Here is a 115,343-nt window from a genome sequence, read left to right on the forward strand (position 1 = left end):
CGGCGGGCCGGGGCGCGTGCGGCGGCAGCTCGGGCGGGCGGGCGGCGGACGGCCGGGACTCGGGCGGGCGGAGGGCCGGGGCGGTGAGGCGGAAGCTCATCCGGCCGAAGCTCACCTGGTCGCCGTCCCGCACCGGAATGGAGCCGACGAGCCGCTGGCCGTTGACGCAGGTGCCGTTGGTGGAGCCGAGGTCGCGCAGCACCCAGCGGCCGTTCTGCGCGGAGAGTTCGGCGTGCAGCCGGGAGACCGTCTCGTGGTTGAGGCGCAGTCCGTTCGCCGGGTCGCGGCCGATGAGCAGCGGATACGGGCCGGGCGCGGGGAGCAGCAGCTTGGGGAGCCGCTCGGTCTGCCAGGCGCGGCGCAACCGGCCGGGGAAGGCGGAGATCCCGCCGACCGCGCGGACCAGGCCCTGGGACCAGCGGCCGCCGCCGTCCAGGTCGGAGGTGAGGGCCGCCAGCTCCTCGGGGCGCCGGGCGACGAGGGCGAGCTCCATGCGCCGCATGAAGGTGTCGTGCGACAACTTGCCCTGGGCGGCACCCTCTCTGAGCAGGCCGAGAACACGGTCGCGCTGGGCGTCCGACAGCCGCGCGGGACTCGTGTGGAACTCGAAGGAGGATGTCACGTGGACGATTGTCGGGCCGAGGGGCCCGAGGTGTCCAGACGAGACCGTGTTTCCTCCCACGCTGACCTGCGCCGTTCAATTCGGTGGACGGCGGGCGCGGGCAACGGCTACGGTCGGCACGGACATCGATCAAGGTCGTGAAAGGGGGTGGGACCGTGCGTGCGAACACCACCGGTACCGCCGGTATCCGCAGTCTCTTCTCACCCCCGCGCTCCCGCCCCGTCCTCCGGGCGGTGTCGGACTCCGTCTGACCCGGGAGCGCTGCTTTCCTTCCCGGAGGATCTCTCCATGACCGATCCGGTCATTCGCGCGCTCACTCCGAGCGACGCCGATCTGTTCCACTCTCTTCAGCACACCGCGCTCGTCGGCCGTGGCGCGTTCGGCCACCGATACACCACCGTGGCGGACGGCGGCGAGTACCGCCCCGACTGGACCTGGGTCGCCCTGCGCGACGGCAAGGTGGTGGCCAGGGCCGCCTGGTGGGGCGGGCCCGAGGACACCGAGCCCGTCGTGCTCAACTGGTTCGACTTCGCGGACGGCGAGGCGGAGGCGGGCGCCGAGCTCCTGCGCCAGGCCCCGTTCGACAAGGAGTACGAGCTGATCGCGCCCGCCGGGTGGCGGGACGACCCGGCGGTGCGGGCCGCCGTCGAGGAGCGGGTCGCCGCCGCCACGGCGGCCGGCATGAAGCCGCTGGTCGAGCGCTACCGCTACCGGTGGACCCCCGGCTGTCCGCTGCCCGAGCGGACGGGACGGCTCACCTTCCGCCCCGAGCCGGACGACGCTGTCATCCTCGATGTGCTGCGCCGGGTGCACTCGGCGACGCTGGACGCCCACGCCCGCAAGGCCATCGAGGGACCGGGCGGCCTGGGGGCGGCGGCTCAGGAGGAGTTGGACTTCTTCCACTGGTGCCCCTCGCCGAGGGAGTGGTGGCAGCTCGCGTACACGCCGGACGGCGAGGTGGCGGGCATCCAGGTGCCCGCGCACAACCCGTCGGGACCCTGCGTCGGCTTCATCGGGATCGTGCCCGAGGCGCGCGGGCACGGGTACGGCTACGACCTGCTGGTGGAGTGCACCCGCTTCCTGGTCGAGCAGGGCGCCGAGTTCATCGCGGGCGCGACGGACCAGGGGAACGTGCCGATGGCCGCCGCGTTCGCCCGCGCCGGGTACCCGATCACCCAGGAGTGGATCCATCTGGTGTGAGGGCCCCGGCATCCTCCGCCAGCCAGTCCAGGCGGAGTCGCTGCTCGGCGGGGATCGTCGCGTCCTCGCCGCGCGGCCCCACGTTGAGCAGCACTCTGCCGCCGTCCGCCGCCGTGTCGCGGACCAGTGAGGTGAGGGCCTCCCGGCCGATGAAGGCGTCCGGCCCCGAGGCCCGGTTGTAGCCGAAGCTGTGGTCGACGCCCCGGGTGATCTCGTACGGGTCGGAGCCCTCGTAGCGGGCGTACTCCGGGGTGCGGAAGTCGAAGACGGGCGGTGTGCGCGGGACGAAGCCCTCGCCCTGCGCCACCGTCCGGCGGTCCCACCAGTTGTACAGCGCCTTCGCGCCCGGCAGGCGCAGGCCCCGCCAGTGCGGTGCGTACGGCAGCAGGCGGTCGTTGACGACGCCGTGCGGGACGGTGAAGCGGTAGAAGTCGACCAGCGAGCGGATCTCGTCGGCGGAGGCGGGCCAGGCGATGTCGTTCCAGAGGATGTCGGGGCGGTAGCGGCGGATCAGTTCGCGCAACTGGGCGTCGGCGTAGGCCGGGTAGGCGCCGCGCGGGACGGCGGAGAACATGTCGGCGGCGGTGCCGATGGGCCGGTCGTCGAAGGTCCAGTCGAGTCCGCCGGAGTAGTAGACGCCGAAGCGCAGGCCCTCGGCCCGTACGGCTTCGGCGAACTCGCCGACCACGTCCCGGGCGGTGTGCCAGCCGGGGCGGTGCGGGTTCTTCGTCTCGGAGGGCCAGAGGCAGAACCCGTCGTGGTGCTTGGTGACGAGGACCGCGTATCCGGCGCCCGCCTCCCGGAAGCCGCGGGCCCAGGCCGCCGGGTCCCAGGTGGCGAGCCCGTCCTCGAAGTCGTGGCCGAAGTCCGTGTAGGGGCGGGCGCCGTAGGTGGCGCGGTGGTGGGCGGAGACCGGGGAGCCGGGGAAGCGGAGGGCGTTCTCGTACCACTCCGCGTACGAGGTCCAGCCCAGCGGCGCGCGCCGGCCCGCCGCCGGGAGTTCGGCGGCGGGGACGTAGGGCGGGGCCCAGCCGGGTACGGATGCGGGTGTCCAGTGAACGAAGATCCCCAGCCGGGCCCGGGACCACCATGAAGCGACCATGGCGGGAGTATTGATCATTCGGGCGGTGCCGCGTAAGCCCCCTCGACCGCCGGGTTCCCCTTCCGCGGCTGCTCCTGCGGCTGCTCCTGTCGCTTCTGCGCGCGGATCAGGTCGCGGTACCAGGCGTACGAGGCTTTCGGCGTACGGGTCAGCGTCTCGTAGTCGATGTGGACGAGGCCGAACCGCTGCGAGGCGCCCTCCGTCCATTCGACGTTGTCGGTGAGCGACCAGGTGAAGTAGCCGCGTACGTCCACCCCGGCGTCCATCGCCGAGCGCAGGGCCCTCAGATGGCCCTCCAGATAGGCGATGCGGCGGTCGTCCGCGTGCGGCTCCTCCAGGGCGCAGCCGTTCTCGGTGATGTACAGCGGCGGGAGGCGGTCACCGTAGCGGGCGTGCAGCGAGGTGACGATCTCGGTGAGGCCTTCCGGGACCACGGGCCAGCCGAATCCGGTCTTCTCGTACCCCTCGATCTCCCGTATCCCGAAGGGCAGTTCGGCGGGCATCGTGAAGCCGGAGAAGGTGTCCAGGGCCTCGGGCCTGGGCGCTCCGACGAGGGTCGGGTTGTAGTAGTTGACGCCGTACCAGTCGAGCGGGGTGGAGATGACCTTCAGGTCGTCGGCGACCGGTCCCGGCATCAGGGCGGCGAGGCTCTCGTCCGGGTAGCGGCCGGTGAGGATCGGGTCGGCGAAGAGCCAGTTGGTGAGCGTGTCGTACAGCTCCGCGCCGAAGCGGTCCTCGTCGGTGTCCCCGGCCGTCCAGACCGGGGCGTGCGAGAGGGCGGCGCCGATGTTGTCCGCGCCCGCCGCGCGCAGGGCGCGGACCGCGAGGCCGTGGGCGAGGAGCTGATGGTGGGCGGCGGGCAGGGCGTCGAAGAGCAGGGTGCGGCCCGGGGCGTGCTCGCCCAGCGCGTAGCCGAGCATCGTGACCTCGGCGGGCTCGTTGATCGTGATCCACATGGGGACGCGGTCGGCGAGGCGTTCGGCGACGATGCCCGCGTACTCGGCGAAGCGGTGGGCGGTGTCCCGGTCGAGCCAGCCGCCGGCCTCCTCCAGCGGGAGCGGGGTGTCCCAGTGGTAGAGGGTCGGGGCGGGGGTGATGCCGTGGGCGCAGAGCTCGTCGACGAGCCGGTCGTAGAAGTCGAGCCCGTCGGCGTTGACGGCTCCGCTGCCGCCGGGCACCACACGGGGCCAGCTGACGGAGAACCGGAAGGCGTCGGCGCCGAGCCCGGCCAGCAGGGCGACGTCCTCGCGGTAGCGGGCGTGGAAGCCGGTGCCCCGGGTGGTGTCGGTGCCGTCCTTGATCCGGCCCGGCCGGGCGGCGAAGGCGTCCCAGCCGGAGGGGCCCTTGCCGTCCGCGTCCACCGCCCCCTCGGTCTGGAAGGCGGAGGCGGAGGCTCCCCAGAGGAAGCCGGGCGGGAACATCGGCAGGGTCATCGCGGCCTCCAGCAGCCGTGCGTACGAGCGGAACCGGTACGTGTCAGCAAAACCAGTACGTGTGAGCCACATCCGTATGAGAGGGAAGCTCGCCGGGCAATGATCAGGACCAGACCTTAATCGCCGGTGGCGGGCGGCAACAGAGCCTGTCGCGTGGAGCGTGAAGCCCGGCCGCGGGCCGCGCGCGCCCCGCCCAGGGACGAGGAGTGGTGGATGCAGTTCGAGGTGTGGGCCCCCGAGGCGGACTCGGTCGTGCTGGAGGCGGCGGACGTCCGGTCCCCGATGGAGCGTGACGCGGGGCGCGAGGGCTGGTGGACGGCCGAGGCGGAGGCCTCCGACGGGGACCGGTACGGGTTCCGGGTGGACGACGGGCCGCTGCTGCCGGACCCCCGGTCGCGGCGTCAGCCGGACGGGCCCGACGGCCCGAGCGCGGTCGTCGACCAGGAGGCGTACGCCTGGCGCAACGGGTGGGCGGGACGGCGGCTGAACCGGGCGGTGCTGTACGAGCTGCATGTGGGGACGTACACCGCCGAGGGCACGTTCGACGCGGCGGCGGCGCGGCTGGGCCATCTGGCGGAGCTGGGCGTCACCCATGTGTCGCTGATGCCCCTCTGCCCGTTCCCGGGGGTCAACGGCTGGGGCTACGAGGGCGTCTCGCTCTGGGCGGTGCACGAGCCGTACGGCGGCCCGGAGGGGCTGAAGCGCTTTGTCGACACGGCGCACGGGCTGGGGCTCGGGGTGGTCCTGGACGTCGTCCACAACCACCTGGGCCCGTCCGGCAACCACCTGCCCGCCTTCGGCCCGTACTTCACCGACACCCACCACACCCCGTGGGGCGCGGCGGTCAATCTGGACGCGCCGGGCTCGGACGAGGTGCGGGCGTTCCTGCTGGGCAGCGCGCTGGCCTGGCTGCGCGACTACCGGCTCGACGGGCTGCGCCTGGACGCGGTGCACGCGCTGGCCGACACCCGGGCGCTGACCTTCCTGGAGGAGCTGTCGACGGCGGTCGACGCGCTGGCGGTGGAGCTGGGGCGGCCGCTCGGGCTGATCGCGGAGTCCGACCTCTGCGACCCGCGCACCACCACCCCGCGCCCGGCGGGCGGCCTCGGGCTGCACGCCCAGTGGAACGACGACTTCCACCACGCCCTGCACACCGCGCTGACCGGCGAGTCCCAGGGCTACTACGCCGACTTCGCCCGCGCCCCGCTCGCCGCCCTGGCGAAGACGGTGACGTCGGCGTTCTTCCACGACGGGACCTTCTCCAGCTTCCGGGGCCGCACCCACGGCCGCCCGGTCGACGTGACGCGCAGCCCGGCCCACCGCTTCGTCGGGTACGCGCAGACGCACGACCAGATCGGCAACCGCGCGCTCGGCGACCGCCTCGCCGCCTCCCTCTCCCCCGGTCTCCAGGCGTGCGCCGCCGCGCTCGTGCTGACCGGCCCGTTCACGCCGATGCTGTTCATGGGCGAGGAGTGGGGGGCGCGCACCCCGTGGCAGTTCTTCACCGACCACACGGACCCGGAGCTGGCCGAGGCCGTACGCAACGGCAGGCGGCGGGAGTTCGGCGCGCACGGCTGGGCCGAGGAGGAGATCCCCGACCCGCAGGACCCGGCGACCCGCGACCGCTCGGTGCTCGACTGGGCCGAGCCGGAGCGCGAACCGCACGCACGGCTGCTCGCCTGGTACCGCGAACTGATCGCGCTGCGGCGTACGCTGCCCGATCTGCACGACCCCGACCTGGCGTCGGTGAAGACCGCGTTCGACGAGGACGCGCGGTGGTTCGCGTACCGCAGGGGCGATCTGCGGGTCGTGGTGAACCTGGCCGGCGAACCGGCGGCGATTCCGCTCGGCCTCGGCCGCCACCGCCGTTCCGGGGGACGGGTGTTGGCGGCCTGGGAGCCGGTGGAGGCGCCGGGGGCGGACGGGGTGCTGCACCTGCCGCCGGAGTCGTGCGTGGTGCTGGCGGACGACTGACGCCCTTGAGCGTCCCCGAACTCCCTTGCAGGCGGGCCTACTCCACGACGGCCAGTTCGCGGGCGGTGGTGTTGAGCCGCCGGCCGCCGTCCTCGGTGACCGCCACGATGTCCTCGATCCGGACGCCGAAGCGGCCCGGGAGGTAGATGCCGGGCTCCACGGAGAAGCACATGCCGGGCACCAGCGGCTGCTCCTCGCCCTCGATCATGTAGGGCGGCTCGTGGGTGGTGACGCCGATGCCGTGGCCGGTGCGGTGGATGAACCGGTCGCCGTAGCCGAACTCGGTGATCACCGCGCGGGCCGCCCGGTCGATCTCCTGGCAGGCGACGCCGGGCCGGACGGCGGCACAGCCCGCCTGCTGGGCCTCGCGGACGATGTCGTGGACCCGCTGTTCCTCGGCGGTGGGCTCGCCGACATGGACCGTACGGGAGGTGTCGGAGCCGTAGCCGTGCTTCAGACCGCCGAAGTCGAGGACGACCATGTCGCCGCGCTCGATGGTGCGTTCGCCCGCCTCGTGGTGCGGGTTGGCCCCGTTCGGGCCGGAGCCGACGACGGTGAAGTCCACCTGCGAGTGCCCGAACTCCCGCAGCAGCGCCGCGAGATCGGTGGCCAGGTCGACCTCCCGGCGACCGGAGAAGCGCACCTTGAGGATCTCCTCGTACGTGGCGTCGGCGGCGGCGCCGGCGGCTGCGAGCCGTTCCAGCTCGGCCGCGTCCTTCACCGCGCGGAGCATCGGGAGCGCCTCGGTGAGCGCGGCGTAGGAGGTTTCGGGCAACTCCCGCTGGAGGCCCAGCAGATGCATCGCCCAGGTGTTGTCGCTGACGGCGAAGCGGCCCCGGTCGTCCAGCAGCGGGGCGGTCACCGCGTACGGGTCTTTGCCGTCGGTCCAGTCCCGCAGGGTGAGGGCGGGCGCCCCGGTGGCGGCGGCCGCGTCGGGCGCCTCCAGGGTCGGGACCACCAGAACCGGGTCCTGGCCGGCCCGCAGCACGAGGAGCGTGAGGCGTTCGGTGCTCACGGGGCGGTAGCCGGTGAGGTGCACGAGGTCGGGTCCCGGCGCGACGATCACCCCGGCGAGCCCGGCCTCGGCGGCGGACTCGGCGGCCCGTGCCATCCGGGCCCGGTAGTCGTCGGCGGTGAAGGGCACGGGCGGGACGGACTGCTGGGCGGACGGGGTCGGGCTGGACATCGGGGCCTCCTGGCGGTGCGACACGGCACACAGCATCCTGCCCGCCCGGCGGGGTGCGCGCGACCGGCTTGCCGGAGTGTGTCGGACGCCTTGGCCGGGTGCCGGGAAAGCCCGGCGGGTCAGAGGCGCACGACCAGGTCGGCCCGGTCTCGGCCGCCCTCCACCAGTCGGGCGTTGGCCTCGTCGGAGCGGGCCACCCACTCCTCGGCGGCGGGCCGGGGCCTGCCGTGGCGCACATGGCGGTCGACGAGACGGCGCACCCGGACCTCCGGGTCGAGGGCCAGGAACCACACCTCGTCCAGCAGCCCGCGCACCGGCGCCCACGGCCCCTCGTCGAGCAGCAGGTAGTTCCCCTCGGTGACCACGAGCGGCACGTCCGGCGGTACGGGCAGGGCACCGGCGACCGGCTCCTCCAGCGACCGGTCGAAGGCGGGCGCGTAGACCGCGTGCACCGGGTCCGGGTCGCGCAGCCGCCGCAGCAGGGCCGTGTACCCGGCCGCGTCGAAGGTGTCCGGCGCGCCCTTGCGGCCGGCGCGGCCCAGGCGGTCCAGCTCGGCGGCGGCGAGGTGGAAGCCGTCCATCGGGACGAGGGCGGCGCGTCCGTCCAGGGCCGCGACCAACCGGTCCGCCAGGGTGGACTTGCCGGCCCCGGGCGGGCCCGCGATCCCGAGGACGCGCCGCTGTCCGGTGTCCGCGAGCGCGCGGGCCCGGTCCGTCAGCGCGGCGAGGCCGCCGGTGCTCGTCCCGTCCACGATGTCCATGCGGGGCATTGTGCGACGGCGGGGAGCCCCGGCGTTAGTGTTACGTATAACTCATCGCTGGAAGGACTCCCCGCCATGTCCCACATCGCCCTGGTCACCCTGGTCGTCCGCGACTACGACGAGGCGCTCGCGTACTACCGCGACGCGCTCGGCTTCGAGCCGGTGGAGGACACCGACCGGGGCGACGGCACCCGCTGGGTGGTGGTGCGCCCGCGCGGGGCGGCCGCGGGCACGGGGCTGCTGCTGGCCCGGGCGAAGGACGAGGCGCAGGCCGCGGCCGTCGGGGCGCAGACGGGCGGCCGGGTCGGCTTCTTCCTGCACACCGAGGACTTCGCGGCCGACCACGAGCGGATGCGCGCGGCCGGGGTGCGGTTCCTGGAGGAGCCCCGGCACGAGACGTACGGCTCGGTCGCGGTCTTCGAGGACCTGTACGGCAACCGCTGGGACCTGTTGCAGCCGGCCGCCTGAGCCCGTCCGCCCGCGTCCGGGCCCGTCCGGCCCCCGCTCCGGCCCGGGTCAGTGCCCGCCGCGGCCCTCCAGGTAGGCCAGCACCGCGAGGACGCGGCGGTGGACGGCGCCGTCGTCCGGTTCCAGGCCGAGCTTGGCGAAGATCGAGCCGATGTGTTTGCTCACCGCCCTTTCGGAGACGGTGAGTTCGGCGGCGATGGTGCCGTTGGCCTTGCCCTGCGCCATGTGTTCCAGGACCTCGCGCTCACGGGCGGTGAGGCTCTGGAGCGGGCCCGCCGATGACTTGCGGGTGAGGAGCTGGGAGACGACTTCCGGGTCGAGCGCGGTGCCGCCCGCCGCCACCCGGTCCAGCGCCTCCAGGAACTGCTCGACCCGGCCCACCCGGTCCTTGAGCAGATAGCCGATGCCCCGGGCGCCCTGGGCTAGCAGCTCGGCGGCGTACGTCTCCTCGACGTACTGCGAGAGGACCAGGATCGGCAGGTCCGGCAGTTCGGCGCGGGCGGCGAGCGCGGCCCGCAGGCCCTCGTCGCGGAAGGTGGGCGGCAGCCGTACGTCCAGGACGGCGACGTCCGGGCGGTGTTCGAGCAGGGCGGGCAGGATCTCCGGGCCGGCCGCCGCGTCGGCCACCACCTCGTGTCCGGAGCTGGTGAGCAGGAGGATCAGGCCCTCGCGCAGAAGGGCGTTGTCCTCGGCGATCACGATCCGCACGGCAGCTCCACTTCGATGTCCGTCGGCCCCCCGGCGGGGCTGCTGACGCGGGTGGCGCCGTCCAGTGCGGCGACCCGCCGCCGGATGCCCACCAGCCCGCTGCCGGCGCGTTCGTCCGCGCCGCCGCGACCATCGTCGCCGATGGTCACCCGCAGCAGGCCGGGGGGCCGGTCGATGCGGACCCGGGCGGCGGTGGCGCCGCTGTGCTTGCTGATGTTGGTGAGCGCCTCGGCCACCACGAAGTAGGCGGCGGCCTCGATCGCGGCGGGCAGCCGCCGGCCGTCCTCCACCGCGTCCAGGTCCGCCGTGACGGGTACGGCGACGTCGGCGGCCAACGCCCGTACCGCCCCGGCCAGTCCACGGTCGGTCAGCACCGGCGGGTGGATGCCGCGCACCACGTGCCGCAGCTCGGCGAGGGCGGCGTCCGCCCCGTCCTGCGCCTCGTCCAGGCGGGCCCGCGCGGCGGCCGGGTCGCGGTCGAGGAGCTGTTTGGCGAGCCCGATCCGCATCGACAGGGCGACGATCCTGGCCTGGGCGCCGTCGTGCAGGTCGCGCTCGATGCGCCGCAGTTCGGCCCCGTGCGCGGCGACCGCACCGGCCCGGCTCTCGGTGAGGTGGGCGATCCGTTCGGTGAGTTCGGCGTCGGGCGGCGGGGCGAGCAGGGCCAGCGTCCAGCCCGCCGAGAGGTCGGCCAGCACCGGATGCCAGCGCAGCGCCCAGCCCGGCCGCTCGGGCGGCTCGGTGCCGTACTCGTCGGCCCGCCGCCGGTCGACAAGGCCCACGACGGACAGGGCGATCCCGTCCACCAGCAGGGCGATGGGCCACAGGACCATCGCGAGATAGCCGAGCCCCATCCCGAAGAGCGTCTGGACGGGCAGCCAGAGCGCGAGCCGCCAGGCGGTCCGGTCGGTGAGCGTCCACCGGACCCGTTCGGACAACTCGCCGCCGGGCGGCGGCGGGTAGGAGGCCGGTCGGTGTCCGGGCCCGAGCCGGGCCGCCGCCCGGCGGCTCTCCGCCTCGGCGGCCCGGCGCAGCAGCGTGGCGGCCTCCGGCAGCGCGGGCAGCCCGATGATCGCGACGGCGAACAGGAGGGCCGCCACCACCAGGAACGCGCCGAGGTAGGTCAGCATCGCGATCCCGATGCCGAGGAAGAGGTAGCACGAGGCGTCCCAGGAACGCCGCACGGCGAGCGTGAGAGGGGCGGGCGGGGAGCTGCTCATGGCAGCCCACGGTACGGGTGCGGGCCCACCGCCGGAGGGGGGCGGGCCCCCGGCCGGGGGTGCAGCTGACTCCACCCCCGGTCCGGTAGTGCGCACCCTCGCCCGGCCGCGCCCCGGCTCATAGCGTTCTAGCAGGTCGAACGGTACGGGGACGGTGGAGGCGAACAGTGCGCACGACGACGGTGGAGCAGGCGGCCGCGCTCGGTCTTGAGGGGGTGAGCCGGAGCTACGGGCGGCGCGGGAGCAGTCGGCGGACGACGGCGCTCGACGCGGTGAGCTGTACGGTCCGGGCCGGGAGCTTCACCGCGGTGGTCGGCCCCTCGGGTTCGGGCAAGAGCACTTTCCTCCAGGTCGCGGCGGGCCTGGACCGGCCGACCTCGGGGACGGTGCGGATCGCCGGCACCGATCTCGGGTCGCTCTCGGAGGCGGCGCTGACCCGGCTGCGCCGGGACCGGATCGGGTTCGTCTTCCAGTCGCACGCCCTCAATCTGGTGCCGTCGCTGTCCATCGAGGAGAACGTGGTGCTGCCGCTGGTGCTGGGCGGTGCGGACCCGGGCGGACCCGATGTGCTGGCGCGGGGGCGGGAGTTGCTGACCCGGGTGGGTCTGGCGGGGCGCGGCGGCGACGGGCCCTCGACGCTGTCGGGCGGCCAGCAGCAGCGGGTCGCGGTGGCCCGGGCGCTGGTGACGGAGCCCGAGGTGATCTTCGCGGACGAGCCGACCGCCTCCCTCGACCCGGAGTCCGCCGCGCTGGTGCTGGCCCTGTTGCGGGACGCCGTACGGATCGAGGGCCGCACGGTCGTGATGGTCACCCATGACCCGGTGGCGGCGAGCTGGGCGGACACCGTGCTGACGATGGACGGCGGTCGGCTGCGATGAGGTCGCCCGCGATGAAGTCCGCCGCGATGAGATCCGCCGCGACGCGGGGGCGTACGGGCGCGGCGGCCCCGGAGCCGCCGGACGTACGGCAGAGGCGTACGGGCACACCCGCCCGGGAGGCGCTGGGCGTACGGCGGGGGTCGCGGCGGGCGTCGGCGTTCCTGGCCCGGCGGTCGTTGGCCACGCACCGGCGGGCCTGGGCGGCGGTGATCGTGGCGACGGGCGCGGCCGCCGCGCTGATCGGCGCGTTCGCGTTCGTCGTCGGCTCGCTGCTGGTGGCCGCGCCGCCGGTGCAGCGGTACGCGGGCGCCGACGCGGTGGTGGCGGCGGACCAGAAAGTGTCGTACACCGCGAAGCCCTGGGGCGGCGAGCCGCAGACGGCGACGGCGTATCTGCCCGAGCGGGCCCGCCTGGACCGTTCGGTGCTGGCCGCGGTGGCCGGGGCCGACGGGGTGGCGAAGGCCGTCGCGGACGACTCCGTTCCGGTGTCCACCGGCGACGGGCGGCCCGCGGTGGGCCGCGCCTGGCCGTCCGCCGTGCTCACCCGGTACGAACTGGCCGAGGGGCGGGCCCCGCGGGACGCGACCGAGGTCGTCCTGGACGGCGGCCTGGCGGCCGACGGACCCGCCCCGGGCGAACGGATCGCGCTGCGGGCCGACGGGAGGACCCGGACGTACACCGTCAGCGGGATCGCCCGCACCGGGCACGGCGGTGATGGTCCCCCGGCCGTGTTCTTCACCGAGCCCCGGCTGACCGCCCTGGCCGGGCACCCGGGCCGGATCGACGCGATCGGTGTCATCGCGGAGCCGGGCGTCGGGCCGAAGGCGCTGCGCGAGGCGATCGGCGCGGTGCTGCCCGAGCGTTCGGGCGTCGCCGGATCCGACCGGGGCGTACGGGTGCTGACGGGTGCGGAGCGCGGGGAGGCCGAGCACGTGGACGCGCTCGGCGGGCGCGGCGACCGGTTGGCCCTGCTCGGGTCGATCGGCGGGACCGTGCTGATGGTGGCGCTCCTCGTGATCGCCTCGACGCTGTCCCAGGCGATCCACCAGCGGTCCGGGGAGCTGGCGCTGCTGCGGGCGGTGGGGGCCTCGCCCCGGCAGCTCCGGTCCGCGATCGGCCGGGAGGCGGGCCGGGTCTCCGCGGTGGCGGCGCTGCTGGGCGGCCTCGGGGCCGTACCACTGGGGCTCGCGATGCGTTCGCTGCTGACCACCGGGACGCTTCCGCTGCCGGTGCCGTGGTGGCTGCCGCCCGCCGCCGCGCTGGCCGGCGGGCTGCTGGTCGCGCTGCTCGCACGACCGGTCGCGATGCTCGCCGCCCGCTCCATCACCCGGCTGCGGCCCGCAGCCGCGCTGGGTGCGGCGACGGCGGACGAGCCGAGCGAGCCGGGACGGTTCCGTACGGTCGCGGGGGTGGTGCTGGCCTTCGCCGGGGTCAGCTCGGCGGGTGTGGCGACGACGCAGAGCGGTCAGGCCGCGGGCGCCGCCGCCTCGGGCGCGGCGCTGTCGCTGGTGATCGCGGTCGCCCTGCTGGGGCCCCGGATCGCCCGGATCGCCCTGGGCGTGCTGGGCCGTCCGCTGCGCCGGGCGGGCGGGGTCTCGGGGTTCCTGGCCGAGCGGGCGGCCTCGGCGCACACCCGGCGGCTCGCCGCCGCGTTCACCCCGATCGTGCTGGTGGTCGCGTTCGTCTGCGTGCAGCTCGCCGCGGGGCCGACGCTGGAGCGGGCCGCCGACCGGCAGGCGTCCGCCGCCCTGCGGGCGGACCTGGTGGCGACGGGAGGCGGGGCGGGCCTGCCCGCCGGAGCGGCCCGGGCGGTGCGGGAGGCGCCGGGGGTCACGGCGGCGACCGGGGTGCTGCGTTCGGCGGTCGTCCTGGCCGACCGGGAGGCGGGCGAACCGGTGCTGACCCAGCTGCCCGTGCTGGGCGTGGAGGCGCGCGGCCTGTCCGGCACGCTCGACCCCCGGGTCACGGCGGGCGACCTGGACCGGCTCACGGGGCGGGACGCGGTCGCGGTCGGGGCGGACCGGGCGAAGAGCCTGGACGTCGGCCCCGGGGACCGGGTGGCGCTGCGGCTCGGCGACGGTACGCGGGTGGAGCCCCGGGTCGTCGCGGTGTACGGACACGAGCTGGGCCTGGGCGAGTTCCTGTTCCCGCGCGAGGCGCTGGCGGGCCATGTCTCGGCCGAGCGGGACCAGGCCGTACTGATCCGGACCGAATCCGGGACCGCGTCCGGGGCGGATCCGGTGGCCGCCGTGCGGAAGGCGCTGGCTCCGTACGGCGGTGGGGTGGCGGTGCGGGCCGCCACGGCCGACGACGTCAGGATCGCTCCGCCGGTACCGGACGAGGACAACGCGATGATCGTCATCGGCGTCGGGGTGATCGGCGGCTTCGCGCTGCTGGCCGTGGTGAGCACGCTGGCCCTGATCACGATCGGCCGCCGGGGCGAGTTCCGGCTGCTGCGCATGGTCGGCACGGGCCGTCGGCAGCTGCGGCGGATGCTGGTGCTGGAGACCGGCCTGGTGACGGTCGCCGGGCTGGTGATCGGCACAGCGGTGGCCGCGGTCCCGCTCACCGCGTTCGCCGTCTCGGTGGCGGGCACGGCCCCGTACCTCCCGCCGGCGCACTACGGGGTGATCGCGGGCGCGGTGGCGCTCGCCGCGGCGGCGGGAACGCTGGTCCCGGGCGCGGCGGGCGGACGCTTCGTCCTGAGGCGCGGGGTGCGGTGAGGGGCGAGACGTGGTGAGGGGCGAGGTCAGGGTGGCAGGCAGCCCCTGGCCTCGCCCCCTCGCCATTCGGCCCACAGCCGAGGCGCGGCCGGACACCGTCCGATGACCATGGGTCCATGGAGGCCGAGGAGTCCACGGAGAGCACGGCACCCGCCGAGCGGCACGCCGGCTGGAACGAGCTGTTCTTCGACCTCGTCGTCGTCGCCGGGGCGGGACAGCTGGCCCATCTGCTGCACGACGGCCCGCACCTGGCGGATCTCGCCCTGTACGGAGTCCTCTACCTGGCCTTCTGGACCACCTGGGCCGGATTCGCCGTCTACGGGGACATCGCGGCCTCCGCCACCCGGGTCCGTACGCTGCTGATCGCGATGTTCGGCATGGCCGTGATGGCGGCCTCCGTCCACACGGTCCTGACGAGCCACGCGATCCCCTTCGTCATCGCCTACGTCGCGCTGCGCTGGCAGGCGGGCCGGGTCTGGCAGCGGGGCAGCGTCGTCGTGGACTGGCCGCTGGCCCAGTTCGGGGCGGGCGCGGCGCCCTGGCTCGTCTCGCTCTTCGTGGAGACGCCGCTGCGCTACTGGCTGTGGGCCCTGGGCATCGCGCTGGACATCGTCACCCTGCTGGTCTCCACCCGCGACCGCACCCTGCGGCGTGCCACCGAACGGGCCGCGCGCCGCCGCGACGGCCGCCCGCCGCCGGGCCCCGCGCACTCCCCCGTCGCCACGCCGCCCCGGATCGGCGAGGCCCGTATCGACGCCGCGCACATGGGCGAACGGCTCGGGCTGTACGTGATCATCGTGCTGGGCGAGGGCGTCATCCAGATCATCGACGCCGCGTCCGAGCGGGACGACTGGGACGGGCCGCTCGCGGCCACCGGGCTCGGGGCCTTCGGGCTGCTGGCCGCGATCTGCGCGCTCAGCCTGCTCTACGGCACCAACGGAATCCCCCGGCTGCGCAAGGGCGCGCTCGCGCCGAGGCTGGCGATGCTGCTGCACGCCGTGCTGACGGGCTGCCTGGTCGCGTTGGCGACCGCGCTGGGCTCGGCGGTCACGCATGTCGACGACGTCCTGCCGAAGGACCAGCACTGGCTGCTGTGCGGGGCGATGGCCGGGTACTTCGCGGCGGGGCTGGTCGCGGCGCTGCCGCTCGCGGACCGGGCCGACCGGATCTGGCTGCTGGGCCGGGCGCTGCCCTGTGCGGCCGTGGCCGTGGCGCTCGCCCCGCTCGGGGTGCGGCTGCCGGCCTGGGCCACGATCTGGATCCTGGTGGCGCTGGTCTGCTGGCAGATCCTCTACGACCCGGGCCGGGCCGGAGCGCCCGCGTCCGGGCGGCGGTCCCACACCACGTGACCCGGGCATGACCCGAGGGAGGGACGGGCGCTCAGGCGCGGGCCAGGCCCGCTTCCCGTACGGCCACCGCCTCCATCGCGTCCAGCACCGGCCGGATCAGCGGATGGCCCTCGGCCCCCTGCCGTACGGCCGCGAAGACCCGGCGGGTGGGGGCGCTGCCCTCGACCGGGCGGACGACCACCCCGGTCAGCTCCATCCCGCGCAGCGCGGACCTCGGCACCAGGGCCACTCCGGCGTCCGCCCCGGCCAGGGCGACCACGGCGTGGAAGTCGTCCGACGCGTGTTCGAGGCGCGGGGCGAACCCGGCGTACTCACAGGCCAGGACCACCACGTCATGGCAGGGGTTGCCCGGATACTGGCCGATCCACTGGTCCTTCGCCAGGTCGGCGATCGCCACCTGGGCCTGGTCCGCGAGGCGGTGGTTCACCGGGAGCACCACGTCGAACGGCTCCGAGTACAGCGGGACGCGGGTGAGGCGGCGGTCGTCCTCGGCGGGCGCGCCGCGGTATTCGACGGCCACCGCCACGTCGACCTGCCGGTCCAGCACCATCGGGACGCTCGCGTCGCCCTCCGCGTCCTGGACCTTGACCCGGATACCGGGCGCGGTGCGGGCCAGCTCGGTGAGGGCGGGGGCGAGCACGAGGCCGATGCCGGTGGCGAACGCGGCGACCGTGACCGTACCGGCGACGCCCGCGCTGTAGTCGGCGAGCTCCGCCTCGGCCCGCTCCAGCTGGGCGAGGACCAGGTTGGTGTGGCTGAGGAGGATCTCCCCGGCGGCGGTGAGCCGGGCGCCGCGCGCGCCGCGTTCGACGAGGCGGTGGCCGGTCTCCTGCTCCAGGGCGGCGAGCTGCTGGGAGACGGCGGAGGGCGTCAGATACAACGCGGCGGCGGCCGCGGTCACCGTGCGGTGGTCGGCCACCGCACGGAGGATTCGCAGCCGCCGCGCATCGATCATGTGCCCATTGTCCCAGGTGGTGGCGGAACCACCGACCCGGTCAGAGGGCTACGCCTCCGCGTCCAGAGCGGCCCGCGCGTCGATGAACGCGTCCACGGCGCGGTTCACGTCGGCGGTGGAGTGCGCGGCGGAGAGCTGGACGCGGATACGGGCCGCGCCCTGCGGGACGACGGGGTACGAGAACCCGATCACGTACACGCCGCGCTCCAGGAGCAGTTCCGCCATCCGGCCGGCCTTGCCCGCGTCGCCGATCATGACGGGGGCGATGGCGTGGTCGCCGGGCAGGATGTCGAAGCCCTCCGCGGTCATCCGGGTGCGGAACAGCTCGGTGTTGGCGGCCAGCTGCTCGCGCAGGTCGCCGGCGGACTCCAGCAGGTCGATGACCTTGAGGGAGGCGGCGGCGATGACCGGGGCGAGGGAGTTGGAGAAGAGGTACGGGCGAGAGCGCTGGCGCAGCAGGGCGACGATCTCCGCGCGGGCCGCGACGTAACCGCCGGAGGCTCCGCCGAGCGCCTTGCCGAGGGTGCCGGTGATGATGTCGACCCGGTCCATCACGCCGTGCAGTTCGGGCGTGCCGCGGCCGCCGGGGCCGACGAAGCCGACGGCGTGCGAGTCGTCGACCATGACCATGGCGTCGTAGCGGTCGGCCAGGTCGCAGATCTCCTGGAGCGGGGCGACGTAACCGTCCATGGAGAAGACGCCGTCGGTGACGATGAGGCGGCGGCGCGCCCCGGACGCCTCCTTGAGCTGCGTCTCCAGGTCGGCCATGTCGCGGTTGGCGTAGCGGTGGCGCTTGGCCTTGGAGAGCCGGATGCCGTCGATGATGGAGGCGTGGTTGAGGGCGTCGGAGATGACCGCGTCCTCCGGGCCGAGCAGCGTCTCGAAGACTCCGCCGTTGGCGTCGAAGCAGGAGGAGTAGAGGATCGTGTCCTCCTGGCCGAGGAAGGCCGAGAGCCGCTGTTCCAGCTCCTTGTGGACCTCCTGGGTGCCGCAGATGAAGCGGACCGAGGCGAGCCCGTAGCCCCAGCGGTCCAGCGCCTCGTGGGCGGCGGCGATGACCTCGGGGTGGTCGGCGAGGCCGAGGTAGTTGTTGGCGCAGAAGTTGAGGACCTCGCCGGGGCGCCCGCCGGAGGTGACGGCCACGGTCGCGGACTGCGGGGTGCCGATCACGCGCTCGGGCTTGTGCAGCCCGGCGGCGCGGATCTCGTCGAGGGTGGTGCGCAGATCGTCGCGTACGGAGTCGAACATGCGGATTCCTTAAGGATGCGGGGAGAGGTTCGAAGGTCAGACGGTCCAGTCGAGGATGACCTTGCCGCCGAGGCCGCTCGCGGCGTCGTCGAAGGCCGCCTCGAAGTCGCGGAAGCCGTACCGGCCGGTGATCACGGGGGCGAGGTCGAGGCCGCCCTCCAGCAGGACGGACATGGCGTACCAGGTCTCGAACATCTCGCGGCCGTAGATCCCCTTGATGGTGATCATCGAGGTGACGATGCGGGACCAGTCGACGGCGAACTCCTCGGCGGGCAGGCCGAGCATCGCGATCCGGCCGCCGTGCGTCATGTTCGCGACCATGTCGCGCATCGCCTCGGGCCGGCCGGACATCTCCAGGCCGATGTCGAACCCTTCGCGCAGGCCCAGCTCGCGCTGCCCGTCCGCGATGGTGCGGTCCGCGACGTTGAGGGCGAGGCTGACGCCGACCTTGCGGGCGAGGGCGAGGCGGGCCTCGCTGACGTCGGTGATGACGACGTTGCGGGCGCCGGCGTGCTTGGCGACGGCGGCGGCCATGATGCCGATCGGGCCCGCGCCGGTGATCAGGACGTCCTCGCCGACCAGCGGGAAGGAGAGCGCGGTGTGCACGGCGTTGCCGAACGGGTCGAAGATCGCCGCGATGTCGAGGTCGACGGGGACCCGGTGCACCCACACGTTGGACGCGGGCAGGACCACGTACTCGGCGAACGCGCCGTCCCGGCCGACGCCGAGGCCGACGGTGGAGCGGCAGAGGTGGCGGCGGCCGGCCAGACAGTTGCGGCACTTGCCGCAGACGAGGTGGCCCTCGCCGCTGACCAGGTCGCCGACCGCGATGTCGGCGACGTCGGAGCCGAGGGCCGCGACCTCGCCGACGAACTCGTGGCCGAGGACCAGCGGGGTGGTGACCGCCTGCTGGGCCCAGCCGTCATAGGCGCGGATGTGCAGGTCGGTGCCGCAGATACCGGTGCGCAGGACCTTGATCAGGACGTCGGTGGGGCCGTACTCCGGCTCCGGCACGTCCATCAGCCACAGTCCGGGCTCGGCCTTCTGCTTGACGAGTGCCTTCACGGCTGCGGCTCCCTGACGTCGGTACGCGAGTGGATACCCCGGGCCTCGGGGCATGTCGGAGGAACCCTGCGGCCCGGGGTGGATCTTGGGTGTCACCCACCATGGTGGGGGTTCGGCGGGACGGGACGGAGCATCTCGAAAGGCTCCACGCGCCGTCCCCGGCCGTCACGGAGAAGGCTGCCGTACGGCGGGGTCCCGGGTCCATCGAGGATTTCTTAAGCGCCGCCGCAGGAGATCTTCACACCTGGCCGTGGCTTCACGGACCGCTGCCGTTCTCCGGCCTTGGTTTCCTCGGCTACAACTCGCCGTAGGGGCCCAGGAAGCGGGGGCGGCCCCGCTCGATCCGGTAGAGGAAGATCCCGTTCTCGTACCGCACCTGGCGGGTCGAGGCGTCGAAGGCGAGGGTCCGCGCGATCCCCCGGTGTTCGGTCCGCACGAGCCGCCCGCCGATACCGCTGCGGACCTCGCCCGAGGCGCTGGTGGTTCCGGCGGCGCGGGCGATCAGGCCGATCGCGTCGTACGCCTCGGCGGCCCAGGTGGCCGGGGGTGCGCCGAAGCGCTTGCGGTGGGCGGCGGTGAACGCCTCGGCCGACGGGAGGGCGGCCGGGTCGGCGTACGCCTCGGCGAAGACCCAGCCCTCGGCGGCCTCGCCCGCCCCGTCGAGGAAGGCGGGCCCGAGGGCGGGTCCGGCGGCGACCCGGGTGCCGGTGAAGCCCTCGGCGGCCAGTGCGGTGGCCAGGCGGGCGGCCCGGGACGCGTCGCCGCTCCCGAGCACCACGGCGTCCGCCTTGCCGGTGACGGCCTTACGGGCGACCGCACCGAACCCCGCGTTCCCTCGGGCGAGAGGGTGTTCGAGGAGGGTGACGCCGGTGAGGGCGGCCTCGCGGAACGTGGACCCGACCTCCCCGGCGAGCCCGGGATCGGCGGCGTCCTCGACGAGCAGGATGCGGGCAGCGGGGCGGGTGCGGGTCAGGTAGCTGATGAGGCCGGTCGGGAGCGTCCGGTCGAGGGGGCGGGTCACGCAGAGGTGGAGGCCGGTGCCGGACTCGACGGTGCTGGAGCCCGCCGCGACGACGACGGTGGCCAGCCGCGCCGCGCCGTACCGCTGGACGAGGTCCTCGCGCAACAACTGCCCGGTGGGGCCGAGGACGGCGATGACCGAGTCGTCCGCCGCCAGCCGCCCGGCCACCCGGAGCGCCTCCGCCGGGTCCCCCGCGTCGTCCTCGGTACGCAGGGCGAGCCGGAACGCCTTGTCCGTACGGGAGTTGTGGTCGGCGACGGCGAGCTGCGCGCCACGCTGGTGGGCCAGCCCGGTGGCCCGGCCGGGTCCGCCGAGGTCGGCGTGGAGCCCGATCCTGTACGTGGCCGGCTCCCCGGATCCCGTCGAGGAGCCGCCCGCCCCCTCGCCGCGCCCCCGCAGGGCGAACCAGGTGGCGGTGGAACCACCGGCGAGGAGAACGGCGCCGGCCGCCCCGGCGGTCAGCAGCCTCCGCCGGGTGGGACCGCGCCCCTGCTCGGTGGCGCCGTCCCCGGCCGGGGCGAACGTGCCGGGCAACGGATCGGGGTCCGGCAGCGCGAGGGCGGCGGCGGACCGCTCGGCGATCAGGGCGGAGAGCCCGGCGGGCATCTGCCAGGGGGTGGGGGCGGCGGCCGTACGAGGGGGCTCACCCGGGTCCGACGGCCTCCGCCGGGCCGGGTCAGGGGACTCACCCGGGGCCGAGGCGGGGTCCGAGACCGGGGCCAGGTCCGAGGTGGGTTCCGGGGCTGAGCCCGGGGCCGAGGCGGGTTCCGAGACCAGGTCCGAGACCCGGGCCAAGGCGGATTCCGAGACCAGGTCCGAGACCCGGGCCGAGGCGGGTTCCGAGCCCAGGGCCAAGGCGGGTTCCGAGACCGGGGCCGGGTCCGAGCCCGGGGCCGAGGCAGGTTCCGAGCCCGGGGCCGAGACCGGGGCCGAAGCGGCGCGGAGGGACTCGCGCGGGTCCGGCGGCCCCGGCCGGGCCGGGTCCGGCATCGCCCGCCCGGCCGGGTCCGGGGCCGCCTCCCCGCCCTCCGCCAGCGCCTCGCGGACCCGGCTCGCCGTCGGCCGGGCGGTCGGGTCCTTCGCGAGGCAGGCGGTGATCAGGGGCGCCAGGCCGGGCGGAACGCCCGTCAGGTCCGGCTCCTCGTGGATCGTGCGGAACAGGGCGCCCGCCCCGCCGCCCTCGCCGAACGGCCGCCGCCCGGTCGCCGCGTACACGAGCACGCAGCCGAGCGAGAACACGTCGCACGGCGGCCCCAGCAGCGCGGCCGACGCCTGTTCGGGGGCCAGGTAGCCGGGCGTCCCGATCACCGCGCCGGCGGTGGTCAGCGCGGTGGCGCCCTCGTGGCGGGCGATCCCGAAGTCGATGAGGCGGGGGCCGTCGAGGGCGAGGAGCACGTTGCCCGGTTTGACGTCGCGGTGGACCAGCCCGGCCTCGTGGACCGCGACGAGGGCCGCGGCGAGCCGGCTGCCGAGCGCCCGGACGGTGGCCGAGGGCAGCGCGCCGCCCGCTCCGACCACCTCGGCCAGCGAGGGCCCGGGGACGAACGCGGTCGCCAGCCAGGGCTCGTAGGCCTCGGTGTCCGCGCCGAGCACCGGGACCACCCACGGGCCGGTGATCCGGGCGGCCGCCTCCGCCTCGCGCCGGAAGCGGGCCCGGAAGCCGGGGTCGGCGGCATGCTCGGCCCGGATCACCTTGACGGCGGCGAGCGTCCCGCCCGCCGAGCGCGCCAGGTAGACCACGCCCATGCCGCCCGCGCCGAGCCGGACGAGGGTGCGGTACGGGCCGACGGTGCGCGGGTCCTCGGAGGTGAGGGGCCGCACGTCAGCTCTTCGGCTTCGGGGCCGGGCTGAGGTAGCGGTGACGGCCGTCCTCCACCCGGTACAGGTGGGCGTCCTGGCCGACGAGTTGCTGACGCTCCTCGTCGAACGCGTACGTGCGGGAGATCCCCTCGTACCGGGCGACGGCGAGCGCGGCGGTGAGCGTGGACCGGGTGGGCCCGCCGTCGCCGGAGGGCGTGGCACTCGCCGTCGCCCCCTCGGTACCGGCGGTCGCTCCCTTCGTGCCGGCCATCGCCGCCTTGGAGGCGGCGTCGGCGAGGGCGGCCAGTTCGCGGGCGACGAGCCCCGCCACGTCGTACGCCTCGGCCGACCAGGCGGCGGGCGCGGCGCCGAATCGCTTGCGGTGGGCGGCGGCGAACGTGGCGGCGGCCGGGGCGCTCGCGTCGATGAACGGTGCGACGAACTCCCAGCCGTCGGCCGCCGCCCCCGCCAGCTTCAGGAACTCCGGCCCCATGACGGTGTGCTGGGCCATGCGCGGTCCGGCGAAGGACAGGTCCGCCAGGATGCGGGCGACGCGGGAGGCGCCGGTCGCGTCACCGGCGTAGAAGAGCGCGTCGCTCCGGTTGGACAGGAGGTCGGTGACGACCGGGTCGAAGACGCGCGTCCCGGCGGGCACCACCCGGGGGTGGGTGGTGCCGGTCGTGAGGTCGGGCGTCATCATGTTGGCCGCGTAGCCCGCCTGGTAGGCCGCCTGCCCGCCGGACCGGTCGACCAGGATCCCCAGCCGCTCGACGTCGGGGCGGAGCAGGAGGCGGTTGACGATGGGGATGGAGAGCGAGGCGTAGGAGGGGGCGGCCTGGAAGAAGGAGCCGTTGGCCCGTTTCGGGAAGGCTATCTGGAGGGCCGACACCGTCAGGACCGGCAGCGCCGCCTCGTCGTACGCGGACAGTGCCGCCCCGGCCGCCTCGTCGCTCGTGGGGCCGATGACCGCGATGACCTCCGGGTCGCGGGCGAACTCCTCGGCGACCTGGGCGGAGCGATCGGCGGCGCCCTGGTCGTCGAGGACCTTCACGGCGAGCCGGAAGGGCCGGCTGTCGAGGGAGTTGAAGCGGTCGACGGCGAGCCGGACACCGCGTTCCTGGGCCCGTCCGGCGGCGCTCAGGGGCCCGGTGAGGTCGGCGTGCACGCCGATGATCCAGCGGCGTCCGCCGGGCGCCCCGTCCCCGCCGCCACCGTCGGAGCCGCCGCCGGTGAGACGTACGGCGGCGAAGGCGCCCGCGCCGAGGGCCACCGCGCCGCCCGCCGCGAACAGCAGGAACCGCCGTCGGCCGAGGGCGGGTTCCGGCGGGCCGGGCTCCTCGGTGACGGTGGCGTCGATGTCGGGCAGGGCCAGCGGGGCGGCGGACCGGTCCGCGATGATCCGGACGACGTCCTCGGGCAGCCAGTCGGGAGTCGCCCCGGCCGGTACGTCCTCGGCGATCAGGGTGTCCAGGTCGGCGGCGGCCGGACGTTCGGCGGGGTCCTTGGCGAGGCACCGCTCCAGCAGCGCGCGCGGCCCGGGGTCGTCGATGCCGTCGAGGTCGGGTGCGTCGTGGACGGTGCGGTAGAGGACGGCGTCGACCGCGCCGCTGCCGAAGGGCGGCCGGCCGGTGGCCGCGTACGCGAGGAGGCAGCCGAGCGAGAAGACGTCCCCGGCGGGCCCCGCGGTGTGCCCGGACGCCTGCTCGGGCGGGAGGAAGCCGGGGGTGCCGACGATCAGCCCGGTGGCGGTCAGGGCGGTGGCGTCGGCGGCCCGGGCGATCCCGAAGTCGATCAGCCGGGGGCCGCCGGCCGTCAGCAGGACGTTGCCCGGTTTGACGTCGCGGTGGACGAGCCCGGCGGCGTGCACGGCGGCCAGGGCGCGGGCGAGCAGCCGGCCGAGGACGGTGACGCTGCGCACGGGCAGCGGTCCGCGCCGGACGACGACGTCGGACAGCGTCGGCCCGGGCACGAACTCCGTGGCGAGCCAAGGGCGTTCGGCCTCGGTGTCGGCGCCGGTGACGGACACGGCCCAGGGGCTGTCGACCCGGCGGGCGGCCTCGGCCTCGCGGCGGAAGCGGGTCCGGAAGTCCTCGTCCCCGGCGTGCTCGGGCAGGATCACCTTGATCGCGGCGAGCGCTCCGGCGTCGGTACGCCCGAGGTAGACGACGCCCATGCCGCCCGCACCGAGGCGGCCGAGGAGCCGGTGGCCGCCGATCCGGGCGGGGTCGGTGGGTCGCAGGTCATCCATCGCCCGGCCTCAGCTCTGCTTCTCGACGGCGGATTCCAGCCGGACCAGCATGGTGGCCTGCGCCTGCACCACCAGGTCGTCGATCTCCCGCTCGGTGCGCCCCTTCGCCCCCTTGCCGGTCACGGCGACGGTGAACTGCAGCGTCTGCGCCTGCTGCCAGGCGTAGTGGTGCGGCCCGCCGAGCTCCGAACTCTGGTACTGACCACGCTCGTTGAGGGCGTCCTCGGAGTTGGTCTGGTTGGCCTCGCCGCCGAACAGCGCCGCGGCGACCATGGAGCCGATCAGTTCACCCTCGCGCAACTGCTGGGTGGGGCAGCGCATGGTCTCCTCGATCGACTCCGCCATCTCCCAGGCCGCGTCCTCGCGGGTGCGGTGCACGGTGACGACGGCGGCGAGGCGCACCGGCCCCTTGCCCTTCTCCGCGGGCACCTCGAACGACCGGGTGCGGGTGGCCAGGACGCTGAAGGCGGGCTTCTGCTGCTGCCAGACGCAGTCCTTGCCGAGTACGGGCCAGGAGGCCGGGTCGCTCTCGTACGGGCTCCGCTTCACCACTCCGGGGCCGAAGCTGTCGGGGTCGGCGATGACGCGGTCGATGAAGTCGCGTGCGGCGGCCTTGGTCGTGGGAAGCCGGGCGGGGTCGGGTTCGAGCGGGTCCGTCGCCTCGGGAGCCGGCCCGGCCCCGGCACCACCGCCGGAGTCCGCACCCGCACTCGCACTCGCACTCGCACTCGCACTCGCACTCGCACTCGCACTCGCAGAAGCGTCGCGCTTCTCCACTTTCCCGGGGTCGTCCGCCGTGCCGGAACAGCCGGCGAGCAGCATGGTCGTCAGGGTCAGAGCCAGGCTCAGGGGCAGCGCGAACCGGACCCCTCTTAACGGCACGTGACAGGTCACAGCGTTTCCCCGTTCCTCCTCGACGCCGTGTCGATCATAAGTTCGCCCGGCGCGGTCGGCGGGGGCTGCCGGGGGACTGTTACCGCGTCGGGACCTGGACGGCACCGCCGCGGGGCCGCCCGGCCGAGGCCGTCAGGCCGTCTCCGCGAGGAACGCGCTGATGTGTTCGACGAGGGCGTCCGGCCGGTCCTGAGGCAGGAGCGTGTGGCTGTCCCCACAGCGAGCCGTCCATGGCCACGCCGTGCAGGAGCACCACCGCGGGCCCGTCACCGCCGGTGTCCCGGTACTCGATCACGCCCGCGGAAAGCCTCACGTCGCCCATGCGGTCAACATGGTCCGGCCGACCTCGGGCCGGGGCCTGACGCAGCGTAGGGATTACCTCTCCGTCCTTGATAGCGTCGCCCCCGCGGCTGCGGACTTCTCCCCCGACCCGGCCGTACGGGGTGGGCACGGGGACCGGGCGCGGCAGGACGAAGAGGGCCGACAGATGAGCCTTGCACAGGTGCACTACACCTCCGCCGCGCCGGGGGACGAGGGGGCCGAGGGAGCGGCGGGCCGGTTCACGGCGGTCGGTCCCGGGGTGTCGGGCGCCCTGCTGGCGGAGATCGAGCCCTTGGTGCGCTACGAGCTTCCCGGAGGCGTTCCCGACCGGCCGTCCGACAGTGAACTGCGGTCGCTGCCGCAGACGTTCGGTTACGCGGTGCTGTCCGACGGCAGTCGGCTGGTGGCCCGTTCGGCTCCGGTACGGGACACGGGCGGCGGCAGCGGCTCGGGGTCGGGGTCAGGACCGGGGTCGAGGCAGGGCATCCGGTTCCATGCGCACGCGGTGCATCTGCCGCCGGGGGTTCCGCTGCCGGGCGACCGGCTGCCGGTCGAGGCGTGGCGCTCGCCGCTCTGGGTGTCGACGACGCCCGCCGGGGCGATACCGGACCCGCTGACGCCGCCGCCGGGCCCGGCGGCGGTCTCCGAGGGCCTGGACGACTTCGCCGTCTCGCGCGGCCCCTGGCTCGCGGTGGTGCTGGCGGATCTGCGCCGGGCGAGCGAGGCGGAGGCGCCCGGTGGTCGGCCGGTGGTGCTGGTGGAGCGGCAGTGCGCGGACGTGGCCCGGTGGCTGGGTCTGGCGTCGGTCACCTTGCCGAGGGAGAGCGCGGAGCGGCTGACGTTCACCACGTACACCCGGCGGCCGGGGGGTTCGGCGGCGCGGGTGGTGGGGGTGCTGCCCGAGGACGCGGCGGCGGCCCGGGCGGCGGGCCTGCGGGTGCACGAGTGCGCGGGGCGGGCCCCGGTGGACGGTATGGACGACGTGTGGGCGACGACGGCGGCCCGGATCTGGCGGGGCCGGTCGCCCGAGCTGTTCCGGGAGGCGCGCGAACTGCCCGGAGAGCCGTTCGCCGCCGGGCCGTTGGCGGTGACGGCGCTCTGCGCGGGGATCGCGCTCGGCCCGGACGGACGTGCGGCGGCGGCCGGTTGGGCGGCCGACCGCCCCTACGCCCTGGACGCGAAGCGCACGGGCCAGTTGGTCGAGGCCCTCACCTCTCCCGGCATCGACGACCGTACGGGACCCGAATTCGACGCGGCCGGACGGCTTTTCAGCGCGCTGGAGGGCCGCTGCCCGGCCTCGGTCACCGCTCCGCTCGCGGCGATGCTGGTCACCGAGGCGGTGCGGGGCGGCAACGGCTCGCTGGAACTGCCGCGCCGGGACGCGTTCGCGGGCCCGGAGGGGGCCAAGGTCGCCGAGCGGCTGGGCCCGGAGATCCTGACCGAACTGACCGACACGGCCGGATCGCGCTCGGTGGCGCGCACCGTACAACTGCTGCGGGTGGCACGGCTGCTGGGCGTGGACGGCACGGATCTGCTGCCGGGCGTGGTGGACCGCCTGGCACCGGCGCTGCTGGCGGAGGCGGCGGAAGAAGAAGGCGAAAGAAAAGGTCCTGAGAGCGCCCCGGCTTTCGCTCCGGCCCTGCTGGAACTGCTGGACGAGCAGTTCGAGGTGCGGACGGCGCTGCTCGGCGCCCTGGACCGGATCGCGCCGCGGGATCCCGGGGCGGTGGCCCGGTTCCTGGAGCGGGTCACGCTGCCGTTCACCGGCACGCAGGCGCTGCCGCATCTGCGGATGTGCGCCGAGGTGCCGGGCGCGATGGCGACGCTGGGCGGTGACCGGGCGGCGGTGTGGCACCGGGTGCTGCGGGCGGCGGGCCTCTCCCCGTTCGCCGAGCCGCTGGTGCTGCGCACGGCGGTGGGCCTGGTCTGGGAGGACCGGGCCCCGACGGTCGAGGAGGCCCGCCTGCTGCTGGACGCGGCCACCTCCGACTCGCACCGCGGGGCCGGTACGTGGGCGCGCCTGGTCGACGCGGCGCTCAGCACGTCCGCCGCCGGCACGGACGAGGCGGCCGGCCTCGCCCATGACCTGCTGCGCGGCTACCCGGGCGAGATCGGCGGCCGCGAACGGGCCGGCCTTCTCCTGCTGGACCTGGTCCGCGAGCTGCGTACGGGCGCACCGGATCCCGGCTGGGCGGAGCGGGTCCGCACCCTGTGCGCCCAGGCGGAGCCGGTCGAACCGGCGCTCCGGGAGCGGGTGTACGCGGCCCTGGTGGAGCGCCTGCTGGCCCCGGACCGCCCGGGTGCCGAGCTGTACGACTTCGTCCACGGCGGCGACGACGACCTGATCGCCGCGTACGACCGCACCGCCCGGACGGAAGCCGTACGGACCCGGCTGCGCACCCAGCCCGCCTATGCGGCGGACTGCTTCACCGTCTGGACCGCCCACCCGCACGCGGGCCGCACCTGGCCCCCGGTGGCCGCCGCCCTCCTCGACGAGGTCCTGCGCCCCGCCGTCCGCGCCATGTCGGCCGAGGACGTCGCGGAGGTCGAGGCCACGGTGGGCCGCACAGGCAGCAGCGGCCGGGCCGACGCCTTCCGCGCCTGGAACCGCGTCAGCACCCTCGGCCGCCTGGGCCGCCGGATCGCGGGGCGGGTACGGCGGGGGTGAGCGGGGGCGGGAGCGGGACACCCCGCCGCACTTCTGGCACGAAATCACACATGCATACGTTGCTCTTGTTCGCCCGGGATAGATTGGCGCCCGGGGGGCGACTCCACCTCGCCACTCTCCGACCAGCCGTTCATGGGGGAACAGTGCTGACTTTCGACGATGTGGTGAACGCACCCGTCGGCAAACTGAAGACCGCGGTCGACGACTGGACCACGATGGTGACCAGGCTGGAGAAGCTCGCCGAGGATGCCCGGACCGGCATGAAGGCGAAAGCGGGCAAGGCGCGCTGGGAAGGCGTCAACGCCGGGGTCACCAAGGCGTTCATCGGAAAGACCGCAGCGGAGTTCGACGATGCCGCGGCCCAGGCCCGGGGCATCAAGTCCCTGTTGACTGATGCACACACATCCTTCGCATATGCCAAGACGCTGATCGCCATGCGGGACGAAGAGGGCCCGGCGGCAGGTGTGGTGATCAGCGCGAAGGGCAAGGTTTCGGCACGGCACGACCTGGAGGACGACCTCACCGCACGACGGGATCCGGACTACCCGGAGGCGCTGCGCAAGCAGAGGGCGGCCGTCGCGTCCTGGCAGCAGAAGGTCGATCGAGTCGTCGAGGACTGCTCCGACGCCGACGAGTCGTTGAAACGCGCCCTCGAAGCGAACATGAAGAGCAAGCACGACTTCAGCAAGCCCGCCTACAAGACGCTCGACGCGGAGCAGGCGGGCCACGCGTCGGAGCTGCTGAAGACGGTCACGGGCGAGGGCGGCACCGCCCGAAACCTCCATGCGCTGCGCGAACTCGAAGACATCATCGACGACAACCGCGGCGACCCGGAGTTCGCCACCGCCTTCTACCGCAGGCTGGGCGCGGAGGGCACGCTGGAGGCGTACACCCGGATGTCCCTGGACGCCACGTCGCTCGGCCCGGCCGGGGCGGACCGGGTAGGCCTGGTCCGCAACATCCAGAGCGACATGGGCGCGATGCTCGGCCTGGCCACGACCCCATCGGTGCCGAACCACCTGGACCCCGCCTGGACCTCGCAACTCCTCAAGGCGGGCCGCCAGGAAATCGACGTGTCCGGGTTCGCGGGCGTCGGCGCGAAGGTGTACGGCTACCAGGCTCTCGGGGCGCTGCTGCGGGAAGGCACGTACGACCAGCAGTTCCTGACGTCGGTCGGCCGCGACATGATCGCCATGGACAAGAAGGACCCCGAGATCTGGTCCCGGAACCTGCCGTACAACCAGGACATGGCGATCAACCTCAGCGCGGACGGCGGGAAGGGCTTCAACCCGGTCACCGGCCTCATGGAGGCGATGAGCAGGCACCCTGCGGCGTCGGCGGAGTTCTTCAACGAGAACCTGCGGTCGGACACGAACAACGACGGCATCGTCACCATGCTGGACCTGGAGACCAGCGCCAAGGACGCACAGAGCGTGGTCGACTACATGCTCGACAAGAAGCCGGCGGACGACTGGTACGACACCACGGCCGAAAGTGGCACCACGCTCGGCCAGACGGCCATGGGCAACGCCTTGGAGGCAGCGGTCACCGGACGCGTCCCCGGCGACGACGACGCACCGCCGGTGCGGCACTCCGAGGACATGAGCGGTGTCATGGAGAAGGTCGTGGAGAAGATCGGCACGAACCCGGAGCTGGTATCGGCCAAGGCCGGCGACCCGCCCGGCCCGCTGAGCGCGCTGGCTCCGCAGTTCGGCGCCATGGCGGCGGAGTACATGCCGGACTTGCAGGCAACCGCCGAGAACGCGGCGGGTCAGATCAAGCCATTCGGCGAACCGGCCGAATTCGAGAAGCACTTGATGACGAGGTTCCTCGGCTCGGTCGGCCAGGATCCGGACGCTTACGGTGCGATCACCCACGCGCAGCAGGCCTACACGACGGCGCTCGTGGGCGACGCCTTCCGCCATCCCGAGCGCCATGCCGACATGGGAGAGGCGATCCGCAATGCCGTTCACCCCGGCGGGGAGATCGCGGGGATGATGGCGGAGGCGAGGGCGCACGCGGTCGTGGATCTGAAGACGCACGAGATCGACGAGTACAACAAGGGCGTCGAAGACAACGCGAAGTGGACGAATCGAATCATCAACCTCGTCGGAGCCAAATATCTTGAACTGCTTCCTTTCGGCGGGGACGCCATCACGTGGATTCAGGAGGATGTCACAGAATCAGTGGTGGACAACGCGAAGGAAGATGACCTGGACGGGGCCGCACTCGATTCGGGAGAAGGATACGCGAGCGCGGAAGAGGCTACCAAGAGGGCCGCAGCAGCCGCTGTCGCCACGGGCGGCAAAGCCGCCGGGCTGACACCCGAGGAATACAACACCTACCTGGGCTCCGCTTCCACAGCAACGGCGGATGCCTACTCCATCGGTCACAACATGTCCGAGAAGAACCGACCCTGAGGAAGCGACCGTCCGTGCGCCGCATCAGACGATTCACAGCAGCCGTTACCCTCTCGCTGGCACTCACCGCAGGCGTGTCGGGCTGCTCCGAAGAGGAGCCCAAGACAGCACCGGAGTTGCCGAAACAGTTCTGCTGGAACGCATTCGACCGCAGTGAGGTACAACGCATCCTGCCGACCGGTGACCAGCTGACTCAGGACACCGAGGACTTCTTCTTCACCGATCGCGACAGGTCCATAAGCTGCCTGATCCGCGTTGACGGAGGGAGAGGTTTCAGCGCGCATGCGCGCTTCGAAGACGTCGAGGACGCCATCGAATGGAGTTCATTCGACCGGCTGAAGCCGGACTCGGTTCGCGTCGGAAAGAAGGCGATCGTCTGGAATACCGGAGGGATCACCTATTTCCCCTGCAAGGCGACAGCCAACTCCGGTCCGTCGACCGCGAAATACCTTCAGCTCACCATCTACGTCAGCGGCACCCGAGTCGAGAACCAACGCAAGACCCTCCCCGGCCTCCTCGAACAGTTCACCGCCTTCGCCCAGAAGGAACTCAAGTGCGCATGACCTCACAGGGCACACCGCGATCAGGCAAAACCTTTATTCACACGTAGAGGCGAGAGCCCTGACAGCGGGCGCTTCCGAGCGCGACGCGACGGTGGGACACGCCGCCTTCAATGCCGCCACGAGGGCATCGGCGCTCTTTCCGGCGAGTTCGTCCTCCAGCCGGGGCACGGGGTCACCGGAGCCGGACAGGGCGGCAGCGACCTCTTTCGCCGACTGTTCCCCACCTTCCATCTCCCCTTGGCCGATGGTGTCGTCGTCGTACGGCACCGTGCTCCCCTCGCCGAGCCCCACCCAGCGCGCCGGCTCCTCGGGGTCGCCTTCGGAGCAGGTCGCTCCCCGCCAGGCGAGCGCGATGATGTAGTGGTGCCCCAACTCGATGCGCGGCCTTTCGGCGAGGGCGTATTCGGTGCGGTTGTCGAGGTCGCCCTCCTTGAACACCCACCCCGATGAGCTGCGTTGCCAGGTCGCCGGTGCGGGCTGGGCCGGATCGCTTCTCGACCAGAGAACCTTCTCGACCTTCATACGCACATCGCGACCGATCATCCCCTCTCCCCGGTCCACCTCGCTCCGACTCGGAGCCACTTCACTTTCCTCGGTCGGTGTGGCGATGACGACATGGTCCGCATAGGTCACCCAGTCCTCGGCGGTACGGCTGGGCATACGGTCCTTGCCCTCACCCCGAATCGGTCCGACCACCGTGTCCGCGCCGCCGGAACATCCCGCCAGTAATACGGCGGAGACTGCGGAGACGGCGAAGCCCGGAAAACCGAAGATACGCACACGGCTCATCATGGATTCCCCCGTATTCGCCTAAGCGCGACCGGACGCGCCCGGGGCGACGCAGAGTACCCAAGCCTCCCGCCCCGGACCAGCCCCGTCAGGCGCGGTCGTGGAGCGTGATGTGGTAGCCGTCGGGGTCGGCGAAGGTGAACGTCCGGCCGAAGGGGCCGTCGACGGGGGCCGAGACGATGGTGTGGCCGGCGGCGGCGAGCGCGTCGTGGATGGCCTGGACTTCGGTGGCGTGGAACCAGAGCGCCGCCCCGATGCCGGGCTGGGCGACGGATGCGAGATCCGTGCCGGGGACGATCTCGCGGAGTGCGAACGCGATCGGCTTCGTCTCGAAGACGACGGCGTGCGGAGGTCCGGCCTGCGAGCGGACGAGGCCGAGGTACTGCTCGTAGAACGCCTGTGAGGCGTCGAGGTCGCGCGTCTGGAGCGAGAGGAAATCGGGACCGGTGGCGGGCATGGCGGTGCTCCTTCTCTTCGCACTTCGTGTCAGTTTTCTGACACGCGCCAATGTATGTCAGACTTCTGACATGAGTCAAAAGAGCCCCGGCGTCGACCTGGACACATCACTGGGCTACCTGCTGAAAGAGGCTTCGAGCGCTCTGCGCGCAGCCATGGAGGAGGTGCTGCGGCCGCTCGGGATGACCGTGACGCACTACTCCTGCCTCGAACTGCTGGCCCAACGGCCGGGCATGTCGAACTCCGAGCTCGCGCGCGGCGCGTTCGTGACACGGCAGTCGATGAACGTGCTGCTTCAGGCGCTGGAGCGAGACGGCTATGTGACCAGGCCCGCGGAGGCGGCCGTCGGGAAGGTTCTTCCGGCGCGACTCACGCCCCGCGGCCGGCAGAGCCTGGAGAAGGCGACCGCGGCGGTCCGGTCCGTCGAGATCAGAATGCTGGCCGGCATGACCGAGACCGAGCAGGCAGACGCGTTCCGGATCCTGCGGAGCATGACTCTCTCCCTGCGCGAGGGCGTCCGCGACGACGACGGCTAGCGGAGGCGACGCCGAGGACCCTCACGACAGCGGGTGGTCGGTGGCCGATGTCCCGTTCAGGCCGACCGGGCGACCTGAGGCGGGAGCCGCCGACTAGAATCGGCTTTCATGTCGAAGCCTGACGAGTTGCTCACTGACGTCGCAGCCCTGGTGGAGTCCGGGCACAGCAACCAAATGTCTCTGACCGTGGTCGCCGGGGGTGCTGTCATCACCGGCCGCCTCGCCCCGGAGGCCGTCTGGAGGCAGCGGGTCTCCGAGGTCCTGGCGGACTCGGCCCGGCTGAGCGAGTTCTCCGCCGCCTTCACCACCACCGCGCACAAGGAAGGGCCGCCCACGCATCTGCATTTCCATGTGGCGCGGATTCTCCAAGGAGCGGTGGGAATCCCGGAGACGGGCGGGATGTACCGCGTGGCGATCGAGGACGTCAGCGCCTGGACCATGGGCGACTTCAGCTACTCCGACCACTGACCCGCCCACGCCCGCGCTTACGCCCCACAGCCCACTGCCCCTCGCTGGTCGAACCAGCGCCGCCCCTCGAAGCAGCCCCGTGCCCGCCCGTCAGGCGGCCGCGGGGCTGCCGAGCAGTGCGGAGGCCTGCTGGAACGGGCTGAGCACACGCCGAGGCGCGACAAGTGCGCGCTCGGGCACGGCGGTTGCGGCCGTCGCGGCGCGGCCGGTGCAGGTGAAGCCGAGTCGGCTCATGGCCCGGAGGACTTCGCCCGCGCTGAAGTCTCGGCGGTCCTGGCGGGTGATGACCTGCCCGACCTGCTTGACCGGGTAGGTGCGCCGGCCGATGATCACGGACTCACCGCTGACCTGCTCGGGCTTGATGCCCCTCATCGACTCCAGGACGCCGCTCTTGGTGAGGTCGAAGGGGAAGCGGGCGATGACACAGCGCATGTTGCCTCACAGGGTGAAGGGCGAAGGGCGAAGGAAAAGCGGCGAAGAAGCGGCGAAGCCGCCAGAAGGGCGAGGAACGGTCGCGAAGGCTAGGCGGCCGCGCCGAAGGACGACTGACGCCCCGTCGCACGCCGAGTGGCGGAGGCGGAGCTGCGCCGTCCGCGCGGGGCCGCACTGCGCCGACGCCGCTCGGCCACCGGCGCGGTGATCGTCACGGGGATGCCGGACGGGGCCTGGGATCCGGTGATCCGGCTGAGCGCCTCCTCGCCGGAGCGGACCTGTGTGGTCAGGGGCACGATCCCGGCCGCGGTCATCAGGCGGGTCATGTCGCGACGCTGCCCGGGCGTGACCAGGGTGACGACGCTGCCGGACTCCCCGGCGCGTGCGGTACGGCCGCCGCGGTGGAGGTAGTCCTTGTGGTCGGTCGGCGGGTCGACGTTGACGACGAGGTCGAGGTTGTCGACGTGGATGCCGCGCGCCGCGACGTTCGTGGCGACGAGGACCGTGACGTGTCCGGTCTTGAACTGGGCGAGGGTGCGGGTCCGTTGCGGCTGGGACTTCCCGCCGTGCAGGGCGGCTGCCCGTACGCCGCTGTGCAGCAGGTGGTCGGTGAGCTTGTCCACCGCGTGCTTGGTGTCCAGGAACATGATCACCCGGCCCTCGCGCGCCGCGATCTCCGTCGTCGCCCGGTGCTTGTCGCCGCCGTGGACGTGCAGCACGTGGTGCTCCATCGTCGTGACGGCCCCCGCGGACGGGTCGACGGAGTGGACGACCGGGTCGGTGAGGTAGCGGCGGACCAGGAGGTCGACGTTACGGTCGAGGGTCGCGGAGAACAGCATGCGCTGGCCCTCGGGGCGGACCTGGTCCAGGAGCGCGGTGACCTGCGGCATGAAGCCCATGTCGGCCATCTGGTCGGCCTCGTCCAGCACGGTGATGGCGACCTGGTCCAGGGCGCAGTCGCCGCGCTCGATGAGGTCCTTGAGCCGCCCCGGGGTGGCGACGACGACTTCCACGCCGCCGCGCAGCGCGTTGGCCTGCCGGCCGATGGACATGCCGCCCACCACCGTGGCCAGGCGCAGCCTCACCGAGCGGGCGTACGGGGTGAGCGCGTCGGTGACCTGCTGGGCCAGCTCACGCGTCGGTACGAGGACCAGAGCCAGCGGCTGACGGGGCTCGGCGCGCTGTCCGGCGGTACGGGCCAGCAGGGCCAGGCCGAAGGCGAGGGTCTTGCCCGAGCCGGTGCGCCCCCGGCCGAGGACGTCACGGCCCGCGAGGGTGTTCGGCAGGGTCGCGCCCTGGATCGGGAACGGAACGCTCACGCCCTGCGCGGTGAGCGCGGCCAACAGCAGGGCGGGCATGTCGAGTTCGGCGAACGCCTCGACGGCGGGCAGTGCGGGGGTGAGCGTCTTCGGCGGTGCGAACTCGCCCTGGACCACGACGGGCCGCCGACCGCGGCCGACCGGACGCTGGCTGCTCGGGCCGCCGGTACGGCTGCGGTTGCGGGAGGTGCGGGAGGTGCGGTCGTTCGTACGGGTGGAGTTCACAGGAAACCTTCCTTGATACGGCACGTACCAAGGAATTCCCGCAGCGGAGAAACAGTGCGGGGAATCACAGGAACGGGCCGAGAGAAACGTGCGAGAAATTCCGTCGCGCAGTCGAAACAGGCGCGCAGGCGGAGGAGAGCACGAGATGGGGAGAGCACGAAATAACGAGATACGGGGTGACGAGAGCGCGATACGCGCGATCGTGCTGGATACGGGTGTGGTCAGGCGGGAACGATGTTCTCGGCTGTCAGACCCTTCTGGCACGACATGATGTCGAAAGTGACCTGCTGACCTTCGAGCAGTTCACGGAAGCCGTCGGCGGCTATGTTGGAGAAGTGGGCGAACACATCGTCCCCGCCGCCGTCCTGCTCGATGAAGCCGAAGCCTTTGGCCGCGTTGAACCACTTCACAGTGCCGGATGCCATGTCGTGTCTCCCTTGGGGCAGTACACCGGCCCGTGAGGTACGGATGCCGGGTCGCCGCGGTGATGCCCCACCCGGAGAACGATGTCCGGAAAAACGGAAGCGCCTGCACCAGCCGGAAATCGGCGGCGCCGCTCGAAGTTTGGGAACAGCAAGACTGCAACTGGGAATGACAGTAGCACGCCGTAGTGATCCGGATGCCGAGAATAACCCCACTCCCCCACTCGATGCAAAAACCCTCTCCACCCGACGAACCGAAACCTCATACGACGGCCACAGATATTGCCCCACCTGGAGTGCAGCGTTGCAGGTCCGAGGAATCAGAAAAAGAAGCCCACGGTTACACTCCGGCATTTTCCGATAACCTGGGTGTGCAAAGGGCGTGAGCAACAGCCCGAGAGGGCTTCAGGAGGCAGACCATGATCCATGCAGCCGAAATCCGTGAGTGGCGCGACCGGAACGTCATCGACCCGGAGGGCCGCAAGATCGGGGTGCTCGAAGCGGTCTACGTGGACACCACCACCGACGAACCGGCCATGGCCACCGTGCGCATCGGGCTCCCCACCCGTCACCAACTGGCCTTCGTCCCCCTCCACGAGGCGGTCGTCGGCCCGGACTACGTCAGGGTCGCCTACGACAAGGCGCTGGTGAAGAAGGCGCCGTCGATCGGCATGGACGACATCCTGCCCGCCGAGGCGGAGGAAGAGGTCTTCACGTACTACGAGCTGCCCTACCGGCCGGGCGCCGGCGGAGAGCGGCAACTGGCCCGCCGCTGACCGCACACGCCCAACGCCCGCCCCGCCCCGGCCCGCCCGGCAGCCCAGCGGTACGCACCGACAGGACAGGCCCGCCGGTATCGCGGCCGGGCCCGTCAGCACAGCAGATCCAGCTCCGCCCGGACCGTCTTGCCCGGATTGCGGTCGAGCACCGCCCAGCGGTCCGCCAGAGCCTCCACGATCAGCAGCCCGCGCCCGCCGTCGGAGCCGTCCTCCGGCGCGGTGATCTCGCCGGGGCCGGGCGGCCGGCACTCGGTCCGGGTGTCGGACACCTCGATCCGCAGGAGTCCGGGCACGGCCGGATCGCCGGGCATGTACGACAGGCGCAGTTCGAAGTTGCGGCCGGGCACGCGGCCATGGGTCGCCGCGTTGGCCGCCAGCTCGCCGATGATCAGGGCCGCCGACTCCGATGCGTCACTGAGATACGGGATACCCCAGGTGTGCAGCTTGTGGAGGCCGACGCGGCGGGCGAGCCGGGCGCCACGCGGAGCCGCGACGTAGTGACGATTGAACACACGTACGGTTACGCGGGGTTGGGTCTTCGTAGGTGCTTCCATGCCCCCAGATTCCGGGCCACAGCCCCTCTCCGCCAGGTCAGCAACTCGTACGCTCAGTCAGCGTACGGGTGCGAAGGGTAGACGGTACGGGTCACGTTCCGTGAGCATGGACGGGTCGCGGACCAGGACAGGCGCACGGGGAGGTGGCCGTACATGACGCACGGCACGGAGAGCATCGACAGCACCACATACGGGACGTTCGGCAACGGCAGCGGCGGCGGTGGCCGCAGCAGCGAACCCGAACCGCAGTACATCCTCAAGATGTTCGGAGAGGTGGTCAAGACCTTCCGCAAGCGGGCGAGGCTGACACAGGAACAGTTCGCCCCGCTCGTCGGGTACTCACCCGAGACCGTGGCCTCCATCGAGCAGGGCCGCCGCCTCCCGCCTCCGGACTTCGCGGAGCGCGCGGACAGTGTGCTCGACGCGTTCGGGGTGATTCTGGCCGCGGCGAAGCATCTGACGCGGCGGAAGGGGTTGGCGAGGTGGTTCCGGCAGTGGGCGCAGCTGGAGCTGACGGCGCTGAGCCTGTACACGTACGAATGCCGGTTGATTCCGGGGCTGTTGCAGACGCCTGCGTACGCGCGGACGCTGTTCGTCGACCAGTTGCCACCACTCGCCGACGAGCAGATCGAGGCCCAGCTCGCGGCTCGGCTGGAGCGTCAAGAACTCCTGCGGAACCGACCGAACACGGCGTTCAGCTTCATCCTCGAAGAGCACTTGTTCCTGCGGGACTTGGGCGGCGAGGAGGTCACCAGGGAGCTGATCGACCACATCCTCGATCTGTCCGAGCTGCGCAATGTGGATGTCCAGATCATGCCACTCGTACGGCATCACCACGCAGGCCTGGGCGGTCCCGTGCAGCTGCTGGAGACCCCGGATCACCAGTGGTTCGGCTACTTGGAGGGGCAGGCGCACGGGCAGTTCGTCTCCGACCCCAAAGCGATCAGCGTGATCCAGATGCGGTGTGCCAGTATGCGTTCACAGGCTCTCTCGTTGGACGACTCCAAGAGCCTGATGCGGCGGATGCGAGGAGCGAGATGAGCACCACACCCCTGGCCTGGTTCAAGAGCAGCTACAGCAGCGGCGACGGCGACTCCTGCGTGGAAGTCGCGCTGCAGTGGCACAAGTCGAGCTACAGCGGCGGCTCCGGCGACGACTGCGTCGAGGTCGCCGCCTGCCCCTCCACCGTCCACGTACGCGACTCCAAGATCGAGGAGAGCCCCGAGCTCGCCCTCGCCCCGACCGCCTGGACGCATTTCCTCGCGTACGCCGTCCAGAACTGAACCGATCGCCCCCTGAGGTCACATCAGCAGCTCGGCTGCGCCCGGACCGACTCCGCGCGCAGCCGTGTCGCGTACCAGGCAAGGGCGAAGCAGATGCACACGTACATCGCGACGGCCTGGGTCGCGTAGTTCGGATAGTCGATGATCCAGGCGCTCGCCGTGGGGTCGGTGGCGTGGGCCGGGTTGTCCGCGACATGCGGCAGCAGCAGGGCGACGATGCCCCCGACCCCCTGCGCCACGATGTACAGCGCCACGAACTCGCCAAGCCGCCACAGGTAGGTACGGCGGTTCTCGCGCCTCAGGGCTCGGACCCGGGCGCGGGCGGTGCCCGAGCGCCAGTGGGTGCCGGCCGGCGCCACCTTCGCGCTCACCTCGGGTGCGAGCATGGCCGCGCCCGCGACCAGGGCGAACAGCAGGAGCAGACCGACCGGCAGGGCAGGAGAGCGGCGAAGCCGACGGCCGGGCGATGGGGCAGGAGTTGAGCCTGCGCGTGATCCTGTTCCACGAGGCCGTCGCCGCTTACCTCGGACTCAACGCCACCGAGCACAAGATCCTCTCCCTGATCGCGGCGGAGCCGGGTGTCGGTCCGGGGCAGCTCGTGGACCGCACCGGGCTGTCCAACGCGGCCATCACCAAGATCGTCCACCGGCTGGCCGCGCTCGGGCACGTGGACCGGCGCAAGGACGGTTCGGACGGGCGCAGGTATGCGCTGAGCGTGACGGCGGAGCACCGGCGCGACCTGGCCCGGCTCTTCGCACCGATGGCCGAGGCGATGAGCGGCCTGGTGGAGGACATGGACGACGCGGAGCGCGCGGCGGTGACCCGTTGGCTCTCCGGCACGGTCGAGATCCTGCGCCGGTCGACGGCCGAGCTGACGCGGGCGCGGCAAGCACGCCCGCAGGACTGATCGCACCGACGCGTTCGTCGCCGGCCCCGGAACGGCCGCATTCCCTTGCGGCGAGCGCCCTTTGATCCGACGCGGGAAGCGGGCTGCGCCATGCCCCGGTGGACAGGCCTGCGTTGGAGACCGGTAGCGTCCGTGACCATGACAAAGAAGGCAGTGGGGAATGCCGGCAGTGGGGCTGCTTGTCGATCGTCGTACTCGCGCTGCTGGCGGCCGGGATCTGGGTCGGGCTGCTGGGCAGGGACATGATCGTCGACACGCCGCCGGCGCTCTGCGGCAGCCAGGTCATCGAGGAGGGCGAGACGTGTGAGCGCTACTCCCGGTCCACGGGCGGGACGACCGACTCGTTCGGCGCCGAGGAGGCCGCGGATCGGCAGGACTCGGCCAAGGACTTCTTCGGCTGGATCGTCGTCGCCATCGGGGGCGCCATCGGCCTGGCGGGAGTGGGACTCGCGGTACTGGCGGTCAAGTACCGGAAGGACGACGCACCGGACGGCGGGGCGGCAACGGGTTCCGCGTAGCGGCCGCCGGTCTCGGCGCGAGCGTGCCTGCCCGGGTCATGCCTCCGGATCGTCCGTCACGGGCAGGCACTCGGCGAGCAGGTCGACGACGTCGCGCCAGGCTCGCCGCGCGTGTTGTGGGTGGTGGCCGACGCCGGGGACCGTGGGGTGGTCGACCGGTGGGTGGTGGAAGGCGTGCAAGGCGCCGCCGTAGACCGTGAGGCGCCAGTCGACGCCCGCGGCCTCCATCTCGGCGGTGAACGCGTTCCGTTGCGCGGGCGGCATGATCGGGTCTTCCGACCCGACCCCGGCCCACACCGGGCAGCGGATGCGGGCCGCCTCGCCCGGTCGGCCCGTGGTAGTCGCGTTGACCGTCCCGATCGCGCGGAGGCCGACGCCGTCGCGCCCGAGTTCCAGCCCGATGGCGCCCCCGGTGCCGTAACCGATGGCGGCGATCCGGTCGGGGTCCGTCCGCGGTTCGGCGAGCAACACGTCGAGCGCCGCATGGCCGATGCCCCGCATCCGGTCGGGATCGGCGAGCAGCGGCAGGCAACGGGCCAGCATCTCCTCGGGGTCGCCCAGATAGCGGCCGCCGTGGAGGTCGAAGGCCAGCGCCACATATCCCAGTTCGGCGAGAGCGTCGGCCCTGCGGCGCTCGACGTCGCTGAGTCCCATGCCCTCCGGTCCGATCAGCACCGCGGGCCGGCGGTCGACACCGGCCGGGAGCGCGAGGTGCCCGATCATCGTCAGACCGTCGGCCGGATACTCGACCGTACGCGTCGTCACCGTCGCCACCGTCGCCACCGTCGCCACCGCCGTCCTCGCCGTCCTCGCCGTCCTGGTCGCCCTCGTCGTGCGCGTCGTCCGCGTTGTCATGGACTGGACTGTAGTGATCGTCGCGCCCGGACCGGCCGGTGTTCCGCCGTCGGCAGAGCGGCACGGGTGCCCCGCCGAAAACGGCGAGGGCTCACAGGTCGCCGTCCGGGCGATGGCGAGCCGCCTCTCGCGGCGGTCGTTGCGGGCCACTTACGCGATCTTGAGATCTCTTGAGATCACGGGCGGCCCGTGACAGGCTCAAGCCGCATGATCGATGAATTCGCGAAGGACAACCTGCACGGGAGACTGCGGCAAAACCGCGCGGCGCTGCTCTGGAAACTCGACGGCCTGTCCGAGTACGACGCCCGCCGGCCGTTGACGGCGACCGGGACCAACCTCCTCGGCCTGGTCAAGCATGTGGCCGGCGTCGAGGCCAGGTACTTCAGCGAGGTCTTCGACCGCCCTTCCCCGGAGCCGCTGTGCCGCTGGCAGGACTCCGACGGCAGCGACCAGTGGGCGGCGGAGAACGAGACCCGCGATCAGATCGTCGGGTTCTACCGGCGTACGTGGGAACACTCGGACGCGACCATCGACGCGCTTCCCCTCGACGCCCCCGGCCATGTGCCGTGGTGGCCGGAGCCTTATACCGACACGAACCTGTTCGCCGTCCTGGTCCACGTCCTCGGCGAGACCATCCGGCATACCGGGCACGCCGACATCCTGCGCGAGAGCATCGACGGCCGGACCGGCCTGCGCGCCGAACACGAGAGGCCGATCGACGAGGAAGCCCGCGCGGCCCACCGCGCGAAGATCGAGCAGGCCGCCAGGTCAGCCGCGGCGATCACGGCGTAGCGATGGCCTCGCCCCCGTGGGCGAGCATCACGGCGGGGGCCGGTCCGTCGGCATCATGCGAGCAGCATCAGACCGGCCGCATCAGACCGGCGGCATCAGATCGCTCTCGCTGATGGTGTACGTCAGCGAGGGGTAGACGAAGTCCGTTTCCTTGTTCTCACGGCGTCGCAGCCGGTAGAACTCACTTTGCTGCTCGTCGTCGGCCGAGGTAAGGCGCGCACCCTGCGGAAGATACGCGTGTCCGTCGCGAAAGCGGACCAGGGTCTTCGACGTCCGGAACGTCACCCCCAGCCATGGGTTGTCCGCCGTCCGATCGGGCGCGTCCAGGACGATTTTGTGCTTGAGCCGCCGATTCGATGCGACGGAGAACACGACGACACTGTTGTGGGCGAGAGGGATCTCGAACTTCTCACCGCCGGACTCCGCACCGGAACCCCCACCGGCCTCTTTCGCTTCGAAGATCAGCTTCCTCGGCGGGCTCGCCTCCGGGTGCTGATAGCAGGAGAAGACGGCGATGAACGAGTCGTCGGCCAGATCAAGAGCCTGGTCGGAATGGAAGCCCATGGTGGTATAGGCGTTCGTGTAGCTCTCGATGAGGGCGTTGTTGAATGCGGCGGCGCCCGGAAGCTCCGCGCGTTCCTGGATCTGTTGCGCCAGCCGCTCGTGCACCGCCCTGAATCGCTGCGTCGGGCTGTCGTACCGCGTGGTGGTGCGCACGAGCGGCACACCGCCCGCCTCGTCGATCCTGGCCAGCGTGGCGCCCCGCCGGCCTTTCCCCACGTCTTCCCAACGAACCGATTCCGACAGCTCCGCGAACGGATTCGGCTCGATCGGCAACGTGTACGAGCGGATCTCGTCCGAGAGCCTAGACCCGGGGCGCATCGTAGTCTCCGGAGTTCATGCTGAAGAGGAACTTGTCGCCGTAATCGATGAAGGAAGCGGTCCTGTTCTCCTCGGCGTACAGCCTGCGCAGATCGTCCATGCCGTCCTGCGTGGGCGGCCCCAGCTTCACCAGGCCTCCGGCCTTCTTGAGGAAGGTGTCGCCGTTCTTGTGCACGGCTTCGGCGCTCGAACAGCGCACCACGTATCCGAGGCGGGTCGGAAGCAGCTCGGCGTCCAGCCCCGAGGGCCGGATCTCGTGCGTATACAGGCGGTTGGTGGACAGCGGCATGAAGAAGACGGAGCCGGGATAGAGCGTCAGCGTGAACTGCTGCGGAAGCGCGGTCTCTTCGGGCCCCTCTACTCCCACTATTCCCTCCACTCCCTCTACCCCCTCTGCCGACTTCTTGAGGCGGAAATGCAGTCTGGTCAGGCCGCTGGCACGCTTCACACCGTGATCGAAGGGGTCTTCGGCCAAGGGGCTCAGCTTGTCGAGCCCGTCGTAGAACGTGCAGAAAGCCATGATGCCGTTGGCGGGCATGTCCTTGGTCTTGTCGGCATGGGCCGAGATCTTGGCCTTGGACTGCTTGCGCTCGGGCGTGGCAAGGGTGTTGTGGTAGACCTGAGCGAGGACGTGATTCAGCGGCGCATGGTTCCGGAAGACGTCGGCGGCCTCGCGGTTCAGCGCATCGACGATGTCCGTGTCGGTCGGGCGAAAACTCTCGGTCGGCCCCGAGAAATTCGTGGAGCACCGGAGCAGGCGGAAATGCAGTCCGTCACCGTCTTCCGTGACGGGAGTCAGATAGATTCCGCTGCGATGGGCGGTTCCGGGTTTCGTGGACTCCGTCAGGGACTGGAAGGCGTGCTCCGTGCTGATCCGTCCGAAATGATCGGCGTCGCGTTCGAAGAAGCGGCGGTAGTACACGCCGACTCCGTGCACGCGGAGGGGCACCCTGCCGATGCCGACGACGGCCCACGGTGCGTCGATGCCCTCGTCGTAGCCGTGCGACAGCTCCCGTACGACGAACACCCGGTCGGCCGAGCGCAGTTGGTGGCCGCTGATCCCGGACAGGTCACCACACAGGTAGACGGTCCGCTGTGCGAGATCCGGCGCACCGGAAGCAAGTTGCTCGGGTGTGATCGTGGCCCCGAAGAAGTCCCTGACCGTCTCCTCGTCCCGCAACGCCGAAGGAGCTACCAGGACGTTGCTCGCGTCCTCAATACAGGCTTCTGACACCTCTGTTGTATACATCGGACGTGATGCTCTCATGGGGCCTCGACAGCGAGCAACGGGGTTCTGCTGTACGGCGACGATGTGCGAGGCGGCACGCGAAACGCCTGCCGACCCGGCCCCGGGTGGGGTTAACCCGAAGAACGATCCGGGGGCCGGCACCGCTGAACTCCGGCCCGAATGACGGTGAGATCTCCTCATCACTCTTTTCACCGAGGAGATCTCTTGATGCATTCAGCGGAGTCGCGGCCATCGAAGAAGAAGGCGTTACGGCGAGGCCTGCTCGCCGCCACCGCGGCGGCGCTCACCGCGCTCGTGGTCCCGGCGGCCGCCCCGGCGGCCACGGCGCTCGGCGGCTCGGCCCACAAGCCGCGCGCCGCGAACGGCCCGATGTGGACCGGGACATGGGGCACCGCCGTACAGCGGCCCGTCGAGGGCAGCGAGGACTGGGGGCCCAACTGGTCGCGGCAAGGGTTCGCCGACCAGTCCGTACGCCAGGTGGTCCGCCTCTCGACCGGCGGCTCCACGGTCCGCATCAGACTGTCCAACACGTACGGCACCACACCGCTGCGGATCACCGCGGCGACCATCGGCCGCTCCGCCGGTGACGCCCAGGTCTGGCCAGGCACCTCGCGGAAGCTGACGTTCGGCGGGTCGCGGAGCGCCACCATCGCCCCGGGGCGCGACCTCGTGAGCGACGCCGGAGCCCTGCGCACCTCCCCGCTGGAGAAGCTGGCCGTCACGCTGTACTTCGCCGACCGCACCGGCCCGGCCACCTTCCACCGGTTCACCACCGCCACCTCCTACCGCGCCCCCGGGAGCCGCCTGACCGACGACGGCGGCGACGCCTTCACCGCGTCCACGAACGCCTGGTACTTCCTGAGCGGCGTGGAGGTGTCCGGTGCGGCCACCCCCCGACGTGGCACGGTGGTCGCCTTCGGGGACTCGCTCGTGGACGGGACCGGGGCCGCGCCCGGTGCCGACGTCCGCTTCACGGACAAGCTCGCCGAACGCATCGCCGCCGACCGCCGCCCGCTGGACGTGGTCAACGCCGGCATCGGCGGAAACCGCATCCTCGACGACTCCCCCTGCTACGGCGACAAGGCCACCGACCGCTTCCGGCGCGATGTGCTCGACCGCCCCGGCGTGCGCTCGGTGATCATCCACCTGGGCGGCAACGACCTCGCCGCCCCCGCGATGGGCGACCCCTGCATGGGCTCCGCGCCCCACGTGACCGCACGCCGGATCATCAACGCCCACAAGGAGCTGATCCGCGCCGCCCGCGCCCGGGGCGTCAAGGCCGTCGGCGCGACCATCCTGCCCATGAAGGGCGCCCTCTTCCCCGCGTACAGCGAGCGGGGCGAGAGGATCCGGACCACCGTCAACCACTGGATACGCACCAGCGGCGCGTACGACTCCGTCCTCGACGTCGACCGAGCCCTCGCCCACCCCGCCGATCCGGCCCTGCCGCGCCCCGGCTACGTCTTCCCGGACGGCGTCCACCCCAACGAAGCCGGGTCGCACGCCATCGCCTCCGCCATGGACCTCGACGCCCTCTGAACGCCTCACCGACCGCAGGACGCCCGCCCGGTCCGTGCGCCGGTGCCGGGCGGGTAACGTAAAGAGGTACTGATCTGACTCATGGGCCTCCTGGCGGGCTGCGTGAACCCCGGAGGAACCACATGACGACCAACCGTGGACGCAAGGACGTCATCCGCGACCGGATGGCCGCCACCGGCGAGTCGTACAACGTCGCCGCCCGCAACCTCAAGGCCATGAAGGACATGGGCGCCACCCGCGAGGCCGTCCTCGTGCAGCGCTGGAAGCCCGCCGACAGCTTTGACGTGCCGTGTCCGTGCGGTGGGACCTGCGAGCCGGGCGAGACCTGCGACCACTGCCACGCCCGCCACCGCCATGTGAAGCGCTACCCGGGCTCCACCACCGAGGTCGAGACCTGGGCCGACCGCTACGAGTGCACCGGCTGCTCCTCCTCGTACACGCTGACCATCCACCTGGCCGGGCGGCCCTGGGGCGTCGCTGAGACCGTCGTCCAGGGCGGGTCGGCCGAGGAGGTCGTACGGGCCCGGGTCTTCCCCGGCGTGATCCACCCGCTGCTGCGGTCGGAAGCCGGCGGGAGCGACGGCGACCAGGAGTGATCATCGGGGCTGCGCCCGTAGGGTGACCATGGTGCGGCTCCACGAAGGTGTAGGCGGGACCGAAGGATGCGGAATGCGCCGTCAGGCATTGGTCGTGGGAGTCGAGGGGCCGACCACGGACCCCGCGGACGAATCGCCGCCCCCGTGGCAGCCGCTCATCTACGCGGCACAGCAGTCGCAGCGGTTGCGCGAGGTACTGGCGAAGCAGTACGCGTACCTCCTCCTGGAGCCCGTTCCGGACCCCGCCTCCACTGCCGCCGCCCTGGAAGGGGCACTGACACATGCGGTCACGGACAGGGCCGACTTCACGATCATCCATGTGCTCGCCCACGGAGAACTCGCGCGCGAATCCCGCAAGGTCTATGCCGTGGGCGGAGACGGTCGGCTCACCACCGACTCGCTGAGTCGCTGGGTCGAGATGGCGGAGCGGCCGACTGCGGCCGGTGAGGACATTCCGTCCGTACTCCTCGTCCTGGACCTGTGTCACTCCGGTGCGGTCCCGGCCGACCAACTACGGTCCCTGCTCCACCCGAACCACCGACGCGTCTGGGTGCTGGCCGCCTGCCAGACCGACGAGCCCGCCTATGACGGTCGTCTCAGCATCGCGGTCGACGAGGTGCTCCGTGGTTTCGCCTCCGGGGCCCTGAAGCTGGACGAGTCCCTGCCGTACATCCCGATCGACCGATTCTGCCGCGAGGTGGCCCGCCATGTGGAGGAGCAGAGCGCGGGCGGCATTCAGCAGACCGTCCTACGCCCCCTCGCCGCTCTCGGTGATGACCTGTCGCACCTGCGGTTCTTCCCGAACCCGCGACACGACCCGGCCGGCTCGCGCTTCCGCAGCAGCGTGGACCCTGCCGTGTTCACGGTCCTCGACGACGTGGCGGACACCCGCCATTTCGTCATCAGGGCCGCCGGCGCCGACAGCGGCGAGGAACGAGTCGACATCACCGTTCCGTCCTTCACCGGGCGCGGTGACGAACTCCGCGCGCTGACCGGGTGGTTGGAGGGGCAGGGGACATCGCTCCGGGTGGTCACAGGCGTGCCGGGCGTCGGTAAGTCGGCACTGGTCGGAGCACTCGCCTGCGCCGCGCACCCCTTGTTGCGCGAGGCCACGGAAGCGTTGTGGCGGCCATCGGGAGCAGACCTCCCCGGGGTGGCCGAGGGCCTGGCCGTCGTGCACGCACGACGGCGCAGGGTCCCCGAGATCCTGTCCTCGCTGGCCGCACAGTGGGGCGTGGAATCCCCCGGCCCAGGTCTGCCGTGGACCACCCACCGGCTGATGATCGCCCTGCACGCGAGGCCTGAGCCTCCGAGTCTCATCGTGGATGCCGTGGACGAGGCCGAACATCCGGCCGATCTCGTCGCCACCGTGCTGTCGCCCCTGGCGTCGGCCCTGCGACCGGACGGTCAGCCGTTGTGCAGGATGCTCGTCGCGACGCGTCCCGAAACGGGACTCGGGTCCCTGATCGAGACGGCCCGTGCACAAGGCGGCCTGATCGACCTGGGCGAGGTCCCGGTCCAGCGCCTGTGTAAAGACCTGGTGCACTTCGTTCGCCGTACGCTGCGCCCGGCGGACGGGCGAATACTGCCCTGGTGCTCGCTCGCGACGGCCGAGAGCCTGGGGGAAGCGCTCGCGGACACCTTGCTGAGTGGGACACGCGAGTGGGGTGAGTTCCTGGTCGCGGGGCTCTACCTGCGGCTTCTTCGGGACCGGGGAACACCGCCCACCACGAAGAAGGACGCGGAGGCACTAGGCAGGGCCGTGCCCAGATCCCTCGACGGAGTCCTCGACCTCCACCTGGAGCTGGTCGCCCGGCCGGGCCTGCACGAGGTGCTCACCGCGCTGGCCTGGGCCGAGGGCGCGGGCATGCCGGAGAGTCTGCTCAGCCATGTCGCGGCCGTGAAACCCGGCTCGGCCGGGGAGGAGCAGCCGGACATCGCGCATCTCCTGCACGCCGCGCGGTTCTACCTGCGGCGCAACGTCGACCGTGAAGGCACCCCGGTCTACCGGCTCTTCCACCAAGGGCTGGCCGACCGTCTCCGCGAGCGGTCCGTCCTGACCGCGGCCACGGTCTGGGAACGCCTGCTCGCGACGGTGGGCACGACCGGCTCGGGCCGACGTCGCTGGGCCAGCACCGAGCCGTACCTCCTTCGCCACGCCGCACGGCACAGCGCACTCGCCGGCAGGCTGGGAGAGCTACTTGAGGACGGCGAGTTCCTGGTCCACGCGGACCCTGCTCCACTGGCCGAAGAGCTGTATCACGGTGAAGGCGGCTCGCACGGCGCGGTCTATCTCACGTCGTACAGCGCCCATCACAGCGGTCCGCCCGACCAGCGGCGCGACATCCTGGCCGTCGACGCGGCCCGGCACCAGCAGTATCGGCTGGCCGCCGAACTCACCCGGGACCTCGGCCGGCGCATTCTCCGGACCGCGGGCCGGTCACTGCACACCGGCCTTTTGACGACGCTCACCGGTCACCGCGGCAGGATCTGGGACCTGACGACCCTGGAGATGCACGGCCGCCCACACGCCCTGACCGCCGGACAGGACGGAACAGCACGGCTGTGGGACCTCGACTCCGCGACGCCGACGCTCGAACTCGACCACCATGGCCTGCCGGTGGGCGGTGTGGTGGCCGGGCGGACCGATGACGGCCATCTCGCCGTGACCGGCTGCGACAGCGGTGAACTGAGGGGGTGGGACCTGGCCACGGGGCGCCTCCTGTGGACGGTCCGTGCCCACCGGGGGCCGGTCTGGTCCCTGGCGGCCGTGCGGCACGGGGGGACACCCGCGGTGGCCAGCGCCGGTGGGGACCGGGTGATCCGCTACTGGGACATCGCCACCGGTGCCCACCTGTCCAGTGTCGAGGTTTCCGCGCTCGTCAGTCCGGTGACACGGTTGTCCTGTGTCACCGTGGAGGGCAAAGGCGACTGCGTGGTCGCCCAGCACGACATCGTCGAGGTACTGTCCGTTCGGGGCGAGAAGGTGCTGTCGCCGCCGCCGTACGCCCACCCGCACGCGACGTACTACTGCTTCCTCGACCTGGGAAGAGGTCTCGAACCGGTCCAGGGCGACTCGGACGGCAACATCCTGACCGGTTGGTCCATCCTCAATGCGGATCACGCCGACGCCGTCAACGATCTGGCCGCCGTCGCCCTGGACGGCTCCGTGTACATCCTCAGCGGCGGTGCGGACGGCATCGCACGGCTGACGCACACCGACGGCAGCAGTCGCCAGACAGCGAGCCACACGACAGCGATCACCCGCGTCGCCGTCGTGCCGGGACCACACCGGACTCGCATCCTGACGGCGAGCGAGGGCGGCACGGTCCGTGTCTCGGATGCGGCCGGGCAGGAGATCCCCCAACGCCATCTCGGGCACACCCATGCGATCAACGCACTCACCCTGCTGCCCGACGGCCGTCTGGTCTCGTGCAGTGAGGACGGAACCCTCATTCTGTGGAAGGCGGAAAGCGGAGTCGGACACCGGGTCCTTCTGTACCGGGACGACATCCCGGCACCGGACAGGGCCACCGGCGTCGCGGTCCTGGAGGCCGGAGAACATCCGCGGATCCTCGCCTCCTGCGCACTCGACGGAATCGCGTTGTGGGACACCAACGCCCAGGAGGGGCATCTCCACCGTCGCGTCTTCGACGACGGCTTCCGGGCGTCCGCGGTGCTGACCGTCACGGTTCGAGGAACCACCTTCGCCGTCCACGCCTCCGGAAGCGGTGAGGTCGCGGTGTCCGGGGTCGACCACGTGAACCGTATGTTCCAGCAGTACGACACCGACTCGGCGGAACCGGACGAGCCGGAGCGCATTCTGCTCCCCGACGCGGGAAGTGGGCCGTGCCTGTCCCTGGCGGCCACCCGCACCCGCGTTCTCGCGGGTTACGACTCCGGTCACGTCCGGTCCGCACACCTGCTGGAGCCGTCGCGGCCCCGGCTCCACACCCAGCACCCCGCCGCCGTCCACACCGTCGCCGCCGTGGACATCGACGCACAGCCGTACGTCGTCAGCGGTGACGACCAGGGCGAGGTACGCGTCACCGCCCTCGACTCCACCAGAGCGTTCACCCTGGCCGGTCACACACGCGCGGTCTTCGCCTCCGCACCGGTTCTCCTCGACGGGCACCCGCACCTCCTCACCGGTGGGCTCGATCGCTCCCTACGGCTGTGGAACCTGGGAAACGGCAGCCAGATCGACGCCTTCTGGTTCCCGGACAGCGTGTTCGCCATCGCGGTCGCTCCCGACGGGGCCCTGTACCTCGGAGTGGGCCCCGACATCATCCACATGACGCTGGGTGACCACCTCCACCTGCGTCCCTATCCCGCCCCCGACGGAAGGACACCCCGTTGAATTCCATCGTGGCCGTACACGGAGTGGGCCAGTACTCCCCCGCCCACACACCGGCAGCCATCGCTTCCGCCCGGTCTGCGGTCTGGGCCCAGGATCTCGCCACCGGGCTCGGTGTCGACGTCGACCGGGTCCCCCTCACCCTTGCCTACTACGCCCACCACCTCCACCGTGGCAGGCCGGTCGCTCAGGGCACGGACGATCTGGAGCTGCTGGAGCACGAAGACCCGGGCGCACTCCGGACCATCGTCAGCTGGGTGGAGACGTTGGAAAAATCCACGGATCTGAGGATTCCGCCCGTGACGGCCCAAGGGCGTCTCGCGGTGCCGCTCCGCCGGCTCGTCTCCGTGATCGCTGAGCACCTCAGCCTCGACGGCCGCCTGACCCGTGCGTTCGTCGCCGCCTTCTTCCGCGACGTGGTGCGCTATCTCGATGCCCCCGACGCTCGCACCGCCGCCCGGGACGAGGTGGCCACCACCATCACCTCGACGGGGGCCCGAGTGGTGATAGCCCACTCCCTCGGCAGCGTCGTCGCTTACGAGGCGCTTCACGCCCACCCGGAGATCGAGATCGACCTGTTCCTGACGCTCGGCTCACCGCTCGGCCTGCCGCACGGTGTCTTCGACCGGCTGGCACCGTCCCCGGTCGACGGCACCGGTCAGCGCCCGCCCGGTGTGCGCCGGTGGGTCAACGTGAGTGACCACGGAGACATCGTCGCCATCCCCCGCCCGTTCAAGCAGCGTTTCCCGACGGTGGACCTCGATCTGACGGACAGCATCGCTCCGTTCGACTTCCACCGCGCCTCTCCTTATCTGAGGTCCGCTGCGGTGGCCGCGACGCTGGCGCCCTTTCTCGCCGCCTCCTGACGCGCGGCGGGACGGAGAACGAGAAGATGCCCGCACAGGTCTCCCCGTGCGGGCATCAGCCGGCCCGTCAGCCCGGCCGGGCTCAGCTCTCGTCCGGCGCCAGGGTCAGCGAGATCGAGTTGATGCAGTAGCGCTGGTCCGTCGGGGTCGGGTAGCCCTCGCCCTCGAAGACATGGCCCAGGTGCGAGCCGCAGCGGGCGCAGCGCACCTCGGTGCGGACCATGCCGTGGGCGCGGTCCTCGACCAGCTCGACCGCGTCCGTGTCCTTCGGGTCGTAGAAGGACGGCCAGCCGCAGTGCGACTCGAACTTGGTGTCGGAGCGGAACAGCTCCGCCCCGCAGGCCCGGCAGGAGTAGACGCCCGCCGTCTTGGTGTCGGTGTACTCACCCCTGAACGCGGGTTCGGTGCCGGCCTGGCGCAGCACCGCGTACTCGGCGGGGCTCAGCTCCGCCCGCCACTGCTCGTCCGGCTTCTCGACGTCGTACGACACGTCCCGCTCCTCAGCTCGACAGGTGGCCGGTCGATCCGGTCGCCACTCGGCTACCGGCCGCTCGACAGGTGGTCCAGGATGCGCGGGCCGAGGTCGGTGACATCGCCCGCTCCCATGGTGAGAACGAGATCGCCGGGCTTCGCCATTCCCGCGACGGCGGCGGGCACGTCCGCCTGGTCGTGGACGGCGGTGACCTCGGCGCCCGCCGCCTTCGCCGCGTCGATGATCAGGGCGCTGGTGATGCCGGGGATCGGGTCCTCGCGGGCCGGGTAGATGTCCAGGACCACGGAGGCGTCGGCCAGGGCGAGGGCCTGGCCCATCTCGGTGCCCAGCTCCTGCGTACGGGAGAACAGGTGCGGCTGGAAGACGACCAGGATGCGGGCGTCGGCGGCCGCGCCGCGCATGGCCTCCAGGTCGGCGGTCATCTCGGTGGGGTGGTGGGCGTACGAGTCGATCACCTGCACGCCCGCCGCCTCGCCCTTGAGCTGGAGGCGACGCTTGACCCCGGTGTAGCTGCCGAGCGCGGAGGCCAGGTTGTGCGCCGGGATGCCGAGGGCGACGCCTGCGGCGAGCGCGGCGACCGCGTTGTGGGCGTAGTGGCTGCCCGGCACCGAGACGGTGAAGGTGAGGAACTTGCCGTTGAGCAGGACCGTGACCTCGCTGGTCAGGCCGCGCGGGGTGACCTTGTGGACGCGTACGTCGGCGTTCTCGGCGGAGCCGTACGTGACGACCTTGAGGTCGGAGAGGTCGCGGACCCGGCGGGTCAGCTCGACCGCGCCGGGCTGGTCGGCGGAGACGACCAGGGTGCCGCCGGGGACGACCTTGCCGACGAACGTCTCGAAGGAGTCGTAGATCTCGTCCATCGAGGCGTAGTTCGCGTGGTGGTCCAGCTCCACGTTGAGGACGATCGCGACCTCGGGGTCGTACTTCTGGAAGCTGCGGTCGCTCTCGTCCGCCTCCGCGACGAAGATGTCCCCTTCGCCGTGCGTGGCATTGGTGCCGGGGCCCTCCAGGTCGCCGCCGATGGCGTACGAGGGGGCCAGGCTCAGCGAGGAGAGGGCGACGGCCAGCATCGAGGTGGTGGTCGTCTTGCCGTGGGTGCCGGCCACCGCGATGGCGCGCAGGCCGTTCATCAGCGAGGCCAGCGCGTCGGAGCGGTGGACCACCGGGATGGCCAGCTCGTTCGCCCGGAGCAGCTCCGGGTTGTCGGCGCGGATGGCGCTGGAGACGACCACACAGGACGCGTCGTCGGCCAGATGGCCCGCCGCGTGTCCGATGTGCACGGTCGCCCCCAGCGCCCGCAGCGACTCGGCGGTGGCGGACTCCTTGGCGTCGCTGCCCGCCACCTTCGCCCCGCGCTGGGCGAGGATCTTCGCGATGCCCGACATTCCGGCGCCGCCGATGCCGATGAAGTGCGGTCGTTCCATGGCGGCGGGAATGCCGGGTGCCATCTGTGCTCCTGCGGTCGTGATTCGGGTTTCGAGTGGGCGGCCGAGGGCCAACCCGGACCGCGAGCCCAGCCTATTCGCTGTGCGCGAAGAGCTTGAGCACCGGGACGCCCACCTTGTGCCGGGCCCGGGAGGCCCAGTCGCGGTGGAAGAACTCCTCCACGTAGTGCGGGGCGGTCAGGACGATGACCTCGTCCGCGCCCGCCTCCTCGACGACGGTCGTCAGTTTGTCCAGGGGGTGATCCTCGATCACCTGTCCGACCGCTTCAGAGCCTGCCTCGCGCAGCGCCCGTAGGGAGTATTCGAGGCCGATCTCGGCGGGTTCGCGGGCCTCCTTGCCCTCCAGCTCCTCGCCCTCGCGGACCGCTTCCTTCAGTTCCCCCATCGCCACGTCGTCGATCGCGCGCAGCAGGACATCGGCCTGGTCACCGCGCGGCTGCAACAGAACGACGAACGAGATCCGCTCCTCGCCGTGGAGCGTGGTGACGAAGTCCACGTCCTCGGGAGTGAGCGGCTTCTCGATCATCAAAACGCTTGTGAACACGACAGGCGCCCTTCCGCTTCTTCGTCTCGTCGACCGCCGGCTCGACCGTCGACGGTCGTTTGCTGAAACCATCCTTCCCCGCGCTTCCACGGGGTTGCAGGGGTAAGTGTGCCCAGCCGGAGCTAAGCGGAACGGTAAATTCCGCTAACTGTCAGTCCGACGGTACCGAGTGAAGAGGAACCCGGCCTCTTCCAGCAGCGATGCCAGGAAAAAACGTTCCGGCACAGCGACCCCGGGGCCCCCGGCAATCCGCTGGGCGTCACCCGCTGTGAGCATCGGGGAGATCGTCAGGCACAGCTCGTCCAGCGCACCGGCGGCCACGAACTGGCCGAGCAGCCGGGGTCCGCCCTCGGTGAGCTGCCGGGTCAGCCCCCGGTCGGCCAGCTCGCGCACGACACGGGCCGGGTCCACCCGGGTGCCGTCGCCCGCGATCACCACCTCGGCGCCCGCCTTCCGGGCGGCCGCGATCCGGTCGGCGGGGGCCCCGGCGCCGGTCACCACGAGGGTGGGGACGAGCGGCTCGGTGAAGAGCGGCAGCGAGAAGTCCAGGTCCAGGGAGCCGGTCACCACCGCGACGGCGGGCGCGGGCCCCTGCCCGGCCGCCGCGCGCCGAGCCGCGAACGCCTCCCGGGCGCGGGCCGGACGGTATCCCTCCAGGCGTACGGTCTCGGCCCCGGCGATCACCACGTCGGCCAGCCCCCGCAGGGTGCCGAAGATCCGCATGTCGGCGGCGCAGGAGATGCCCTGCGAGCGGCCGTCGTGCTGGGCGGCCCCGTCGAGGGTGGAGACCATGTTGGCGCGCAGCCAGGGGGTCCCGGGCCGGCCGGCGGGGAGCTCGGCGGGGTAGGCGTACGCCTCCGCCAGCTCGTCCAGGCTCCACTCGCGGTCGGGGGCGGCGGCGGCCGTCGTTGTCAGGTCCGTCACAGGGAACAGGCTTCGCATGGGTTGCAGTCTGGCACGGGCCTTAGGGTGGAGAGTTGTGTCGTCATCCACCGCGTTTCCGGGGCAGAGCCCCCTTTCCGAAACGGCCCCGCTGTCCCTGTGCGCCCGTGAGCCGCGCGTCCCCGCAGACCGTCTGGTCGCCGAGATGGTGCCGCCGCCGCGCTTCGATTCGGTGCGCTTCGACACGTACGTGCCCGACCCGAACCAGCCCAGCCAGAGCGAGGCCGTCACGGTCCTGGCGGGCTTCGCCGCCGGGCTCGGCGGGGCGCACGCGACGGGCGCCGGGCGGCGCAAGTGGTTCAGCAAGAAGCCGGCCGCGCCGACCGGGCCGCGCGGCGTCTATCTGGACGGCGGCTACGGCGTCGGCAAGACCCACCTGCTGGCCTCCCTCTGGCACGCCACGCCCGCCGAGCCGTCGCTCAAGGCCTTCGGCACGTTCGTGGAGCTGACCAACCTGGTGGGCGCGCTGGGCTTCCAGCAGACCGTGCGGACCCTGAGCGGGCACCGGCTCCTGTGCATCGACGAGTTCGAGCTCGACGACCCGGGCGACACCGTGCTGGTGTCCTCGCTGCTCAGCCGGCTCGTGGAGGCCGGGGTGGCGCTCGCCGCGACCTCGAACACGCTGCCGGGCAAGCTCGGCGAGGGCCGGTTCGCCGCCGCCGACTTCCTGCGCGAGATCCAGGGCCTGTCCGCGCACTTCCGCCCGCTGCGCATCGACGGCGAGGACTACCGGCACCGGGGTCTGCCCGAGGCTCCTCCGCCGTACGACGACGAGCAGGTCACCCGGGCCGCGTACGCCACGCCGGGCGCGTCCCTCGACGACTTCCCCGGGCTGCTGGAGCACCTGGCCCGGGTCCACCCGAGCAGGTACGGCGCGCTGACCGACGACCTCGGCGCGGTCTGCCTGACCGGCGTGACGGCGGTGCCCGACCAGTCGACCGCGCTGCGCCTGGTGGTGCTGGCCGACCGGCTGTACGACCGGGAGGTGCCGGTGCTCGCCTCCGGGCTGCCGTTCGACAAGCTCTTCAGCGACGAGATGCTGAACGGCGGGTACCGGAAGAAGTACTTCCGGGCGATCTCCCGGCTGACGGCGCTGGCGCGTGACGCGAAGGGGCTGGTGGCGCAGTAGGTTCGGGGGCGTAACGCAACGGGGCACCGCGCACTGCGAGGCGCCCCTTGTTATCCCGTACAACCGCGCACACCGTTCGAAGGGATCCAGCATGGCTACCACGCGTCAGGCGCACACGAACTGGGAAGGCAACCTGATCGAGGGCAAGGGGGTCGTCACCTTCGACTCCTCCGGCATCGGTGACTACCCCGTCTCCTGGCCCTCCCGCTCGGAGCAGGCGAACGGCAGGACGAGCCCCGAGGAGCTCATCGCCGCCGCGCACTCCAGCTGCTTCTCGATGGCGCTCTCCCACGGACTCGCCGGGGCCGGCACGCCGCCCACCAAGCTGGAGACCAAGGCCGAGGTGACCTTCCAGCCCGGTACGGGCATCACCGGCATCCACCTCAGCGTCGTGGGCGAGGTGCCCGGTCTCGACGAGGACGCCTTCGTGAAGGCCGCCGAGGACGCCAAGGCGAACTGCCCGGTCAGCCAGGCGCTGACGGGCACGACGATCACGCTGACGGCCTCGCTGGCCTGATCTTCCGCGGACGGCTGCTCCCATCGGGGCCCGTCCCAGCAGCAACACGGGGCGCGGGGGTACGCATGGTTCCCCCGCGCCTCTGTGCGTGCTACACACGTGCGGGTCACTTCACCTGTCCGCCAACAGGGAGTCACCTCATGTCAACCGCACCCCGCACCACCGCCACCCGACGTCAGGTCCTGGCAGGCAGCGGCGCAGCCGCCGCGGTCGCCTTCACGGGGGCCTTCTCCGAACTCTTCGCGGGCACGGCCGCCGCGCGCGGCCACGGCGGCTACGGCCCCCTCGTCCCCGACCCGGACGGTCTGCTCGACCTGCCGAAAGGATTCCGCTACCGGGTGCTGTCCCGGGAGGGCGAACCGCTGCGCTCCGGCGAGGGGCCGGTGCCCAGCAACCACGACGGGATGGCCGCCCTGCGCGGCCGCAACGGGCGGGTCCACCTCGTCCGCAACCACGAGAACCGGCACACGGCCGAGATCGGCGTACCGACCGTCGAGGGGCTGACCTACGACCCGGCGGCCAAGGGCGGCTGTACGTCCCTGGAGCTGGACGGCCGCAACAAGGTGCTCGGCGAACGCGTCGCCATCGCCGGTACGGCGGTGAACTGCGCGGGCGGGCCCACCCCGTGGCGCACCTGGCTGACCTGCGAGGAGACCGAGGACAAGGCCGGGACCAACGGCTACACCAAGGACCACGGCTTCATCTTCGAGGTGGACGGCGCCGATCCGCGCCGCACCGGGGCCGTCCCGCTGACCGCGATGGGCCGCTTCCAGCACGAGGCGATCGCCGTCGACCCGAAGTCCGGGATCGTGTACGAGACCGAGGACGCGTTCGAGAAGCCGTTCGGGCTCTTCTACCGCTTCCTGCCCGAGAAGCCGCTCGGCGGCACCGGTTCGCTGCGGGCGGGCGGGGCGCTGGAGGCGATGCGGGTGCCGGGCGTGCCGGATCTGTCGGCCGTCCAGGAGACCGGCGCGAGCTTCGACCGGATCGAGTGGGTTCCCGTACCGGATCCGCTGGCCGCCGAGACCGCGATCCGCTTCCAGGACTTCGGGCCGAAGGGCATCACGCACGCGCAGAAGCTGGAGGGCTGTTACTGGGGCGGCTCCTCGGTCTACTTCGTCTCCAGCTTCGCGCACCGCGACGAGGGCTCGGCGGCCGACCACTACGGGCAGGTCTGGCGCTACGAGCCGAAGAAGCGGCGGCTGACCCTGGTCGTGCTCTTCGGCCCGGACACCGACATCCAGCTGCCCGGCGAGTCCCCCGACAACATCTGCCTGGCGGCCGACGGCGGGCTGATGGTCTGTGAGGACGGCGGCGGCGCACAGCACGTGCTCGGGGTGACGCGGCGCGGCGAGGTGTACGCGATGGCGCGCGGGCGGCAGAACATCGGGACGCCCGAGGAGCCGGAGTGGGGCGAGTTCGCGGGGGTCACGTTCTCGCCAGACGGCTCGACGATGTACGTGAACTGCTACACGCCGGGGACGACGTTCGCGGTGACGGGGCCGTGGTGCTGAGGTAGCTCTCTCCGCCGGAGCACCGGAGTGCCGTCAGAAGACATGACCATATTGTCGGATATTTTCCGTGAGTGATCACTACTGCACGGAAGATGACGATGCTGACGCTGACGGTCCTGGGGGCGCTGACCGGCGCGGCCCTGGCCGGGTGCGGGGGCACGCCCCCCGCACCCTCCCCCGAGCCCTCCGCACCTGCCCCCGCCTCTGCCTCCACTTCCTCCTCCGCCTCCGCCGCTCCGGAGAAGCCGCCCACGATGGCCCCCGGCCCGGCGGGCCGCACCCCGGTCTTCGAGCGGAGAGCGGCGGGCGGGGGCACGGCCGGCCGCTCGGCGGAGAAGGTCGTGGCGCTGACGTTCGACGCCGACATGACGGCCGATCAGGGCCCCCGGGCGGCCTCCGGCGAGCGTTTCGACAACCCTGAACTGGTCGACCTGCTGCGTCGGCTGAAGGTGCCCTCCACGGTCTTCATGACCGGCCGCTGGGCCGAGGAGTACCCGGCCCAGGCGAAGGCCATCGGCGCGGATCCGCTGTTCGAGGTCGCCAACCACTCCTACAGCCACCACGCCTTCAGCGCCCCCTGCTATGGCCTGCCGGTGGTCGAGAAGGCCGCGATGACCCGCGATGTGGAACGTGCCTTCACGGCGTTCCGGAAGGCGGGCGTACGGAACGTGGTGCCGTATTTCCGCTTCCCCGGAGGCTGCTACGACGACACGGCACTGCGCGCACTGGCCCCGGCGAACGTGACCGCCGTGCAGTGGGACGTGGTCAGCGGCGACGCCTTCGCGACGGACGCGGGGGCGGTGGCCGAACAGGTGCTGGACGGGGTGCGGCCGGGGTCGCTGGTGGTGATGCACTGCACCCGCAGCGCGGCCCCGGCGACCGAGGCGGCGGTACGCCGGATCGTGCCGGAACTGCGCGAGCGCGGCTACCGCTTCGTGAAGGTGTCGGAGCTGATGGAGGACCGGCCCCGGGACGCGTCCGGCCGGTCCTGACCGCTCCTGGGGCCTCTCGTTCGGATCATGCCGGGCTCGCGGGCGCCCTAGCCGGAGCAGGCCGTCCGGCCCGCCTCCTGCCAGGCGCAGACCGGGCAGAGCGTGGCGCCCTTCGTCGACTCCGGATACTCGGTCGGCTCGCGGCACAGCACGCACTCGGCGTACGGAGGGCCCTCGGCGGCTCCGGCGGGCGGGGCAGGCGCGATCGGCCCCGGCGCCTCGCAGTACGTGTCGTCCGTGTCCACGTCCACGAGCCTACTCACCCGCGCCGGGCGGCGAGCCGGCAGACGAGAAGCGCCACCGCCCCGGCGAGGGCCGCCGCCCCGAGCAGCGGCAGGACGGGCGGCTCGAACGTCCCGGTGCGCGATCCCGTGACCAGGGCGGTGACCGCGTACCGCGCCGGGGATCCGACGGTCACGAGCGCGAGGACCGACCCGAGCACGGCCGCCGCGACGGACCAGCCCCGGCGGACCGGCACCGGGCGGGAGCTCAGCGCCCCCACGACCGCGCCCAGCAGTACGCAGCACAGGGCGGCCGACAGTCCGGCGAGCGCGGCGGACGGCCGCGGGACCGCGCGGGCGCCGTCGTCGGTGACCGGGCTGCTGACGAGCAGGACGACGGCGGTCGTCACCACGGCGAGCACCGCCGCACAGCCCGTGGCGGTGAGCAGCGCGGCCAGGTGGACCCGCCGGGGCCCGGCAGCGGCCGAGGCGACCGTCCGGGCGGCGGGCGGCTCCTGGTCGACGCAGAGCCGCACGGCCCACGCGGTGACGGGCAGCAGGGCGGCGGCCGCGACGCCGAGCGAGCCCAGCACAGGCTGCCCGCTCTGCACGCCGACGGCGAGGACGGCCGCGTACAGCAGGAGGGGCGCCAGCCAGCGCTGGGAGCGGACGAGCAGGGCGGCCTGGTAGCGGAGGAGGGCGGTCATGGCGCTTCGGACACCTCGACGACGGTCTCGGTCTGCGCGGGCGCGAGGGCCTGCGCGGGTGTTTCCGTGGATGCCTCCGCAGGGGCGATCTGCCCGACCTGCCGGATGTGCCACGGCGGGCGGGCCGTGAGCAGGGCGCCCAGGAGCGCGTCGGAGTACGGCGCGGGGACGGTGAGGCGTACGACGTCGGAGCCCGGGCCGTGGTCGGGGCCAGGGCTGTAGCCGGGGTCGGGGCCGTGGTTCGGGCTGCCGCCCGTGCCGGAGGTGGCCGCGCCCGTGTCGAAGCCGTCCGTGCCGGACGTGGCCGCACTCGTGCCGAAACCGTCCGTGCCGGACGTGGCCGCGCCCGTGTCGAAGCCGTCCGTCCCGCTCGCTCGTTCGCGGTGCGGGTCGCCCGGCAGGTTCGTGGGCAGCGTCGCGCCCGGTGGGCCCACGGCCTCGATCAGGACGTGGGGGCCGGTGACGGGTCCGGGCGGTGCGGGGGGCGTCGGCGGGGTCGTGTGTACCCGGCCGTCGGCGGTGCGCAGGGTGAGGTCGGCCGCCCCGGCCAGGCGTCGTGGGTCGTGGTCGACGAAGACGACGGTGGCGCCGGCCGCCACGCGTTCGGCCACGGCCCGGTCGAGTTCGACGCGGGCCGCGGTGTCGAGGCCGGTCCAGGCCTCGTCCAGGACCAGCAGGTCCGGTGCGGCCAGCAGCGCCTGGGCGACGGCGACCTTCTGGCTGGTGCCCTTGGAGAGTTCCGCGAGCGGGGTACGCGCGTGGTCCGCCGCCCCGAACCGGGTCAGCCACTCCCCCGCCCGCCGCTTCGCCTCGGCCGTCCGCAGCCCGTGGATCCGGCCGAGGTGGACGAGGTAGCCGGTGGCCGTCAGGGGCAGCGCCGCCGGGAAACGCTCGGGGACGTACGCCGTACGGGTCGGGCGGCCGGTGATCCGCCCCTCGGCGGGGGCGTCGATACCGGCGAGCAGCCGCAGCAGGGTCGACTTGCCGACGCCGTTGGCCCCCTCGACCCGGACGAGGGCCCGCGCGGGCAGCACGAGGTCGACCCCGCGCAGCACCCAGGCGCCCCGGAGGCCGTACCGGTGACCCACTCCCCGGAGGTTCAGGGTCAGTTGGAGGTCTTCTCGGGCCGGGCCTCGCTGGGCCGGACGATGACGAAGCCCTCGCCCTGGAGCATCAGCTGAACCGCCTCGCCGGAGCCGCCGCGCACCATCGAGCCGACGCTCTGGGAGCGGTTCAGGCTGGTCGCGAGCTGCTGGCTCCAGCCGACGACCGCGTCCGTGTCCACGTACACCGGCTGAGCCGCCGTCACGGGAATCACGATCGGCGTGCCCTCGCACATCAGGCCGAGCTTGCCGTAACCCGTGAAGACGCTGTTGAAGAGGCCGCCGCCGACCATTCCGGCGCCCTTCACCGTCTTGATCTCGTAGGAGAGCGTGGGGTCGAAACACAGGACGTTGCGGCCGTTGATGGTGATGGAGTCACCCTGGTCCAGCTCCACGATGAAACAGTTCGCCGCCTCGTGCGCGAACCACGCCTCGCCCTGGCCCCGGACGGCCATCAGCGCGAGGCCCTCGCCGGTGACCGCGCGCTTGAGCAGGCCGCCGATGCCCTGGCCCTTGCGCTCGAACTGGAGGTTGCCGCGGAAGGCGATCATCGAGCCCTGCCGGGCGTGCATCTCCCCGTTGACCGCGTACTTGATCGATTTGGAGTTCTGCAGGGTCATGCCGGGGGCGGTGGCCGGCTGGGCCATGTGCTCGCTGGAAAAGAGATCGCTCTTCATGCGGAGCATCCTCACCCGGAGCCGGTCGTTCCGCCAAGAAGGTGAACCGACCACCTGGCAGACTGGGGCGGTGACCAGCAACGACACCCCTGTCTCCGAAAGCCCGTTCCACAACGGTCCGACCGACCGCGACCAGGCGCCGCAGTTCGTGCTGCCTCTGGTGCTCCACCTGGAGAAGACGGACCCGCCGGCCCGCACCGACGCGCTGCGGACCGCCGCCCGCGCGGTGCTGACGATCCTCTCCGACGAGCGGTCCCTCGGGGACGGCGAGTGGGCCGCGGCGATGCGGGACTGGCAGGACGCCCGGATCCGCAAGGTCGTGCGCCGGGCGCGCGGTGCGGAGTGGCGCAAGGCCGCGGCGCTGGACGGCATCACGGTGACGGGCGAGGACGGCGCGGAGGTACGGGTGTTCCCGCCGATCCCGCTGGACGGCTGGCCCAAGGAGCTGGCCAAGCTCCAGGTGTCGGGCACCGACCTGGAGGACCCCGAGCCGCCCGCCGCGCCCGATCTCTCGGGCCCGGTGCTGTGGCTGAACCCCGAGGTGGACATGTCGGCGGGCAAGACGATGGCCCAGGCCGGGCACGGGGCGCAGCTCGCCTGGTGGGAGCTGTCCGACACCGAGCGCAAGGCCTGGCGCGAGGCCGGGTTCCCGCTGTCCGTCGCCACTCCTGGTGCGGAGCGCTGGCGGGAGCTGACGGTGAGCGGGCTGCCGGTGGTGCGCGACGCGGGGTTCACCGAGATCGCCCCGGGCTCCTGCACGGTGGTCGCCGACCACCCGGCGCTGCGCCGCTGAACGTTTCTGGTTCCTCTTACGTATCTCCCGGTACTGCCCTATCGGCATTACCGCCAAGTAGCCTGCGCAGCCAGTCGATTGGCGGTTGATTGACACCTGTTCGATCGACGCTGTCACGCCTCGCCCCGGGAGACACCTTGTTGCGACGCATCAACGGCACGGCCCTCATCATCGCGGCACTGGTCGCCACCATCGGCGCGCTCGCGTTCCCCGTCTGGTCCTACGCGGACCGTTCGGGCACCGGCGAGGCGAACCTCAACGCCTCCAGTGTCGCGACCCAGTGGGGGCCGCTCTCCGCGACCGACCGGGACTTCCTGGTCAAGGTGCGGCTCGCCGGACTGTGGGAGCTGCCCGCCGGGCAGCAGGCGATCGAACGGGCGCCCAGCGAGGCGACGAAGGCCGCCGGGGACCACCTCGTCGTCGGGCACACCGACCTGGACCGGCGGGCCCGGGACGTGGCGGCCAAGCTCGGGGTGGAGCTGCCCAACCAGCCGACCGACCAGCAGCAGGCCTGGCTGCGGGAGCTGACGGCGGCGAGCGGCGACAACTACGAGCGGAAGTTCGCCAATATCCTGCGGGCCGCCCACGGCAAGGTCTTCGGGCTGATCGGCCAGGTCCGGCACACCACCCGGAACACCCTGATCCGGCAGCTGGCCAGCGACGCCAACCAGACGGTGCTGGACCACATCACCATGCTGGAGGCCACCGGATTCGTCGACTTCGACGCTCTGGCGCGCGAGGCGGCGGGCGGGTCGACGGCCAGCCCGTCCGGCCCGTCGATGCCCCAGGACGGGCAGGCGCCCCAGGTCCCGCTGCCGGTGACGCCGACCGGCGACCAGTCCTTCACCTCGCGCCCGGTGCCGCCCACGATGATGCCGATGCCATAACGAGACCGCCGCTACCGGAACCTCAAATCCAGCTCTGAACGTCCCCTCTGTCGGGTTCAGCACCGTTCGACGGGGTCATGACCCCTGGACAGAGCGACAGAGCGAAAGCCTGGGTGAGTAGGGGGACACCATGGAGCTGGGCATCGGCATCGGCTGGCGGCCGGAGATCGCGGACGAGGTGGAGGCGCTGGCGGGGATCGACTGGGTCGAGGCCGTCGCGGAGAACCTCTGCGCCGACCATCTCCCGGACTCCCTGGTCCGGCTCCGGGAGCGCGGGGTGACCGTCGTGCCGCACGGGGTGGCGCTCGGGCTCGGCGGCGCGGACCGGCCCGACCCCGGCCGCCTCGCCTCTCTCGCGGCGCGCGCCGAACTGCTGGGGACGCCGCTGGTGACCGAGCACATCGCGTTCGTACGGGCCGGGGGGCCGCTGACCGCGTCGCCGAGGCTGGAGGCGGGGCATCTGCTGCCGGTGCCGCGGACCTGGGAAGCGCTGGACGTGCTGTGCGAGAACGTGCGGATCGCGCAGGACTCGCTGCCGGTGCCGCTCGCCCTGGAGAACATCGCCGCGCTGATCACCTGGCCGGACGAGGAGCTGACCGAGGGGCAGTTCCTGGCGGAGCTGGTCGAGCGGACCGGGGTGCGGCTGCTGATCGACGTGGCCAATCTGCACACCAACCACGTCAACCTCGGCCAGGACCCGGCGAAGGCGCTGGACGAGCTGCCGGTGGAGGCCATCGCGTACGTCCATGTGGCGGGCGGGGTCGAGAAGAACGGCGTCTGGCACGACACGCACGCCCACCCGGTGACCGCTCCCGTCCTGGAGGTGCTGGCCGAGCTGCGCTCGCGGGTCGACCCGCCGGGCGTGCTGCTGGAGCGGGACGACGCGTTCCCGCCGGGCGCGGAGCTGGCGGGCGAACTGGACGCGATCCGGGCGACGCTGCGGCGGGCTGCTCCCCCGGCGGACCCGCGCCCGGCGCCCGGTGACGAGGCGGACGCCGGAGCCGGTGCGGCGACCGTTCGCGTGCCGGCCGAAGCCGGTGAGCCGACGGGCACCTCCGAAACCGGTGAACCTACGGGCACCTCCGAAGCCGGTGAACGTACGGGCGTCGCCGCCCCTGTACCGGCCGCAGCCCGTGAGCGTACGGGGACCGCCGACTCCGCGCCTGCCGAGGGCCGCGCCACGGCCGCCCCCGTGCCCGCCGGAACCCGTGACCGTACCGCCGTCGCACAGACCGCGCTGCTCTCCGCCCTGGTGGCCGGAACGCCCGCTCCCGAGGGCTTCGACCACCGGCGGCTGCGGGTGCAGAGCCGGGCGCTGGCCGCCAAGCGCGCCGACGTCGTCGCCAAGGTCGCGCCGGAGCTGCCGGAGATCCTCGGCGACGGCTACCGTGCCGCGTTCCTCGCGTACGCCGGTGGCCGCCCGATGTCCGGCGGCTACCGGCGCGACGCCCTGGACTTCGCGGAGCATGTGCTCATCGCGGGCGGGCCCGCCGATCCGGTGGCGCGCCGCCGGCTGACGTACTGGTGGCAGGACCGGTCGGGCGCCCGGCCGCCGCGCCGTACCACCCGACTGGTCCGGGCGGCCCGTGCCGCCCTCGTGGGGAAGTGACCGCTGTGAACGTCTTCGCTCTGCTGGCGACCCTCGGGGTCGTCGTCTCGTCGGTGCTGCTCGTCGTCAAGGCGGTTACCGAGCGGTCCCGCCGCCCCGCTCCGGGCCCCCACCTCGCCCTTCACGACCTGTACGAGGTCGCATTCCTGAACGGCGGTCCGGCCAGGGTCGTGGACACCGCTCTGACCGCCCTGCACGCCGACGGGCGGCTGGCCGTCGGCGGGCCCGGAATCGTCGCCGTACAGCGGGCGCAGGCCAACGACCCGGTGGAACGCGCGGTGTTCCAGGAGCTGGCCGCCGCCCCCAGCGGCGCCCTGCACGTGCTGCGGGAAGCGGTGATGCGCCACCCGGCGGTCCAGGAGGTCGGCGACGGGCTCGCCGCGCGCGGGCTGCTGGTGCCGCCCCACCGGCTCCGCCCGCTGCGGCGGTGGGGGCTGATCCAGGGGGTGGCGTGCCTCATCGCCCTGCCGTTGAGCCTGGTGCTCACCTTCGTCCAGTTCGCCACGGCCGATTCCTCGGACTTCTCGGTCCCGTTCATCGTGAAGATGCTGCCCGGGATCGTGATCGGCGCGTTCACCGGGCTCATCGTCGCGGGCACCTCCGCGAGCCGCATCACGAAGTCGGGGCGGCACGCCGCCCTGGCGTTCCGGACCGCCTACGCCCATGTGGTGACCCCCGCCCACCTCGTCGCCACGCTGGGGCTCCGCGCGCTGCCGGACCCGGTGTTCCAGGCCCAGCTGGTGGCCGCGGCACGGCTGAGCGCTCCGCGTCGGCGGTCCTCGTCGTACGTCGCCGGGTCCACGGCGGCGGGCGTCACCGCCGTCGGCGTCGCGACGGTCTGGTGCGCCGCGTCCGGCCCCGGCGGCTCCAGCTGCGGCGGATCGACCGGGGGCGGCTCCGGATCGAGCTGCGGCGGCGGGTCCGGGTGCTCCTCGGGGTCCGGGTGCGGAGGCAGCAGCGGGTCGAGCTGCGGCAGCTCGGGCGGCTCCAGCTGCGGGGGCGGTGGCGGTGGCGGCGGCTGCGGCGGGTCCTGAACAGCCCCTGAACTGAACAGCTCCTGAACCGCTCCTGACCCGAACAGCTCCTGATCCGGGCGAACCGACGCGCACCGTACGGTTGTTGACCGCCCATCAGGGTGGTTCCCGGTGACATTCCGGGGCGGTGCTGGACATCGACGCCCGTCCGCCCGACCATCCCTCTCCGCATCCGCAGAGAGGCCCCGCGCGTGAGAACAGCTGCGCTGTACACATCGATCGGCTCCCTGGTCCTGTCCGCCCTGGCCGCCGCTCCCGCGAACGCCTGGGAGGGCCCGGGCTCCGCCGAGGCCCGGGGCACCGCGATCGCCGCCGCCCGGGCCACGGCCGCCGGGATCGACTTCGCCGCCTGCCCCGAGGAGGAGATGCTCCCGGACTCCCTGAAGTGCGGCACGGTGAAGGTGCCCCTCGACTACGCCGAGCCGGACGGGCGGCAGCTCGAACTGACCGTCAGCCGCACGCCCGCCACCGGTCCGGCGAAGGAGCGGCAGGGCGCGTTCGTCTACAACCCGGGCGGCCCCGGCGCGTCCAGCATCACCTTCCCGCTGGCCGGGGAGATGCCGGAGTGGAAGGAGATCGCCGAGGCGTACGACCTGGTCGGCTACGCCCCACGCGGGGTGAACGGCTCCTCCGCCCCGCTGTCCTGCCAGGACCCCGCCGCGTACACCAAGGGCCCGACGGACGCGCCGACGCATCCGACGCGGGAGTACAAGGAGCGGCGCGTCGCCCGTGCGAAGGCGTACGCGCAGGGCTGCGCGGAGCACGCGGGCGCGACGCTGCGGCACTACACCTCGCTGAACAACGCCCGTGACCTGGACGTGCTGCGGGCCGCGCTCGGCGAGAGCCGGCTGACGTTCATGGGGGCGTCGTACGGGACGTACTTCGGCGCGCTGTACGCGACGCTGTTCCCCTCCCACGTACGGCGGATGGTCTTCGACTCGGTGGTCGACCCGGACCCGGAGCAGATCTGGTACCGCTCCAACATGGGCCAGTCGCTGGCCTTCGAGACGCGCTGGGAGGACTTCCGGCGCTGGGTGGCCAAGCACGACGACGTCTACCACCTGGGGACCACGCCGGAGTCGGTGCAGCGGCACTACGACGAAGTGCGTGCCGAGCTGGCGGTGAAGCCCGCGGGCGGCACGGTGGGTCCGGGGCAGCTGCACTCGGCGTTCCTGGGCGCCGGTTACTACGACGACTACTGGGCGATGCGGGCGACGGCCCTGTCGGAGTACGTGCGGGGCAACCCGGAGCCGCTGGTCGCGCAGGCCTCGCCGCGCGCGGTGGCGGCCAAGGACAACGAGAACGCGCAGGCGGTGTACACGGCGGTCGAGTGCAACGACGCGCCGTGGCCCGAGGACTTCGAGGTGTGGGACCGCGACCACACGGACCTGGCGCGCGTCGCGCCCTTCGAGACCTGGGACAACGCCTTCTCGAACCTGCCGTGCGCCTTCTGGCCCGCGCCCCGGCAGCGGCCGCTGGACGTGGGGACGCGGTGGGGTGAGCTGCCGCCGGCGCTGATCCTGGCGGCGGAGCGGGACGCGGCGACGCCGTACAAGGGGGCGCTGGAGCTGCGGAAGCGGCTGCCCGGGTCGTCGCTGGTGACCGAGCGGGGCGCCGGGACGCATGGCATCGGCGGGGCCGGGAACACCTGCGTGGACGACCATCTGCGCCGGTATCTGCTGACCGGTGAGGTGCCGGGGCGGGGTGCGGACTGCGCCGCGCACCCGGAGCCCAACCCGGTCTCGCTGGACTGACGTCGAGAGAGTACGGAGCGGGGGCCGCCGCACCGTGATGGTGCGACGGCCCCCGAAGCCGAACCCGGTGTCGCTGGAGAGGCGGACGGCACGATCGGTGCCCGGTGCCCGCCCTTCTGATCTTCCGGGTTGGGGTGGTGCGGGACTCGCTGGTTATGCGAGCCCGGCCACCAGGTCTGCGACGCTCTTCCTGCGGCCCGTGTAGAACGGGACCTCCTCGCGCACGTGGAGACGTGCCTCGGAGCCGCGCAGGTGACGCATCAGGTCGACGATGCGGTACAGCTCGTCCGCCTCGAACGCGAGGACCCACTCGTAGTCGCCCAGCGAGAACGAGGCGACGGTGTTGGCGCGGACGTCCGGGTAGCCCCGGGCCATCTTGCCGTGGTCCGCGAGCATGCGGCGGCGGTCCTCGTCGGGCAGCAGGTACCAGTCGTAGGACCGGACGAAGGGGTAGACGCTGATGTAGTCGCGCGGCGTCTCGTCGGCGAGGAACGCCGGGACGTGCGACTTGTTGAACTCGGCCGGCCGGTGCAGCGCCATGTTCGACCAGACCGGGTCGAGCGCGCGGCCGAGCTTGGTGCGCCTGAAGAGGTTGTACGCCTCCTGCAGCTCGTCCGAGGTCTCGGCGTGCCACCAGACCATGAGGTCGGCGTCGGCCCGCAGACCGGACACGTCGTAGGTGCCACGAACGGTGATGTCCTTGGCCGCGAGCTGGTCGAACAGCTCCTGGACCTCGTCGGCGTATCCCGCGCGGTCCAGCGGGAGCACGTCGCGCAGTTTGAAGACCGACCACAGGGTGTAGCGGATGACCTCGTTGAGGTCCTTGGCCTTCTTGCCGGCGTTCGGACTCTTGCTTGATGTCGCAGTCTCAGGAGCACTCATACGGCTATTGTCCCGCCTCGCTCCCCGTGCCCCGAACCAGGGTCGGCGTGGCGATGATCTCCCTGCTGATCTCGTCGGCCGCCCGGTGGGCGCTGGCGACGCAGGCGGGGATGCCGACGCCGTCGTAGACCGCGCCGCAGACCCGCAGGGCGGGCAGCTTGGCGACCTCGTCGCGGATCCGGGCGACCCGGGTGAGGTGGCCGACCGGGTACTGCGGCAGGCCGCCGATCCAGCGGGTGACCTCGGTGTCCACGGGCCGGGCGGTGAGTCCGGTGGCCGCGGCGAGGTCGCGCAGGGAGACGGCGACGAGCTCCTCGTCCTCGCGGTGGAGGTGGTCCTCCTCGCCGTACCGGCCGACGGAGGTACGGAGCACGAAGAGGTCGGGGGCGGCGTCCGCGACCCACCGCCATTTGTTGCTGGAGAAGGTGGACGCCTTGATCGTGTGTCCGTCGACCGGCGGTACGAGGAAGCCGGAGCGGCCGCGCAGGGTCTCGTACCGCTCGATGTCGGCCCGCCGGAAGGCCAGGGTGACCAGGGCCATCGAGGCGTACTCGACGCCCGACAGCTCGGCGGACGCGGCCGGGGACTCGGCGGCCAGCAGGGTGCCGGCGGACCAGGCGGGGGTGGCCAGGACGATGCCGTCGGCGGTGATCGTCCGGGTGTCGGTGCGGACGGCCCAGCCCGTTTCCGTACGGGTCAGACCGAGGACGGGCGTCTCGGTGAGGATGTCGCCGCCACCGGCCCGTACGGCGTCGCCGACGGCGTCCGGGAGGGTGCCGATGCCGCCCTCGATGCCCTGGAAGACGGGTCCGGTCTGCTGCCGGGCCGCCGCGCGCTCCTGGATGCGGCCCACGGCCTCCAGCAGCGGGCCGCCCTCCCGCACGGCTTCGAAGAGCTGGGGTACGGCGGCGCGCATCGAGATCCGGTAGGCGTCGCCCGCGTAGACCCCGCCGAGGAGGGGCTCCACCAGGCGGTCCACGACCTCGCGGCCGAGCCGGTCGGCGACGTACGCGCCGACGGCGACGTCCTCGCCGACGGGCGTCGGGGTGAGGTCGCGCTCCTCGGCGATCCGGGCCAGGCCCTCGGGGGACAGCACCTCGCCGAGCACCGCCGGGTCGCCGGGGACGCCCATGACGTGTCCCTTGGGCATGGGGCGCAGCGCGTCGCGCGTCCAGAGCGAGGCGGTGGCGGTGGCGGGCGGCTGGAGGCGGTCGGCGAGGCCCACCTCCCGGGCCAGGGCGACCGCCTCGGGGCGCCGGGCGAGCATCGACTCGGCTCCCAGGTCGACCTGGACGCCCGCGATCTCACCGGTCATGAGCTTGCCGCCGAGCCGGTCCGTCGCCTCCAGGAGGGTGACCCGCACTCCGGTGGCGACGAGGCGGTGGGCGGCCGCCAGGCCGGCGATGCCGCCGCCGATGACGACGACGTGGCCCGGGGGCGTTTCCGCACGCTGTTGAGAACGCTGCATGGGTCCACTCTCTCAAACCCGTACCGCGTCATGACCGTGACCACTTCGAAACCGGCGGGCGGCAACCGGCCCGGGGGCGGCCGCGTCGAACAGACGCCATCAACCAACGTCCTGGGGGGACCAGTTATGGATGTGGAAAGCAAGAGCGGTCGATCGTTCGTCCGCGCGCGTGCGGCGCTCGCGGCCGGGACGCTCGGCCTCCTGCTCGCACTCGGCGGCTGCGGGGCGGGCGACGCGTCGGACGGCGCGAAGGCGGCGGACGGCAAGTACGCCGGCTCGGAGGAGCACGCCGACGTACAGGACGGGGCTGGCTCGTCGGACGAGAAGGGGTCCGGGGACATGGCCGCCTCGGCGGCCGCCGAGGATCCGGACGGGAAGGGCGCCGGGGACAAGGCCGCCCCGAAGCCGGGCGCCGCGGCCTCGCATGTCATCCGCACGGCCACGCTGTCCGTCGAGGTGAAGAGCGTGCCGAAGGCCGTCGCCGCCGCGCGCGGTGCCGCCGAGGGCGCGGGGGGTCTGGTCGCGTCGGAGAACACCGAGCGGCTCGACGACACCTACGAGACCTCGCATCTGGTGCTGCGGGTGCCGCAGGAGCGGTTCCAGGAGGTGCTGCGGGAGCTGTCCGGTTCCGGGAAGCTGCTGTCGCGCACCTCGAACGCGAAGGACGTCACCGACCAGGTGGTCGACGTGGACAGCCGGATCTCCACCCAGCGCGCGAGTGTGGCGCGGGTGCGGGAGCTGATGGACAAGGCGGAGAAGATCAGCGATGTGGTGGCCCTGGAGGGCGAGCTGAGCAGCCGTCAGTCCGATCTGGAGTCGCTGCTGGCCCAGCAGGCGAGTCTGAAGGACCGCACCTCGCTGGCGACGATCACGCTGGACCTGACGCCGCCGGACGCCCCGGGCGACGACGGGGAGAAGGAGGACGACCCCGGGTTCCTGGACGCGGTGAGCGGCGGCTGGGACGCGTTCGTGACGGTGCTGCGGTGGATCGCGGTGGCGTTCGGGGCCGCGTTCCCGTTCCTGGTCACCGCCGCGGTGGCGGTGCTGGTCTGGCGGGTGCTGCGCAGGCGCGGGGCGGCCCGCAGGACCGTTCCGGCGGTCACGGCGCCCGCGTCCGGGAAGGACGACGCCTCGGCCTCCTGAGCCGCTCCAGCGCCGTAGCGTGGGGTCATTGACCCGCCGGTTCGCCGAATCGGCGGACCGGCGAAAGGGACCCGGCATGGCAGCGGAGCGACTGGTGGTCATCGGCGGTGACGCGGCGGGCATGTCCGCCGCGTCACAGGCGCGCAGGCTGAAGGGGTCGGACGCGCTGGAGATCGTCGCCTTCGAGCGCGGCCACTTCACCTCGTACTCCGCCTGCGGCATCCCGTACTGGGTGAGCGGCGACGTCGAGGCGCGCGAGGACCTGATCGCCCGTACCCCCGAGGAGCACCGGGAGCGGGACATCGATCTGCGGACGCGGACCGAGGTGACCGAGCTGGACGTGGCCGGGCGGCGGGTGAAGGCGCTGGACCGGGAGAGCGGGCGGACGTACTGGACGGGCTTCGACAAGCTGGTGATCGCCACCGGGGCCCGCCCGGTGCGCCCGGCGCTGCCCGGCATGGACGCGGCCGGGGTGCACGGCGTGCAGACGCTGGACGACGGGCAGGCGCTGCTGGACTCGCTGGACGCCCTGGATTCCCGGGAGACCCGCCGGGCGGTCGTGGTGGGCGCGGGGTACATCGGCGTCGAGATGGCCGAGGCGATGCTCAAGCGGGGCTTCGAGGTGACCGTCCTCAACCGGGGCGAGCAGCCGATGGCGACGCTCGACGCGGACATGGGGCGGCTCGTCCACGAGGCGATGGACGGTCTTGGCATCACCACGGTCAACGGGGCCGCGGTCACCGAGATCCTGACCGGTCCGGACGGCCGGGTGAGCGCGGTGGCGACGGACGCGGGGACGTATCCGGCGGACGTGGTGGTCCTCGGCATCGGCGTGGAGCCGGAGACGGAGCTGGCGCGCGAGGCCGGGCTGCCGGTGGGCCCGCACCGCGGACTGCTCACGGACCTGTCCATGCGGGTGGTGGGCCACGAGAACATCTGGGCGGGCGGCGACTGCGTGGAGGTCCTGGACCTGGTGGCGGGCCGCACCCGGCACATCGCGCTCGGCACGCACGCCAACAAGCACGGCCAGGTGATCGGTTCCAACGTCGGGGGCGGCTACGGCACGTTCCCGGGTGTGGTCGGTACGGCGGTGAGCAAGGTCTGCGACCTGGAGATCGCCCGGACCGGGCTGCGGGAGAAGGACGCCCGCGCGGTCGGGCTGCGCTATGTCACGGCGACCATCGAGTCGACGGGGCGGGCGGGCTACTACCCGGGGGCGAAGCCGATGACGGTGAAGATGATCGCGGAGCTGCGCACGGGCCGGCTGCTCGGGGTGCAGATCGTGGGCCGGGACGGGGCGGCGAAGCGGGTGGACGTGGCGGCGGTGGCGCTCACGGCCGGCATGACGGTGGAGCAGATGACGGCGCTGGACCTGGGCTACGCGCCGCCGTTCTCGCCGGTCTGGGACCCGGTGCTGGTCGCCGCGCGCAAGACGGTGGCGGCGGTGCGGGGCGCGGGGAGCTGAGGGCCCCGGGGGCCGGTTCTTCGGACCGGCCCCCGTACGACCGGTCGTTCAGCGCGCGGTCTGCTCGTGCACGTGACCCACGAGCCGGGTGAGCGCGTCCGGGTCCATGGTCGGCATGACGCCGTGGCCCAGGTTGAAGATGTGGCCCTCCAGACCGGCGGCGGCGTCCAGCACCTCGCGGGTCTTCTCCTCGACGGCCGGGGTCGGGGCGTACAGCACGGCCGGGTCGAGGTTGCCCTGGAGCGCCTTGCCGGGGCCGACGCGGCGGGCGGCCTCGTCCAGCGGGACGCGCCAGTCGACGCCGACGACGTCCGCGCCGGCCTCGCCCATCAGGCCCAGCAGCTCGCCGGTGCCGACGCCGAAGTGGATGCGGGGGACGCCGTAGGGGGCGACGGCGTCGAAGACCTTCGCGGAGGCGGGCAGCACCGCGCGGCGGTAGTCGGCGGGGGCCAGCGCGCCGACCCAGGAGTCGAAGAGCTGGACGGCGGAGGCACCGGCCTCGATCTGCACCTTGAGGAAGGCACCGGTGATCTCCGCGAGCCGGTCCACGAGGTCGGCCCAGAGCTGCGGGTCGCCGTACATCATGGCCTTGGTGCGCTCGTGGTTGCGCGAGGGGCCGCCCTCGACGAGGTAGCTGGCGAGCGTGAACGGGGCCCCGGCGAAGCCGATGAGCGGGGTGGCGCCCAGCTCGGCGGTGAGCATCCCGATGGCCTCGGTGACGTACGGGACGTCCTCGGGGGTGAGGTCGCGGAGCCGGACGAGGTCGGCGCGGGTGCGGATCGGCTCGGCGATGACGGGACCGACGCCGGGCTTGATGTCGAGGTCGATGCCGATGGCCTTCAGGGGCACGACGATGTCGCTGAAGTAGATCGCGGCGTCGACCTTGTGGCGGCGCACGGGCTGCAGGGTGATCTCGGTGACCAGCTCCGGCATCATGCAGGAGTCGAGCATCGCGATGCCTTCGCGGACCTTCAGGTATTCGGGCAGCGAGCGCCCCGCCTGGCGCATGAACCAGACCGGCGTGTGCGGGACGGGTTCGCGGCGGCAGGCCTTGAGGAACGCCGAGTCGTGGGTGGCGTGGCGGACCGCGTCGAGGCTGGCGGAGGTCGTCGTCTGCTGGCCCGAAGGGCTGTCGTTGGCACTCACGCACAGAATCTTCGCACGCGTGCCGAAGGAGCCCGGCCCCGCACGGGTGTCTCTCCCTGCGCGAGGCCCGCCTTCCGCCTACTCTTCCCCGCATGGCTCCGGCTCAGGGACAATTTTCCGATCATTCCGACGGCGTTGAAAGCAAGGACCGCGCGGAGGGCCCTTCCGTACCGCCAGCGTTCCTGGCGGCGGTCGAAGCGCTGCGCTCCGCGCGCCTCCGCCCGGAGCTGGAGGTGGAGGCGACCAGGCCGCCCCAGCGCCTCGCTCCGCACGCGTACGCCCTGGAGGCGGCGGTGGTGGACGGCGAGGACGATCTCGCGGACGGCAGGCTGGTGCTGCTGCACGATCCGGCGGGGCACGACGCCTGGCAGGGCGCGTTCCGGCTGGTGACGCTGGTCCGGGCGGAGCTGGAGCCGGAGATGGCGGCGGACCCGCTGCTGCCGGAGGTGTGCTGGTCCTGGCTGACGGGCGCGCTGGACGCGCGGGGCCTGTCGTACGGAGAGGCCGGCGGAACGGTGACACGCGCCGGATCGCACTACTTCGGTGAGCTGTCCGCGCGCCGTCCGGCGACGCAGATCGAGATCCGCGCCTCGTGGACGCCGCGCGAGGGGCGGGGCGGAGTGCCGGACACGGCGTCACACCTGATGGCCTGGGGCGATCTGCTGTGCCAGATCGCGGGACTGCCGCCGTCGGATCCGGCGGACGCGGCGGTGGTGACGCTGCCGCAGCGGCGCGGGCCGCAGGTTTCGTAACACTCCGTCACCCGTATCGCACAAGCACCGGCTCTCTTTTCGTACAATCGATCGCGCGTCCTATTTGCCCGAATTGTTACTCACCAAATCGTGATCTTCCCCTAAAGGAGGACGGGTCCGCTGCCGAAGAGGTCAATGACCCTTCAAGCACGGTTCGCCCCCGGCTTCATCCCCCGAGCCGGCCCGTCCCGCCACTCCCCCCAGGAGGCCTGGTGTCCGTTCTCCTTGAGCAGCCCGCAAGCCTGGTCGCCTACCGCCCGAACAAGCCGACGGCCATGGTCGTCGTGGCCGACCCGCGCGTCCGTTCCACCGTCACCCGCCATCTGTGGGCCCTCGGAGTACGTGACGTCATCGAAGCGTCGTCCATCGCGGAGGCACGCCCCCGCGTCGGCAACCCGCGCGACATCTGCATTGCCGACGTCCACCTGCCCGACGGTTCCGGGCTGACCCTGCTGTCCGAGACCCGCGCCGCAGGCTGGCCCAACGGTCTCGCCCTCTCCGCCGCCGACGACATCGGCGCCGTTCGCAACGCCCTCGCGGGCGGCGTGAAGGGCTACGTCGTCACCGGCACCCGAACCAACATCGGCCACCCCACCCGCCCCGGCGTCGCCCCCATCGGCGCCAACGCCGCCCGTATGCACCGCAGGCCTCCCGGTTCCCCGAGCCACCCGGGCGGCTACCGCGAACTGTCCGGACGTGAGGTGGAGGTGCTCCGCCTGGTCGCCGAAGGCCAGTCCAACAAGGCCATCGGCGTCTCGATGGGCCTCTCCGCCCTGACCGTCAAGTCCCACCTCGCCCGCATCGCCCGCAAGCTGGGCACCGGAGACCGGGCCGGCATGGTCGCGGTCGCCCTGCGGACGGGCATCATCCACTGACCGCACCCCGCCGGGACGTGCATCGATGCGTCTCCGGCTGGAATACGTGCATGGCCGCCCGTCGACGGAACGTTCCGTCGACGGGCTCCGTGCATACACAGATACCCTTGACACGTGACCGACGCCCAAGAGACCGCAGCAGACACTTCACTGCGAACCACCGGGGGCGCTCCCCCGGACGACGTCGCCCCGGCGCCGATCCCCTTGCTCGAACCTCGCGAGGGCATTCCCCCGGTGGTGACGTCCGACGACGCCCTCGCCCGGGTGATCGCCGCCTTCGCCGCGGGCACCGGCCCGGTGGCCGTCGACGCCGAGCGTGCCTCGGGGTACCGCTACGGCCAGCGCGCCTATCTCGTACAGCTGCGCCGTGAGGGCGCGGGCAGCGCCCTGGTCGACCCGGTCGGCTGCCCCGACCTCTCGGGCCTCGGCTCCGCTTTGAGCGGCACCGAGTGGATCCTGCACGCCGCCACCCAGGACCTGCCGTGCCTGCGGGACATAGGCATGACCCCCACCTCGCTGTTCGACACCGAGCTGGCCGGACGGCTCGCGGGCTTCCCGCGCGTGGGCCTCGGCGCGATGGTGGAGAACGTCCTCGGATACGCCCTGGAGAAGGGCCACTCCGCGGTCGACTGGTCCACCCGCCCGCTGCCCGAGCCCTGGCTGCGCTACGCCGCGCTCGACGTGGAGCTCCTGATCGACCTGCGCGACGAGCTGGAGGAGGAGCTGGAGCGGCAGGGCAAGCTGGAGTGGGCCCGGGAGGAGTTCGACGCCATCGCCTCCGCGCCGCCCGCGCCGCCCCGCAAGGACCCCTGGCGCCGCACCTCGGGCATGCACAAGGTGCGCCGCCGCCGTCAGATGGCCGTCGTCCGGGAGCTGTGGACCACCCGTGACCAGGTCGCCCAGCGCCGTGACGTCTCGCCGGGCAAGGTGCTCGGCGACGCCGCGATCGTCGAGGCCGCGCTCGCGCTGCCGGTCGATGTGCAGGCCCTGACCGCGCTGCCGGGATTCGGCCACCGCATGGGACGCCGTCAGCTGGAGCAGTGGCAGGCGGCCGTGGACCGGGCCAGGGCGCTGCCCGAGTCGGAGCTGCCGCAGCCCGGTCAGCAGCCGGCCGGACCGCCTCCGCCGCGCTCCTGGGCCGACAAGGACCCGGCCGCCGCCGCCCGGCTCTCGGCCGCCCGCACCGCCGTCTCCGAGCTGGCCGAACGCCTCCACATGCCCCAGGAGAACCTGATCACCCCGGACACCGTGCGCCGGGTCTGCTGGGAGCCGCCGAAGAACCCGACCCCGGGCGCCGTCGAGGACACCCTCGCCGGGTACGGGGCGCGGAACTGGCAGATCCAGCAGGTCGCCCCGCTCCTGGTCCGGGCGCTGGACGCCGGCGCCTGACCCGCACGCACCCCCGAACACCCCCCGGCCGACGGCCGGGGGGTGTTTGACTTCCGACGGGAACCGCAGGAGCCACAGGAATCACCGGGATCACGGGGGACGGGCATGGGCACGGGCAGGGACGTCGCGGCGTACGGCGATTGGATACGGGCCTTCGAGGAAGCGCGGCTGGAGCGGGCGGAGCGCGGCGATCCGGACTGGCGGACCGGGGTGCGACCGCACCCCGCGATCCGGCGCAGTGTGCAGCGCTTCCAGGTCGGCGAGGACGGCGACGGGGCCGAGCTGATCACCAAAGCGGAGGCGGCCGGTGACGCGGAGTACGCGTCGGCGGTGCGGATGTTCGTCGCGGAGGAGCGAAATCACGCCAGGTTGTTGGCGCTCCTGCTCGCCGCGGGCGGCACGCCGGTGATCGCCTCGCACTGGAGCGACCGGATCTTCGTGGCGCTGCGCCGGGCCCTGGGGCTCCGCCTCGAACTGCTGGTCCTGATGATCGCGGAGGTGGTCGCGCTGCGGTACTACCGGGCGCTGCGGGACGGCGGCGAGGACGCGCTGACGCGGGAGGTGGCGGCGCGGATCCTGGCCGACGAGGAGCGGCATGTGCCCTTCCACTGCCATCGGCTGCGCCGGGCGCTGCGCCCGCTGCCGCCGCCGGTGCGGGTCCTGGTGACCTCCGGGTGGCGGGCCGGTCTGGCGGCGGCCTCGGCGGTGGTGGCCGTGGACCACGGTCCGGCGCTGCGGCGGCTGGGGGTCGGGCGGCGGCGGTTCGTGGTGGAGGTGGTCCGGTCCTCGGGGCCGATCGCGGCGTCCATGCGGTGAGCGGCGGGGTCGGGAACGTACGGCGGGGGCGCCCGGGGAGGCCCGTGCCGCCCGCCGGGCCGGTGTGACCTTCGACGCTCCGGCCGTGGGGGGTGGGCAGTCTGGTTACCCGCAAGTAGCATGATGGCAGGCGGTGCGCCCCCGTGGCGTGCCCCGCAGCAGTGCCATCCCGCACCCTGGAGGAGAGCCACCGTGCCTCGTACCATCCGGGACGTCGTCTTCGTCGACGGCGTCCGCACCCCGTTCGGCAAAGCGGGCCCGAAGGGCATCTACCACGAGACCCGCGCCGACGACCTCGTCGTGAAGGCCATCCGGGAGCTGCTGCGCCGCAACCCGGACCTGGACCCCAAAAAGATCGACGAGGTCGCCATCGCCGCGACCACGCAGATCGGGGACCAGGGCCTCACGCTGGGCCGTACCGCCGGAATCCTGGCCGGTCTGCCGCAGTCCGTCCCCGGCTACTCGATCGACCGCATGTGCGCGGGCGCGCTGACCGCCGTCACCTCGACGGCCGGTTCCATCGCCTTCGGCGCGTACGACGTCGTCGTGGCCGGTGGCGTCGAGCACATGGGCCGCCACCCGATGGGCGAGGGCGTCGACCCGAACCCGCGTTTCGTGTCGGAGAAGCTGGTCGACGAGTCCGCCCTGTTCATGGGCATGACGGCGGAGAACCTGCACGACCGCTACCCCACGATCACCAAGGAGCGCGCCGACGCCTACGCGGTGCGCTCGCAGGAGAAGGCCGCCAAGGCGTACGCCAACGGCAAGATCCAGCAGGACCTGGTGCCGGTCTCGGTGCGCCGCACCAACGCCGAAGCCGGTGAGACGGGCTGGGGCCTGGTCACCGCCGACGAGCCGATGCGCCCGGGCACCACCATGGAGTCCCTCGCGGGCCTCAAGACCCCCTTCCGCGCCCACGGCCGCGTGACGGCCGGTAACGCCGCGGGTCTCAACGACGGCGCCACCGCCTCGCTGCTCGCCGCCGAGGACGTCGCCAACGAGCTGGGCCTCCCGGTCAAGATGCGCCTGGTCTCCTACGCCTTCGCGGGCGTCGAGCCGGAGGTCATGGGCTACGGCCCGATCCCGGCGACGGAGAAGGCGCTGGCCCAGGCCGGTCTGTCCATCGAGGACATCGGTCTCTTCGAGATCAACGAGGCCTTCGCCGTGCAGGTGCTCGCCTTCCTGGAGCACTACGGCATCGCCGACGACGACGCCCGCGTCAACCAGTACGGTGGCGCGATCGCCTACGGTCACCCGCTGGCCTCCTCCGGTGTCCGGCTCATGACGCAGCTGGCCCGGCAGTTCGAGGAGCAGCCCGAGGTCCGCTACGGCCTGACCACCATGTGCGTCGGCTTCGGCATGGGCGCCACGGTCGTCTGGGAGAACCCGCACTTCAACGCTGACGGAGGCAACAAGTGAGCTCCACCACTGAGCTTCTGAAGGGTGCGGCCGAGCTGTTCCCCGGCGAGGTCGTCACGCAGGCGCACGTACGTCACCTCGACCTTCCGGCCGGCGCCGGACGGTTCGCGCTCATCACGCTGGACAACGGCCTGGACCACACCAAGCCGACCACCTTCGGACCGCAGTCGCTGGCGAACCTGAACGCCGCGATCGACCAGGTCGAGAAGGAGGCCGCCGAGGGCACCATCACCGGTGTCGGCATCACCGGCAAGCCGTTCATCTTCGCGGTCGGCGCCGACCTCAAGGGCGTCGAGCTGCTGAGCCGCCACGAGGACGCGCTGGCCATCGGCAAGGGCGGCCACGACGTCTTCCGCCGCCTCTCCGGTCTCGCGGTGCCGACGTTCGCGTACTACAACGGCGCGGCCATGGGCGGCGGTGTCGAGGTCGGTCTGCACTGCACCTACCGCACCGTCTCCAAGGCGCTCCCGGCGTTCTCGCTGCCCGAGGTCTTCCTCGGCCTGGTTCCCGGCTGGGGCGGCTGCGCGCTGCTCCCGAACCTGATCGGCGCGGACCGCGCGGTCTCGGTGATCATCGAGAACTCGCTGAACCAGAACCGTCAGCTCAAGGGCAAGCAGGTCTTCGAACTCGGCATCGCGGACGCGCTGTTCGAGGGTGCGGACTTCCTGGAGCAGTCGCTCGTGTGGACCGCGAACGTGCTCAAGGGCACGGTCGCCGTCGAGCGCGCCGAGGTCGACCGCGGTGACGCCTGGGACGCGGCCGTCGCGCGTGGCCGGGCCATCGCCGACTCCAAGGTGCACGGCGCGGCCCCGGCCGCGTACCGCGCGCTGGACATCATCGCGGCGGCGAAGGACGGCGACCTGAGCGCCGGCTTCGACGCCGAGGACCAAGCGCTGGCGGACCTGATCATGGGCGGCGAGCTGCGCAGCGGCATCTACGCCTTCAACCTGGTCCAGAAGCGCGCCAAGCGCCCGGCCGGCGCCCCGGACAAGAGCCTGGCCCGCCCGGTCACCAAGGTCGGCGTCGTCGGCGCGGGTCTGATGGCCTCGCAGCTGGCGCTGCTGTTCCTGCGCCGCCTGGAGGTCCCGGTCGTCCTCACGGACATCGACCAGGAGCGCGTCGACAAGGGTGTGGGCTACGTCCACGCCGAGATCGAGAAGCTGCTCGGCAAGGGCCGCATCAACCAGGACAAGGCCAACCGGCTCAAGGGCCTGGTCTCCGGCGTCCTCGACAAGGCCGAGGGCTTCGCGGACGCGGACTTCATCATCGAGGCCGTCTTCGAGGAGATCGGCGTCAAGCAGCAGGTGTTCGCGGAGGTCGAGGCGGTCGCCCCGGCGCACGCGATCCTCGCCACCAACACCTCCTCGCTGTCGGTGACCGAGATGGCGTCGAAGCTGAAGAACCCCGAGCGGGTCGTCGGCTTCCACTTCTTCAACCCGGTCGCGATCCTCCCGCTGCTGGAGATCGTGCGCGGCGAGCAGACCGACGACGCCTCGCTGGCGACGGCGTTCGGTGTGGCCCGCAAGCTGAAGAAGACCGCGGTCCTGGTGAAGGACGCCCCGGCGTTCGTCGTCAACCGCATCCTCACCCGCTTCATGGGCGAGATCCAGAACGTCATCGACGAGGGCACCCCGGTCGAGGTCGCGGAGAAGGCCGTCGAGCCGCTCGGCCTGCCGATGTCCCCGCTGGTGCTCCTGGAGCTGGTCGGCCCGGCGATCGGCCTGCACGTCTCCGAGACCCTGAACCGCGCCTTCCCGGAGCGCTTCACGGTCTCCGAGAACCTCGCGGCGGTCGTGAAGGCCGGCAAGCGCGGCTTCTACGTCTACGACTCCGGTGCGCCGGTCCTCGACCCCGAGGTCGCCGCCCTCCTCAAGCAGGGCGACACCGTCCTCACCGAGGAGCAGACCCGCGACCGCGTGCTCGACGCGGTGGCGCAGGAGATCGGCCTGATGCTGGACGAGGGCGTCGTCGCCGAGGCGCAGGACATCGACCTGTGCCTGATCACCGGTGCGGGCTGGCCCTTCCACCTGGGCGGCATCACGCCGTACCTGGACCGTGAGGGCGTCTCCCAGCGGGTGAACGGCAAGCCGTTCCTGGCGCAGGGCGTGGCGAGCGTCCCGGCGTAACCGCTCCGCACGTAACAGACGTACTCGGGCCGTACAGGACTTCCTCTCCTGTACGGCCCGAGCGCGCGTCCGGGCGGCAGAAGTCCGCCACACGTGCGATCAACTGTTCTATAGTGCTCGGTCAGTCGAACATTCACGGACCGGTCACACCCCCCACCCGAGTCCCCACGCACTCCACTGCCTCCTGGGCGATGAGATTTGAGGACTCGACACGATGAGCAACGACGAGACGACACCGACACCGGGCCCCCGCGCCTCCCGACGCCTGGCCAAGCCCCGCAAGCGCCGCCGCGGCCTCAAGATCACGGTCGGCGTCCTGCTCGTCCTGCTGCTCGCCACCGGCGGTACCGTCTACTGGCTCTACAGCCGGCTCGACGGGAACATCAAGGGCGTCGACATCGACAAGGCGCTCGGCGAGGACCGCCCGGAGAAGCTGCCCACCAGCGGGCAGAACCTGCTGGTCCTCGGCTCGGACTCGCGCGCCGGGGCGGACAACAGGGAGCTGGGCGGCGGCGGGGCCGTCGGCGGCGCCCGCTCCGACACCGCGATGGTGGTGCACATACCCGAGGGCCGGTCGAAGGCCGTCGCCGTCTCCATCCCGCGCGACACCCTGGTGGCCCGGCCCGAGTGCGTCGGCGACAACGGGTCCACCGTGTCCGCCGAGGAGCGCGTCATGTTCAACTCCGTCTACGCGCAGGTCGGTCCGGCCTGTGTGGTGAAGACGGTGGAGAAGATGTCCGGCGTGCGCATCGACCACTACCTGGAGATCGACTTCGCCGGGTTCAAGGACCTGGTCGACGCCATCGGCGGCGTCACCGTCGACGTACCGCAGGACATCGACGACAAGGCGAGCGGACTGCACCTCACCGCCGGCCCGCAGAAGCTGGACGGCACCGAGTCCCTCGCGTACGTCCGTACCCGGCACGGCATCGGCGACGGCAGCGACCTCGGCCGCATCGGACTCCAGCAGCAGTTCCTGCTGGCCCTGCTGAGCGAGGTCAAGTCGCAGGACCTGCTGGGCAGTCCGGCGAGCTCCTACAAGGTCGCCGACTCGGCCACCAAGGCGCTCACCACCGACTCCGGGCTCGCCTCGCTCACCTCGCTGGCGGAGTTCGCCCGTTCGATGAACGGCGTCGACCCGGGCTCGATGGAGACGATCATGCTGCCGGTGGCGTACGACAAGATCGACCCGAACCGCGTGATCGCGTCCGAGCCGCAGTCCGGTCAGCTGTGGAAGGCGATCCGCGAGGACGGCACGATCCCCGAGGAAGCCAAGAAGTCCCCCGCCACCGGCGGCTGACGGTCCGTCGTACCGCGCTCGCCGTGACACCCTGCCGAAATGAGCGACGACGGAACGGCGCTGGTGATCGTGGACGGGGCCAATGTGGTCGGCTCCGTGCCCGACGGGTGGTGGCGGGACCGGCACGGGGCCGCGGTACGCCTGCGGGACGCGCTGGTCCCGTACGCGGCGGCCGGGCTGCCCGGGCTGCCCGGCCCCGTCGAGCTGGTGCTGGTCGTCGAAGGGGCCGCCCGGGGCGTCGCCTCCGTGGCCGGGGTCCGGGTCGCATCGGCCCCCGGAAGCGGCGACGACCTGATCGCCGAGCTGGCGGCCCGGGCCGCCCCGGACCGCGACTGCGTCGTCGTCACCGCCGACCGCGGGCTGCGGCAGCGGGTCGAGGCGTACGGGGCCCGGTGCGCCGGGCCCCGTACGGTACGGCCCTAGCGGCCCCGCTTGCCCAGGAGGCTGTGGGAGCGCCCGTACACGAAGTAGATGACCACTCCGAGGACCATCCAGGCGCCGAAGCGCACCCAGGTCTCCACCGGCAGGTTGAGCATCAGCCAGACCGAGGCGGCCACCGAGACGATCGGGAGCACCGGCACCCACGGGGTGCGGAACGCGCGGGGCAGGTCCGGCTGGGTGCGGCGCAGGACCAGGACGCCGAGCGCGACGACGACGAACGCGAAGAGCGTGCCGATGTTCACCAGGGTGGCCAGCTCCTCGATGCTCGTGAACCCGGCGATGATCGCGATCAGCACGCCCAGCAGGATCGTCGGGCGGTAGGGCGTGCGGAAGCGCGGGTGCGTCTTGGAGAAGAAGCGCGGGAGCAGCCCGTCGCGGCTCATCGCGAAGAAGACCCGGGTCTGGCCGAGCAGCAGGATCATGCAGACCGTGGTGAGGCCGACCGCCGCGCCGAAGCTGATCAGCCCCGCGTAGAAGGGGTGCCCGGTGGCCTTGAAGGCGTCGGCGAGCGGGGCGCTGACGGAGAGTTCGCTGTAGTGCTGCATACCGGTGACCACGAGCGAGACCGCCACATAGAGCACCGTGCAGATGATCAGCGAGCCGAGGATGCCGCGCGGCATGTCGCGCTGGGGCAGCTTGGTCTCCTCGGCGGCGGTGGCCACCACGTCGAAGCCGATGAAGGCGAAGAAGACGATGGAGGCGGCGGTGAAGATGCCCATGATGCCGAAGTTCGTGGGTTCGTAGCCGAACATCAGCTGCACGAGCGGCGCGTCCCAGCCCGAGCCGGCGGGCTGCTTCTCGGCCGGCGGGATGAAGGGCTTGTAGTTCTCGGCCTTGATGAAGAACAGGCCCGCGATGATCACCATGAGGACCACCGCGACCTTGATCGCCACCACGACCGAGGTGACCCGGGCGGACAGCTTCATGCCGACGACCAGGATGGCGGTCAGCACCAGCACCAGGGCGAAGGCCAGGATGTCGAAGCCGAACCCTTCCGCCACATCCGGTCCCGAGAGCACTTCGGGCATCGTCCAGTCGACGTTGTCCATCAGTGAGCGGACGTAGCCGGACCAGCCGACCGCGACCACCGCGGTGCCCAGCGCGAACTCCAGCACCAGGTCCCAGCCGATGATCCAGGCCACCAGCTCGCCCAGCGCGGCGTACGCGAAGGTGTACGCGGAACCGGCCACCGGGACGGTGGAGGCGAACTCGGCGTAGCAGAGCGCGGCCAGCGCGCACACGACGCCCGCCACGGCGAACGCGATGGCGGTGGCGGGGCCGGCCGTCTCCTTGGCGACCTGGCCGGTGAGGACGAAGATGCCGGTGCCGATGATGACGCCGACGCCGAAGACCGTCAGGTCCAGGGCGGAGAGGGACTTCTTGAGCGCGTGTTCCGGCTCCTCGGTGTCCCGGATCGACTGTTCGACGGACTTGGTGCGGAACATACCGTTTCCGCGGGGTGGTGTGACCTGCGCGCTCACCTGCGTTACCTCCACGCATTCGTTGTGAACGCCATGATTCGGACACGTTCGGCGCGGGAACGCGCCATCCGGCCCGTTTCACGCGAATGGGCCGGGAGAACCACCCGTACAGGGGCGGTTCGCCCGGCCCATCGGCCGTACGAAGGCGAGCGCGTCAGTCGCGGGCGGGCTCGACCGCGCGGCTTTCGAAGCGGCCGTCGAGCTTGGCGACCAGGCCGGTGACCTGCCGGGCGATGTCCGGTGCGGTCAGTCCGATCTCTGCCATGACCTCACCGCGCGAGGCGTGGTCGAGGAAGACCGGCGGGATGCCGAAGTCGCGCAGCGGTACGTCGACCCCGGCGTCGCGCAGGGCCTGGGCGACGGCCGAGCCGACACCTCCGGCGCGGCTGTTGTCCTCGACCGTGACGACGACCCGGTGGCGCTCGGCGAGCGGGGCGAGCGCCTCGTCGACGGGCTTGACCCAGCGGGGGTCGACGACGGTGGTGGAGATGCCCTGGGCGTCCAGCAGGTCGGCGATCTCCAGGCACATCGGGGCGAGCGCGCCGACGGAGACGACCAGGACGTCCGGGCGGGCCGCCTTCGGCTCGCGCAGGATGTCCATGCCGCCGGCCTTGCCGACCGCCTTGACGGCGGGGCCGACCGCACCCTTGGAGAAGCGGACCACAGTCGGCGCGTCGTCGACGGCGACGGCCTCGCGCAGCTGGGCGCGGACCTGGTCGGCGTCGCGCGGGGCGGCGATCCGGAGGGTGGGCACGCACTGGAGGATCGACATGTCCCACATGCCGTTGTGCGAGGCGCCGTCCGTGCCGGTGATGCCGGCCCGGTCCAGGACGAAGGTGACGCCGCACTTGTGCAGGGCGACGTCCATCAGGACCTGGTCGAAGGCGCGGTTGAGGAAGGTGGCGTAGACCGCGAAGACCGGGTGGAGTCCGCCGGTGGCGAGGCCCGCCGCGGAGACCGCGCCGTGCTGCTCGGCGATGCCGACGTCGTAGATCCGGTCCGGGAAGGCCTCTTCGAACTTGCCGAGGCCGACGGGCTGGAGCATGGCCGCGGTGATCGCGACGATGTCCTCGCGCTCCTGGCCGAGCTTGAGCATCTCCTCGCCGAACACGGAGGTCCAGTCGAGGCCGGAGGTGGAGATCGGCAGGCCGGTGTCCGGGTGGATCTTGCCGACCGCGTGGAAGCGGTCGGCCTCGTCCTGGAGGGCCGGGGTGTAGCCGCGGCCCTTCTCGGTGAGGCAGTGCACGATGACCGGGCCGCCGAAGCGTTTGGCGCGCTGGAGAGCGGATTCCAGGGCCTCGATGTCGTGGCCGTCGATCGGGCCGACGTACTTCAGGCCGAGGTCCTCGAACATGCCCTGCGGGGCGATGAAGTCCTTGAGGCCCTTCTTGGCGCCGTGCAGGGTCTCGTACAGCGGGCGGCCGACGACGGGCGTGCGCTCCAGGATGTCCTTGCCGCGGGCCAGGAACCGTTCGTAGCCGTCGGTCGTACGGAGCGTGGCGAGGTGGTTGGCCAGGCCGCCGATGGTCGGTGCGTAGGAGCGCTCGTTGTCGTTGACGACGATGACGAGCGGGCGGTCCTTGGCGGCGGCGATGTTGTTCAGCGCCTCCCAGGCCATACCGCCGGTGAGCGCGCCGTCACCGATGACCGCGACGACGTGGTCGTCCTTCTTCAGGACCTCGTTCGCCTTGGCGAGGCCGTCGGCCCAGCCGAGGACGCCGGAGGCGTGGCTGTTCTCGATGACGTCGTGCTCGGACTCGGCACGGGAGGGGTAGCCGGAGAGGCCGCCCTTGCTCTTGAGCCGGGAGAAGTCCTGGCGGCCGGTGAGCAGCTTGTGGACGTAGCTCTGGTGGCCGGTGTCCCAGAGCACCCGGTCCTGGGGCGACTCGAAGACCCGGTGCAGGGCGATGGTGAGCTCGACGACGCCCAGGTTGGGGCCGAGGTGCCCGCCGGTCTTGGACACCGCGTCCACGAGGAAGGTGCGGATCTCCTCCGCGAGCTGCTCCAGCTCACCGAGGCTGAGCCGGTCCAGGTCGCGCGGTCCCTTGATGCGGGTCAGCAGATCCACCCGTGCCTCCTTGCGTTTGAGCTGATCGAGCGTGCCGATCCGATGAGTCTAATGTTCCACCGCCGGACGTGGGCAGCGGGAGCCTGTGTTCGAACGTCGAAGGCCGGGCACGCGCAGGTGCCCGGCACCCCCGTGGGGCGCCGGGCACCTGCGCGGTTCCGCGGTCAGGCGCGGCCCGCGGTCTTCTGGGTCTTACGGGTGACGGAGTCGATGACGACCGTGGCGAGAAGCACGGCGCCGGTGACCATGTACTGGATCGGCGTGGCGATGCCCTCCAGCGACAGTCCGTACTGGATGGAGACGATGACCATGACGCCGAGCAGCGCGTTCCAGGTGCGGCCGCGGCCGCCGAAGAGGCTGGTGCCGCCGATGACGGCCGCCGCGATGACGTTCATCAGGAGGTCGCCGGTGCCGGAGCCCTGGTTGGCCGCCGCGATCTTGGAGGCCCAGAACAGGCCGCCGATCGCCGCGAAGGTGCCCGCGATGGAGAAGACGGAGATACGGATCGCGGTGACGTTGATGCCGGCGCGCCGGGAGGCCTCGACGCTGCCGCCGAGCGCGAAGATCTTCCGCCCGTAGGCCGTGCGGCGGAGCACGAAGTCAGTGCCGACCAGGACGATCAGGAAGAGGACCAGGGCGAGCGGCAGGCCGCGGTACTGGTTGAACATGTACGCGGCGGCGAAGGCGAACACCGCGAGGACGGCGGTGCGCACCACGATGTCGGCGATCGGGCGGGCCGGGATGCCGGCCGCCTCGCGGCGGCGGGTGTCCAGGAAGGCGGCGGCGAAGTAGCCGATGACCGCGATGGCGGCGAGCCCGTAGGCGGCGGCGACGTCGGTGAAGTAGTACGTGGTCAGCTTGCCGACCACCCCTTCGCCGTCCAGGTTGATCGTGCCGGAGTCACCGAGCAGCTGGAGCATGAAGCCGAGCCAGAACAGCAGGCCGGCCAGGGTGACGGCGAAGGCGGGCGCCCCGATCCGGGCGAAGAAGAAGCCGTGGATCGCGCCCATCACCGCACCGCTGACGATGGCGACGAGGATCGCCAGCCATTCGTTCAGGCCCTGGGTGACGCTGAGCACCGCGACGAGGGCGCCGGAGACACCGGAGACGGAGCCGACCGAGAGGTCGATCTCGCCGAGCAGCAGGACGAAGATGATGCCCACGGCCATCATGCCGGTGGCGACCATGGTGACCGCGATGTCGCTGATGTTCTTCGCGGAGAGGAACTCGGAGTTCATGCTCTGGAAGACGATGGCGATGATCGCGAGGCCGACGACCACCGGGATCGAGCCCAGGTCACCGCCGCTGATCTTGCGCTTGAACTCGGTGAGGTATCCGGCGAAGCCCTGCTCGCGGATGAGCAGCCGGGGGTCGACGACCGTGGCGGCGCCCTCGGCCGCGTCCGGGTTGCCGACCGGCGGCGTGTCCGCGACGGCCGTTCCCTTGTCCAGCGAGGTGCTGTTCTTGTCCACCGGGTTGGTGGTCTCGTCGGTGGTCACTTGGAAACCTCCGCGTTGCGCGCCGCACGTCGGGTCACGGCGTTGTCCGTGGCGCCCGTGATGGCGGAGATGATCTCTTCCTGGGAGGTGGTCTTCACATCGAAGACACCGTTGTTCCGGCCCAGCCGGAGCACGGCGACCTTGTCGGCGACGGCCTTCACATCGGCCATGTTGTGGCTGATGAGGATGACCGCGTGACCGCGCTCGCGCAGCCGCTCGACGAGGTCGAGGACCTGGGCGGTCTGCTCGACGCCGAGGGCGGCGGTCGGCTCGTCGAGGATGACGAGCTTGGGCTCGCCGAGCATCGACCGGGCGATGGCCACGGTCTGGCGCTGACCGCCGGAGAGCGAGGCGATCGGGATGCGGACGCTCGGGATGCGGATGGAGAGCGTGGAGAGCAGCTCACGGGAGCGGCGCTCCATCTCGACCTCGTTGAGGACGCCGAACCTGCGCAGCTCCCGGCCGAGGTAGAGGTTGCCGACGACATCGATGTTGTCGCACAGCGCGAGGTCCTGATAGACGGTCGCGACGCCGAGGTTCTGGGCGTCGTGCGGCTTGTCGATCTGCACGGCCCTGCCCTCCCACTCGATGACACCGTCATCGATGGGGTGCACTCCGGCGATCGTCTTGACCAGCGTTGATTTACCGGCGCCGTTGTCGCCCACCAGGGCGACCACCTCGCCGGCGTGGACCTCAAGCTCTACATCGGTGAGTACCTGTACGGCACCGAATCGCTTGGAGACCCCTCGCAACGCCAACACGGGCGTAGCGGACACATGAACCATCTCCTTCGCCGCCTGACCGGCGGGGATGCCGCACCCGGGGGAAGGCGCGGCGGTGTCGAGCAAAGAGAACAGATGAGGTGTGAGCGTTCCGTCCGGCGCCCCGCCCGGTAGCGGGACGGTTGGTGTGCGGGGCGCCGGACAGGCTTCGTGGCGCGCGCGGGCCGGTGTGCGGCACTCGCGGGCGCGGGCGGTGGGGCCGCTTCACCCTCCGCGCGGGCGCGGTGGGCGTTGCGGCGGGCGGGACCCGGCGGCTCGGGGGCGGGCCGGGTCCCGGGACGCTACTTCAGGCCGATCTTGTCGCAGGCGGCCTTGTACTTGGCCGTGCAGATCTCGTCCAGCGTCCAGATGCCGTCCTTGATGACGGTGTCCTGGATGTTGTCCTTGGTCAGCGAGACGACCGGGACGAGGACCGTCGGGATGCCCTTCGTGGTGGCGCTGTCGACCGTGGAGGTGGCGATGGAGTCGAGCTTCTCGCCCTTGGCGAGGGCGACGGCCATCTCCGCGGCGACGATGCCCTCGGCCGGGTAGGACTTGTAGACGCTCATGAACTGCTCACCGGAGACGATGCGCTGCACGCCCGCCAGCTCGGCGTCCTGGCCGGTGACCGGCGGGAGCGGCGAGAGGCCGGCGCCCTTGAGGGCGGTGATGATGCCGCCCGCCATGCCGTCGTTGGCGGAGTAGACGCCGTCGATCTTGTCCTTGCCGAGCGCGGTGATCGCCGCTTCCATGTTGGCGTTGGCGTTCTCCGGCTTCCACTCCTTGGTGTCGTACTCCTTGCCGTACTTCACCTTGCCGTCGAGGACGGACTTGGCGCCCTTCTTGAAGAGCGCGGCGTTCGGGTCGGTGATCGCGCCGTTCATCATCACGATCGTGCCGCCGTCGGCCTTGTCGCCCAGAGCCTCCAGCAGGGCGGTGCCCTGGGCCCGGCCGACCTCTTCGTTGTCGAAGGAGGTGTAGGCGTCGATGGGGCCCTCGGCGAGGCGGTCGAAGGCGACGACGGGGATGCCGGCGTCCTTGGCCTTCTTGACGCTGTTGGCGATCGCCTTGGAGTCGACCGAGCCCAGGATGAGGGCGTCGACCTTGTTGGTGATCATGGTGTCGACCTGCTGAGCCTGCGTGTTCGCATCCTGCTTGGCGTTGGCGTAGGTGACCTTCGCCTTGCCGTCGGTGAGCTCGTCGATCTTCTTCTCGATGATCGGCCGGTCGAACTTCTCGTAACGGGCCGTCTGGTTCTCGGGGAGGAGCAGACCTATCTTCAGGTCGTTGCCCTTCTTCTCCGAGCCCTGTTCGGCCTTGTCGCCGGACTCCTTGGCGCTCCCGCAAGCGGCCAGCGAGATCGCCATCGTGGTGGCGGCAACGGCAACGGCGGCACGACGCATACGCGTGTTCATTCTCGAACCTCCCTGACGAGGCCGCGACGTTGCGGCCGAGGTGGCTGGAAGTCAACTCGGCCGCAGCGTCAGCGTCAAGGAGTAAATCCTTAACGAGATGACAACGGTGCCATTCGTTATCTAAGTGAAGGCAGGAGTCGCTGCGGGGAGGGTGCTCTCCAAAAGGGTTGAATCCCCCATCTCGCTGAGCACCAGGGCGAGGGCGCCCAGCACTTCGGCACGGCCGCCGAGCGCGCCGGGGAGTACCGAGAGCTGCCGGGCGGCGCTGGGGATCGCGTAACGCGACACGGAGTCCCGTATGGGCCCCAGGACCAGCTCCCCGGCCTCCGCCAGCGAGCCGCCGAGCACCACCCGGCTGGGGTTGAGCAGATTGCACAGGTTGGCCACGCCGCTGCCTATGTGGCGGCCCACGTCCCCGATCACCCGGCGGCAGCCCGGATCGCCCTCCCGGGCCAGCTGCACCACCCGCTCCATGGTGAGCCCGGGGCCGTGGCTGGGCTGGAGCAGCGGCAGGACGTAGCGGGCGGCGGTGAAGGTCTCCAGGCAGCCGCGGTTGCCGCAGCGGCAGACCGGGCCCGACTCGTCGAGCGTGATGTGCCCGATCTCGCCGGCTGTGCCGCCGGGGCCCCGGTAGATGGTCCCGTCGATCACCAGACCGGCGCCGACACCGCTGGCCACCTTGATGTACGCGAGGTCCTTGACGCCCCGCCCGCTGCCCCAGACCAGCTCGCCGAGCGCCCCGAGGTTGGCGTCGTTGTCGACGTACACGGGCACGCCGAGGCGGCCGGAGAGCTCCTCGCTGGGGTTGATGCCCGTCCAGCCCGGCAGGATCGAGGTGGAGCCCAGCGTGCCGGACTCGACGTCGATGGGGCCGGGCACGCCGAGCCCGATGCCGATCACCTTGTCCGGGCCGATGCCGGTGGCCTCGATCAGCCGCTTGACCAGCACTTCCGCCCGGTCGAAGCCCTCCGCGGACGAGGCGTCGACGTCCAGCGGCTCGGACTCCTCGGCCAGCACCTGGTGGGCGAGGTTGCCGACGGCGACGCGCAGATGCGTATGGCCGAAGTCGACGCCGATGACGATGCCCGCGTCGCCGCTGAGCGAGACGCTGCGGGCCCGGCGGCCGCCCGCCGAGGTGGGGGTGACCTCGACCGTCCCGCCGTCCTTCAGCTCCCGGACGATATTGGAGACCGTGGCTGCGGAGAGCCCGGTGCTCCGGGCGATCTCCGCCTGGGTGAGCGATCCCGCCATCCGTACGGCGCGTACGACCCGCTCCAGATTGGCCCTGTGCAGCGATGTCTGCGACCCGGGAGTCTCCATCGACTCATCCACTCCTGCCCTTGGCGGGCGGTCCCTGAGGACCGCCCCGGCCGGGGCCGCAGCGATGAGACCCCGGCTTCCTCCAACATGTGAACTCTAAGCTGACCGTTTGGGGGTACCTCCCGTCAAGACCTGAGCGGGCAGGGGCTCATCCGCGCGCGGACGGCCCGGTGCCCCGGCGGGAAAATCCTCCGCCGGGGCACCGGGCCGTGTCCGGGATGTGACCTACTTCAGGGCGCCCGCCGTCAGACCGGAGACGACCTGGCGCTGGAAGATGATGTAGGCGGCCAGCACGGGCAGCATCGCGATCACCAGGCCGGCGAAGAGGCCGGAGTAGTCGCCCTTGTAGCCCTGGCTGGAGGCCAGCTCCACCAGGCCCTGGGCCAGCACCCGCTTCTCCGGGTCGGTGTTCAGCACCGTCGGCAGCATGTACTGGTTCCACTGCCCCAGGAAGTTGAAGATGCCGACGCTGATCAGGCCGGGCTTGGCCATCGGCAGCATGACCTGGAAGAACGTGCGAGTGTGCGAGGCCCCGTCGATGATCGACGCCTCCGCCACCGAGGTCGGCAGCGTACGGAAGAACGAGGTCAGGAAGAACACGGTGAACGGCAGCGAGTACGCGATGTACACGAGGATCAGGCCGTGGATCGTGTTCAGCAGCCCCATGTTGTCCATGACGTAGAACAGCGGGACCAGCGCCAGCATGATCGGGAAGCTCATGCCGCCGACGAACAAGAAGTAAATGAAGCGGTTGCCCGGGAACTCGAAGCGGGCGAGCACATAGGCGGCCATCGACCCGAGGACCAGGGTGCCGACGAGCGAACCGCCCACCACCAGGATGGTGTTCAGGAAGTACTCGCTCATATGGGCCTGGCTCCAGGCCCGGCCCCAGCTGTCGAAGTTCAGCGAACTCGGCAGCGACCACGGAGTGTTGAAGATGTCCGAGTCGGTCTTGAACGAGGACATCACCGCCCAGAACAGCGGCAGGACGACCATGATCGCCCAGAGCACGAGCATGCCGTGCGAGAAGACGTTGAGGACCTGGCCCTCGCTGCTCTTCGCGGGCTGCGGGGCGCCCTTGGCGACCGGACCGGTGCGCTGGGCCGGAACCCCGGCCGCGTCGGACAGGGGCCCGGTGGCGTCGGAGGGAGGGGTGTCAGTGGTCTTCATCAGAACTCCAGCCGCTCGCGCCGGCCCACCCGCATGACGATGGCGGCGAACGCCAGGGTCACGATGAGCAGGGCGACACCGATCGTGGTCGCGTAGCCCGCCTGTCCGTCACGGAACGCCGACTGGTAGACGTACAGCGGCAGGACGGTGGTCGAGTAGTCGGGCCCACCGGGACCGACGCTCATGATGTGGACGATGGCGAAGCCCTCGGCGCCGAGCGCCAGGATGCCCATGTAGACCCAGCCGGACTGGACCGTGTCCCACAGCAGGGGCAGCGTGATCCGGAAGAAGGTCGTGAAGCGGCTCGCCCCGTCCAGCAGGGCGGCTTCGTAGAAGTCCTTGGGGATGGAGGCCATGCCCGCGGAGAACAGCACCACGAAGAAGCCGGTCGTGCACCAGACGAGGACCGCCATGATGCACCACAGGGCCAGCTTCGGATCGCCCAGCCAGTCCGGTACGTCGCTGATCCCCACGGCCTTGAGCGTGCCGTTGATCATGCCCTGGGCCGGGTCGAAGGCGAACTGGAACAGGATGGCCACGATCGCGATCGAGAGCACCTGCGGGAAGAAGTACGCGATCTTGTAGAAGCCCGAGCCCCGCACGCCGGTGACGGCGGCGCCCTTGCGGCGCCGCCCGCCCACGTTGAGCATGAAGGCGAAGAAGAGCGCGAGCCCGAGCGTCACCAGCGGCAGCAGAACGGCCAGCAGCACACTGTGCTGCAGCGATTTCCAGAAGATGTCGTCGTCGAGCATCTTGGTGTAGTTGTCGAACCCGACCATCTTGAAGTCGGGACTCAGCCCCGTCCAGTCCGTGAACGAGTAGTAGATGGACTGGATGAAGGGCCAGATGACGAAGATGACGTACAACGCCATCGGGACCACCAAGAACCCGATTATGAACCGGTATTTACCGTGTTGCATCGTTACCGACTCCGACCTTCCCGTGCTGCCCGCCGCTGGTGACGCGTGGTCACTGGTGCTTGAAGTGCTTGATGGACTGGTCCTTGGCGGTCGCGTCGGCGAAGGCCTGGATCTTCTTGATGGTCTCGGCCGGCTTGGCGCGGCCGGCCATCATCTCGCCGAGCGCGGCGACACCGATCTGCTCCTTCTGGAGCTTCACGTACCAGTCCTGCAGGCGCGGGTTGACCACGTTGGTGCCGGCCTTCTCCAGCGCGGCGACACCGGACTTCAGGCCGTCGGAGAGCTCGATGCCGTCCGTGCCGCCGTTGAAGGCGGAGAGCGACTTGGTGCTCGTGGTGAAGGACTTGGAGGAGGCCTCGCTGAGCATGATGCGCAGCTGCTCCATGCCGCCCTCGGGGTTCTTCGCCTTGCTCGGGACGATGAACGGCTCGCCGCCGGACGCCCAGAGGGTGCCGAAGGGCATCTTGTCCGAGGAGTCGAGGCTGGAGGGAGCGCCCACGGACAGCTTGAAGTCCTTGGGGATGATCGCCGCTTCCTCGTTCTCGACCCAGGAGCCGTTCGGGATGAACAGCGCCTTGCCGCGGGCCCAGGCGCCCTGGGAACCGCGGTGGTCCAGGCCCGGGGTGCCCTTGAGGATGTAGTCCTTGGCGACGAGCTCGTAGTACGCCTCGAAGGCCGCCTTGACCGCGGGGTGCTCCCAGGCCTTCGGCTCCAGGTTGTCGATCGCGTCGAGGACCTCGACACCGCCGATCTTGGCGATGAAGGGGTACAGCGAGAAGGGGAGGTAGTAGGGGTGCTTGCCGGGGTAGGTCCAGCCGGCGATGCCCTCCTTCTTCGCCTTCGCGCAGAGCGCGAGCATGTCGTCCCAGGTCTCCGGGTACGTGGCGTCGAGCTTCTCCAGCGCGGTCTGCGAGTACCAGACGCCGTAGACCGTGTACGCGTAGTACATGATCCAGACCGGGTCGCCGTCGAACTGCCCCATCTCGACGATGCCCGGCCGCAGGGTGTCGCGGACCTTCTTGGCGGGGTCGTCGATGGAGGGGGCGTCGAGCAGCGGGGTCAGGTCGGTGAGCTGCTTCTTGCCGACCAGGACGCCCATGTCCATCTGCTGGGCGCCGGAGTTGTCGATCAGGTCCGGCGGGGTGCCACCGTTGAACCGCGGCTGAAGAACCGACTGGATCTTCTGCGTCGCGGAGAACTTGACCTTCGCCTCGGGGTAGGTCTTCTCGTAGACGGCCTTGGCGTCCTCGGCGTACTTCGTACCGAAGCCACCGTCGAAGATGACGATCTCCAGCGGTGCGCTGCCGTTGACGGCCAGCGGGTTCTTCTCGGTCTTTTCGCCCTTTTCGACCTTGTCGTCGCTGCTGCTGTCGCCGCTCGCGCAGGCGGACAGGAAGCTCATCGTCGGAACAGCGATCAGGCCGAGTGCGGCAGAACGCTTGATCAGATCGCGACGGCCAAGGCCCTCATTGTTGTGGGCGGAGGTGGATCCCATGCTCAAGTCCTCGCCTTCTCCAGGACTCAGGCGGTGTACCGGTCACCCGTAGAAAATTCGCCTCAGGCGAAGGGCCCCGCCACCGCGGTCAGTTGCGCTTGGGTCATGCGGATGTGCAGATGTACCGGACAGGTCCGGTGCAGTGAGGATGTCGGGAGACCGTACAGCGAGGACACCCCCGGCGTCCTCGCGACCGTCCCTGTTTCCCCCGTGCGCACGTCCGCGCGAAGCGGCCGTGCAGATGCCGACAGGTATAGTCCACTTGTCGCCAACTGAGCAAGATCGAAAGCAGGTTTGGGCGGCAGTCTTTCCCGAGTTGAGACCTCACGGATACCTCGGCACCGCACGCCCTCCCCCCGCGGCGGCTATTTCCCCATTCCGGCCGATTCGCCGACGACCCCTGCGGCAACACCCTTGACACGTCCTGTCACTTGGATCCCTACTGGACCTTGCATCCCGCTATGACAACGTTGTCCATGCATTTTCCCGGGGAGGAACGGCTCGGCATGCAGCCACCACGCGGCCTCAACCACGGCTCCGACAAGGCCCCTCACGCGGTCCCCCGCCCGGCCCCCCGCCGGAGACGGACCCCCACAGCAGCCGCCCTGGCGGCATCCCTCGCCCTCGTGGTGATCGCCCCCGCGGTCGCCACCGCCCAGCCCTCCGCACCGGACCGGAAGCCCTCCGGCGAGCGGACGTTCAGCAGCTCCTTCGAGGCGGACGAGAAGCAGCCGGACTGGCGCAACACCGTCGAGGAAGGCCCCGACGGCAAGCCCCGCTCCTCCGGCGTCGACGGAGGCTTCTCCTCCGGCATACCGGGCAATGTCACCGACCGGGTCACGGAGCTCCGCGCGAGCGCCGAGAACACCGCCGGCGGCGAGGTCAAGGAGAACCTCGTCGACGTCGAGCCGGGCTCCAAGTGGCTCACCTTCAAGCCCACCGGCTGGGTCGAGTTCGATCTGGACGAACCCGTCAAGGTCGTGACGTACGCCCTCACTTCGGCCAACGACCACGCCGAGCGCGACCCGAAGGACTGGACGCTCAAGGGCTCGGCGGACGGCAAGGAGTGGACCGACCTCGACACCCGCGGCGGCGAGACCTTCGCCAAGCGGCACGAGACGAAGAGCTACGACTTCGCGGGCGACACCGCCTACCGGCACTTCCGGCTGGAGATCACGAAGAACAACGGCGCGGCGGACGCGCTCCAGCTCGCCGACGTTCAGTTCTCGAACGGTGACGCCTCCGCGCCGGTGCCCGACGAGATGCGCAGCCAGCCCGACCGCGGCCCCTCCGGGTCGCCCACCGCGAAGTCGGGCGCGGGGTTCACCGGAAAGAAGGCACTGCGTTACGCGGGTACGCACACGCCCGACGGACGCGCCTACTCGTACAACAAGATCTTCGACGTGAACACGGCCGTCACCAAGGACACCGAGCTGTCCTACCTCGTCTACCCGCAGATGGGCGAGACGGATCTGAACTACCCGGCCACCCATGTCGCGGTGGACCTGGCCTTCACCGACGGCACCTACCTGAGCGAGCTGAAGGCCACCGACAGCCACGGCGGGCTGCTGACCCCGCAGGGCCAGGCGGACGCCAAGCGCCTCTACGTCAACCAGTGGAACAAGGTCGCCGCCCGCCTCGGCACGGTCGCCGCGGGCAAGACGGTCGACCGGATCCTGGTGGCGTACGACTCCCCCAAGGGCCCGGCGAAGTTCCAGGGCTGGATCGACGACATCACGATCGCCCCGAAGAAGCCCGAGAAGCGCAAGGCGCATCTGTCGGACTACGCGCTGACGACCCGCGGCACCAACTCCAGCGGCGGCTTCTCACGCGGTAACAACATTCCGGCCACGGCCGTCCCGCACGGCTTCAACTTCTGGACGCCGGTCACCAACGCGGGCACCACCAGCTGGCTGTACGACTACCACCGGGGCAACAACGAGGACAACCTCCCCACGCTCCAGGCCTTCGGCGCCAGCCATGAGCCGAGCCCCTGGATGGGCGACCGGCAGACCTTCCAGGTGATGCCGTCGGCCGCTTCCGGCACCCCGGACGCGTCCCGGACGGCCCGCGCGCTGCCGTTCCGGCACGAGAACGAGACGGCGACGCCGCACTACTACGGCGTCACGTTCGAGAACGGCCTCAAGGCCGAGATGACGCCGACCGACCACGCGGCCCGGATGCGGTTCACCTACCCGGGCAAGGACGCGAGCCTGGTCTTCGACAACGTCTCGAACGACGGCGGCATCACGCTGGACGCCGAGAACCGCTCCTTCTCCGGCTACACGGACGTCAAGAGCGGCCTGTCCACCGGCGCGACCCGGATGTTCGTGTACGGCGTATTCGACGCGCCGGTCACCGACAGCGGCAAGCTGAAGGGCGGCGGTGGCGACGACGTCACCGGGTTCTTCCGCTTCGACGCGGGCAAGGACCGCACGGTCAACCTCCGCCTGGCCACCTCGCTGATCGGCGTCGACCAGGCGAAGCAGAACCTGGCCATGGAGATCCCGGAGTCCACGTCCTTCCAGAAGGTGCAGCGCAAGGCGCAGAGCGCCTGGGACGACATCCTCGGGACGATCGAGGTCGAGGGCGCGAACGCGGACCAGCTGACCACGCTCTACTCCAGCCTCTACCGGCTCTACCTCTACCCGAACTCCGGCCACGAGAAGGTGAGGGGCAAGAACAAATACGCCAGCCCCTTCTCCAAGGCAACCGGCGAGGACACCCCGACGCAGACCGGCGCGAAGATCGTCGACGGCAAGGTGTACGTCAACAACGGCTTCTGGGACACCTACCGCACGACCTGGCCCGCCTACTCCTTCTTCTCCCCGAAGAAGGCCGGCGAGCTGGTGGACGGGTTCGTCCAGCACTACAAGGACGGCGGCTGGACCTCACGCTGGTCCTCCCCCGGCTACGCGGACCTGATGACCGGCACCAGCTCGGACGTGGCGTTCGCCGACGCGTACGTCAAGGGCGTGAAGTTCGACGCCGAGGCGGCGTACGACGCGGCGCTCAAGAACGCCACCGTGGCCCCGCCGTCCTCGGGCGTCGGCCGCAAGGGCCTGGAGACCTCGGTCTTCAAGGGTTACGCGAACACCGCCACCCACGAGGGCCTGTCCTGGTCGCTGGAGGGCTACGTCAACGACTACGGCATCGCCCGCATGGGTCAGGAGCTGTACGAGAAGACGAAGAAGGCGCGGTACAAGGAAGAGTCCGAGTACTTCATGAACCGGGCCCAGAAGTACGTCAAGCTCTTCGACGACAAGGCCGGGTTCTTCCAGGGCAAGAAGCCGAACGGCGACTGGCGCCTGCCCTCGGACGAGTACGACCCGCGCGTCTGGGGCTACGACTACACCGAGACCAACGGCTGGGGCTACGCCTTCACCGCCCCGCAGGACAGCCGGGGCCTGGCCAACCTGTACGGCGGCCGCGCGGGCCTGGGCAAGAAGCTGGACACGTACTTCTCGACGCCGGAGACGGCGGGCCCGGAGTTCGTCGGCAGCTACGGCGGGGTCATCCACGAGATGACCGAGGCGCGGGACGTGCGGATGGGCCAGTACGGGCACAGCAACCAGGTCGCCCACCACGCCACGTACATGTACAACGCGGCCTCGCAGCCGTACAAGACGCAGGAGAAGGTCCGCGAGGTCCTGAGCCGGCTGTACATCGGCAGCGAGATCGGGCAGGGCATCCACGGCGACGAGGACAACGGCGAGCAGTCGGCGTGGTTCCTCTTCTCCTCGCTCGGCTTCTACCCGCTGGTGATGGGCAGCGGGGAGTACGCGATCGGCTCGCCGCTCTTCAAGAAGGTGACCGTCCGGATGGACAACGGCCGCAAGCTGGTCGTGAAGGCGCCGAAGAACAGCGACAAGAACATCTACGTGCAGGGTGTGAAGGTCAACGGCAAGAAGTGGACCTCCACGGCGCTCCCGCACGACGTGCTGGCCAAGGGCGGCACGCTGGAGTTCGACATGGGCCCGAAGCCCTCGGCGTGGGGCACGGGCAAGGACGCGGCCCCGGTCTCGGTCCAGAAGGACGACAAGGTCCCGACGCCCAAGGGCGACGCGCTCAAGGGCGACGGCGCGCTGTTCGACGACACCTCGGCCACCTCGGCGACGGTCGAGTCGGTGGAGCTTCCGATCGACGGCTCAGCCTCGGCCACGAAGGGCGTCCAGTACACGCTGACCTCGGCGGCGGCCGACAAGGCCCCGAAGGGCTGGACGCTCCAGGGTTCGACGGACGGGAAGAAGTGGACGGACATCGACCGCCGCTCGGGCCAGTCGTTCGCCTGGGACAAGCAGACCCGGGTGTTCTCGGTGGACAGGCCCGGCTCGTACACGAAGTACCGGCTGGTGCTGACGGGTTCGGCGACGCTCGCGGAGGTGGAGCTGCTCTCCTGATCCGTACGCGGTGAGCGCAGGCGGCCGGCGTCCCCGTGGCGGGACGCCGGCCGTCGGCGTTTCAGCGGTTCTGGCTCGGTGCTTCCTGGAGGCTCTCGGGCAGGGCGAGGTTCAGGGCGACGACGACCGGCCGGCCGTGTTCGGTGCCGAGCCGGGAGACGGCGCCGGTGGCGAGCTGGAAGAGCCGTCCCTCGGCCGGGGTCAGGCCGAGGTAGCGGGCGGTGAGGACGCGCAGGAAGTGCGAGTGGGCGACGAGCGCGATGTCCCCGTCCCCGATCTGGTCGGCGGCCGAGCTGACGCCCGCGAGCACCTGGTCGGCCCGTTGCCCGATCTCGGCGGGGCTCTCGCCCGGGTGCTCCGGGTCGCCGGGGTCGACGCCGTCGGTCCACAGGTTCCAGAAGGGCCGGGTGCGGCGGATCTCCCGGGTGGTGACGCCCTCGTACCCGCCGTAGTCCCACTCCCGCAGCTCGGGGGTGACCCGGGGATCGGTGAGTCCGGCCAGTTCGGCGGTGCGGCGGGCCCGGATCATCGGGCTGACGAGCGTGAGCTCGATGTTCCGGTCGGCCAGCAGCGGGACGAGCGCGCGGGCCTGGCGCTCGCCGACGTCGGTGAGGGGGAGGTCGGTGTAGCTCGTGTGCTGCCCGGAGCGGGACCACTCGGTCTCGCCGTGCCGGATGAGGATCAGCTCGCCCATGGGGTCCGTTCGCTTTCCGTACGGTGGTGCCGGTGAGGACCGCGGGTCCGGGTCCCCGGCCCACGATCGCACCCGGGAGCGGCGGGGAGCCGGAGGCACGTACGGTTGGGCCTTCACCTGATCCATTTCCCGTGGGGGGACCTCATGTCCGACGCCTTTCCGCCTCCGCCGCCCGAACCGGAGCCGCAGGCACCGCAGCAGCCCGCGTCCACACCGCCGCCCTCGCCGTGGGCGCCGCCCGCCGCACCGCCGCGGGGAGAACGGCGTACGGGACTGATCGTGACGTTGTCGCTGATCGGCGGGCTCGTCGTCACCGGTGCGACGGCCGCCCTGGTCTACGCGTTCCTGCAGGAGGCCTCGGAGTCCTTCGCCCGGGCCGAGGACCGGGTGACGTCGCGGTACGACACGATGGGGCCGGAAGACGGCGAGGGCTGGGAGGAGTTCGAAGAGCTGGAGGACTCCGAGGACTTCGGGGAGTTCGAGGAGCCGGGGGCCGATGAGCCGCCGGCCGAGAAGGACGCCACGATCACGAAGTGCACGCGGGACTCCCTGATCAACTGGATGTCCGCCGACATAAAGATCGTGAACGGGAGCGCGAGCCCGGCGTCCTACGTCGTCTTCGTCTCGTTCGTGGACCGTGACGGTGACGTGGTGACCGAGGGCCTCGGGGTCACGGAGGACGACGTCGCCCCCGGCGCGACGGCCAAGGTCGAGGCCCAGGGCCTCGGCGAGGTGCCGGCGGGCACGAAGTGCCGGATCGACCGGGTCGAGCGGCAGGCGATGACCGGCTGATCCGAGGGGCCTGCACGGCGGAAGGGCCGCACCCCGGGAAGTCCCGGGATGCGGCCCTCACTGCTCTCGCCGGACCGCCTACTTGCGGATCAGGCTGCGGAGCACGTACTGCAGGATGCCGCCGTTGCGGTAGTAGTCCGCCTCGCCGGGGGTGTCGATACGGACGACGCCGTCGAACTCCACACCGGTGTCGGTGGTGACCTTGACCGTGCGCGGGGTGGTGCCGTTGTTCAACTCGGTGACGCCGGTGAAGGAGAAGGTCTCCTCGCCGGTGAGGCCGAGGGTCTCGGCGGTCTGGCCCTCGGGGAACTGGAGCGGGAGGACGCCCATGCCGATGAGGTTCGAGCGGTGGATGCGCTCGTAGGACTCGGCGATGACGGCCTTGACGCCGAGGAGCGCGGTGCCCTTGGCGGCCCAGTCGCGGGACGAGCCGGAGCCGTACTCCTTGCCCGCGAGGATCGCGAGCGGGGTGCCGGCGGCCTGGTAGTTCTGCGAGGCGTCGTAGATGAACGACACCGGGCCGTCTTCCTGGGTGAAGTCGCGGGTGTAGCCGCCCTCGGTGCCCGGCGCGATCTGGTTGCGCAGGCGGATGTTGGCGAACGTGCCGCGGATCATGACCTCGTGGTTACCACGGCGCGAGCCGTAGGAGTTGAAGTCACGGCGCTCGATGCCGTGCTCGCTGAGGTACTTGCCGGCCGGGGTGTCGGCCTTGATGGCGCCGGCCGGGGAGATGTGGTCGGTGGTGACCGAGTCGCCGAGCTTGGCGAGCACCCGGGCGCCGGTGATGTCCTCGACCGGGGTCGTCTCCATCGTCATGCCCTCGAAGTAAGGGGGCTTGCGCACGTAGGTGGACTCGGCGTCCCACTCGAAGGTGTTGCCGGTCGGGATCGGCAGCGCCTGCCACTGGGCGTCGCCCGCGAAGACGTCCTGGTAGGACTTGTTGAACATGTCCTCGCCGATGGCGTTCGCCACGACGTCGTTGACCTCGGCCTCGGAGGGCCAGATGTCGGTCAGGTAGACCGGCTTGCCGTCCTGGTCGACGCCGAGGGCGTCCTTGGTGATGTCGACCTTCATCGAACCGGCGATGGCGTACGCGACGACCAGCGGCGGGGACGCCAGGTAGTTCATCTTGACGTCGGGGTTGATCCGGCCCTCGAAGTTGCGGTTGCCGGAGAGCACCGAGGTGACCGCGAGGTCGTTCTCGTTGACCGCCTTGGAGACCTCCTCCGGCAGCGGGCCGGAGTTGCCGATGCAGGTGGTGCAGCCGTAGCCGACGAGGTTGAAGCCGACCTTGTCGAGGTACGGGGTCAGGCCGGCCTTGTCGAAGTAGTCGGTGACGACCTTCGAGCCCGGGGCGAGGGTGGTCTTGACCCACGGCTTGCGGGTCAGGCCCTTCTCGACGGCCTTCTTCGCCACGAGCGCGGCGGCGACCATGACGTAGGGGTTCGAGGTGTTGGTGCAGGAGGTGATCGCGGCGACGGTGACGGCGCCGTGGTCGATCTCGTACGTGGAGCCGTCGGGGGCCGTGACCGTGGTCGGCTTCGACGGGACGCCGTTGGAGGTGGCCGGGGAGTCGGAGGCCGGGAAGGACTCCTTGCCCGCCTCCTCGTCGTCGGTGACGTAGTTGCGGACGTCCCTCGCGAACTGCTCCTTGGCGTTCGCGAGGACGATGCGGTCCTGCGGGCGCTTCGGGCCGGCGATGGAGGGGACGACCGTGGCGAGGTCGAGCTCCAGCTTCTCGGAGAAGTCGGGCTCGGCGGCCGGGTCCAGCCAGAGGCCCTGCTCCTTGGCGTACGCCTCGACGAGGGCGACCTGCTGCTCGTCGCGGCCGGTCAGGCGCAGGTACTTCAGCGTCTCGTCGTCGATCGGGAAGATCGCGGCGGTGGAGCCGAACTCCGGCGACATGTTGCCGATGGTGGCGCGGTTGGCCAGCGAGGTGGCGGCGACGCCCTCACCGTAGAACTCGACGAACTTGCCGACGACGCCGTGCTTGCGGAGCATCTCGGTGATGGTCAGCACGAGGTCGGTGGCGGTGGTGCCGGCCGGGAGCTCGCCGGTCAGCTTGAAGCCGACGACGCGCGGGATGAGCATGGAGACCGGCTGGCCGAGCATCGCGGCCTCGGCCTCGATGCCGCCGACGCCCCAGCCCAGCACGCCGAGGCCGTTGACCATGGTGGTGTGCGAGTCGGTGCCGACGAGGGTGTCGGGGTACGCCTGGCCGTTGCGGACCATGACCGTACGCGCCAGGTGCTCGATGTTCACCTGGTGGACGATGCCGGTGCCCGGGGGGACGACCTTGAACTCGTCGAAGGCGGTCTGGCCCCAGCGCAGGAACTGGTAGCGCTCCTTGTTGCGGCCGTACTCCAGCTCGACGTTCTGGCCGAAGGCTTCCTTGGTGCCGAACTTGTCGGCGATGACGGAGTGGTCGATGACCAGCTCGGCCGGGGCCAGCGGGTTGATCTTCGCCGGGTCCCCGCCGAGCTCCTTGACGGCCTCACGCATGGTGGCGAGGTCCACGACACACGGCACGCCGGTGAAGTCCTGCATGATCACGCGGGCCGGCGTGAACTGGATCTCCTGGCTGGGCTGCGCCTGGGAGTCCCAGCCGCCGATGGCCCGGATGTGGTCGGCGGTGATGTTCGCGCCGTCCTCGGTGCGGAGCAGGTTCTCCAGCAGGACCTTCAGGCTGTACGGGAGGCGCGCGGAGCCCTCTACCTTGTCCAGCTTGAAGATCTCGTACGACTCGTCGCCCACGCGCAGCGTGCTGCGGGCGTCGAAGCTGTTCGCCGACACGACAGTCTCCTTCTTCAATGTGCGCGTCTACCGCGCCGCGCCTCATTGGCAGCCGGCGCCGCGTTTTGCCACCTACGGCCCCGGCCATCCGCTAAGGTAAGGCTTAGTTAGGTAACCCTTACCGGGCGGCGGCTGTGGTGCGCCTCGGCAGATATCTCGATGTCGAGATAACTCTAGTACATAGCCGCCGCTCGGTCATGCCCAGGTGCCCCTGACCTCTCGCGGCGAAGATTGAGTGATCGTTCGAGGCTGACCGCCCGAGGGGGCGGCGGGGGAAGCCCGTACGCGCGTGAGGCGACCCTGCGCCGAGCCGACGAGCGGACCGCGGAAGCGTTCGCCCCTGGGGTGTGTCAGGGGTTCCGACCCATCACCGGCGGCTGCACGCGGAAGTGCCGCCCCTCCTGGGTATCGCCTTCCCGCATCCCCGGTTACGGCGTTCGATCATCCCGTGTCAGCCCCCTTGGCTAGGGTTTTACCAACGGTGACGCCAAGACGGGACAGAAACGAGGAGATGGTGGCAGCCGACTACAAGTTCGACGTCTTCATCGCGTTCGCGCCAGAGGACTCAGGGACCCAACGAACCGTCAGACGCATCCTGCACGAGGCGAACGTGCGCACAGAAGCCGTCTACGGCGAGTCCGCGCTGGACCTCGACCCCGAACGGATGCGTCTCTGCCGCAACTTCCTCCTGCTCGCCACGCCGAGCTCCGACGCATCGAGGTACGTCCACGATCAAGTCGACCACTGGCGAGAGCACCGCGGCATGCGGTCCTTCCACGTCCTCGACGTCCCGGGATCGCACAGGGCCTCCAACAGCCGGCCCGGCTTCCCGGGCGTCGGCCGATTCGGCCCACAGGACGAGAAACCCGCGGCGATATGGGAATTCGCCACCCTCCACAGCCCGGAAGGCGTAAGAAAACTGGCTTCCGCGCTCACCACCGGACGGATGCCCGGGCCGGAAGAGGCCGCGCCGGGCGCCGCTCCGCGCTCAGCCCCCGGAACCCGCTCGCGGCGACGGCGAACCCTTCTCGGCGCGCTGGCCGGCGCCCTTCTCCTGGCGCTGCTGACCATCGCCTGGATCAGCACCCGAAGCCTCCTCGAAAGCCACCAGGACAGCGGGCTGGGCCCCACCGACGCGCCCGCCGCGGTCGCCTCCATCGTCAGCGTCGGAACCGTCATCGGCGTACTCATCGGTGGAATCCTCGCTGGCCTCGCCAAGCTCATCCAAGCCCTCGGCCAAAAGGACGCCGAGCTCGTCCGCGCGAAGGCGGAGCTGCTCCGAGCGGAAGCGGACATGGTCCGCGCCAGAAGAGGACTCCCCCCGGCCGACGGTCCCGCCCCCATCGCCCTCCCGGCCCCTGGCGATGCGGAACAGCCGGCCGGACAAACAGCCCTCTGAAGCCGGGACCGAGCTGTTTCCCACCTGACGGGTTGCGGGAATCAGCTCACTGGCGGCCCCGAGTCCTCGGGGCGCGAAGGGCCGGCGGTCAACCGGACGGGGTGGCCGAGGACCACTCGGCGAACCATTGCTCGGCACCGTAGGCCTCGAACCGCTCCACCTCGACGAACCCCAGCTTCTCCGCGAGGCGCATCGAGCGGACGTTGGCGGTCTGGGTGGCGAGCACCACCGGCTCGCCGGGCTGCGCGCCGGCGAACCAGCCGAGCACCGCGGCGCACGCCTCGGCGGCGTACCCGTGTCCCCACGTCTGCGGCAGGAAGAGGTAGCCGAGCTCAGCCCTCCCGGCGGCCTGGCGAAGGTGTCCTGAATCGCTGGTGAGCGCGACCTGGCCGATCATCGCTCCGTCGAGATCGACCACGAAGAGGCCGGAACGCCGGGCGGGCGCCCCGGGTATCGCGCGCTCGAGCTCGTCACGCGGTCGCGGGCCGCCCAGAAAGGCGTTCACCTCCGGCGAGGCCAGCAGCTCGATGTACGCCGCACGGTCCCGGGCCTCGGGCTCGCGGAGCAGGAGGCGCTCGGTCTCGATCGGGGCAGGCGGCCAGAGGACGGATCCGAGTTCAGGCATGGCGGGCAACCTATCGCAGGCCGGTGCGAGCGGCCCGAAGGGGAAGTCCAACCCCGGCGGAACGACCGGTTGTCGCTGCGGCACTGTCCGAAGGACGTGGTGGAGGCGACCACCTGGTCCGGCTCGCCTTCAACACCCCGCCCGCCGCCCGGATCAGTCGAGACAGAACTCGTTGCCCTCGATGTCCTGCATCACGAGGCAGGACTCGTTCTCCTCGTCGGCGAGCAGCAGTTCCAAGCGCGTCGCGCCGAGCGGAAGCAGCCGCGCGCATTCGGCCTCCAGTACGGCGAGGCGCTCCTCGCCCACCAGCCCGGTGCCGACCCGTACGTCGACGTGCACACGGTTCTTGACGACCTTGCCCTCGGGAACGCGCTGGAAGTACATCCGCGGGCCCACCCCGGAGGGGTCCTGGCAGACGGCGCCCGCGTCCCGCTTCTCGGGCGGCAGAGAGAGCTCGTACTCGTCCCACGTGGCGAATCCCTCCGGCACCGGCGGAAGGACGTACCCCAGCACCTCGCACCAGAAGCGGGCGACACGCCAGGGTGACGCGCAGTCGAAGGTGATCTGGACCTGCTTGATCGATGGCATCGGGCCAGCCTAGTGGCGCACCGCTCGCCGGGTCCCGGGATTTTTTTCGCCTGCCCGGCCCGCACCCGATCCGACTTGCCTGCCAGGAAAGCCGAAGGTAACTTTCCCAGTAGGAAAGCCGGGCAACCGTCAGGGAGGGCGACGACCGTGAGCACACCGGTGGATGCCGAACAGGCATGGAACGACCTGCAGCGCATCCGCGTACCGCAGGAGCGGGTCTACGACGAGATCGAGCGGAGCGCGTCCGGCGGGCCCCGCGCCGCCTGGACCACGGCCGCGATCATGTGGGTCTTCCTCGCCGGCCTGGGCCTGGACCTGCCCCCGTGGGGCGTCGGGCTGTTCGTCGCCGTGTACACCGCGCTGCTCATCGCGCTCGCCGTGCGCCACGGCCGTCGGAGCCGGGTGCGGCTGCACCACTCCCGCTGCACCGGGCGGATGTTCCTCACCTTCGCAGCGGGGGCGGTGGTGACCGCCGGGACGACCCTGGTGGCCGGCTTCCTGACCGGGCCGCTGGAGCCGATGCTCGCGAGCCTGGTCCAGGCCACGGTCACGGCGGGCGTGTTCCTCGTGTTCGTCGGGCCGGCGAGCCGCTGGGCGACGGACTCGTTGCGGAGCGGCGGCGGACAGGACGCGTCGCGAGGCGGCGGGCGGGCGGCCCACGAGGAGGCCGGCCGATGAGCACCCCCGCCGGCTTCGACGAGCTGATCCACCCCGCCACCCGGCTGTCGGTGATCGCGCTGCTCGCCCCGGCCGAATGGGCGGACTTCGCGTTCGTCCGCGACAGCCTCTCGCTCAGCGACTCCGCTCTCTCCAAGCAACTGCACACCCTGGAAGAGGCCGGCTACCTGGAGATCCACAAGGAGGGCGGCGGCCGCAAGCGGCGTACGAAGGTGCGGCTGACGGAACGCGGCCGCACCGCCTTCGAGGGACATGTCGCGGCGCTCCGGGCGATCGTCGAGCGCGCGAGCCCGGCGGCGACGGCCGAGGAACGGCAGCACCACGCGGAGGCTGGCCGATGACGGCTCCCGGGCCCGCCCCCGAGCCCTCCGCGGGCCCGCCCGTGATCCGGGTACGCGGTCTGACCATGGCGTACGGGGGCGTCGACGTCCTGCACGGCATCGATCTGGACATCCACCGCGGCGAGGTCTTCGCCCTGCTCGGGCCCAACGGCGCGGGGAAGACCACGACCGTCGAGATCCTGGAGGGCTTCCGGCGGCGGTCCGCCGGGGAGGTCCATGTCCTCGGTACGGATCCGGAGCGGGGCGACGACGCCTGGCGCGGCCGCATCGGGCTGGTGCTGCAGTCCTGGCGGGACCATCGCCGCTGGCGGGTCGCTGAGTTGCTGGCCCACTTCGCGTCGTACTACCCCGACCCTCGCGACCCGGCCGGGCTGCTGGAACTGGTCGGCCTCGCCGACCGGGGCGACCAGCAGGTGGAGCGGCTGTCCGGCGGTCAGCGCCGGAGGCTGGACGTGGCGCTCGGCATCGTCGGCCGGCCCGACCTCCTCTTCCTCGACGAGCCGACCACCGGCTTCGACCCGCAGGCGCGGCACGCGTTCCACGTCCTGATCGAACGGCTGGCCCGCGAGGAGGGCGTCACCGTTCTGCTCACCACGCACGACCTGGTGGAGGCGGAGCGGCTCGCCGACCGGATCGCCATGCTGGTCGGCGGCCGGATCCGGGCCTGCGGCACCCCGTCGGAGCTGGCCCGGCGGGCCGCCGCGCGGGCCGAGGTCCGCTGGACCGCCGCCGACGGCACGCCGCACCGCCGACGTACCGAGGACCCCTCGGAGTTGGTCTGGCAGCTGCATCGGGACGCGGACGGGCCGATCCCCGGCCTGGAGGTCCGCCGCCCGACCCTGGAGGACACCTATCTGCACATGGTGCACCGGGAGGGCGACGGCACGGACGGGACCGGCGACGGAGAGGCGCGGGCCGCATGAACACGGGCCGCACGAAGGGGACATCGATGGGAACGACCACGCTGCGGGCCGGCCTCCGCCGAGGCGGCATCGAACTGCGGCATCTCCTGCGCAACCCGAAGGAGTTGTCCGGGCATCTGACCAATGTGGTCGTCGCGCTGGTGATCGCCGCCTACGTCAGCGGTGACGTACCCGGCACTCAGACCCCGCTGTCCCATCTGGTGCTCGCGGGCTTCGCGGCGTATCTGCTGTTCCAGATCGGACTGATCAACCTCCCGCAGATGCTCGTCACCGAACGGGAGGAGGGCGTCCTGCTGCGGCTGCGCGCCACACCCGGCGGGATACCGGCGTACCTCGTCGCCAAGTCCCTGCTGGTGGTCGTCATGGCGGTCGGCACGCTGGCCCTGCTGCTCACGTCCACCGCCCTCCTGGTGGACGGGCCGCTGCCGCGCGGCGCGGGCGGCTGGCTGACGCTGCTGTGGGTCACCGCGCTCGGGCTGCTCGCCGTGGTGCCGCTGGGCGCGGCCATCGGGGCCGTACTGCCGAACCCGCGCGAGGCACTGGCGTTGATCATGCTGCCCACCATGGGGCTGCTGATCACCTCCGGGGCGGTGTTCCCGATCACCTCGCTGCCGGTGCCGGTCCAGCAGGTGGCCTCCGTCTTCCCGCTCAAGTGGATGGCCCAGGGCCTGCGTTCGGCGCTGCTGCCGGACTCCGCTCGGGCCGCCGAGGCGGCCGGCTCCTGGGAACTGCCCATGGTCGCCCTCGTACTGACGGCCTGGGCGGTCCTCGGCTTCCTTCTCGCGGTGCCACTCCTTCGCCGGGCCGCCCGCCGGGAGTCCGGCTCGCGTCTCGCCGCGCGCCACCGGAAGGCGGTGCAGAGCGGAGCCGTGGCGGGGTAGGGGGCGGGGGGGCGGCTCTGCGTGCGTGCCGAACCGGGCGACCGACCGACCGGCCGATCGGAAAAAGGAGGAGCGGGGCACGGAGCGCGCTGAAAGGATGGCGTGCTCCAGGACCGAGTCACCTCAGCACGCCACCCTCAGCCAGGAGACGCACCCACCGTGACCCGCACCAGCGCCGTTTCGCTGATCCGTTCCCGCACCCTCTCCGACGTGGCCGAGTACGCCTACGCCGCCACCGCGCCCGCCGGGTCCCGGCTGATCTTCCTCGCCGGTTCGTGTCCGCTCGACGAGCACGGCAACACCGTGGCCGTCGGCGACTACGCCGGTCAGGCGGCGAAGGCCATGGAGAACCTGCGGACCGCGCTCGCCGACGCGGGCGCTTCGGCCGAGGACGTCATCAGCACGCGGGTCCTCGTGGCATCGGCCCGGCAGGAGGATCTCGTGGCCGCCTGGGAGGTGGTCCGGGACTCCTTCGGCGACCACGACGCGCCCAGCACCCTGATGGGCGTCACCGTGCTCGGGTACGCCGACCAGCTCGTCGAGATCGAAGCCGTGGCCGCCGTCCTGGACGCTCCGGCACCCGGCGATCCGGCGGCCGACGCCCCGGCGCCCGGCGGACCGGCTTGCCCCCCGTCGGCGTAATGACGCCATGAGCCCGCTCGCCCCCGCACCCTGAGGCGGGTGAGTGATGACCGAGCCGCTGTCCAGCAGGCCGACGAGAAGAGCGCGGACCGTCTGACGACCCTGTGCGACGGGATCTTCGCCATCGCGATGACCCTGCTGGTCCTCGACCTCCACATCGAACCGGGCCTGGACAAGGCCGAGTTCACCGATGCTGTGCGCCAGGCGCTGCCGGACCTCGGTGCGTACGCCCTGAGCTTCACGATCCTGGCCGGGTTCTGGCGCGACCACCGGTTGATCGTGCGGCTGGTCCCGCGCTTCGAGGGCGTGTCGCTGTGGTTCGCGCTGATGTGGCTCGGCGCGATCGCCCTCGTGCCGTTCCCGACCGCGCTGCTCTCGGAGTACGCCGAGCGCCCGCTGACCGTGGCCGTGTACGGGGGCATGGTCGCCGTCACGAACCTGCTGGAGCTGGCGATGTTCCTGACCGGCAGGCGGGCGACGGAGCACGGGACGGATGCCGCCCGGGGCGATGTGGGCCGGGCGGTCGTCGCCGACCTGGCCTCGACCGCGGCGCTCTTCGCCACGACGGTGCCGGTCGCCTACCTCGTCTCCCCCGTCGCGGCCATGTGGTGCTGGCTGGCCCTGGTCCCGGTCAAGCTCGCCCTCGCCCATCGGAAGCGCGCCACCGCCCGCCGGCACGGCCGAGCGGGCTGAGGGCCGAGGCGGAGGGCGGCGCTCCGCGGCCCCGTACGGACGCGCAGACCGCGCCCTTCGCCCCCGTACGGGGAACGATGGGAGAGACCGGGCGTGCCCGGAGCCGGTACACACCCGTCACTCGAACGGCACACCCCCACATCATCCTCATCTCATATCTGAGATAACCTGCCGACATGTCAGACGACTACCTCGTACGTATCGGCAAGCTCATCCGTGACGCCCGTCAGCACCGGGGCTGGACACAGACCCAGCTGGCCGAGGCGCTCGCCACGAGCCAGAGCGCCGTCAACCGCATCGAGCGCGGCAACCAGAACATCAGCCTTGAGATGATCGCCCGCATCGGTGAAGCCCTCGACAGCGAGATCGTGTCGCTCGGTTACGCCGGGCCCATGCATCTGCGGGTCGTCGGCGGCCGGCGGCTCTCCGGGGCCATCGACGTCAAGACCAGCAAGAACGCCTGCGTCGCGCTGCTGTGCGCCACGCTCCTCAACAAGGGCCGCACGGTCCTGCGCCGGGTGGCCAGGATCGAGGAGGTGTTCCGGCTCCTGGAGGTGCTGAACTCCATCGGGGTGCGCACCCGCTGGGTCAACGACGGCGTGGACCTGGAGATCGTGCCGCCCGCGCAGCTGGACATGGAGGCGATCGACGCCGACGCCGCGCGCCGCACCCGCTCGATCATCATGTTCCTGGGCCCGCTGCTGCACCGGATGGAGCAGTTCACCCTGCCGTACGCGGGCGGCTGCGACCTCGGCACCCGCACGATCGAGCCGCACATGATCGCGCTTCGCCGGTTCGGCCTGGAGATCGCGGCCACGGAGGGCCTGTACCACGCGCAGGTCGACCGCTCCGTCTCGCCCGGCCGCCCCATCGTGCTGACCGAGCGCGGCGACACCGTGACCGAGAACGCCCTGCTGGCCGCCGCCCGGCACGACGGCACGACCGTCATCCGCAACGCCTCGTCCAACTACATGGTCCAGGACCTGTGCTTCTTCCTGGAGGCGCTGGGCGTACGGGTCGACGGCGTCGGCACCACGACGCTCACCGTGCACGGGGTCCCGCAGATCGACGTGGACGTGGACTACTCCCCGTCCGAGGACCCGGTCGAGGCGATGAGCCTGCTGGCCGCCGCGGTGGTGACCGAGTCCGAACTCACCATCCGCCGGGTGCCGATCGAGTTCCTGGAGATCGAGCTCGCGGTCCTGGAGGAGATGGGCGTCGACTGCGATCGCACCCCGGAGTACGCCGCCGACAACGCCCGCACCCGCCTGGTGGACCTGACCGTGCGGCCCTCCAAGCTGGAGGCCCCGATCGACAAGATCCACCCGATGCCGTTCCCCGGCCTCAACATCGACAACGTCCCGTTCTTCGCGGCGATCGCCGCCGCCGCGCACGGCCAGACCCTGATCCACGACTGGGTCTACGACAACCGCGCGATCTACCTCACCGACCTCAACCGCCTCGGCGGCCGCCTCCAACTCCTCGACCCCCACCGGGTCCTGGTCGAGGGCCCGACCCGCTGGCGCGCCGCGGAAATGATGTGTCCGCCCGCGCTGCGGCCCGCCGTGGTGGTGCTGCTGGCGATGATGGCGGCGGAAGGCACCTCCGTACTCCGCAACGTCTATGTGATCAACCGCGGTTACGAGGAGCTGGCCGAGCGGCTCAACTCGGTGGGCGCGCAGATCGAGATCTTCCGGGACATCTGACGGACGAATCCCACCGCCCCCCTTCCGGCTTGCTGTTCAGCGGGCCGGAAGGGGTGCGGATACGCGTCCGAGCGTCGAACTCCGCCCGTACGGTCTTCCCCACGGCCGCCCGGCAGCGCATCGCGGCGGGTACAGAACCCAACCGCCCCGACGATTCAACGTCGCCTGTAATAAGGTGCGTTGTTCACGCCGGAACAGGGGGAACGGTGACGTTCGACGACGAGTGGACGCAGCTCACATCAGAGGCCAGGGATCGCCACTCCGCGCAGATGCGACTCAATGCGGCCGGGACGGCACCGGGTGAGTCCGGAACTGGCGGGGACCTGGTGGTCCACCAGGACGACCTGGGTGCCGTCGGCAATGAGGCGTTTCGGGTTCATGGTGCACTGCAGAAGCACGCCGATATCGCCGGAGCCGGGATGGACAAGGCGGGAGCCGGGACGACGGCCCGGGCCGCGGCGGAGTTGAAGAGCCGGAATTTCGACGCGGGCACTGAGCTGTTTACCACGCTCGAGGTATGGACTTCGCAGGTCAAGACCGTCCTGCAGATGTGTGCTCACATTTCCAACCACCTGGACTACTCGAAAAAAAGCCATGCCAAGGACGAGGTGGAGATCGCCTCCGCGCTCACGCGGAGGGACGGCTCCGCGGTCCCGGTGTCCGAGCTGCTCAAGTACGTGAAGTGAGCGGTCGGCACACCATGGGGACGTTCAGCTATACAGATCTTGTCGAAGTCGACCTCGGGAAGCTCAATACCGCCGCAGCCGACTGGAAGTCCATGGCCGCGAACTTGAAGAAGCTGAGGACTGGTGTCTACAGCGGCCTTCTCCAGCTGTCGGACGGAGCTCAGTGGGCGGGCCTGAACGCCTCGGTCACCAAGGAGTTCGTCCGGAAGACAGCGAAGGAAGTCGCGGATCTGCACCTGGAGGCAGCTTCCATCTCCGCTGTACTCGAAGACGCCCACGACGAACTGGCACGCCTTCAGAAGAAGGCCCGGGAACTGTCCGCGGAGGCACGCAAGGGGAATCCGGCCCGCCGGGGAGAACCGGATCCGGGCCTGGTGGTGACGGACGGCCCCAACGGTACGGTCAAAGTGACGGAAGCCTTCTGTGATGCGGACGGAACCTCACAGCGGACCAAGGACTTGATGCAGTGGTACGCGGACACCCTCACCGGGTTGGTGGCCCATGCGGCCGAGATCGACGCCGCCGTGACACGTGCGTTGAAGCGCAGTCACGGCGGCGACCCGCACAACGCGGGGCATGCGACGTACACCTCGCTGGACGAGGACCAGTTGCCCCGAGCCACGAAACTCGCCTCGCTCGGCGGCGACGCGAACACCGCGCAACGTGCTGAGCTGCGGCGGCTGTGGACTTCGTTGAGCCCGCAGGCTCGTGGGGAGTTGTGGGCGGGACACAAGGACGACCTGCTGGCCGCCGGGTTGCTCGCTCCGTCGGTGAAGCAAGCCGCTGCCGACCGGGGATCCGGCCCGTACAACGTCGAGGAGCCGGGCGCGGAGGAGCGCAGGAACCGGGAGAAGATGAACCTGGTGGCCGAGTTGGCCGACTGGAAGGGTGACAACGACGCCGCCCGGCACATGGCGCATTACCTGGGGAACAGCGGAACGGATATGGACCTGCCCGTCGACAAGATGATGTCCGAGGTGCCCGAATTTCGCTCGCACATCGAGCGCACTGTCACAGATCACCAGAACGCATGGCGTGATCAGGCACTGGCGGAGTTCAGGAGGAACGGCGGACAGCCGGTGTCGCTACCGGTGGAGACCGACAACCGGGACTTCAGCTTCACCCCTGATGTCAATGAGAACTGGTTCTACGCGGTGGGTTCCACCAGGTCCAACGTGACAGGAGTGGTCACCGTGGTGCCGGATACCGATGGGGAGCCCAAGGTCAGCCTTGACTATCAGGCCAACGCCTGGGATCGCTACAACTGGGACGAGAACAAGGGAGTGTCCATCGGTCTCGTGGGAGACAGCACCATGGACATCCCGGACGGCCAGATGGCTCGCTTCCACACCACCGGCATCGCCCGCGAATTCGACATGGCGGGCAGCAGCTCGGTGAAACACTACGACCTGGGTGCGTCCGCCACGGACCATGGCCCTGTGCCACAGCCCGACGAGCCGGAGCGTGATGGCGATCGCACGGATCCCGGTCGTGAGCAGCAGGAAGGACGGTAGAGGCTCCCATGAGCGGTCTCGGTCATGAAGTCGAGGGTGAACAGTCCGAGTCTCCACGTCGCCCCCGGGTCGCACTCGCCGTCGTCGCTCTGGCGCTCTGCGTCAGTGGCGCCGCCGCGGCCGGCGGATTGTGGTGGGTGTCCGACCGCTCGGAGTCTCAGTTGGTGAACCAAGAGATGAATTGCTGCTGGGAGGAGGGGGCGACCCCGGCCTGGATGAGCGAACAAATAGGCATCCGCTTCCCGGAGCAGGCATCGGACCGGCGCGCGGGCTACAAGGTCGGTCAGCGCTACGACACGGGACTGCTTTCCTTCGTCCTGCCGAGCAAAGATGCTCGAACTTACACGGACCGACTCATCCCGGATGACATCGAGATCTCTGGAAACACCCTCGTCAAGGAGAAGGACTACCGCCCTGCGGCCACCTTCACCCATCTAAGGCTGCCGGATCCGGAAACGTTCACCCGAAATCTTCGCAGGACCAGCCTCTGTCCCGAGGGACTCGACACTCCTGAGGGCACACACCTTCAGCGTTGTATCGACCTGTTCGTGCACGAGTTCAAGCCCGGCATGACGCGGCTGTACGTCCGGTCGACCATCGAGCCGTCCGTGACGCCACCGCCGGCGGGCACGGAGCAGTAGGTCTGCACAAGCCTCCGAGCTGTCCCCAGGACGCGGGGCGGCACTCGGCGGCCTCGGACCTTCGGATGTGGGCCGGAGCATCCGCCCCGGCGAGCGCGGGCGGCCCCCGCCCGCCGCCCCTCACCGCGCCCCGCTCCCGGCGCGCACCCCCAGGCGGTCACCGACCGTGGCCACCACCCGCTCCCACGCGTCGTCGACGAAGAAGTGGTCCCCCTCGAAGGCGGCCAGATCGAACCGGCCCGTGGAGTGCCGTCGCCAGGCGGAGAGTTCCGCCAGGCCGGCGTCCTCGTCCAGCACGCCGCCCAGGGCGGTGATCGGGCAGGTCAGCGGTGTCCCTTCCGTGAACTCGTAGGTTTCGGACGCGGTGAAATCGGCCCGCAGCACCGGCAGCAGGAGCTTGCGGAACTCCGGGTCGGTCAGCGCGCGCAGCGTGCGTGACCGTTCGCTGAGCTTCGCCAGGAACTCCGCGTCCGGCAGGTGGTGCAGGGTCTCTTCGCGCAGGGGCAGGTGGGGCGCCCGGTGGCCCGACACCAGGAGCCGCACCGGCTGGATGCCGTGTTCGGTGGCCAGTATCCGGGCGCACTCGAACGCGAGCAGGGCGCCGAGGCTGTGTCCGAACAGGGCGATCGGACGGACCGTCAAGTCCGTCAAGCCGGTCAGTACGGTCCGGACATCGGCCAGCAGGTCGTCCCAGCGGTCTCGGGGCGTCTCGTTGATCCGCTCGCCGTGGCCGGGCAGTTGCATGGGGCGGACCTCGATGTCCGGTCCCAGGCGCCGGCGCCATCGGACGTACGTCTGGGCGTTGCCGCCCGCGTAGGCGAAGCACAGCAGGCGCAGCGGCTCAGTCACCCGGGCTCACCCCGATCATGATCGAGGAGATCGTGCGGAGCAGAACGTTGGACGTGCCCTCGTAGATCTTTCCGGCCTTGGCGTCCCGATAGAAGCGTTCCACGGGGTAGGCGTCGGTGTATCCGTTGCCGCCAA

The 115,343-nt window shown here is 71.4% G+C and carries 102 protein-coding genes and 1 pseudogene (1 of these 103 running past the window's edge); 53 read left to right on the forward strand and 50 right to left on the reverse strand.

The features are described from left to right. On the reverse strand, positions 1-622 hold a 622-nt coding region (locus G3I54_RS26865; RefSeq protein WP_343240425.1), incomplete at its 3' end, for a DUF1707 and FHA domain-containing protein. A 288-nt stretch (positions 623-910) separates the two neighbouring features. Between G3I54_RS26865 and G3I54_RS26870 the strand changes: the two genes are divergently transcribed. Next, entirely contained in the window at positions 911-1,822 is a 912-nt protein-coding gene (locus G3I54_RS26870) for a GNAT family N-acetyltransferase (protein WP_164617975.1), read from the forward strand. On the opposite strand, the gene G3I54_RS26875 is transcribed toward G3I54_RS26870, so the two are convergent. Together G3I54_RS26875 and G3I54_RS26880 are read right to left on the reverse strand one after the other, a co-directional pair. Further along, positions 1,794-2,924 (reverse strand): alpha-L-fucosidase, encoded by a 1,131-nt coding sequence (locus tag G3I54_RS26875; protein ID WP_164617977.1) that lies wholly within the window; start codon positions 2,922-2,924, stop codon positions 1,794-1,796. The genes G3I54_RS26870 and G3I54_RS26875 overlap by 29 nt on opposite strands. A gap of 14 nt (positions 2,925-2,938) precedes the next feature. Beyond that, positions 2,939-4,357 (reverse strand): GH1 family beta-glucosidase, encoded by a 1,419-nt coding sequence (locus G3I54_RS26880; protein ID WP_164617979.1) that lies wholly within the window; start codon positions 4,355-4,357, stop codon positions 2,939-2,941. A 213-nt stretch (positions 4,358-4,570) separates the two neighbouring features. Between G3I54_RS26880 and treZ the strand changes: the two genes are divergently transcribed. Beyond that, positions 4,571-6,331 (forward strand): malto-oligosyltrehalose trehalohydrolase, encoded by a 1,761-nt coding sequence (gene treZ / locus G3I54_RS26885; protein ID WP_164617981.1) that lies wholly within the window; start codon positions 4,571-4,573, stop codon positions 6,329-6,331. Positions 6,332-6,368: 37 nt separating this feature from the next. On the opposite strand, the gene G3I54_RS26890 is transcribed toward treZ, so the two are convergent. Together G3I54_RS26890 and G3I54_RS26895 are read right to left on the reverse strand one after the other, a co-directional pair. After that, positions 6,369-7,517: an aminopeptidase P family protein gene (locus G3I54_RS26890; RefSeq protein WP_164617983.1), complete on the reverse strand. Its 1,149-nt coding sequence runs from the start codon at positions 7,515-7,517 to the stop codon at positions 6,369-6,371. A gap of 119 nt (positions 7,518-7,636) precedes the next feature. Continuing rightward, on the reverse strand, positions 7,637-8,278 hold the full coding sequence (locus G3I54_RS26895) for a nucleoside/nucleotide kinase family protein (protein ID WP_203687232.1): 642 nt from the start codon (positions 8,276-8,278) through the stop codon (positions 7,637-7,639). A gap of 75 nt (positions 8,279-8,353) precedes the next feature. Here G3I54_RS26895 and G3I54_RS26900 point away from each other — a divergent pair, with 75 nt between their 5' ends. Then, a complete protein-coding gene (locus G3I54_RS26900; protein ID WP_164617987.1) occupies positions 8,354-8,746 on the forward strand; it encodes a VOC family protein in 393 nt (130 codons plus the stop codon). A gap of 48 nt (positions 8,747-8,794) precedes the next feature. On the opposite strand, the gene G3I54_RS26905 is transcribed toward G3I54_RS26900, so the two are convergent. Both G3I54_RS26905 and G3I54_RS26910 read right to left on the reverse strand, forming a co-directional pair. Continuing rightward, the gene (locus G3I54_RS26905) at positions 8,795-9,454 is read right to left on the reverse strand and encodes a response regulator transcription factor (RefSeq protein WP_164617989.1); all 660 of its coding nucleotides are present in this window, start codon (positions 9,452-9,454) and stop codon (positions 8,795-8,797) included. After that, entirely contained in the window at positions 9,442-10,674 is a 1,233-nt protein-coding gene (locus G3I54_RS26910; RefSeq protein WP_164617991.1) for a sensor histidine kinase, read from the reverse strand. The genes G3I54_RS26905 and G3I54_RS26910 overlap by 13 nt, the downstream gene beginning before the upstream one ends. Positions 10,675-10,841: 167 nt before the next feature. On the opposite strand from G3I54_RS26910, the gene G3I54_RS26915 reads away from it, so the two are divergent. The 3 genes from G3I54_RS26915 (at position 10,842) to G3I54_RS26925 (ending at position 15,624) form a co-directional block, all read left to right on the forward strand. Continuing rightward, positions 10,842-11,552, forward strand: coding sequence for an ABC transporter ATP-binding protein (locus G3I54_RS26915; RefSeq protein WP_164617993.1), 711 nt, complete (start codon positions 10,842-10,844; stop codon positions 11,550-11,552). A gap of 26 nt (positions 11,553-11,578) precedes the next feature. Further along, on the forward strand, positions 11,579-14,275 hold the full coding sequence (locus G3I54_RS26920) for an ABC transporter permease (RefSeq protein WP_239144586.1): 2,697 nt from the start codon (positions 11,579-11,581) through the stop codon (positions 14,273-14,275). 116 nt (positions 14,276-14,391) lie between these two features. Then, positions 14,392-15,624 carry a low temperature requirement protein A gene (locus G3I54_RS26925; RefSeq protein WP_164617995.1) on the forward strand — a complete coding sequence of 411 codons (1,233 nt, stop codon included), beginning with the start codon at positions 14,392-14,394 and terminating at the stop codon, positions 15,622-15,624. A 31-nt stretch (positions 15,625-15,655) separates the two neighbouring features. On the opposite strand, the gene G3I54_RS26930 is transcribed toward G3I54_RS26925, so the two are convergent. The 7 genes and pseudogenes from G3I54_RS26930 to G3I54_RS39750 form a co-directional block, all read right to left on the reverse strand. Beyond that, complete coding sequence (locus G3I54_RS26930; protein ID WP_164617997.1) at positions 15,656-16,579, reverse strand: LysR family transcriptional regulator; 924 nt, start codon at positions 16,577-16,579, stop codon at positions 15,656-15,658. A 48-nt stretch (positions 16,580-16,627) separates the two neighbouring features. Then, positions 16,628-17,827 carry a glycine C-acetyltransferase gene (locus G3I54_RS26935; RefSeq protein WP_164617999.1) on the reverse strand — a complete coding sequence of 400 codons (1,200 nt, stop codon included), beginning with the start codon at positions 17,825-17,827 and terminating at the stop codon, positions 16,628-16,630. Positions 17,828-17,863: 36 nt separating this feature from the next. Further along, positions 17,864-18,892, reverse strand: coding sequence for an L-threonine 3-dehydrogenase (gene tdh / locus G3I54_RS26940; protein WP_164618001.1), 1,029 nt, complete (start codon positions 18,890-18,892; stop codon positions 17,864-17,866). A gap of 295 nt (positions 18,893-19,187) precedes the next feature. Further along, the gene (locus G3I54_RS40035) at positions 19,188-21,734 is read right to left on the reverse strand and encodes an ABC transporter substrate-binding protein (RefSeq protein WP_164618003.1); all 2,547 of its coding nucleotides are present in this window, start codon (positions 21,732-21,734) and stop codon (positions 19,188-19,190) included. Position 21,735: 1 nt separating this feature from the next. After that, entirely contained in the window at positions 21,736-23,961 is a 2,226-nt protein-coding gene (locus G3I54_RS26950) for a bifunctional serine/threonine-protein kinase/ABC transporter substrate-binding protein (protein WP_164618005.1), read from the reverse strand. Between the two features lie 9 nt (positions 23,962-23,970). Continuing rightward, positions 23,971-24,783 (reverse strand): hypothetical protein, encoded by an 813-nt coding sequence (locus tag G3I54_RS26955; RefSeq protein WP_203687234.1) that lies wholly within the window; start codon positions 24,781-24,783, stop codon positions 23,971-23,973. A 280-nt stretch (positions 24,784-25,063) separates the two neighbouring features. Then, positions 25,064-25,177: pseudogene (locus G3I54_RS39750) on the reverse strand (alpha/beta hydrolase); the annotation flags it as partial. A gap of 165 nt (positions 25,178-25,342) precedes the next feature. On the opposite strand from G3I54_RS39750, the gene G3I54_RS26965 reads away from it, so the two are divergent. From G3I54_RS26965 to G3I54_RS26975, 3 genes are read left to right on the forward strand one after another with little or no spacing between them, the layout of a single operon-like run. Continuing rightward, positions 25,343-27,844 (forward strand): GTPase-associated protein 1-related protein, encoded by a 2,502-nt coding sequence (locus G3I54_RS26965; RefSeq protein WP_164618009.1) that lies wholly within the window; start codon positions 25,343-25,345, stop codon positions 27,842-27,844. Between the two features lie 50 nt (positions 27,845-27,894). Beyond that, positions 27,895-30,264, forward strand: a complete 2,370-nt coding sequence (locus G3I54_RS26970; RefSeq protein WP_239144587.1) for a hypothetical protein — start codon at positions 27,895-27,897, stop codon at positions 30,262-30,264. Between the two features lie 14 nt (positions 30,265-30,278). Further along, positions 30,279-30,827 (forward strand): hypothetical protein, encoded by a 549-nt coding sequence (locus tag G3I54_RS26975; RefSeq protein ID WP_164618011.1) that lies wholly within the window; start codon positions 30,279-30,281, stop codon positions 30,825-30,827. Between the two features lie 33 nt (positions 30,828-30,860). On the opposite strand, the gene G3I54_RS26980 is transcribed toward G3I54_RS26975, so the two are convergent. Beyond that, on the reverse strand, positions 30,861-31,619 hold the full coding sequence (locus tag G3I54_RS26980) for a hypothetical protein (protein WP_239144588.1): 759 nt from the start codon (positions 31,617-31,619) through the stop codon (positions 30,861-30,863). Positions 31,620-31,704: 85 nt separating this feature from the next. Beyond that, positions 31,705-32,073: a VOC family protein gene (locus G3I54_RS26985; protein ID WP_164618013.1), complete on the reverse strand. Its 369-nt coding sequence runs from the start codon at positions 32,071-32,073 to the stop codon at positions 31,705-31,707. Between the two features lie 70 nt (positions 32,074-32,143). Between G3I54_RS26985 and G3I54_RS26990 the strand changes: the two genes are divergently transcribed. Both G3I54_RS26990 and G3I54_RS26995 read left to right on the forward strand, forming a co-directional pair. Further along, on the forward strand, positions 32,144-32,608 hold the full coding sequence (locus G3I54_RS26990) for a MarR family transcriptional regulator (protein WP_164618015.1): 465 nt from the start codon (positions 32,144-32,146) through the stop codon (positions 32,606-32,608). Between the two features lie 108 nt (positions 32,609-32,716). Further along, a complete protein-coding gene (locus tag G3I54_RS26995) occupies positions 32,717-33,076 on the forward strand; it encodes a hypothetical protein (RefSeq protein ID WP_164618017.1) in 360 nt (119 codons plus the stop codon). A 90-nt stretch (positions 33,077-33,166) separates the two neighbouring features. Here the strand turns inward: G3I54_RS26995 and G3I54_RS27000 are convergent, their stop codons facing one another. The 3 genes from G3I54_RS27000 to G3I54_RS27010 form a co-directional block, all read right to left on the reverse strand. After that, on the reverse strand, positions 33,167-33,508 hold the full coding sequence (locus G3I54_RS27000; protein WP_164618019.1) for an SCO5918 family protein: 342 nt from the start codon (positions 33,506-33,508) through the stop codon (positions 33,167-33,169). Between the two features lie 89 nt (positions 33,509-33,597). Next, positions 33,598-35,052 carry a DEAD/DEAH box helicase gene (locus tag G3I54_RS27005; protein ID WP_164618021.1) on the reverse strand — a complete coding sequence of 485 codons (1,455 nt, stop codon included), beginning with the start codon at positions 35,050-35,052 and terminating at the stop codon, positions 33,598-33,600. A gap of 221 nt (positions 35,053-35,273) precedes the next feature. After that, positions 35,274-35,477: a cold-shock protein gene (locus G3I54_RS27010; RefSeq protein ID WP_103511943.1), complete on the reverse strand. Its 204-nt coding sequence runs from the start codon at positions 35,475-35,477 to the stop codon at positions 35,274-35,276. Between the two features lie 416 nt (positions 35,478-35,893). Here G3I54_RS27010 and G3I54_RS27015 point away from each other — a divergent pair, with 416 nt between their 5' ends. Continuing rightward, positions 35,894-36,250 (forward strand): PRC-barrel domain-containing protein, encoded by a 357-nt coding sequence (locus G3I54_RS27015; protein ID WP_164618023.1) that lies wholly within the window; start codon positions 35,894-35,896, stop codon positions 36,248-36,250. 95 nt (positions 36,251-36,345) lie between these two features. Here the strand turns inward: G3I54_RS27015 and G3I54_RS27020 are convergent, their stop codons facing one another. After that, positions 36,346-36,807, reverse strand: coding sequence for an ATP-binding protein (locus tag G3I54_RS27020; protein ID WP_203687235.1), 462 nt, complete (start codon positions 36,805-36,807; stop codon positions 36,346-36,348). Between the two features lie 153 nt (positions 36,808-36,960). Here G3I54_RS27020 and G3I54_RS27025 point away from each other — a divergent pair, with 153 nt between their 5' ends. Both G3I54_RS27025 and G3I54_RS27030 read left to right on the forward strand, forming a co-directional pair. Continuing rightward, positions 36,961-37,848 (forward strand): helix-turn-helix transcriptional regulator, encoded by an 888-nt coding sequence (locus G3I54_RS27025; protein WP_164618028.1) that lies wholly within the window; start codon positions 36,961-36,963, stop codon positions 37,846-37,848. Then, entirely contained in the window at positions 37,845-38,090 is a 246-nt protein-coding gene (locus G3I54_RS27030) for a DUF397 domain-containing protein (RefSeq protein ID WP_164618030.1), read from the forward strand. The genes G3I54_RS27025 and G3I54_RS27030 overlap by 4 nt, the downstream gene beginning before the upstream one ends. A 23-nt stretch (positions 38,091-38,113) precedes the next feature. Here G3I54_RS27030 and G3I54_RS27035 read toward each other — a convergent pair whose 3' ends face one another. Beyond that, the gene (locus G3I54_RS27035; protein WP_239144589.1) at positions 38,114-38,476 is read right to left on the reverse strand and encodes a hypothetical protein; all 363 of its coding nucleotides are present in this window, start codon (positions 38,474-38,476) and stop codon (positions 38,114-38,116) included. 104 nt (positions 38,477-38,580) lie between these two features. On the opposite strand from G3I54_RS27035, the gene G3I54_RS27040 reads away from it, so the two are divergent. Together G3I54_RS27040 and G3I54_RS27045 are read left to right on the forward strand one after the other, a co-directional pair. Continuing rightward, positions 38,581-38,997 carry a MarR family transcriptional regulator gene (locus tag G3I54_RS27040; RefSeq protein WP_343240426.1) on the forward strand — a complete coding sequence of 139 codons (417 nt, stop codon included), beginning with the start codon at positions 38,581-38,583 and terminating at the stop codon, positions 38,995-38,997. Positions 38,998-39,176: 179 nt separating this feature from the next. Beyond that, positions 39,177-39,515 carry a hypothetical protein gene (locus G3I54_RS27045; protein ID WP_164618034.1) on the forward strand — a complete coding sequence of 113 codons (339 nt, stop codon included), beginning with the start codon at positions 39,177-39,179 and terminating at the stop codon, positions 39,513-39,515. A 36-nt stretch (positions 39,516-39,551) separates the two neighbouring features. Here the strand turns inward: G3I54_RS27045 and G3I54_RS27050 are convergent, their stop codons facing one another. Next, positions 39,552-40,289, reverse strand: coding sequence for a dienelactone hydrolase family protein (locus G3I54_RS27050; RefSeq protein ID WP_164618217.1), 738 nt, complete (start codon positions 40,287-40,289; stop codon positions 39,552-39,554). 288 nt (positions 40,290-40,577) lie between these two features. Between G3I54_RS27050 and G3I54_RS27055 the strand changes: the two genes are divergently transcribed. Further along, on the forward strand, positions 40,578-41,162 hold the full coding sequence (locus tag G3I54_RS27055) for a DinB family protein (RefSeq protein ID WP_164618036.1): 585 nt from the start codon (positions 40,578-40,580) through the stop codon (positions 41,160-41,162). 81 nt (positions 41,163-41,243) lie between these two features. On the opposite strand, the gene G3I54_RS27060 is transcribed toward G3I54_RS27055, so the two are convergent. After that, positions 41,244-42,044: an alpha-ketoglutarate-dependent dioxygenase AlkB gene (locus G3I54_RS27060; RefSeq protein WP_164618038.1), complete on the reverse strand. Its 801-nt coding sequence runs from the start codon at positions 42,042-42,044 to the stop codon at positions 41,244-41,246. Beyond that, on the reverse strand, positions 42,028-43,293 hold the full coding sequence (locus G3I54_RS27065; RefSeq protein ID WP_164618040.1) for a hypothetical protein: 1,266 nt from the start codon (positions 43,291-43,293) through the stop codon (positions 42,028-42,030). The genes G3I54_RS27060 and G3I54_RS27065 overlap by 17 nt, the downstream gene beginning before the upstream one ends. Before the next feature lie 207 nt (positions 43,294-43,500). On the opposite strand from G3I54_RS27065, the gene G3I54_RS27070 reads away from it, so the two are divergent. The 4 genes from G3I54_RS27070 (at position 43,501) to G3I54_RS39085 (ending at position 50,651) form a co-directional block, all read left to right on the forward strand. Further along, positions 43,501-44,832 carry an SGNH/GDSL hydrolase family protein gene (locus tag G3I54_RS27070; RefSeq protein ID WP_239144590.1) on the forward strand — a complete coding sequence of 444 codons (1,332 nt, stop codon included), beginning with the start codon at positions 43,501-43,503 and terminating at the stop codon, positions 44,830-44,832. 122 nt (positions 44,833-44,954) lie between these two features. Continuing rightward, complete coding sequence (locus G3I54_RS27075; RefSeq protein ID WP_164618042.1) at positions 44,955-45,428, forward strand: hypothetical protein; 474 nt, start codon at positions 44,955-44,957, stop codon at positions 45,426-45,428. A 73-nt stretch (positions 45,429-45,501) separates the two neighbouring features. After that, entirely contained in the window at positions 45,502-49,788 is a 4,287-nt protein-coding gene (locus G3I54_RS27080) for an AAA family ATPase (protein ID WP_164618044.1), read from the forward strand. A gap of 8 nt (positions 49,789-49,796) precedes the next feature. Further along, positions 49,797-50,651, forward strand: coding sequence for a hypothetical protein (locus G3I54_RS39085; protein ID WP_203687237.1), 855 nt, complete (start codon positions 49,797-49,799; stop codon positions 50,649-50,651). Positions 50,652-50,733: 82 nt separating this feature from the next. Here G3I54_RS39085 and msrB read toward each other — a convergent pair whose 3' ends face one another. From msrB to G3I54_RS27105, 4 genes are all read right to left on the reverse strand, one after another. Beyond that, on the reverse strand, positions 50,734-51,141 hold the full coding sequence (gene msrB / locus G3I54_RS27090) for a peptide-methionine (R)-S-oxide reductase MsrB (protein ID WP_164618046.1): 408 nt from the start codon (positions 51,139-51,141) through the stop codon (positions 50,734-50,736). A gap of 50 nt (positions 51,142-51,191) precedes the next feature. Continuing rightward, a complete protein-coding gene (murC, locus tag G3I54_RS27095; protein WP_164618048.1) occupies positions 51,192-52,592 on the reverse strand; it encodes a UDP-N-acetylmuramate--L-alanine ligase in 1,401 nt (466 codons plus the stop codon). 70 nt (positions 52,593-52,662) lie between these two features. Beyond that, entirely contained in the window at positions 52,663-53,115 is a 453-nt protein-coding gene (locus tag G3I54_RS27100) for an indole-3-glycerol phosphate synthase (RefSeq protein ID WP_203687238.1), read from the reverse strand. A 162-nt stretch (positions 53,116-53,277) separates the two neighbouring features. Further along, positions 53,278-54,075 carry a pyrimidine reductase family protein gene (locus G3I54_RS27105; protein ID WP_164618052.1) on the reverse strand — a complete coding sequence of 266 codons (798 nt, stop codon included), beginning with the start codon at positions 54,073-54,075 and terminating at the stop codon, positions 53,278-53,280. Positions 54,076-54,112: 37 nt separating this feature from the next. Here G3I54_RS27105 and zapE point away from each other — a divergent pair, with 37 nt between their 5' ends. From zapE to G3I54_RS27125, 4 genes are all read left to right on the forward strand, one after another. Then, positions 54,113-55,204: a cell division protein ZapE gene (gene zapE / locus G3I54_RS27110; protein ID WP_164618054.1), complete on the forward strand. Its 1,092-nt coding sequence runs from the start codon at positions 54,113-54,115 to the stop codon at positions 55,202-55,204. A gap of 91 nt (positions 55,205-55,295) precedes the next feature. Next, positions 55,296-55,721, forward strand: a complete 426-nt coding sequence (locus G3I54_RS27115) for an OsmC family protein (protein ID WP_164618056.1) — start codon at positions 55,296-55,298, stop codon at positions 55,719-55,721. Positions 55,722-55,861: 140 nt separating this feature from the next. Further along, on the forward strand, positions 55,862-57,235 hold the full coding sequence (locus G3I54_RS27120; RefSeq protein WP_164618058.1) for an alkaline phosphatase PhoX: 1,374 nt from the start codon (positions 55,862-55,864) through the stop codon (positions 57,233-57,235). Positions 57,236-57,333: 98 nt separating this feature from the next. Then, on the forward strand, positions 57,334-58,227 hold the full coding sequence (locus G3I54_RS27125; protein WP_164618221.1) for a polysaccharide deacetylase family protein: 894 nt from the start codon (positions 57,334-57,336) through the stop codon (positions 58,225-58,227). Between the two features lie 47 nt (positions 58,228-58,274). Here the strand turns inward: G3I54_RS27125 and G3I54_RS27130 are convergent, their stop codons facing one another. The 4 genes from G3I54_RS27130 to G3I54_RS27145 are packed head-to-tail and all read right to left on the reverse strand — an operon-like array spanning position 58,275 to position 60,935. Beyond that, positions 58,275-58,472: a hypothetical protein gene (locus G3I54_RS27130; protein WP_164618060.1), complete on the reverse strand. Its 198-nt coding sequence runs from the start codon at positions 58,470-58,472 to the stop codon at positions 58,275-58,277. A 14-nt stretch (positions 58,473-58,486) separates the two neighbouring features. Next, positions 58,487-59,155, reverse strand: a complete 669-nt coding sequence (locus G3I54_RS27135; RefSeq protein WP_164618062.1) for an ABC transporter — start codon at positions 59,153-59,155, stop codon at positions 58,487-58,489. After that, positions 59,152-60,243: an ATP-binding cassette domain-containing protein gene (locus G3I54_RS39090; RefSeq protein WP_343240427.1), complete on the reverse strand. Its 1,092-nt coding sequence runs from the start codon at positions 60,241-60,243 to the stop codon at positions 59,152-59,154. Before G3I54_RS39090 ends, G3I54_RS27135 begins: the two co-directional genes overlap by 4 nt. Before the next feature lie 17 nt (positions 60,244-60,260). Beyond that, the gene (locus G3I54_RS27145; protein WP_030079702.1) at positions 60,261-60,935 is read right to left on the reverse strand and encodes an AIM24 family protein; all 675 of its coding nucleotides are present in this window, start codon (positions 60,933-60,935) and stop codon (positions 60,261-60,263) included. A gap of 70 nt (positions 60,936-61,005) precedes the next feature. Here G3I54_RS27145 and G3I54_RS27150 point away from each other — a divergent pair, with 70 nt between their 5' ends. From G3I54_RS27150 to G3I54_RS27170, 5 genes are all read left to right on the forward strand, one after another. After that, positions 61,006-61,728, forward strand: a complete 723-nt coding sequence (locus G3I54_RS27150) for a peptidyl-tRNA hydrolase (RefSeq protein ID WP_164618064.1) — start codon at positions 61,006-61,008, stop codon at positions 61,726-61,728. A gap of 140 nt (positions 61,729-61,868) precedes the next feature. Continuing rightward, the gene (locus G3I54_RS27155; protein WP_203687251.1) at positions 61,869-62,615 is read left to right on the forward strand and encodes a DUF4142 domain-containing protein; all 747 of its coding nucleotides are present in this window, start codon (positions 61,869-61,871) and stop codon (positions 62,613-62,615) included. Positions 62,616-62,745: 130 nt separating this feature from the next. After that, on the forward strand, positions 62,746-64,224 hold the full coding sequence (locus tag G3I54_RS27160; RefSeq protein ID WP_164618069.1) for a DUF692 domain-containing protein: 1,479 nt from the start codon (positions 62,746-62,748) through the stop codon (positions 64,222-64,224). A 5-nt stretch (positions 64,225-64,229) separates the two neighbouring features. Next, positions 64,230-65,258, forward strand: a complete 1,029-nt coding sequence (locus G3I54_RS27165) for a TIGR04222 domain-containing membrane protein (protein WP_343240435.1) — start codon at positions 64,230-64,232, stop codon at positions 65,256-65,258. Positions 65,259-65,449: 191 nt separating this feature from the next. Then, on the forward strand, positions 65,450-67,012 hold the full coding sequence (locus G3I54_RS27170) for an alpha/beta hydrolase (RefSeq protein WP_164618074.1): 1,563 nt from the start codon (positions 65,450-65,452) through the stop codon (positions 67,010-67,012). Positions 67,013-67,165: 153 nt separating this feature from the next. On the opposite strand, the gene hemQ is transcribed toward G3I54_RS27170, so the two are convergent. Continuing rightward, on the reverse strand, positions 67,166-67,894 hold the full coding sequence (hemQ, locus tag G3I54_RS27175; RefSeq protein ID WP_164618076.1) for a hydrogen peroxide-dependent heme synthase: 729 nt from the start codon (positions 67,892-67,894) through the stop codon (positions 67,166-67,168). 4 nt (positions 67,895-67,898) lie between these two features. Further along, positions 67,899-69,362 carry a protoporphyrinogen oxidase gene (gene hemG / locus G3I54_RS27180; protein WP_164618078.1) on the reverse strand — a complete coding sequence of 488 codons (1,464 nt, stop codon included), beginning with the start codon at positions 69,360-69,362 and terminating at the stop codon, positions 67,899-67,901. 126 nt (positions 69,363-69,488) lie between these two features. Between hemG and G3I54_RS27185 the strand changes: the two genes are divergently transcribed. Next, a complete protein-coding gene (locus G3I54_RS27185; protein WP_164618080.1) occupies positions 69,489-70,505 on the forward strand; it encodes a DUF4349 domain-containing protein in 1,017 nt (338 codons plus the stop codon). 76 nt (positions 70,506-70,581) lie between these two features. After that, positions 70,582-71,970 carry an FAD-dependent oxidoreductase gene (locus G3I54_RS27190; RefSeq protein ID WP_164618082.1) on the forward strand — a complete coding sequence of 463 codons (1,389 nt, stop codon included), beginning with the start codon at positions 70,582-70,584 and terminating at the stop codon, positions 71,968-71,970. Positions 71,971-72,018: 48 nt separating this feature from the next. Here G3I54_RS27190 and hemE read toward each other — a convergent pair whose 3' ends face one another. Next, positions 72,019-73,116 carry a uroporphyrinogen decarboxylase gene (gene hemE / locus G3I54_RS27195; protein ID WP_164618084.1) on the reverse strand — a complete coding sequence of 366 codons (1,098 nt, stop codon included), beginning with the start codon at positions 73,114-73,116 and terminating at the stop codon, positions 72,019-72,021. Positions 73,117-73,208: 92 nt separating this feature from the next. On the opposite strand from hemE, the gene G3I54_RS27200 reads away from it, so the two are divergent. From G3I54_RS27200 to G3I54_RS27235, 8 genes are all read left to right on the forward strand, one after another. Then, positions 73,209-73,868, forward strand: a complete 660-nt coding sequence (locus G3I54_RS27200) for a DUF3000 domain-containing protein (RefSeq protein ID WP_164618086.1) — start codon at positions 73,209-73,211, stop codon at positions 73,866-73,868. A gap of 212 nt (positions 73,869-74,080) precedes the next feature. Then, complete coding sequence (locus G3I54_RS27205) at positions 74,081-74,743, forward strand: response regulator transcription factor (RefSeq protein WP_003965521.1); 663 nt, start codon at positions 74,081-74,083, stop codon at positions 74,741-74,743. Between the two features lie 114 nt (positions 74,744-74,857). After that, positions 74,858-76,132 carry an HRDC domain-containing protein gene (locus G3I54_RS27210; protein WP_164618088.1) on the forward strand — a complete coding sequence of 425 codons (1,275 nt, stop codon included), beginning with the start codon at positions 74,858-74,860 and terminating at the stop codon, positions 76,130-76,132. 105 nt (positions 76,133-76,237) lie between these two features. Beyond that, positions 76,238-76,948, forward strand: coding sequence for a ferritin-like domain-containing protein (locus G3I54_RS27215; RefSeq protein WP_164618090.1), 711 nt, complete (start codon positions 76,238-76,240; stop codon positions 76,946-76,948). 192 nt (positions 76,949-77,140) lie between these two features. Further along, complete coding sequence (locus tag G3I54_RS27220) at positions 77,141-78,367, forward strand: acetyl-CoA C-acyltransferase (protein WP_003965524.1); 1,227 nt, start codon at positions 77,141-77,143, stop codon at positions 78,365-78,367. Then, positions 78,364-80,493, forward strand: a complete 2,130-nt coding sequence (locus tag G3I54_RS27225) for a 3-hydroxyacyl-CoA dehydrogenase NAD-binding domain-containing protein (protein ID WP_164618092.1) — start codon at positions 78,364-78,366, stop codon at positions 80,491-80,493. Before G3I54_RS27220 ends, G3I54_RS27225 begins: the two co-directional genes overlap by 4 nt. 214 nt (positions 80,494-80,707) lie before the next feature. Next, positions 80,708-81,793: an LCP family protein gene (locus tag G3I54_RS27230; protein WP_164618094.1), complete on the forward strand. Its 1,086-nt coding sequence runs from the start codon at positions 80,708-80,710 to the stop codon at positions 81,791-81,793. A 39-nt stretch (positions 81,794-81,832) separates the two neighbouring features. After that, a complete protein-coding gene (locus G3I54_RS27235) occupies positions 81,833-82,216 on the forward strand; it encodes an NTP pyrophosphohydrolase (RefSeq protein WP_164618096.1) in 384 nt (127 codons plus the stop codon). Here the strand turns inward: G3I54_RS27235 and G3I54_RS27240 are convergent. The 9 genes from G3I54_RS27240 to ngcE form a co-directional block, all read right to left on the reverse strand. After that, a complete protein-coding gene (locus G3I54_RS27240; RefSeq protein ID WP_164618098.1) occupies positions 82,213-83,679 on the reverse strand; it encodes an amino acid permease in 1,467 nt (488 codons plus the stop codon). The two genes, G3I54_RS27235 and G3I54_RS27240, sit on opposite strands and share 4 nt — an antisense overlap. Before the next feature lie 190 nt (positions 83,680-83,869). Continuing rightward, a complete protein-coding gene (gene dxs, locus G3I54_RS27245) occupies positions 83,870-85,783 on the reverse strand; it encodes a 1-deoxy-D-xylulose-5-phosphate synthase (protein WP_164618100.1) in 1,914 nt (637 codons plus the stop codon). 164 nt (positions 85,784-85,947) lie between these two features. Beyond that, the gene (locus G3I54_RS27250) at positions 85,948-87,282 is read right to left on the reverse strand and encodes a sugar ABC transporter permease (protein WP_343240428.1); all 1,335 of its coding nucleotides are present in this window, start codon (positions 87,280-87,282) and stop codon (positions 85,948-85,950) included. After that, a complete protein-coding gene (locus G3I54_RS27255; protein WP_030079750.1) occupies positions 87,279-88,067 on the reverse strand; it encodes an ATP-binding cassette domain-containing protein in 789 nt (262 codons plus the stop codon). Before G3I54_RS27255 ends, G3I54_RS27250 begins: the two co-directional genes overlap by 4 nt. Positions 88,068-88,345: 278 nt before the next feature. Further along, positions 88,346-89,458, reverse strand: coding sequence for a sugar ABC transporter substrate-binding protein (locus G3I54_RS27260; protein WP_164618102.1), 1,113 nt, complete (start codon positions 89,456-89,458; stop codon positions 88,346-88,348). A gap of 120 nt (positions 89,459-89,578) precedes the next feature. Next, complete coding sequence (locus G3I54_RS27265) at positions 89,579-90,778, reverse strand: ROK family transcriptional regulator (protein WP_030079755.1); 1,200 nt, start codon at positions 90,776-90,778, stop codon at positions 89,579-89,581. A gap of 225 nt (positions 90,779-91,003) precedes the next feature. Next, positions 91,004-91,948 (reverse strand): carbohydrate ABC transporter permease, encoded by a 945-nt coding sequence (locus tag G3I54_RS27270; RefSeq protein ID WP_164618104.1) that lies wholly within the window; start codon positions 91,946-91,948, stop codon positions 91,004-91,006. After that, positions 91,948-92,868 carry a sugar ABC transporter permease gene (locus G3I54_RS27275; RefSeq protein ID WP_164618106.1) on the reverse strand — a complete coding sequence of 307 codons (921 nt, stop codon included), beginning with the start codon at positions 92,866-92,868 and terminating at the stop codon, positions 91,948-91,950. The genes G3I54_RS27270 and G3I54_RS27275 overlap by 1 nt, the downstream gene beginning before the upstream one ends. Before the next feature lie 49 nt (positions 92,869-92,917). Then, complete coding sequence (gene ngcE, locus G3I54_RS27280) at positions 92,918-94,363, reverse strand: N-acetylglucosamine/diacetylchitobiose ABC transporter substrate-binding protein (protein ID WP_164618108.1); 1,446 nt, start codon at positions 94,361-94,363, stop codon at positions 92,918-92,920. A 506-nt stretch (positions 94,364-94,869) separates the two neighbouring features. On the opposite strand from ngcE, the gene G3I54_RS27285 reads away from it, so the two are divergent. Beyond that, on the forward strand, positions 94,870-98,763 hold the full coding sequence (locus G3I54_RS27285) for a GH92 family glycosyl hydrolase (protein ID WP_164618110.1): 3,894 nt from the start codon (positions 94,870-94,872) through the stop codon (positions 98,761-98,763). A 61-nt stretch (positions 98,764-98,824) separates the two neighbouring features. On the opposite strand, the gene G3I54_RS27290 is transcribed toward G3I54_RS27285, so the two are convergent. Then, a complete protein-coding gene (locus tag G3I54_RS27290; protein ID WP_164618112.1) occupies positions 98,825-99,457 on the reverse strand; it encodes a histidine phosphatase family protein in 633 nt (210 codons plus the stop codon). A gap of 144 nt (positions 99,458-99,601) precedes the next feature. On the opposite strand from G3I54_RS27290, the gene G3I54_RS27295 reads away from it, so the two are divergent. Beyond that, complete coding sequence (locus tag G3I54_RS27295; protein ID WP_164618114.1) at positions 99,602-100,249, forward strand: hypothetical protein; 648 nt, start codon at positions 99,602-99,604, stop codon at positions 100,247-100,249. Positions 100,250-100,327: 78 nt separating this feature from the next. Here the strand turns inward: G3I54_RS27295 and acnA are convergent, their stop codons facing one another. Further along, positions 100,328-103,042 (reverse strand): aconitate hydratase AcnA, encoded by a 2,715-nt coding sequence (acnA, locus tag G3I54_RS27300; protein ID WP_164618116.1) that lies wholly within the window; start codon positions 103,040-103,042, stop codon positions 100,328-100,330. A 511-nt stretch (positions 103,043-103,553) separates the two neighbouring features. On the opposite strand from acnA, the gene G3I54_RS27305 reads away from it, so the two are divergent. Next, the gene (locus G3I54_RS27305) at positions 103,554-104,441 is read left to right on the forward strand and encodes a hypothetical protein (protein ID WP_164618119.1); all 888 of its coding nucleotides are present in this window, start codon (positions 103,554-103,556) and stop codon (positions 104,439-104,441) included. Positions 104,442-104,529: 88 nt separating this feature from the next. On the opposite strand, the gene G3I54_RS27310 is transcribed toward G3I54_RS27305, so the two are convergent. Next, entirely contained in the window at positions 104,530-105,066 is a 537-nt protein-coding gene (locus G3I54_RS27310) for a GNAT family N-acetyltransferase (RefSeq protein ID WP_164618120.1), read from the reverse strand. Between the two features lie 153 nt (positions 105,067-105,219). Next, positions 105,220-105,654 carry a VOC family protein gene (locus tag G3I54_RS27315; protein WP_164618122.1) on the reverse strand — a complete coding sequence of 145 codons (435 nt, stop codon included), beginning with the start codon at positions 105,652-105,654 and terminating at the stop codon, positions 105,220-105,222. Between the two features lie 147 nt (positions 105,655-105,801). Between G3I54_RS27315 and G3I54_RS27320 the strand changes: the two genes are divergently transcribed. From G3I54_RS27320 to G3I54_RS27365, 10 genes are all read left to right on the forward strand, one after another. Further along, positions 105,802-106,332 carry a hypothetical protein gene (locus G3I54_RS27320; RefSeq protein ID WP_343240429.1) on the forward strand — a complete coding sequence of 177 codons (531 nt, stop codon included), beginning with the start codon at positions 105,802-105,804 and terminating at the stop codon, positions 106,330-106,332. Further along, positions 106,329-106,673: a transcriptional regulator gene (locus G3I54_RS27325; protein WP_164618124.1), complete on the forward strand. Its 345-nt coding sequence runs from the start codon at positions 106,329-106,331 to the stop codon at positions 106,671-106,673. The genes G3I54_RS27320 and G3I54_RS27325 overlap by 4 nt, the downstream gene beginning before the upstream one ends. Positions 106,674-106,738: 65 nt before the next feature. Continuing rightward, positions 106,739-107,596 carry an ABC transporter ATP-binding protein gene (locus tag G3I54_RS27330; RefSeq protein ID WP_203687260.1) on the forward strand — a complete coding sequence of 286 codons (858 nt, stop codon included), beginning with the start codon at positions 106,739-106,741 and terminating at the stop codon, positions 107,594-107,596. A 26-nt stretch (positions 107,597-107,622) separates the two neighbouring features. After that, complete coding sequence (locus G3I54_RS27335; RefSeq protein WP_164618128.1) at positions 107,623-108,477, forward strand: ABC transporter permease; 855 nt, start codon at positions 107,623-107,625, stop codon at positions 108,475-108,477. A gap of 159 nt (positions 108,478-108,636) precedes the next feature. Continuing rightward, complete coding sequence (locus tag G3I54_RS27340) at positions 108,637-109,119, forward strand: RidA family protein (protein ID WP_164618130.1); 483 nt, start codon at positions 108,637-108,639, stop codon at positions 109,117-109,119. A gap of 39 nt (positions 109,120-109,158) precedes the next feature. Then, positions 109,159-109,812 (forward strand): TMEM175 family protein, encoded by a 654-nt coding sequence (locus G3I54_RS27345; RefSeq protein ID WP_164618132.1) that lies wholly within the window; start codon positions 109,159-109,161, stop codon positions 109,810-109,812. Positions 109,813-109,988: 176 nt separating this feature from the next. Then, positions 109,989-111,518, forward strand: a complete 1,530-nt coding sequence (locus tag G3I54_RS27350) for a UDP-N-acetylglucosamine 1-carboxyvinyltransferase (RefSeq protein WP_137230472.1) — start codon at positions 109,989-109,991, stop codon at positions 111,516-111,518. Between the two features lie 206 nt (positions 111,519-111,724). Continuing rightward, the gene (locus tag G3I54_RS27355; RefSeq protein ID WP_343240430.1) at positions 111,725-112,204 is read left to right on the forward strand and encodes a hypothetical protein; all 480 of its coding nucleotides are present in this window, start codon (positions 111,725-111,727) and stop codon (positions 112,202-112,204) included. 14 nt (positions 112,205-112,218) lie between these two features. Next, positions 112,219-113,718 carry a hypothetical protein gene (locus tag G3I54_RS27360; protein WP_164618134.1) on the forward strand — a complete coding sequence of 500 codons (1,500 nt, stop codon included), beginning with the start codon at positions 112,219-112,221 and terminating at the stop codon, positions 113,716-113,718. A gap of 8 nt (positions 113,719-113,726) precedes the next feature. Next, positions 113,727-114,359, forward strand: a complete 633-nt coding sequence (locus G3I54_RS27365; RefSeq protein ID WP_239144591.1) for a hypothetical protein — start codon at positions 113,727-113,729, stop codon at positions 114,357-114,359. Positions 114,360-114,479: 120 nt separating this feature from the next. Here G3I54_RS27365 and G3I54_RS27370 read toward each other — a convergent pair whose 3' ends face one another. Then, on the reverse strand, positions 114,480-115,208 hold the full coding sequence (locus G3I54_RS27370) for an alpha/beta fold hydrolase (protein ID WP_164618136.1): 729 nt from the start codon (positions 115,206-115,208) through the stop codon (positions 114,480-114,482). Next, positions 115,201-115,343, reverse strand: the end of a protein-coding gene (locus G3I54_RS40040) for an acyl-CoA dehydrogenase family protein (protein ID WP_164618138.1). It continues 1,033 nt past the right edge of the window; only the last 143 of its 1,176 coding nucleotides appear in the window; its start codon lies off the right edge, out of view; the stop codon is at positions 115,201-115,203. The genes G3I54_RS27370 and G3I54_RS40040 overlap by 8 nt, the downstream gene beginning before the upstream one ends.

Origin of the sequence: Streptomyces sp. SID14515, from assembly GCF_010548505.1 — a bacterium.
In the GTDB taxonomy this organism is placed as follows: Bacteria; Actinomycetota; Actinomycetes; order Streptomycetales; family Streptomycetaceae; genus Streptomyces; species Streptomyces caviscabies.

Coding starts and splice junctions, on each gene's coding strand:
- G3I54_RS26870 (WP_164617975.1), top strand. CDS start 911: ATGACCGATCCGGTCATTCGCGCGCTCACTCCGAGCGACGCCGATCTG.
- G3I54_RS26875 (WP_164617977.1), bottom strand. CDS start 2,924: ATGGTCGCTTCATGGTGGTCCCGGGCCCGGCTGGGGATCTTCGTTCAC.
- G3I54_RS26880 (WP_164617979.1), bottom strand. CDS start 4,357: ATGACCCTGCCGATGTTCCCGCCCGGCTTCCTCTGGGGAGCCTCCGCC.
- treZ (WP_164617981.1), top strand. CDS start 4,571: ATGCAGTTCGAGGTGTGGGCCCCCGAGGCGGACTCGGTCGTGCTGGAG.
- G3I54_RS26890 (WP_164617983.1), bottom strand. CDS start 7,517: ATGTCCAGCCCGACCCCGTCCGCCCAGCAGTCCGTCCCGCCCGTGCCC.
- G3I54_RS26895 (WP_203687232.1), bottom strand. CDS start 8,278: ATGGACATCGTGGACGGGACGAGCACCGGCGGCCTCGCCGCGCTGACG.
- G3I54_RS26900 (WP_164617987.1), top strand. CDS start 8,354: ATGTCCCACATCGCCCTGGTCACCCTGGTCGTCCGCGACTACGACGAG.
- G3I54_RS26910 (WP_164617991.1), bottom strand. CDS start 10,674: ATGAGCAGCTCCCCGCCCGCCCCTCTCACGCTCGCCGTGCGGCGTTCC.
- G3I54_RS26920 (WP_239144586.1), top strand. CDS start 11,579: ATGAGATCCGCCGCGACGCGGGGGCGTACGGGCGCGGCGGCCCCGGAG.
- G3I54_RS26925 (WP_164617995.1), top strand. CDS start 14,392: ATGGAGGCCGAGGAGTCCACGGAGAGCACGGCACCCGCCGAGCGGCAC.
- G3I54_RS26930 (WP_164617997.1), bottom strand. CDS start 16,579: ATGATCGATGCGCGGCGGCTGCGAATCCTCCGTGCGGTGGCCGACCAC.
- G3I54_RS26935 (WP_164617999.1), bottom strand. CDS start 17,827: ATGTTCGACTCCGTACGCGACGATCTGCGCACCACCCTCGACGAGATC.
- G3I54_RS26950 (WP_164618005.1), bottom strand. CDS start 23,961: ATGGATGACCTGCGACCCACCGACCCCGCCCGGATCGGCGGCCACCGG.
- G3I54_RS26955 (WP_203687234.1), bottom strand. CDS start 24,783: ATGCTGCTCGCCGGCTGTTCCGGCACGGCGGACGACCCCGGGAAAGTG.
- G3I54_RS26965 (WP_164618009.1), top strand. CDS start 25,343: ATGAGCCTTGCACAGGTGCACTACACCTCCGCCGCGCCGGGGGACGAG.
- G3I54_RS26970 (WP_239144587.1), top strand. CDS start 27,895: ATGCATACGTTGCTCTTGTTCGCCCGGGATAGATTGGCGCCCGGGGGG.
- G3I54_RS26980 (WP_239144588.1), bottom strand. CDS start 31,619: ATGATGAGCCGTGTGCGTATCTTCGGTTTTCCGGGCTTCGCCGTCTCC.
- G3I54_RS26985 (WP_164618013.1), bottom strand. CDS start 32,073: ATGCCCGCCACCGGTCCCGATTTCCTCTCGCTCCAGACGCGCGACCTC.
- G3I54_RS26990 (WP_164618015.1), top strand. CDS start 32,144: ATGAGTCAAAAGAGCCCCGGCGTCGACCTGGACACATCACTGGGCTAC.
- G3I54_RS26995 (WP_164618017.1), top strand. CDS start 32,717: ATGTCGAAGCCTGACGAGTTGCTCACTGACGTCGCAGCCCTGGTGGAG.
- G3I54_RS27000 (WP_164618019.1), bottom strand. CDS start 33,508: ATGCGCTGTGTCATCGCCCGCTTCCCCTTCGACCTCACCAAGAGCGGC.
- G3I54_RS27010 (WP_103511943.1), bottom strand. CDS start 35,477: ATGGCATCCGGCACTGTGAAGTGGTTCAACGCGGCCAAAGGCTTCGGC.
- G3I54_RS27015 (WP_164618023.1), top strand. CDS start 35,894: ATGATCCATGCAGCCGAAATCCGTGAGTGGCGCGACCGGAACGTCATC.
- G3I54_RS27020 (WP_203687235.1), bottom strand. CDS start 36,807: ATGGAAGCACCTACGAAGACCCAACCCCGCGTAACCGTACGTGTGTTC.
- G3I54_RS27025 (WP_164618028.1), top strand. CDS start 36,961: ATGACGCACGGCACGGAGAGCATCGACAGCACCACATACGGGACGTTC.
- G3I54_RS27030 (WP_164618030.1), top strand. CDS start 37,845: ATGAGCACCACACCCCTGGCCTGGTTCAAGAGCAGCTACAGCAGCGGC.
- G3I54_RS27035 (WP_239144589.1), bottom strand. CDS start 38,476: ATGCTCGCACCCGAGGTGAGCGCGAAGGTGGCGCCGGCCGGCACCCAC.
- G3I54_RS27055 (WP_164618036.1), top strand. CDS start 40,578: ATGATCGATGAATTCGCGAAGGACAACCTGCACGGGAGACTGCGGCAA.
- G3I54_RS27060 (WP_164618038.1), bottom strand. CDS start 42,044: ATGCGCCCCGGGTCTAGGCTCTCGGACGAGATCCGCTCGTACACGTTG.
- G3I54_RS27065 (WP_164618040.1), bottom strand. CDS start 43,293: ATGTATACAACAGAGGTGTCAGAAGCCTGTATTGAGGACGCGAGCAAC.
- G3I54_RS27070 (WP_239144590.1), top strand. CDS start 43,501: ATGCATTCAGCGGAGTCGCGGCCATCGAAGAAGAAGGCGTTACGGCGA.
- G3I54_RS27075 (WP_164618042.1), top strand. CDS start 44,955: ATGACGACCAACCGTGGACGCAAGGACGTCATCCGCGACCGGATGGCC.
- G3I54_RS27080 (WP_164618044.1), top strand. CDS start 45,502: ATGCGCCGTCAGGCATTGGTCGTGGGAGTCGAGGGGCCGACCACGGAC.
- murC (WP_164618048.1), bottom strand. CDS start 52,592: ATGGCACCCGGCATTCCCGCCGCCATGGAACGACCGCACTTCATCGGC.
- G3I54_RS27100 (WP_203687238.1), bottom strand. CDS start 53,115: ATGATCGAGAAGCCGCTCACTCCCGAGGACGTGGACTTCGTCACCACG.
- G3I54_RS27105 (WP_164618052.1), bottom strand. CDS start 54,075: ATGCGAAGCCTGTTCCCTGTGACGGACCTGACAACGACGGCCGCCGCC.
- G3I54_RS27115 (WP_164618056.1), top strand. CDS start 55,296: ATGGCTACCACGCGTCAGGCGCACACGAACTGGGAAGGCAACCTGATC.
- G3I54_RS27120 (WP_164618058.1), top strand. CDS start 55,862: ATGTCAACCGCACCCCGCACCACCGCCACCCGACGTCAGGTCCTGGCA.
- G3I54_RS27125 (WP_164618221.1), top strand. CDS start 57,334: ATGCTGACGCTGACGGTCCTGGGGGCGCTGACCGGCGCGGCCCTGGCC.
- G3I54_RS27135 (WP_164618062.1), bottom strand. CDS start 59,155: ATGACCGCCCTCCTCCGCTACCAGGCCGCCCTGCTCGTCCGCTCCCAG.
- G3I54_RS27145 (WP_030079702.1), bottom strand. CDS start 60,935: ATGAAGAGCGATCTCTTTTCCAGCGAGCACATGGCCCAGCCGGCCACC.
- G3I54_RS27160 (WP_164618069.1), top strand. CDS start 62,746: ATGGAGCTGGGCATCGGCATCGGCTGGCGGCCGGAGATCGCGGACGAG.
- hemQ (WP_164618076.1), bottom strand. CDS start 67,894: ATGAGTGCTCCTGAGACTGCGACATCAAGCAAGAGTCCGAACGCCGGC.
- hemG (WP_164618078.1), bottom strand. CDS start 69,362: ATGCAGCGTTCTCAACAGCGTGCGGAAACGCCCCCGGGCCACGTCGTC.
- G3I54_RS27185 (WP_164618080.1), top strand. CDS start 69,489: ATGGATGTGGAAAGCAAGAGCGGTCGATCGTTCGTCCGCGCGCGTGCG.
- G3I54_RS27190 (WP_164618082.1), top strand. CDS start 70,582: ATGGCAGCGGAGCGACTGGTGGTCATCGGCGGTGACGCGGCGGGCATG.
- G3I54_RS27200 (WP_164618086.1), top strand. CDS start 73,209: ATGGCTCCGGCTCAGGGACAATTTTCCGATCATTCCGACGGCGTTGAA.
- G3I54_RS27215 (WP_164618090.1), top strand. CDS start 76,238: ATGGGCACGGGCAGGGACGTCGCGGCGTACGGCGATTGGATACGGGCC.
- G3I54_RS27230 (WP_164618094.1), top strand. CDS start 80,708: ATGAGCAACGACGAGACGACACCGACACCGGGCCCCCGCGCCTCCCGA.
- G3I54_RS27235 (WP_164618096.1), top strand. CDS start 81,833: ATGAGCGACGACGGAACGGCGCTGGTGATCGTGGACGGGGCCAATGTG.
- G3I54_RS27240 (WP_164618098.1), bottom strand. CDS start 83,679: ATGTTCCGCACCAAGTCCGTCGAACAGTCGATCCGGGACACCGAGGAG.
- G3I54_RS27255 (WP_030079750.1), bottom strand. CDS start 88,067: ATGGTTCATGTGTCCGCTACGCCCGTGTTGGCGTTGCGAGGGGTCTCC.
- G3I54_RS27260 (WP_164618102.1), bottom strand. CDS start 89,458: ATGAACACGCGTATGCGTCGTGCCGCCGTTGCCGTTGCCGCCACCACG.
- G3I54_RS27265 (WP_030079755.1), bottom strand. CDS start 90,778: ATGGAGACTCCCGGGTCGCAGACATCGCTGCACAGGGCCAATCTGGAG.
- G3I54_RS27270 (WP_164618104.1), bottom strand. CDS start 91,948: ATGAAGACCACTGACACCCCTCCCTCCGACGCCACCGGGCCCCTGTCC.
- G3I54_RS27275 (WP_164618106.1), bottom strand. CDS start 92,868: ATGCAACACGGTAAATACCGGTTCATAATCGGGTTCTTGGTGGTCCCG.
- ngcE (WP_164618108.1), bottom strand. CDS start 94,363: ATGGGATCCACCTCCGCCCACAACAATGAGGGCCTTGGCCGTCGCGAT.
- G3I54_RS27285 (WP_164618110.1), top strand. CDS start 94,870: ATGCAGCCACCACGCGGCCTCAACCACGGCTCCGACAAGGCCCCTCAC.
- G3I54_RS27290 (WP_164618112.1), bottom strand. CDS start 99,457: ATGGGCGAGCTGATCCTCATCCGGCACGGCGAGACCGAGTGGTCCCGC.
- G3I54_RS27295 (WP_164618114.1), top strand. CDS start 99,602: ATGTCCGACGCCTTTCCGCCTCCGCCGCCCGAACCGGAGCCGCAGGCA.
- G3I54_RS27305 (WP_164618119.1), top strand. CDS start 103,554: ATGGTGGCAGCCGACTACAAGTTCGACGTCTTCATCGCGTTCGCGCCA.
- G3I54_RS27310 (WP_164618120.1), bottom strand. CDS start 105,066: ATGCCTGAACTCGGATCCGTCCTCTGGCCGCCTGCCCCGATCGAGACC.
- G3I54_RS27315 (WP_164618122.1), bottom strand. CDS start 105,654: ATGCCATCGATCAAGCAGGTCCAGATCACCTTCGACTGCGCGTCACCC.
- G3I54_RS27325 (WP_164618124.1), top strand. CDS start 106,329: ATGAGCACCCCCGCCGGCTTCGACGAGCTGATCCACCCCGCCACCCGG.
- G3I54_RS27330 (WP_203687260.1), top strand. CDS start 106,739: ATGGCGTACGGGGGCGTCGACGTCCTGCACGGCATCGATCTGGACATC.
- G3I54_RS27335 (WP_164618128.1), top strand. CDS start 107,623: ATGGGAACGACCACGCTGCGGGCCGGCCTCCGCCGAGGCGGCATCGAA.
- G3I54_RS27350 (WP_137230472.1), top strand. CDS start 109,989: ATGTCAGACGACTACCTCGTACGTATCGGCAAGCTCATCCGTGACGCC.
- G3I54_RS27360 (WP_164618134.1), top strand. CDS start 112,219: ATGGGGACGTTCAGCTATACAGATCTTGTCGAAGTCGACCTCGGGAAG.
- G3I54_RS27365 (WP_239144591.1), top strand. CDS start 113,727: ATGAGCGGTCTCGGTCATGAAGTCGAGGGTGAACAGTCCGAGTCTCCA.